General features: G+C 64.1%; 116 protein-coding genes and 1 tRNA gene (2 of these 117 running past the window's edge). 61 read left to right on the forward strand and 56 right to left on the reverse strand.

The features are described 5' to 3' along the window. Positions 1–92: the 5' portion of a hypothetical protein gene (locus tag BG83_RS0110525; protein WP_024976686.1), read on the reverse strand. 742 nt of this gene lie to the left of the window's left edge; 92 of the gene's 834 nt are visible here — the first part of the coding sequence; it begins with the start codon at positions 90–92; its stop codon lies off the left edge, out of view. A gap of 153 nt (positions 93–245) precedes the next feature. Next, a complete protein-coding gene (locus tag BG83_RS0110530) occupies positions 246–827 on the reverse strand; it encodes a tetratricopeptide repeat protein (protein ID WP_024976687.1) in 582 nt (193 codons plus the stop codon). Positions 828–1,156: 329 nt separating this feature from the next. Here BG83_RS0110530 and BG83_RS0110535 point away from each other — a divergent pair, with 329 nt between their 5' ends. Beyond that, positions 1,157–1,735 (forward strand): TetR/AcrR family transcriptional regulator, encoded by a 579-nt coding sequence (locus BG83_RS0110535; RefSeq protein WP_024976688.1) that lies wholly within the window; start codon positions 1,157–1,159, stop codon positions 1,733–1,735. A 16-nt stretch (positions 1,736–1,751) separates the two neighbouring features. On the opposite strand, the gene BG83_RS0110540 is transcribed toward BG83_RS0110535, so the two are convergent. Both BG83_RS0110540 and BG83_RS0110545 read right to left on the reverse strand, forming a co-directional pair. Next, complete coding sequence (locus BG83_RS0110540) at positions 1,752–2,522, reverse strand: glycosyltransferase family 2 protein (RefSeq protein WP_024976689.1); 771 nt, start codon at positions 2,520–2,522, stop codon at positions 1,752–1,754. A 54-nt stretch (positions 2,523–2,576) separates the two neighbouring features. Next, positions 2,577–2,837 (reverse strand): phosphopantetheine-binding protein, encoded by a 261-nt coding sequence (locus BG83_RS0110545; RefSeq protein WP_004633317.1) that lies wholly within the window; start codon positions 2,835–2,837, stop codon positions 2,577–2,579. Positions 2,838–3,248: 411 nt separating this feature from the next. Here BG83_RS0110545 and BG83_RS0110550 point away from each other — a divergent pair, with 411 nt between their 5' ends. From BG83_RS0110550 to BG83_RS0110595, 10 genes are all read left to right on the forward strand, one after another. Then, entirely contained in the window at positions 3,249–3,923 is a 675-nt protein-coding gene (locus BG83_RS0110550) for a membrane protein (protein ID WP_024976690.1), read from the forward strand. Positions 3,924–3,949: 26 nt separating this feature from the next. Then, positions 3,950–5,647 (forward strand): AMP-binding protein, encoded by a 1,698-nt coding sequence (locus BG83_RS0110555; RefSeq protein WP_024976691.1) that lies wholly within the window; start codon positions 3,950–3,952, stop codon positions 5,645–5,647. Next, entirely contained in the window at positions 5,644–6,606 is a 963-nt protein-coding gene (locus BG83_RS0110560) for an acyl-CoA synthetase (protein ID WP_024976692.1), read from the forward strand. The genes BG83_RS0110555 and BG83_RS0110560 overlap by 4 nt, the downstream gene beginning before the upstream one ends. Beyond that, positions 6,603–7,199, forward strand: coding sequence for an outer membrane lipoprotein carrier protein LolA (locus tag BG83_RS0110565; RefSeq protein ID WP_024976693.1), 597 nt, complete (start codon positions 6,603–6,605; stop codon positions 7,197–7,199). The genes BG83_RS0110560 and BG83_RS0110565 overlap by 4 nt, the downstream gene beginning before the upstream one ends. Positions 7,200–7,212: 13 nt before the next feature. Then, entirely contained in the window at positions 7,213–9,633 is a 2,421-nt protein-coding gene (locus BG83_RS0110570; protein WP_024976694.1) for an MMPL family transporter, read from the forward strand. Continuing rightward, positions 9,630–10,493, forward strand: a complete 864-nt coding sequence (locus tag BG83_RS0110575) for a polysaccharide deacetylase family protein (RefSeq protein WP_024976695.1) — start codon at positions 9,630–9,632, stop codon at positions 10,491–10,493. Before BG83_RS0110570 ends, BG83_RS0110575 begins: the two co-directional genes overlap by 4 nt. A 72-nt stretch (positions 10,494–10,565) precedes the next feature. Continuing rightward, positions 10,566–11,783 carry a beta-ketoacyl-[acyl-carrier-protein] synthase family protein gene (locus tag BG83_RS0110580; RefSeq protein ID WP_024976696.1) on the forward strand — a complete coding sequence of 406 codons (1,218 nt, stop codon included), beginning with the start codon at positions 10,566–10,568 and terminating at the stop codon, positions 11,781–11,783. Next, complete coding sequence (locus tag BG83_RS0110585; protein ID WP_024976697.1) at positions 11,780–12,583, forward strand: beta-ketoacyl synthase chain length factor; 804 nt, start codon at positions 11,780–11,782, stop codon at positions 12,581–12,583. Before BG83_RS0110580 ends, BG83_RS0110585 begins: the two co-directional genes overlap by 4 nt. Further along, entirely contained in the window at positions 12,580–13,041 is a 462-nt protein-coding gene (locus BG83_RS0110590; protein ID WP_024976698.1) for a hotdog family protein, read from the forward strand. Before BG83_RS0110585 ends, BG83_RS0110590 begins: the two co-directional genes overlap by 4 nt. Positions 13,042–13,064: 23 nt before the next feature. After that, positions 13,065–13,325 (forward strand): hypothetical protein, encoded by a 261-nt coding sequence (locus BG83_RS0110595; RefSeq protein WP_024976699.1) that lies wholly within the window; start codon positions 13,065–13,067, stop codon positions 13,323–13,325. 96 nt (positions 13,326–13,421) lie between these two features. On the opposite strand, the gene BG83_RS0110600 is transcribed toward BG83_RS0110595, so the two are convergent. Together BG83_RS0110600 and BG83_RS0110605 are read right to left on the reverse strand one after the other, a co-directional pair. Then, on the reverse strand, positions 13,422–13,985 hold the full coding sequence (locus BG83_RS0110600; protein WP_024976700.1) for a single-stranded DNA-binding protein: 564 nt from the start codon (positions 13,983–13,985) through the stop codon (positions 13,422–13,424). A 50-nt stretch (positions 13,986–14,035) separates the two neighbouring features. Beyond that, positions 14,036–15,199 carry an MFS transporter gene (locus tag BG83_RS0110605; protein ID WP_024976701.1) on the reverse strand — a complete coding sequence of 388 codons (1,164 nt, stop codon included), beginning with the start codon at positions 15,197–15,199 and terminating at the stop codon, positions 14,036–14,038. A gap of 243 nt (positions 15,200–15,442) precedes the next feature. Between BG83_RS0110605 and uvrA the strand changes: the two genes are divergently transcribed. Then, entirely contained in the window at positions 15,443–18,307 is a 2,865-nt protein-coding gene (uvrA, locus tag BG83_RS0110610; protein ID WP_024976702.1) for an excinuclease ABC subunit UvrA, read from the forward strand. Positions 18,308–18,371: 64 nt separating this feature from the next. Here the strand turns inward: uvrA and BG83_RS0110615 are convergent, their stop codons facing one another. The 3 genes from BG83_RS0110615 to BG83_RS0110625 all read right to left on the reverse strand — a co-directional run bounded on the left by BG83_RS0110615 (position 18,372) and on the right by BG83_RS0110625 (position 21,421). Then, positions 18,372–20,048 carry a Na/Pi cotransporter family protein gene (locus BG83_RS0110615; protein WP_024976703.1) on the reverse strand — a complete coding sequence of 559 codons (1,677 nt, stop codon included), beginning with the start codon at positions 20,046–20,048 and terminating at the stop codon, positions 18,372–18,374. Between the two features lie 19 nt (positions 20,049–20,067). Further along, positions 20,068–20,688, reverse strand: coding sequence for a LysE family translocator (locus BG83_RS0110620; protein WP_024976704.1), 621 nt, complete (start codon positions 20,686–20,688; stop codon positions 20,068–20,070). Positions 20,689–20,812: 124 nt separating this feature from the next. Next, positions 20,813–21,421: an adenine phosphoribosyltransferase gene (locus BG83_RS0110625; RefSeq protein ID WP_045202521.1), complete on the reverse strand. Its 609-nt coding sequence runs from the start codon at positions 21,419–21,421 to the stop codon at positions 20,813–20,815. Between the two features lie 107 nt (positions 21,422–21,528). Here BG83_RS0110625 and BG83_RS0110630 point away from each other — a divergent pair, with 107 nt between their 5' ends. Together BG83_RS0110630 and BG83_RS0110635 are read left to right on the forward strand one after the other, a co-directional pair. Then, positions 21,529–22,107 carry a DJ-1/PfpI family protein gene (locus BG83_RS0110630; protein WP_024976706.1) on the forward strand — a complete coding sequence of 193 codons (579 nt, stop codon included), beginning with the start codon at positions 21,529–21,531 and terminating at the stop codon, positions 22,105–22,107. A gap of 41 nt (positions 22,108–22,148) precedes the next feature. Beyond that, a complete protein-coding gene (locus tag BG83_RS0110635) occupies positions 22,149–22,553 on the forward strand; it encodes a ribbon-helix-helix domain-containing protein (RefSeq protein WP_024976707.1) in 405 nt (134 codons plus the stop codon). A 9-nt stretch (positions 22,554–22,562) separates the two neighbouring features. On the opposite strand, the gene BG83_RS0110640 is transcribed toward BG83_RS0110635, so the two are convergent. Then, positions 22,563–24,542 (reverse strand): monovalent cation:proton antiporter family protein, encoded by a 1,980-nt coding sequence (locus BG83_RS0110640; RefSeq protein WP_024976708.1) that lies wholly within the window; start codon positions 24,540–24,542, stop codon positions 22,563–22,565. Positions 24,543–24,852: 310 nt separating this feature from the next. On the opposite strand from BG83_RS0110640, the gene BG83_RS0110645 reads away from it, so the two are divergent. The 12 genes from BG83_RS0110645 to BG83_RS0110700 all read left to right on the forward strand — a co-directional run bounded on the left by BG83_RS0110645 (position 24,853) and on the right by BG83_RS0110700 (position 34,682). Next, positions 24,853–25,836 (forward strand): KpsF/GutQ family sugar-phosphate isomerase, encoded by a 984-nt coding sequence (locus tag BG83_RS0110645; protein WP_024976709.1) that lies wholly within the window; start codon positions 24,853–24,855, stop codon positions 25,834–25,836. Positions 25,837–25,852: 16 nt separating this feature from the next. Next, the gene (locus BG83_RS0110650; RefSeq protein ID WP_024976710.1) at positions 25,853–26,449 is read left to right on the forward strand and encodes a KdsC family phosphatase; all 597 of its coding nucleotides are present in this window, start codon (positions 25,853–25,855) and stop codon (positions 26,447–26,449) included. Positions 26,450–26,453: 4 nt separating this feature from the next. Next, entirely contained in the window at positions 26,454–27,086 is a 633-nt protein-coding gene (gene lptC / locus BG83_RS0110655; RefSeq protein ID WP_024976711.1) for an LPS export ABC transporter periplasmic protein LptC, read from the forward strand. A gap of 58 nt (positions 27,087–27,144) precedes the next feature. Next, the gene (lptA, locus tag BG83_RS0110660; protein ID WP_024976712.1) at positions 27,145–27,732 is read left to right on the forward strand and encodes a lipopolysaccharide transport periplasmic protein LptA; all 588 of its coding nucleotides are present in this window, start codon (positions 27,145–27,147) and stop codon (positions 27,730–27,732) included. A gap of 30 nt (positions 27,733–27,762) precedes the next feature. Continuing rightward, positions 27,763–28,551 carry an LPS export ABC transporter ATP-binding protein gene (gene lptB / locus BG83_RS0110665; protein ID WP_004633384.1) on the forward strand — a complete coding sequence of 263 codons (789 nt, stop codon included), beginning with the start codon at positions 27,763–27,765 and terminating at the stop codon, positions 28,549–28,551. Positions 28,552–28,647: 96 nt separating this feature from the next. Beyond that, positions 28,648–30,159 carry an RNA polymerase factor sigma-54 gene (locus tag BG83_RS0110670; RefSeq protein WP_024976713.1) on the forward strand — a complete coding sequence of 504 codons (1,512 nt, stop codon included), beginning with the start codon at positions 28,648–28,650 and terminating at the stop codon, positions 30,157–30,159. 50 nt (positions 30,160–30,209) lie between these two features. Beyond that, the gene (hpf, locus tag BG83_RS0110675; RefSeq protein ID WP_024976714.1) at positions 30,210–30,563 is read left to right on the forward strand and encodes a ribosome hibernation-promoting factor, HPF/YfiA family; all 354 of its coding nucleotides are present in this window, start codon (positions 30,210–30,212) and stop codon (positions 30,561–30,563) included. Between the two features lie 346 nt (positions 30,564–30,909). Then, on the forward strand, positions 30,910–31,365 hold the full coding sequence (ptsN, locus tag BG83_RS0110680; RefSeq protein WP_024976715.1) for a PTS IIA-like nitrogen regulatory protein PtsN: 456 nt from the start codon (positions 30,910–30,912) through the stop codon (positions 31,363–31,365). 73 nt (positions 31,366–31,438) lie between these two features. After that, positions 31,439–32,413: an HPr(Ser) kinase/phosphatase gene (gene hprK, locus BG83_RS0110685; protein WP_004633393.1), complete on the forward strand. Its 975-nt coding sequence runs from the start codon at positions 31,439–31,441 to the stop codon at positions 32,411–32,413. Between the two features lie 185 nt (positions 32,414–32,598). Further along, positions 32,599–32,940: a PsiF family protein gene (locus tag BG83_RS0110690; protein ID WP_024976716.1), complete on the forward strand. Its 342-nt coding sequence runs from the start codon at positions 32,599–32,601 to the stop codon at positions 32,938–32,940. A gap of 93 nt (positions 32,941–33,033) precedes the next feature. Next, complete coding sequence (rapZ, locus tag BG83_RS0110695; RefSeq protein WP_024976717.1) at positions 33,034–33,927, forward strand: RNase adapter RapZ; 894 nt, start codon at positions 33,034–33,036, stop codon at positions 33,925–33,927. Between the two features lie 101 nt (positions 33,928–34,028). Then, complete coding sequence (locus BG83_RS0110700; RefSeq protein WP_024976718.1) at positions 34,029–34,682, forward strand: LON peptidase substrate-binding domain-containing protein; 654 nt, start codon at positions 34,029–34,031, stop codon at positions 34,680–34,682. A gap of 30 nt (positions 34,683–34,712) precedes the next feature. Here BG83_RS0110700 and mutY read toward each other — a convergent pair whose 3' ends face one another. From mutY to mutM, 3 genes are all read right to left on the reverse strand, one after another. Then, on the reverse strand, positions 34,713–35,861 hold the full coding sequence (gene mutY / locus BG83_RS0110705) for an A/G-specific adenine glycosylase (RefSeq protein WP_024976719.1): 1,149 nt from the start codon (positions 35,859–35,861) through the stop codon (positions 34,713–34,715). Positions 35,862–35,964: 103 nt separating this feature from the next. Next, positions 35,965–37,908, reverse strand: coding sequence for a dynamin-like GTPase family protein (locus BG83_RS0110710; protein ID WP_024976720.1), 1,944 nt, complete (start codon positions 37,906–37,908; stop codon positions 35,965–35,967). 286 nt (positions 37,909–38,194) lie between these two features. Next, entirely contained in the window at positions 38,195–39,070 is an 876-nt protein-coding gene (gene mutM, locus BG83_RS0110715) for a bifunctional DNA-formamidopyrimidine glycosylase/DNA-(apurinic or apyrimidinic site) lyase (RefSeq protein WP_024976721.1), read from the reverse strand. Between the two features lie 101 nt (positions 39,071–39,171). On the opposite strand from mutM, the gene BG83_RS0110720 reads away from it, so the two are divergent. The 8 genes from BG83_RS0110720 to BG83_RS0110755 all read left to right on the forward strand — a co-directional run bounded on the left by BG83_RS0110720 (position 39,172) and on the right by BG83_RS0110755 (position 45,995). Then, the gene (locus BG83_RS0110720) at positions 39,172–41,109 is read left to right on the forward strand and encodes a tetratricopeptide repeat protein (RefSeq protein WP_024976722.1); all 1,938 of its coding nucleotides are present in this window, start codon (positions 39,172–39,174) and stop codon (positions 41,107–41,109) included. After that, positions 41,109–41,732, forward strand: coding sequence for a lipoprotein insertase outer membrane protein LolB (gene lolB / locus BG83_RS0110725; RefSeq protein WP_024976723.1), 624 nt, complete (start codon positions 41,109–41,111; stop codon positions 41,730–41,732). Before BG83_RS0110720 ends, lolB begins: the two co-directional genes overlap by 1 nt. Before the next feature lie 13 nt (positions 41,733–41,745). Next, the gene (gene ispE / locus BG83_RS0110730; protein ID WP_024976724.1) at positions 41,746–42,615 is read left to right on the forward strand and encodes a 4-(cytidine 5'-diphospho)-2-C-methyl-D-erythritol kinase; all 870 of its coding nucleotides are present in this window, start codon (positions 41,746–41,748) and stop codon (positions 42,613–42,615) included. Positions 42,616–42,665: 50 nt separating this feature from the next. Further along, positions 42,666–42,742, forward strand: a tRNA-Gln gene (locus BG83_RS0110735). A gap of 82 nt (positions 42,743–42,824) precedes the next feature. Further along, positions 42,825–43,775 carry a ribose-phosphate pyrophosphokinase gene (locus BG83_RS0110740; RefSeq protein ID WP_004633415.1) on the forward strand — a complete coding sequence of 317 codons (951 nt, stop codon included), beginning with the start codon at positions 42,825–42,827 and terminating at the stop codon, positions 43,773–43,775. 152 nt (positions 43,776–43,927) lie between these two features. Further along, positions 43,928–44,551 (forward strand): 50S ribosomal protein L25/general stress protein Ctc, encoded by a 624-nt coding sequence (locus BG83_RS0110745; protein ID WP_024976725.1) that lies wholly within the window; start codon positions 43,928–43,930, stop codon positions 44,549–44,551. 169 nt (positions 44,552–44,720) lie between these two features. Beyond that, positions 44,721–45,323: an aminoacyl-tRNA hydrolase gene (gene pth, locus BG83_RS0110750; RefSeq protein ID WP_012761087.1), complete on the forward strand. Its 603-nt coding sequence runs from the start codon at positions 44,721–44,723 to the stop codon at positions 45,321–45,323. 24 nt (positions 45,324–45,347) lie between these two features. After that, positions 45,348–45,995, forward strand: a complete 648-nt coding sequence (locus BG83_RS0110755; RefSeq protein ID WP_024976726.1) for a DUF4124 domain-containing protein — start codon at positions 45,348–45,350, stop codon at positions 45,993–45,995. 68 nt (positions 45,996–46,063) lie between these two features. Here the strand turns inward: BG83_RS0110755 and BG83_RS0110760 are convergent, their stop codons facing one another. The 5 genes from BG83_RS0110760 to BG83_RS0110780 form a co-directional block, all read right to left on the reverse strand. Next, positions 46,064–46,327, reverse strand: coding sequence for a YfhL family 4Fe-4S dicluster ferredoxin (locus BG83_RS0110760; protein WP_004633424.1), 264 nt, complete (start codon positions 46,325–46,327; stop codon positions 46,064–46,066). 50 nt (positions 46,328–46,377) lie between these two features. Beyond that, positions 46,378–46,881, reverse strand: a complete 504-nt coding sequence (coaD, locus tag BG83_RS0110765) for a pantetheine-phosphate adenylyltransferase (protein ID WP_004633426.1) — start codon at positions 46,879–46,881, stop codon at positions 46,378–46,380. Between the two features lie 197 nt (positions 46,882–47,078). Next, complete coding sequence (gene rsmD, locus BG83_RS0110770) at positions 47,079–47,729, reverse strand: 16S rRNA (guanine(966)-N(2))-methyltransferase RsmD (RefSeq protein WP_024976727.1); 651 nt, start codon at positions 47,727–47,729, stop codon at positions 47,079–47,081. A 76-nt stretch (positions 47,730–47,805) separates the two neighbouring features. Then, positions 47,806–49,158 carry a M16 family metallopeptidase gene (locus BG83_RS0110775; protein WP_024976728.1) on the reverse strand — a complete coding sequence of 451 codons (1,353 nt, stop codon included), beginning with the start codon at positions 49,156–49,158 and terminating at the stop codon, positions 47,806–47,808. Beyond that, positions 49,158–50,654 carry a M16 family metallopeptidase gene (locus tag BG83_RS0110780; RefSeq protein ID WP_024976729.1) on the reverse strand — a complete coding sequence of 499 codons (1,497 nt, stop codon included), beginning with the start codon at positions 50,652–50,654 and terminating at the stop codon, positions 49,158–49,160. The genes BG83_RS0110775 and BG83_RS0110780 overlap by 1 nt, the downstream gene beginning before the upstream one ends. Positions 50,655–50,714: 60 nt before the next feature. Here BG83_RS0110780 and ftsY point away from each other — a divergent pair, with 60 nt between their 5' ends. Beyond that, entirely contained in the window at positions 50,715–51,899 is a 1,185-nt protein-coding gene (gene ftsY, locus BG83_RS0110785) for a signal recognition particle-docking protein FtsY (RefSeq protein WP_024976730.1), read from the forward strand. A 42-nt stretch (positions 51,900–51,941) separates the two neighbouring features. Here the strand turns inward: ftsY and maiA are convergent, their stop codons facing one another. Further along, complete coding sequence (gene maiA / locus BG83_RS0110790) at positions 51,942–52,592, reverse strand: maleylacetoacetate isomerase (RefSeq protein ID WP_037031690.1); 651 nt, start codon at positions 52,590–52,592, stop codon at positions 51,942–51,944. 18 nt (positions 52,593–52,610) lie between these two features. Continuing rightward, positions 52,611–53,312, reverse strand: coding sequence for a fumarylacetoacetate hydrolase family protein (locus BG83_RS0110795; RefSeq protein ID WP_024976732.1), 702 nt, complete (start codon positions 53,310–53,312; stop codon positions 52,611–52,613). Positions 53,313–53,460: 148 nt separating this feature from the next. On the opposite strand from BG83_RS0110795, the gene BG83_RS0110800 reads away from it, so the two are divergent. The 5 genes from BG83_RS0110800 (at position 53,461) to ybiB (ending at position 58,863) form a co-directional block, all read left to right on the forward strand. Further along, the gene (locus BG83_RS0110800) at positions 53,461–54,099 is read left to right on the forward strand and encodes an ANTAR domain-containing response regulator (RefSeq protein WP_024976733.1); all 639 of its coding nucleotides are present in this window, start codon (positions 53,461–53,463) and stop codon (positions 54,097–54,099) included. Positions 54,100–54,671: 572 nt separating this feature from the next. Further along, positions 54,672–55,952 (forward strand): CmpA/NrtA family ABC transporter substrate-binding protein, encoded by a 1,281-nt coding sequence (locus tag BG83_RS0110805; RefSeq protein WP_024976734.1) that lies wholly within the window; start codon positions 54,672–54,674, stop codon positions 55,950–55,952. Positions 55,953–56,007: 55 nt separating this feature from the next. Further along, the gene (gene ntrB / locus BG83_RS0110810; protein WP_024976735.1) at positions 56,008–56,859 is read left to right on the forward strand and encodes a nitrate ABC transporter permease; all 852 of its coding nucleotides are present in this window, start codon (positions 56,008–56,010) and stop codon (positions 56,857–56,859) included. A gap of 19 nt (positions 56,860–56,878) precedes the next feature. Next, positions 56,879–57,682, forward strand: a complete 804-nt coding sequence (locus tag BG83_RS0110815) for an ABC transporter ATP-binding protein (RefSeq protein ID WP_024976736.1) — start codon at positions 56,879–56,881, stop codon at positions 57,680–57,682. Positions 57,683–57,852: 170 nt separating this feature from the next. Continuing rightward, positions 57,853–58,863, forward strand: coding sequence for a DNA-binding protein YbiB (ybiB, locus tag BG83_RS0110820; RefSeq protein WP_024976737.1), 1,011 nt, complete (start codon positions 57,853–57,855; stop codon positions 58,861–58,863). Between the two features lie 14 nt (positions 58,864–58,877). Here the strand turns inward: ybiB and BG83_RS0110825 are convergent, their stop codons facing one another. Next, on the reverse strand, positions 58,878–59,747 hold the full coding sequence (locus BG83_RS0110825; RefSeq protein ID WP_024976738.1) for a pirin family protein: 870 nt from the start codon (positions 59,745–59,747) through the stop codon (positions 58,878–58,880). Between the two features lie 13 nt (positions 59,748–59,760). Continuing rightward, positions 59,761–60,165: an OsmC family protein gene (locus BG83_RS0110830; protein ID WP_024976739.1), complete on the reverse strand. Its 405-nt coding sequence runs from the start codon at positions 60,163–60,165 to the stop codon at positions 59,761–59,763. A 241-nt stretch (positions 60,166–60,406) separates the two neighbouring features. Between BG83_RS0110830 and BG83_RS0110835 the strand changes: the two genes are divergently transcribed. Then, complete coding sequence (locus tag BG83_RS0110835; RefSeq protein WP_024976740.1) at positions 60,407–63,325, forward strand: diguanylate cyclase domain-containing protein; 2,919 nt, start codon at positions 60,407–60,409, stop codon at positions 63,323–63,325. Between the two features lie 235 nt (positions 63,326–63,560). Next, the gene (gene rpoH / locus BG83_RS0110840; RefSeq protein WP_419177600.1) at positions 63,561–64,454 is read left to right on the forward strand and encodes an RNA polymerase sigma factor RpoH; all 894 of its coding nucleotides are present in this window, start codon (positions 63,561–63,563) and stop codon (positions 64,452–64,454) included. A gap of 68 nt (positions 64,455–64,522) precedes the next feature. Here the strand turns inward: rpoH and BG83_RS0110845 are convergent, their stop codons facing one another. From BG83_RS0110845 to BG83_RS0110865, 5 genes are all read right to left on the reverse strand, one after another. Then, positions 64,523–65,128, reverse strand: a complete 606-nt coding sequence (locus BG83_RS0110845; RefSeq protein ID WP_024976742.1) for an SCO family protein — start codon at positions 65,126–65,128, stop codon at positions 64,523–64,525. A gap of 69 nt (positions 65,129–65,197) precedes the next feature. Continuing rightward, positions 65,198–66,139: a heme o synthase gene (gene cyoE / locus BG83_RS0110850; RefSeq protein WP_024976743.1), complete on the reverse strand. Its 942-nt coding sequence runs from the start codon at positions 66,137–66,139 to the stop codon at positions 65,198–65,200. Between the two features lie 20 nt (positions 66,140–66,159). After that, entirely contained in the window at positions 66,160–67,251 is a 1,092-nt protein-coding gene (locus BG83_RS0110855) for a COX15/CtaA family protein (RefSeq protein ID WP_024976744.1), read from the reverse strand. Positions 67,252–67,254: 3 nt separating this feature from the next. Further along, positions 67,255–67,911, reverse strand: coding sequence for an SCO family protein (locus tag BG83_RS0110860; RefSeq protein WP_024976745.1), 657 nt, complete (start codon positions 67,909–67,911; stop codon positions 67,255–67,257). A gap of 52 nt (positions 67,912–67,963) precedes the next feature. After that, complete coding sequence (locus tag BG83_RS0110865; protein WP_024976746.1) at positions 67,964–68,734, reverse strand: SURF1 family protein; 771 nt, start codon at positions 68,732–68,734, stop codon at positions 67,964–67,966. Positions 68,735–68,803: 69 nt separating this feature from the next. Between BG83_RS0110865 and BG83_RS0110875 the strand changes: the two genes are divergently transcribed. Beyond that, entirely contained in the window at positions 68,804–69,013 is a 210-nt protein-coding gene (locus BG83_RS0110875) for a twin transmembrane helix small protein (RefSeq protein WP_024976747.1), read from the forward strand. 126 nt (positions 69,014–69,139) lie between these two features. Here BG83_RS0110875 and BG83_RS0110880 read toward each other — a convergent pair whose 3' ends face one another. The 8 genes from BG83_RS0110880 to BG83_RS0110920 all read right to left on the reverse strand — a co-directional run bounded on the left by BG83_RS0110880 (position 69,140) and on the right by BG83_RS0110920 (position 75,625). Further along, complete coding sequence (locus tag BG83_RS0110880) at positions 69,140–70,000, reverse strand: cytochrome c oxidase subunit 3 (RefSeq protein ID WP_024976748.1); 861 nt, start codon at positions 69,998–70,000, stop codon at positions 69,140–69,142. Positions 70,001–70,089: 89 nt separating this feature from the next. After that, positions 70,090–70,302 (reverse strand): DUF2970 domain-containing protein, encoded by a 213-nt coding sequence (locus tag BG83_RS0110885; RefSeq protein ID WP_024976749.1) that lies wholly within the window; start codon positions 70,300–70,302, stop codon positions 70,090–70,092. A gap of 4 nt (positions 70,303–70,306) precedes the next feature. Next, complete coding sequence (locus tag BG83_RS0110890) at positions 70,307–70,915, reverse strand: cytochrome c oxidase assembly protein (protein ID WP_024976750.1); 609 nt, start codon at positions 70,913–70,915, stop codon at positions 70,307–70,309. Between the two features lie 49 nt (positions 70,916–70,964). Continuing rightward, positions 70,965–71,093 carry a cytochrome oxidase small assembly protein gene (locus BG83_RS29825; RefSeq protein WP_235193184.1) on the reverse strand — a complete coding sequence of 43 codons (129 nt, stop codon included), beginning with the start codon at positions 71,091–71,093 and terminating at the stop codon, positions 70,965–70,967. Between the two features lie 61 nt (positions 71,094–71,154). Next, positions 71,155–72,759, reverse strand: a complete 1,605-nt coding sequence (ctaD, locus tag BG83_RS0110900) for a cytochrome c oxidase subunit I (RefSeq protein WP_012761054.1) — start codon at positions 72,757–72,759, stop codon at positions 71,155–71,157. 41 nt (positions 72,760–72,800) lie between these two features. Further along, positions 72,801–74,057 carry a cytochrome c oxidase subunit II gene (gene coxB / locus BG83_RS0110905; protein WP_024976751.1) on the reverse strand — a complete coding sequence of 419 codons (1,257 nt, stop codon included), beginning with the start codon at positions 74,055–74,057 and terminating at the stop codon, positions 72,801–72,803. Between the two features lie 247 nt (positions 74,058–74,304). After that, positions 74,305–74,490, reverse strand: a complete 186-nt coding sequence (locus BG83_RS28675) for a hypothetical protein (protein ID WP_080693665.1) — start codon at positions 74,488–74,490, stop codon at positions 74,305–74,307. Between the two features lie 193 nt (positions 74,491–74,683). Then, positions 74,684–75,625 carry a methyltransferase domain-containing protein gene (locus BG83_RS0110920; protein ID WP_024976753.1) on the reverse strand — a complete coding sequence of 314 codons (942 nt, stop codon included), beginning with the start codon at positions 75,623–75,625 and terminating at the stop codon, positions 74,684–74,686. A gap of 108 nt (positions 75,626–75,733) precedes the next feature. Here BG83_RS0110920 and BG83_RS0110925 point away from each other — a divergent pair, with 108 nt between their 5' ends. Beyond that, the gene (locus BG83_RS0110925; RefSeq protein WP_024976754.1) at positions 75,734–76,456 is read left to right on the forward strand and encodes a ComF family protein; all 723 of its coding nucleotides are present in this window, start codon (positions 75,734–75,736) and stop codon (positions 76,454–76,456) included. A 112-nt stretch (positions 76,457–76,568) separates the two neighbouring features. After that, a complete protein-coding gene (gene trmL / locus BG83_RS0110930) occupies positions 76,569–77,039 on the forward strand; it encodes a tRNA (uridine(34)/cytosine(34)/5-carboxymethylaminomethyluridine(34)-2'-O)-methyltransferase TrmL (RefSeq protein ID WP_024976755.1) in 471 nt (156 codons plus the stop codon). A gap of 33 nt (positions 77,040–77,072) precedes the next feature. On the opposite strand, the gene BG83_RS0110935 is transcribed toward trmL, so the two are convergent. From BG83_RS0110935 to BG83_RS0110950, 4 genes are all read right to left on the reverse strand, one after another. Then, positions 77,073–78,089 carry an NAD(P)H-dependent glycerol-3-phosphate dehydrogenase gene (locus BG83_RS0110935; protein ID WP_024976756.1) on the reverse strand — a complete coding sequence of 339 codons (1,017 nt, stop codon included), beginning with the start codon at positions 78,087–78,089 and terminating at the stop codon, positions 77,073–77,075. Between the two features lie 108 nt (positions 78,090–78,197). After that, the gene (secB, locus tag BG83_RS0110940) at positions 78,198–78,716 is read right to left on the reverse strand and encodes a protein-export chaperone SecB (protein WP_024976757.1); all 519 of its coding nucleotides are present in this window, start codon (positions 78,714–78,716) and stop codon (positions 78,198–78,200) included. Between the two features lie 173 nt (positions 78,717–78,889). Continuing rightward, entirely contained in the window at positions 78,890–79,147 is a 258-nt protein-coding gene (grxC, locus tag BG83_RS0110945; protein ID WP_024976758.1) for a glutaredoxin 3, read from the reverse strand. 18 nt (positions 79,148–79,165) lie between these two features. Beyond that, positions 79,166–79,588, reverse strand: a complete 423-nt coding sequence (locus BG83_RS0110950; RefSeq protein ID WP_024976759.1) for a rhodanese-like domain-containing protein — start codon at positions 79,586–79,588, stop codon at positions 79,166–79,168. A 174-nt stretch (positions 79,589–79,762) separates the two neighbouring features. Here BG83_RS0110950 and gpmA point away from each other — a divergent pair, with 174 nt between their 5' ends. The 3 genes from gpmA (at position 79,763) to BG83_RS0110965 (ending at position 83,063) form a co-directional block, all read left to right on the forward strand. Continuing rightward, positions 79,763–80,509 carry a 2,3-diphosphoglycerate-dependent phosphoglycerate mutase gene (gene gpmA, locus BG83_RS0110955; RefSeq protein WP_024976760.1) on the forward strand — a complete coding sequence of 249 codons (747 nt, stop codon included), beginning with the start codon at positions 79,763–79,765 and terminating at the stop codon, positions 80,507–80,509. A gap of 118 nt (positions 80,510–80,627) precedes the next feature. Then, positions 80,628–82,244, forward strand: a complete 1,617-nt coding sequence (locus BG83_RS0110960; RefSeq protein ID WP_024976761.1) for a S41 family peptidase — start codon at positions 80,628–80,630, stop codon at positions 82,242–82,244. Between the two features lie 69 nt (positions 82,245–82,313). Beyond that, positions 82,314–83,063, forward strand: a complete 750-nt coding sequence (locus BG83_RS0110965; RefSeq protein ID WP_024976762.1) for a HesA/MoeB/ThiF family protein — start codon at positions 82,314–82,316, stop codon at positions 83,061–83,063. Between the two features lie 67 nt (positions 83,064–83,130). Here BG83_RS0110965 and bfr read toward each other — a convergent pair whose 3' ends face one another. The 10 genes from bfr to BG83_RS0111015 all read right to left on the reverse strand — a co-directional run bounded on the left by bfr (position 83,131) and on the right by BG83_RS0111015 (position 92,318). Next, on the reverse strand, positions 83,131–83,610 hold the full coding sequence (gene bfr, locus BG83_RS0110970; RefSeq protein ID WP_004637092.1) for a bacterioferritin: 480 nt from the start codon (positions 83,608–83,610) through the stop codon (positions 83,131–83,133). Positions 83,611–83,758: 148 nt separating this feature from the next. Beyond that, on the reverse strand, positions 83,759–84,034 hold the full coding sequence (locus BG83_RS0110975) for a (2Fe-2S)-binding protein (RefSeq protein ID WP_024976763.1): 276 nt from the start codon (positions 84,032–84,034) through the stop codon (positions 83,759–83,761). A gap of 231 nt (positions 84,035–84,265) precedes the next feature. Then, on the reverse strand, positions 84,266–86,017 hold the full coding sequence (ptsP, locus tag BG83_RS0110980) for a phosphoenolpyruvate--protein phosphotransferase (protein ID WP_024976764.1): 1,752 nt from the start codon (positions 86,015–86,017) through the stop codon (positions 84,266–84,268). Between the two features lie 44 nt (positions 86,018–86,061). Beyond that, on the reverse strand, positions 86,062–86,331 hold the full coding sequence (locus tag BG83_RS0110985) for an HPr family phosphocarrier protein (protein ID WP_004637085.1): 270 nt from the start codon (positions 86,329–86,331) through the stop codon (positions 86,062–86,064). Then, a complete protein-coding gene (locus BG83_RS0110990; protein ID WP_024976765.1) occupies positions 86,300–86,755 on the reverse strand; it encodes a PTS sugar transporter subunit IIA in 456 nt (151 codons plus the stop codon). Before BG83_RS0110990 ends, BG83_RS0110985 begins: the two co-directional genes overlap by 32 nt. Positions 86,756–86,874: 119 nt before the next feature. After that, positions 86,875–87,846: a glutathione synthase gene (gene gshB / locus BG83_RS0110995; RefSeq protein ID WP_024976766.1), complete on the reverse strand. Its 972-nt coding sequence runs from the start codon at positions 87,844–87,846 to the stop codon at positions 86,875–86,877. A gap of 31 nt (positions 87,847–87,877) precedes the next feature. Further along, positions 87,878–89,173 (reverse strand): glutamate--cysteine ligase, encoded by a 1,296-nt coding sequence (gshA, locus tag BG83_RS0111000; protein ID WP_024976767.1) that lies wholly within the window; start codon positions 89,171–89,173, stop codon positions 87,878–87,880. Positions 89,174–89,539: 366 nt separating this feature from the next. Further along, on the reverse strand, positions 89,540–91,087 hold the full coding sequence (locus BG83_RS0111005) for an ammonium transporter (RefSeq protein ID WP_024976768.1): 1,548 nt from the start codon (positions 91,085–91,087) through the stop codon (positions 89,540–89,542). A 30-nt stretch (positions 91,088–91,117) separates the two neighbouring features. Next, the gene (locus tag BG83_RS0111010) at positions 91,118–91,456 is read right to left on the reverse strand and encodes a P-II family nitrogen regulator (RefSeq protein ID WP_004637070.1); all 339 of its coding nucleotides are present in this window, start codon (positions 91,454–91,456) and stop codon (positions 91,118–91,120) included. A gap of 46 nt (positions 91,457–91,502) precedes the next feature. Next, entirely contained in the window at positions 91,503–92,318 is an 816-nt protein-coding gene (locus BG83_RS0111015) for a TorF family putative porin (protein WP_024976769.1), read from the reverse strand. 531 nt (positions 92,319–92,849) lie between these two features. Between BG83_RS0111015 and BG83_RS0111025 the strand changes: the two genes are divergently transcribed. From BG83_RS0111025 to BG83_RS0111040, 3 genes are all read left to right on the forward strand, one after another. Then, positions 92,850–93,107, forward strand: a complete 258-nt coding sequence (locus BG83_RS0111025; RefSeq protein ID WP_024976770.1) for an accessory factor UbiK family protein — start codon at positions 92,850–92,852, stop codon at positions 93,105–93,107. A 168-nt stretch (positions 93,108–93,275) separates the two neighbouring features. Then, positions 93,276–93,788, forward strand: coding sequence for a hypothetical protein (locus BG83_RS0111035; protein WP_024976771.1), 513 nt, complete (start codon positions 93,276–93,278; stop codon positions 93,786–93,788). Positions 93,789–94,002: 214 nt separating this feature from the next. Beyond that, positions 94,003–95,535 carry a YifB family Mg chelatase-like AAA ATPase gene (locus BG83_RS0111040; protein WP_024976772.1) on the forward strand — a complete coding sequence of 511 codons (1,533 nt, stop codon included), beginning with the start codon at positions 94,003–94,005 and terminating at the stop codon, positions 95,533–95,535. A gap of 64 nt (positions 95,536–95,599) precedes the next feature. Here BG83_RS0111040 and BG83_RS0111045 read toward each other — a convergent pair whose 3' ends face one another. Both BG83_RS0111045 and BG83_RS0111050 read right to left on the reverse strand, forming a co-directional pair. Further along, a complete protein-coding gene (locus BG83_RS0111045; RefSeq protein ID WP_024976773.1) occupies positions 95,600–96,241 on the reverse strand; it encodes a LysE family transporter in 642 nt (213 codons plus the stop codon). 96 nt (positions 96,242–96,337) lie between these two features. Further along, on the reverse strand, positions 96,338–96,907 hold the full coding sequence (locus BG83_RS0111050; protein WP_024976774.1) for a hypothetical protein: 570 nt from the start codon (positions 96,905–96,907) through the stop codon (positions 96,338–96,340). A gap of 86 nt (positions 96,908–96,993) precedes the next feature. Here BG83_RS0111050 and BG83_RS0111055 point away from each other — a divergent pair, with 86 nt between their 5' ends. The 3 genes from BG83_RS0111055 (at position 96,994) to BG83_RS0111065 (ending at position 99,053) form a co-directional block, all read left to right on the forward strand. Beyond that, entirely contained in the window at positions 96,994–97,509 is a 516-nt protein-coding gene (locus BG83_RS0111055; protein ID WP_024976775.1) for an O-acetyl-ADP-ribose deacetylase, read from the forward strand. A 102-nt stretch (positions 97,510–97,611) separates the two neighbouring features. Then, on the forward strand, positions 97,612–98,172 hold the full coding sequence (locus tag BG83_RS0111060; protein WP_024976776.1) for a TlpA family protein disulfide reductase: 561 nt from the start codon (positions 97,612–97,614) through the stop codon (positions 98,170–98,172). A 143-nt stretch (positions 98,173–98,315) separates the two neighbouring features. After that, the gene (locus BG83_RS0111065; RefSeq protein WP_024976777.1) at positions 98,316–99,053 is read left to right on the forward strand and encodes a DUF2278 family protein; all 738 of its coding nucleotides are present in this window, start codon (positions 98,316–98,318) and stop codon (positions 99,051–99,053) included. Positions 99,054–99,110: 57 nt separating this feature from the next. Here BG83_RS0111065 and BG83_RS0111070 read toward each other — a convergent pair whose 3' ends face one another. The 3 genes from BG83_RS0111070 to BG83_RS0111080 form a co-directional block, all read right to left on the reverse strand. Then, positions 99,111–100,427: a sigma-54-dependent transcriptional regulator gene (locus tag BG83_RS0111070; RefSeq protein ID WP_024976778.1), complete on the reverse strand. Its 1,317-nt coding sequence runs from the start codon at positions 100,425–100,427 to the stop codon at positions 99,111–99,113. 25 nt (positions 100,428–100,452) lie between these two features. Further along, on the reverse strand, positions 100,453–102,471 hold the full coding sequence (locus BG83_RS0111075) for a sensor histidine kinase (RefSeq protein ID WP_051541467.1): 2,019 nt from the start codon (positions 102,469–102,471) through the stop codon (positions 100,453–100,455). Between the two features lie 101 nt (positions 102,472–102,572). After that, positions 102,573–103,862, reverse strand: coding sequence for a dicarboxylate/amino acid:cation symporter (locus tag BG83_RS0111080; protein WP_024976780.1), 1,290 nt, complete (start codon positions 103,860–103,862; stop codon positions 102,573–102,575). Positions 103,863–104,313: 451 nt separating this feature from the next. Between BG83_RS0111080 and BG83_RS0111085 the strand changes: the two genes are divergently transcribed. The 4 genes from BG83_RS0111085 to BG83_RS0111100 all read left to right on the forward strand — a co-directional run bounded on the left by BG83_RS0111085 (position 104,314) and on the right by BG83_RS0111100 (position 106,940). Continuing rightward, positions 104,314–104,643, forward strand: a complete 330-nt coding sequence (locus tag BG83_RS0111085) for a (2Fe-2S) ferredoxin domain-containing protein (protein WP_024976781.1) — start codon at positions 104,314–104,316, stop codon at positions 104,641–104,643. 34 nt (positions 104,644–104,677) lie between these two features. Next, entirely contained in the window at positions 104,678–105,325 is a 648-nt protein-coding gene (locus tag BG83_RS0111090; RefSeq protein WP_024976782.1) for an alpha/beta hydrolase, read from the forward strand. Between the two features lie 92 nt (positions 105,326–105,417). Beyond that, positions 105,418–106,620: a D-alanyl-D-alanine carboxypeptidase family protein gene (locus BG83_RS0111095; protein ID WP_024976783.1), complete on the forward strand. Its 1,203-nt coding sequence runs from the start codon at positions 105,418–105,420 to the stop codon at positions 106,618–106,620. 20 nt (positions 106,621–106,640) lie between these two features. After that, positions 106,641–106,940, forward strand: coding sequence for a YbeD family protein (locus BG83_RS0111100; RefSeq protein WP_024976784.1), 300 nt, complete (start codon positions 106,641–106,643; stop codon positions 106,938–106,940). An 89-nt stretch (positions 106,941–107,029) separates the two neighbouring features. On the opposite strand, the gene BG83_RS0111105 is transcribed toward BG83_RS0111100, so the two are convergent. Beyond that, a complete protein-coding gene (locus BG83_RS0111105) occupies positions 107,030–107,992 on the reverse strand; it encodes a transcriptional regulator GcvA (protein WP_024976785.1) in 963 nt (320 codons plus the stop codon). Positions 107,993–108,142: 150 nt separating this feature from the next. On the opposite strand from BG83_RS0111105, the gene BG83_RS0111110 reads away from it, so the two are divergent. From BG83_RS0111110 to lipA, 3 genes are all read left to right on the forward strand, one after another. Beyond that, entirely contained in the window at positions 108,143–108,502 is a 360-nt protein-coding gene (locus BG83_RS0111110; protein WP_024976786.1) for a DUF2917 domain-containing protein, read from the forward strand. Between the two features lie 159 nt (positions 108,503–108,661). Beyond that, positions 108,662–109,351: a lipoyl(octanoyl) transferase LipB gene (lipB, locus tag BG83_RS0111115; RefSeq protein WP_024976787.1), complete on the forward strand. Its 690-nt coding sequence runs from the start codon at positions 108,662–108,664 to the stop codon at positions 109,349–109,351. A gap of 42 nt (positions 109,352–109,393) precedes the next feature. Continuing rightward, positions 109,394–110,395, forward strand: coding sequence for a lipoyl synthase (gene lipA, locus BG83_RS0111120; protein ID WP_012761007.1), 1,002 nt, complete (start codon positions 109,394–109,396; stop codon positions 110,393–110,395). A 78-nt stretch (positions 110,396–110,473) separates the two neighbouring features. Here the strand turns inward: lipA and BG83_RS0111125 are convergent, their stop codons facing one another. Next, positions 110,474–110,679, reverse strand: the final stretch of a protein-coding gene (locus BG83_RS0111125; RefSeq protein ID WP_024976788.1) for a hypothetical protein. Its footprint extends 256 nt past the window's final position; only the last 206 of its 462 coding nucleotides appear in the window; the start codon falls outside the window, past its right edge — the gene reads right to left on this strand; the stop codon is at positions 110,474–110,476.

A 110,679-nucleotide genomic window follows, 5' to 3' on the forward strand; every position in this document is an offset into this window, starting at 1 on the left:
ACCATGCCGCCGCCTGCGCACGCAGCCAGGGAAGAGATGATCAGTGCTACGCCTGCGGCCCTGGCAGTGCGGCTGAGAAGATTGGTTTTCATATTGTTGTGTGGCTCACATTGAGTCGATGTTCGGCTTATGCGTCCTGCGACTCAATAAGCCCCCCTTGATCAGGCGTGCGAGGTGTGCAACAGGTTTCCCCCCTCCCCGAACTGCCTTGAAACGCTTTGAAATGGATGACCGCGGCGCCTCTCTCAGTACCAGTACCAGCTCGTCTGGCGCCAGACGCCGAGGTACGGATAACCTGAATACCAATAGCCGTAGTAAGTGGTGCGCCATTGCGCGCGCCACTTGTAGTCGTCTTCATCGGATTTCTTGGCGGCGCGTGCTTGCTCAAGCAGCTTCTTCGATTCCTTGTCGCCGCGGCTCACGGCAATCGAGAGCCATTTTTCGGCTTCGCGCGGGTCGGAGCCCATCTCTTCCAGCCCGAACAGGTAGAACGCGCCCAGCGCCTTTTGCGCCTGCAGGTTGCCGTGCTCGGCTGCCTCGCGCATCCAGTTCAGTGCCTGGTAGCTGTCCTGGCGGACGCCGTCGCCGCGGAAATAGCGCAGACCCAGGTCGTAGGCGGCCTTGGGCTCTCGCTTGGCAACTTCCTTGAGGGCGGTAATGCGCGGATCTTCGTCAGGGATATTCGCCTGGTCAAACGCCACCTGGGCTTTCGGCCGATCGGCACAGCCGCGGTCGTCACATACCCGTACCACATCGCTGGGTGGCTGCGGCTGGGCACACGCTGCCAGCAGTGACACGACTCCCAACATCAGCAAACGATTCCGCATTCGCCTGACCCTTTTTTTTATTGTTGCTGTTGATCGAGAGAAACTCCGCTGACAGCCAGGTCGGTGCCGGTCGTTTTTGCGATCCCGTTCGCAAGACCGGCGCCGCCAGATCGGCTGCACAACGCTTTCTCTTCCGCGCCCCCGCAGGATTTGCGGGCACATGATATAGATCGGTCTACTTTAGCTTGAAGCGTGTGCCGTTGTGTTATCAAAGCGTAAAGCTGACGTGGCAACGACACCGTGCGACTGAGTTTGCTCGGGGCGAGTCCCCCAAGGTCGCAACAAGGGGCCGATGCTAAGATGCGGCCCAGCAATGAGGAGAGGTAGCAATGCGCGCAAGCAAGCGCCAACAGGTGGTGGACAAGGCCAGTGAGCTGTTTTCCAAGCACGGCTTTCACCCCGTGGGCGTCGATTGGATCATCGACGAGTCCGGCGTCGCCCGCATGACGCTGTACCGGCACTTTACCGGCAAGGAAGATCTGATCAAGGAAGTGCTGGAGCAGCGCTATACCTACGTCATGGGCAGCATTGCAGAGAAGCTCAGCCCCCTGCCCGACGCCACCGCCCGCCTCAAGGGCATCTTCGAGTGGTACGGCACGTGGTTCCGCACTCCCGAATTTGCGGGCTGCCTGTTCGAGCGCGCGCTTGCGGAATTTGGCGCCACCTGCCCCAAGGTGACCGACGTGGCGGTACGCTACCGCGACGATCTGCTCGCAATGATGGAAACGCTGCTCAGGGATGTGGTGCCCGCCGGTACGGCGCGGCAGCTTGCGGGCGTGTACGTGATGCTGCTATCGGGTGCCACGGCCGATGCGCGCACGATGGGCGATCCGTCCGCCGCGTCACAGGCCTGGCACGCTGCAGAAACCCTTCTGAACCAGGCCAGGGCCGCCACCGAAGCTGCCTGAACCCTGCCGCCGCAAGCTACCAGCCGCGCTGCACCCGCCGCGCAATCATCGAGGGCAAGCGCAGCATGCCCTCAGCCGCCAGGCGTAGATGCATCCCGACCAGCAGGATGTTGTCGCGCAGATACCGGAAATGCGACACGCCGCCCTCGTGCGCGCGGAAGTAGCGCACCGGCGCCGCCAGCCGGATCGGACGCACACCGGCCCAGCACAGGCGCACGGCCGCTTCCGGGTCGAAATCGAAACCGCGCATCCAAGTCTGCCGGCGCATGATCTCGGCCAGCGGCGCAATCGGATAGACGCGAAAACCGAACAACGTATCGCCAATACCGGCCCACAGCGTTTCGATATCCGCGCAGCCATTGGACAGGCGCCGACCGTGCACGCGCATCTGCGGCGCCGTTGCGTCGAACACCGGCTGGCCGAGGATCATCGCGTCGGGCGCAGCCTGCGAGGCCGCCATGAATTCGGGGATTAGGTTGGCAGGATGCTGCCCATCGGCGTCCATGGTCAGCACGTAGGTGAAGCCCGCCGCGGCAGCAGCTTCCAGCCCGGCCAGCACAGCCACGCCCTTGCCGCGATTGCGCGGCAGCACGATCACGCGCAGCCCCGGGTCTTGCGCGGCCATGGCCTGCAGGCGTTCGGTGCTGCCGTCGGTGCTGCCGTCGGCCACCACCCAGACCGGGTTCCACTGCGCGCGCGCAGTGCGCACGGTGTCGTCAACCTTGGGGCCAGGGTTGTAGCTTGGAATCAGAACGAGGTGCGAAGTGGAAGCGCCGGTCATCGGCATGGCGTCGGTCCGGCCAAACGTTGAAAGCGGAATGCGTCGGGCGCTGGCGCGAGCCTATCGCGTGCGGTGTTCTGCCACGTAGGCTGCGAGCGAGCCCAGCGAGGCGAAGATCTTCTGGTTGTCGGGATCGCCCGAGCGCAGCTCGAAGCCGTATTTCTTGGAGATCAGCAGCGCAACTTCGAGGATATCGATGGAATCGAGCCCGAACCCTTCGCCATACAGCGGTGTGTCGGCGGTCAGGGCATCGAGTTGAATGTCTTCGAGATTCAGTTCGCCGATCATGAGCGCGGCGAGCTCTTTTTCCAGGTCGTTCATCGGTCTTGCAACCACAGGCGGCGTGCAGCGGGGATTGCGGCCAGAGCCAACAACGTTCTCCTTGCCCGAAGCCCCTGCCTTGTCCAGCCCAGCCTGTGAAGGGGGTCGTTTAAGCTACGCGGATTCTAGACGAAGGGTTACACCCCGTATAGCGCGAAACCGTGACAAAGACCGCATGTCTCGGCGTCTACCCAAAGTGACGCAAACGATTCAACGGCTTGTGTGGCGCCGCAAAGCGGCAATGGGCGCCGTAGCAGCGCCGGCCGGGCGCCGTACATCCGGTTACAAACACGCCGCTGCCGGATCGGGCGAGACAGGCTCGGGGCCCTAGAATGTGCTCCGCCCTACGATGAAACTGCCCGCCTCACCGACGATAACCATGCAGTGCCGCTCCTCCCACCCTGCCCTGCCATGCAGCGACTGACCAGCTTTGCGCGGGGCGCAGCCGGCGTGGGTGCGGTCGTGGCGTATCAGATCGGTGCGCATTACGCAGCGGCAACACCGGGCGCGCATGGCATGGGCTTGGCGATGGCTCTGGTGCCGCCGTTGGCCGTCGCGCTGGCCGCGGCCACACGTTCCACGCATCGTGCATGGCTGCTGCCGCTGTGGCTGCTCGTCTGCGGAGTGCTGTGGATGGCGCGCGCACCGCTGGCCGCGCATTTTGACTGGGGCCTGTACCTCGAACATGCAAGCTTCAACCTGATGATGGCCTACGTGTTCGGCCGCACGCTGGTAGCGGGGCGAGAGCCGCTGTGCACGCGCTTTGCCCACATGGTGCACGGCACGCTCACGCCGCGCATTGCGCGTTATTCGCGGCAGGTCACGCTGGCATGGACGCTGTTTTTCCTGGCAACCGCCATCGTATCCACCCTGCTGTTTGCCACGGCATCGACCGTAACGTGGTCGACGTTTGCGAACTACCTGTCGCTCCCGCTGGTGGGCGTGATGTTCGTGGCGGAATACCTCTGCCGGCGCGTCGTGCTGCGCGGCGAGCCGCACTCCAGCCTGTTCGATGCGGTACGCGCATATCGACAATCGGAACAATCAGGGCACTCCATACCCGTCGCCACAGAGCGCTCCCGCTGAACCCACACGCTCTCACGATTTGCTTCATGCCGACTTACCCGCTGGTCTCCCATCCAACACTCGACCACACGCTGGCCTGGCGTGACGGCGCGCCCGTCTCCGTACGTGCGTTCCTGGCCGATGTGATGGCGCTGGCCACGATGCTGCCGCCGGGCGATCACGTGTTCAACGCCTGTTCAGACCGTTACCGCTTTGCCGTCGCGCTGTGTGCGACGCTGGTGGCCGGCAAAGTCAGCCTGCTGCCGCCCATGCAGACGCCGCAGATGGTGCGTCAGCTTTCGGTGTTTGCGCCCGATGTGTTCTGCCTGCACGATGCGGCCGCCTGCCCCGTCGACCTGCCGGGCTTCCGTTATCCCGATGCGTTGACAGCCGACACAACGCTCATCGACGTGCCGCAGATCGACGCGTCGCAAGTCATGGCGGTGTTGTTCACGTCTGGATCAACCGGCACGCCGGTGCCGCATCGCAAAACGTGGGGCGCACTGGTGCGCTGCATGCGCACGGCAGTCGCGCACCTTGGCCTGGACGGCGGGCGCGCCTTCACGCTGGTCGGCACCGTACCACCGCAGCACATGTACGGCTTTGAGGTGACGGTACTGCTCGCGCTGCAGGGCGGTCTGGCCTTCAGCAACCAGCTGCCGTTCTATCCGGCGGACATTCGCGAAGCGTTGCTGGCCGTGCCGCAGCCGCGCGTGCTGGTGACCTCGCCGGTGCATCTGCGGGCGCTGCTGGCATCGGAACCCGCGTTGCCAAGCGCATCGCTCGTTCTGTCGGCCACTGCGCCGCTGTCGCAAACACTGGCGCAGGCGGCCGAGACGCGCCTGTCCGCTCCGCTCCTGGAAATCTACGGCAGCACCGAAACCGGCCAGGTCGCGACGCGCCGTACCGCACAGGAAACCGCGTGGCATCTGTACCCCGATGTCCGCATGGAATCGCGCTCCGGCACGCCGGAAGACGACGGCCCAACGGTGTGGGTCCAGGGCGGGCACGTCGAAACCGCGGTGCCGATGGGCGATGCGATTGAGCTGATAGACGAGGCACATTTTCTGCTGCACGGCCGCAAGGCCGATCTGATCAACATTGCCGGCAAGCGGTCTTCGCTGGCGTATCTGAATCATCAGCTCAACGCGATTGCGGGTGTGGAAGACGGCGTGTTCTACATGCCGGACGATGCGCCCGCCGCCCCGCATACGCACGGCAGCACCGCAGTCACGCGCCTGGTGGCACTCGTTGTGGCGCCGAGCCTTAGCACGGCGGACGTACTGCGCGCCCTGCATGAGCGCATCGATGCAGCGTTCCTGCCACGCCCGCTGCTGCTGGTAGACGCGCTGCCGCGCAACGAAACCGGCAAACTGGCGCGCGATGTGCTGGCCGCGCTGGTCGCACAACATTCGCACCGTAACGCACACAAGCCCGACATGCGCTTCACCATTCCCGCTGATCACCCGGCGCTGCCGGGGCACTTTCCCGGCCACCCGATCGTGCCGGGTGTGGTGCTGCTTGACCACGCGCTCCACACGATCGGTGCGGCGCTGGGCCGCTCGCTTGATGCTTGCAAGATCAGCTCGGCCAAGTTTCTCAGCCCTGCGGCACCCGGGGAGTTGCTCGACCTCGCGTTCGAGACGACGGCGAGCAACGCCGTCCGCTTCTCGATCCGCGCGGGCGAACGCGACGTGGCCAGCGGCGTGCTGTCCGCTTCAGCGCCGGAGGGCGTTGCTGCATGAAGCGCACCGACTGGGCCGAGCGTCCGGAGCGCAGCAACCTCGCGCTGCTGCGCGTGATGACGTGGCTCTCGCTGCGGCTTGGGCGGCCGTTCGGCCGGGTTCTGCTGTGGCTGATTGCGGTGTACTTCGTGGCGGCCTCTCCGGCGGCGCGGCGTGCTTCGCGTGACTATCTGCGCCGCGCGCTCGGCCGGCCAGCCACGCTGCGCGACGTGTTCCGCCACATGTTCACCTTCGGCACGACCATCCATGACCGCATTTATCTGATCAGCGGGCGCTTCGATCTGTTCGACGTCGAGTTGCAGGGCCAGCAGCACATACACGACGTGCTGGCGCAGGGGCGCGGTGCATTCCTGCTGGGCGCGCACCTGGGCAGCTTCGAGGTGGTGCGCGCGCTCGGCCGTACGGTGCCCAACCTGCGCGTGGCCGTCGCCATGTATGAAGAGAACGCCCGCAACATCAACGCCGCGGTTGCCGCCATCAACCCGGCGGCGGCGCCGGAGGTCATTCCGCTGGGGCGCGTAGACGCAATGCTGCACGTGCGCGAGGCGCTGGACGACAACCGGCTCGTCGGCATGCTGGCCGATCGCACGCTGTTGCGCGATGCGGGGCCATCAATCCAGCGCAGGGATTTTCTCGGCAGCCCGGCAGCGTTTCCGCTCGGGCCGCTGCACATGGCCGCCATGCTGAAGCGCCCCGTGCTCTTCATGACGGGGCTGCACTTGGGCGGCAATCGCTACGCCGTGCATTTCGATCCGTTGGCGGACTTCACCGATGTGCGCCGCGAAGATCGCGCCGCCGCCGTGCAAGCCGCGCTCGGCCGCTATGTGGAACGCGTCGAACATTACTGCCGCACCGCCCCGTACAACTGGTTCAATTACTTCGACTTCTGGCAGGATGCCGACGCGGCCGGCGCGCAGAATCACACCCCGGCCGAGCGCCAGACCACCCAAACGCCATGACTGCAACGCGCCCCTTCCTACGCGCCCTTCTGGCCCTGCTCGCAGCCAGCATGTTGGCCGCGACCGCCCACGCCGCGGATACCGTCTGGACGCTCGACCGCCTGATGTCCACGCTTGCACGCAACAAGTCGGGGCGCGCGACATTCACGGAAACGAAGACGCTGTCGATTGCAGCCCAGCCCATCGAATCGTCCGGCGAGTTGGTGTTCGTGGCGCCCGATCATCTGGAAAAGCACACGCTGGCTCCCAAGCCAGAGCACCTCGTGATTGACGGCGACAAGCTGACCGTGGAGCGCAACCAGCGCAAGTTCACGATGCCGCTGTCGCAATACCCGGAGCTGGGCGCCTTCATCGAAAGCATCCGCGCCACGCTGGCCGGCAACCGCTACGCGCTCGAAGCGATTTACAAGGTCGCCATCGCTGGCCACGGCGATGACTGGACGCTCACCCTTTCGCCCATCGACACGCGCATGCAGCAGGTGGTCCACACCATCACGCTGGAGGGCACGCGCGATGTCCTGCGCAGCGTCGCCATCCGCCAGGCCGATGGCGATCATTCGCTGATGCGCCTTCAACGCGTGCCGGGCAACTAAGGACGCCGCGCACATGAAACGCTTGCACGCCCTGCGACGGCCCGCTGTGCTGGTCTGGTTGATCGGCCTGCTGCTGTGCGCGATCGTGATCGGGCGCACAAGCTTTACAGCGGACCTGTCGGCGTTTCTTCCGCGCTCGCCGAGTGCCGAGCAACGCGTGCTGGTCGACCAGTTGCGCGAGGGGCTGGTGTCACGGCTCATCCTCGTCGGGATCGAGGGGAGTGACGCAGCCACCCGCGCCACGCTGTCGAAGCAGCTCGCCGCCACGCTGCGCGCCGACCCGCAGTTCAGCGCCGTCAACAACGGCGAGCCCGTGAGCGAAGCGCGCGACCGGCAGTTCGTCTTCGACCACCGCTACGTGCTCAGCCCCGCTATCACGCCGCAGCGCTTTTCCGCAGAAGGTCTGCACGCGGCGCTAGGCGAGAGCCTGGACCTGCTCAGTTCGTCAGCCGGGCTGTTTGCCAAGAACATGCTGCCGCGCGACCCGACCGGCGAGGTGGCGGCACTTGTCAGCCAGTTCGACAACACCGCGCTGCCGTCGTCCATGCATGGCGTGTGGGTGTCGCGTGATGGCCAGCGTGCCGTGCTGGTCGTGCAGACAACGGCCGCCGGCTCTGACACCGACGCTCAGGCGCGTGCCATCGACACCGTGCACCGCGCGTTCGATGCGGTTGCACGCACGGTGCCGAACGCCGCATCGGCGCGCATCCTGCTGACCGGCCCGGGCGTGTTCTCCGTCGAGTCGCGCGACACCATCAAGCACGACGTCGAGCGGCTTTCCACAGTCAGCCTCGTGCTCGTGGTGGCGCTGCTGCTGACGGTGTACCGCTCGCCGCGCACGGTGGCGCTGGGGTTGCTGCCGGTGCTGTCCGGCGTGGCGGCCGGCGTGGCAGCGGTCAGCCTCACGTTTGGGGCCGTGCACGGGCTCACGCTCGGGTTCGGCACCACGCTCATCGGCGAGGCGGTCGACTATTCGATCTACCTCTTCGTGCAATCTGCCCGCCTGCGTGGCGCCACCCCCAACGACAGCCTGCGAGCATGGATCAACACGTACTGGCCGACCATCCGCCTGGGTGTGCTGACCTCGGTATGCGGCTTTGCGTCGATGCTGTTCTCGGGCTTTCCGGGGCTCGTGCAGTTGGGACTGTATTCGATTGTGGGGTTGGTGACAGCGGCACTTGTCACGCGCTACGTGTTGCCGCATCTGCGTGGTGCAGACGTGGCGACGCGGGACGTATCGCGCGTGGGGACGTGGCTCGCACAGGCCACACATGCTGCACCGCGTCTGCGCTGGGTGTTGGCGGTGGTGCTCGTCGGTGCATGTGCGGCGCTGGTGCTGCATCGCGATGGCCTGTGGAGCCGCGAACTCGCTGCGCTGAGCCCCGTACCCGCGAAGAGCCAAGCACTCGACGCCAGCCTGCGTGCAGACGTGGGGGCGCCCGACGTGCGCTATCTGGTGGTGGTTCCGGCCGCAACCGAACAGGCCGCGCTTGAAGGCGCCGAGAAGGTCGCCGCGCAACTGCAACCGCTGGTGGACAACGGCGTGCTCGCTGGCTTCGAGAACCCCGCGCGCTATCTGCCGAGCGATGCCACGCAGCGCGCTCGCCTGGCAAGCCTGCCCGCCGCTGATGCACTGGCTGCACGCATGCGCGGCGCCGTTGAAGATCAGCCGATCCGCGTGAAGCCTGATCTCTTCGCCCCGTTCATCGCCGATGTGGATGCAGCACGCGCGCAGCCCCTCTTGCGGCGCGCAGACCTGAAAGGCACATCGATGGCATTGGCGGTGGAGGCACTGCTGACGGAACACGCCGGCCAATGGAGCGCCATGCTGCCATTGCGCGCACCGTCAGGCGCGCCGGCCACCGCCACAAATGCATCCAATCCGTCCAGCCTGGATGCCGCCCCGATTCGCGCCGCCGTCGAGCATGCGAGCGTACCCGGCGCGCTCTTCGTCGACATGAAGGCCGAGGCTGATCGGCTGTATGTGAACTACGTGCGGGAAGACCTTCGCCTGTCGCTGGCCGGTTTTGGGGCGATCGCGTTGCTGCTGCTCGTGGCGCTGCGCTCTCCGCAGCGGACCCTCCGCGCGTTGGCGCCCCTGGTGGCGGCGGTGCTGGTGGTGACGGCCGGCTTTGCGCTGGCACGCGTGCCGCTGACCATCCTGCATCTGGTGGGCATGCTGCTGATCGTGGCGGTGGGATCGAACTACGCGCTGTTCTTCAATCAACGCACGCAGGCCATTGCGCCGCAGACGCTGGTGTCACTGCTGGTGGCGAATTTGGCGACGGTGGCCGGCTTCGGCCTGCTGGCATTCTCGCGGGTGCCGATGTTGGAAACATTCGGGCTGACCGTCGGGCCGGGCGCCATGCTTGCGCTGGTGTTTGCCGCCATTCTCGCGCCACGCGCCAATCACGATCAGCACCCAGCCGCATGAACTCATCGATCACCACACCGCCTGGCAACGCCCGCCGCTGGAAGCCGACACCGCTGATCAGCGGCGCGCTCGCGCTGCATGCCGGCGCGGCGGTTGCCGTTGCGACCGCCCCATCGACATGGCCATGGGCGGGCGGCAGCGTCATCGCCTCGCATCTGGTGCTGATGGCGGGTGGACTGTGGCCGCGCAGCGCGTGGCTCGGCCCGAACTGGACGCATCTGCCCGCCACCGCCGGCCGGCAGATCGCGTTGACCATCGACGACGGCCCTGACCCCGATGTCACACCGCGCGTGCTGGATGTGCTTGACCTGTACGGTGTCAAGGCCACCTTCTTCTGCATCGGCGAATTGGCGCAGCGGCACCCGCGCTGCGTCGAGGCCATCGTCGCGCGCGGGCACGCGGTGGAAAACCACAGCCAGCGCCATCGGCATACGTTCTCGCTGCAGGCGCCGGGCGCGTTGCGGCGCGAGATTGCTGCCGCGCAGGACACGCTCGCGCAGATCACCGGCATGCGCCCGCTGTTCTTTCGAGCGCCGGCCGGACTGCGCAATCCGTTTCTCGAACCGGTGCTGTGTCAGCTTGGCCTGCAGTTGGCGAGCTGGACGCGCCGCGGCTTCGATACCCGCTCGCGCAATGCCGACGCTATCGCCCAGCGCCTGCTGCACGGTCTGGCGCCACAAGACATCCTGCTGCTCCACGATGGCCATGCGGCGCGCGATGCGCACGGCACGCCCATCATATTGGCCGTATTGCCGAAGGTGCTCGAAGCCGCCGCCCGCGCGCAATTGCCGTGCACGACCTTGCGCGCAGCCCTCGCGCCGGCGTCCCCGGAGGCCACGCGCCCGCAACGGGTCATTTGATAAAATTTGTCAACGATTGGCGCCCCGTCTGCCGAGTCACCCCACCCAACAATTGCCGCGACACCATCCCCAGTGAAGCCCGTCCTGCTCACGCATTTCACCGCCACAAGCTGCCTCGGACGTGGCCTAGACGCCACGCTCGACGCGTTGCGCGGGCAACGGGGCGGGCTCACGCCGTGTAACTTCCCACGCGCCGAACTCGACACGTGGATCGGCGAAGTGCTTGGTACTGATGTCACGCCCGTGCGTGCAGACCTAGCCGATTTCGACTGCCGCAACAACCGGCTCGCCCAGATCGGCCTCACGCAGGACGGCTTTGCCGAAGCTGTCGAAACCGCCAAGGCGCGCCATGGCGCTGGACGCGTCGGCGTGTTCATTGGCACCAGCACGTCGGGCATTCTCGAAACCGAACGTGCCTACCAGCAGCGCGACCCGCAAACGGGGGCGCTGCCGGCAAACTTTCACTACGCACAGACGCACAACATCTATTCGCCCGCCGCGTTTGTGCGGGCGTACTTTGGGTTGGGCGGACCGGCCATGGTGATCTCGTCGGCGTGTTCGTCGGGGGCCAAGGTGTTTGCCTCGGCGCGGCGCATGCTGGCGGCGGGCCTGATCGATGCGGCGGTCGTGGGCGGCGTCGATTCGCTGTGCCTGACCGCGCTGTACGGGTTCAACTCGCTGGAGCTGCTGTCGCGGCAACCGTGCCGGCCGTATGATGCCGCGCGCGACGGCATCTCCATCGGCGAGGCCGCAGCCTTTGCGCTGCTGGAGCGTGCCCCCGAGGCGAAGGGCGCGCTGGACGACGATGCAATCCTGCTGCTCGGCATTGGCGAATCGAGCGATGCGCATCACATGTCCTCGCCGCATCCGGAAGGGCTGGGCGCACGCGCTGCCATGGCGCAAGCGCTGGCCACAAGCGGGCTGGCAGCAACAGACATCGATTACATCAATCTGCACGGCACCGGCACGCCCAGCAATGACGCCGCGGAGGCACGCGCCATCCATGCGATGTTCGACGGCACGGCGTGCAGCTCGACCAAGGGTGCGACCGGCCACACACTGGGCGCGGCGGGTGCATTGGAAGCGGTGATCACAGCGCTGGCGCTGCGCCATCAATTGCTGCCTGCCGGCATCAACACCACGCAGCCGGACCCGACCTTGGCCGTCAACTACCTGACGTCGAGCCACCACGCCCCTGTTCGCACCGCGCTCAGCAACGCCTTCGGATTTGGCGGCACGAATTGCAGCCTGGTCTTCGGCCGCGCAGACCACGTGAGGCTTTCGTCATGACCCGACTGCGCGCCTTCATCGACAGCATCGGCGTGTTGGGCCCCGGTCTGCGGGATTGGCCGCACGCCGCTGACGTGCTCGCCGGGCGCACGCCGTACGCGCACGCACCGACCGAGTTGCCGCCGCCGGCCGGCCTGCCATCGGTCGAGCGCCGCCGCACGGGGCCCGTAGTCAAGCTGGCGCTGGCAGTCGGTCACGAGGCCGTCGCAGCCAGTGGACGCGATGCCGCGACGCTGGCCACCGTCTTCAGTTCGTCCGGCGGCGATGGCCAAAACTGCCACGCCATCTGCGAAACCCTGGCGAGCGACGATCGCAAGCTCTCGCCCACGCGCTTCCACAACTCCGTGCACAACGCCCCCGCGGGCTACTGGAGCATCGCCACGCACGCGATGGCGCCGTCCAATGTGCTGTGCGCGTACGACGGTAGCTTTGCCGCCGGCCTGCTGGACAGCCTCTGTCAGGTTGTGATTGACGCCACACCCACCCTGCTGATCGCGTATGACGGCGAGTACCCGGAACCGTTGAACGCGGTGCGGCCCGTGCCCGATACGTTTGCGGTGGCGATGGTCCTTGCACCCGAAGCCGGCCCGCGCACGCTCGCGCGTATTGACGTCGCGCTGACCGACACGGCGTCCACGGCGCTGACACAACCCGGGCTCGAAACGCTGTGGCGCGGCAACGCCGCAGCCCGCGCGCTGCCGCTGCTGGAAGCGTTGGCGGCACGGCGCGCAGCCAACGTCGTGCTCGACTATCTGCCCGAGACCCGCCTGCAGGTCAGCATCACCTTCGGCACGCCATGACGTCAAGCGTGCAGCCATCTCCGCCACTCGACCGCAACTGGATCGCGGCGCGCATTCCGCACAGCGGCGCGATGTGCCTGCTGGACGCGGTCGTCGCATGGGACGACGCACACATCCATTGCAGCGCCACGAGCCATCGTGACACTGCCAACCCGTTGCGCTCGCACGGCCAGTTGGCTGCTGTCTGCGGCATCGAGTACGCCGCTCAGGCGATGGCCGTGCATGGCGCCCTGTGCGATGCTGCGCAAGCCCGGCCGCGCGCCGGTTTTCTCGCCAGCGTGCGCAGCGTTGAAGCGCACGTCCCGCGCCTCGACACCATCGACTCGCCGCTCGACATCGAAGCCGAACGCATTGGCGGCGACGGCAACAACGTGCTGTACCGATTCACCGTGCGCAGTGGCGCACGCATCCTGTTGACCGGCCGCGCCGCTGTGGTGCTCGACGCGTCCGTTGCATGAACCTGTTTGTGAGGATTCCCACCGTGAAAGGTCGTCTACTTTTGATCCCTGCGCTGCTGCTGGCGCTGCTCAGCCCCCTGGCCCATGCCGACTTGTCCGAGACCAAGGAGAACATCAAGCAGGACACGAAGGAAGCGGCGCGCAAGACCGGCCATGCGGCGAAGGAAGCCGGGCATGCGACGGCCAACGCAGCACGAGCGGTTGGCCATGGCGTTAAGAATGCGGCGCATGCAACCAAATGCGGCGTGAAACACGTCTTCAAGAAGCCGTGTGAAAGTGACTAGAACGGCCGCATGTCTGCGCGCTGAAGGCAGCAAAAAACCCGGCATCCTTGGCGGACTGCCGGGTTTTTGTTGTCTGGTGAGACGGACTTAGAACGGTCAGAACGGAATATCGTCGTCCATATCCTCAAAGCCATTCGACGGGGCTGGCTGACGACGTGCGCCACCGCCCTGGCCACCGCCACCTTCGCCGCCGCGCGAGTAGCCGCCGCCTTGGCCTTGGCCTTGGCTTTGACCTTGGCTGCGGCCACCGCCGTAGCCACCGCCACCGCCGCCTTCACCGCCGCGCGAGTAGCCAGCACCACCGCCACCGCTGCCGGCGCCCTCACCACCGCGGCCGCCGAGCATCTGCATTTGTTCTGCGACGATTTCGGTGCTGTATTGCTTCTGGCCGTCCTTTTCCCATTGGCGGGTCTTGAGGCGACCTTCGATGTAGACCGACGAGCCTTTCTTCAGGTATTCGCCGGCGATTTCAGCCAGGCGGCCGAAGAAGGCGATGCGGTGCCACTCGGTGGCTTCCTTCATTTCGCCGCTGGCCTTGTCCTTGTAGCGGTCGGTGGTTGCCACGCGAATGTTGGTGACAGCGTCGCCGCTGGGCATGTAACGCGTTTCAGGATCGGCGCCGAGATTGCCGACGATGATGACTTTGTTGACGGACGCCATGATGAGTTTCCGAAGATAAAAAATGAAGTGATGCCGCCGTGTTGCCCGGATTAGTGTCGGCGCAGCGCCGGCATTTGCATGGGGCTCGCAATTATAAGCCAGGCAAAAACCAGCGCAGCGCAGCTTAGGAATACCGCATGCTGCCCCGCGTGCAGCAGAATCCAACCGCCGCCAGCCCCGCCCGTGAACAGGCCCAGCGCCTGCGTCGTGTTGTACACGCCCATGGCCGCACCCTTGCGCACGCCCGGCGCGTACTTCGATACCAGCGACGGCTGCGACGCCTCCAGCACATTGAAACCGAGGAAGTAGACCAGCAGCGCAATCGCCAGCGCGGCGAGCGTCGGATTGACCTCGCCCAGCGCCAGTTGCGCCACCATCACCAGCGCCACAGCCGACAGCAGCACGATCTTCATCTTGCCGCGCTTCTCGGCGGCAATGATGGCCGGCACCATCAGCACGAACGACACGCCCATCACCGGCAGGTAGATCTTCCAGTGCGAATCGACAGGCAGGCCGGCGGCTTCCAGCATGTGCGGCAGCACGACGAACAACGCCGTCTGCGTGGCATGCAGGGCGAACACGCCAAAGTTCAGGCGCAGCAGTTCGGGGTTGCGCAGGACTTCGCGGAACGGCGCCTTCACATGCTCGGGCGGACGCGGCGGGTTGGGCACAACCCACAGCACCACGCCGATGGCGACGATGGCCAGCACACCAATCGCCGTGAACATGCCTGGCATGCCGACCCAGCGGAAGATGACCGGAGCACTCACGATGGCCACGGCAAACGACAGGCCGATGCTGCCGCCGATCATGGCCATGGCCTTGGTGCGATGCTCCTCGCGCGTGAGGTCGGCCACGAAGGCGATCACCGCCGACGAGATCGCCCCCGCGCCCTGGATAGCCCGCCCCACGGCGATGCCCGCGACGCTGTGCGAAAACGCCGCCACTAGGCTTCCCACCGCAAAGATCACCAAGCCCGTGACGATGACGGGCTTGCGTCCGAAGCGATCCGATAGCCAGCCGTAGGGGATATACAGCAACGCCTGCGTGAGGCCATACACGCCGATGGCGAAGGCGACGAGTTGGGTATTGTTGCCGTCGGGCAGCGTTTTCGCGAACACCGCGAAGACCGGCATGATCATGAACAAACCCAACATGCGCAGCGCAAAGATGCCGGCCAGCGAGGCGGCCGCGCGCAGCTCAAGACCGTTCATACGGCCGGAAGCGGAAGTCATGGATGGGGAGGCGGAGGACATGGTGCGGAAACCGCCGCGAAAACCAGAAAGAAAAAGCGGCGACAAGGACACTTGAACGGTTTCACGGATTGCCCCATCTGGGAGCAGATACCAGCAAAACCGAAGTTCGGTATATTAGCAGGCTTACCCTTTTCCACCCTCCCGCCGATTGCCGCAGGCGGTCCGCACTCCGACGCCGCATTCAGCAGCACTCAGCCGCACATGGACGAAATCAAGATTCGTGGGGCCCGTACCCACAACCTGAAGAACATCAACCTCGATCTGCCGCGTAACCAGTTGATCGTGATCACCGGGCTTTCGGGGTCGGGCAAGTCGTCGCTCGCGTTCGACACGCTGTATGCGGAGGGGCAGCGTCGCTATGTGGAATCGCTGTCGGCGTATGCCCGGCAATTCCTGCAACTGATGGAAAAACCCGACGTTGACCTGATCGAAGGTCTGTCACCGGCCATTTCCATCGAGCAGAAGGCCACTAGCCACAACCCACGCTCCACAGTCGGCACCGTTACCGAGATTCACGACTACCTGCGTCTGCTGTATGCGCGCGCCGGCACGCCCTACTGTCCAGACCACGGTCAGCCGCTGGAAGCGCAAAACGTGTCGCAGATGGTGGATGCCGTGCTGGCGCTGCCGGCCGACACCAAGCTGATGATCCTGGCGCCCGTGGTGGCCAACCGCAAGGGCGAGCACGTCGACCTGTTTGAAGCGATGCAGGCGCAGGGTTTCGTGCGCTTTCGCATCCGCTCGGGCGGCGGTACCGCGCACGAGGCTGAAGCCAAGGTCTACGAAGTCGACAACCTGCCCAAGCTCAAGAAGAACGACAAGCACTCGATCGAGGTCGTGGTCGACCGCGTGAAAGTGAACCCGGAACTCAAGCAGCGCTTGGCCGAGTCGTTCGAAACCGCGCTGCGCCTGGCCGACGGCCGCGCCATCGCGCTGGAAATGGACACGGGCAAGGAACATGGCTTCAGCTCCAAGTTCGCCTGCCCGATCTGCTCGTACTCGCTGCAGGAGCTGGAGCCGCGGCTGTTCTCGTTCAACAACCCGATGGGCGCTTGCCCACACTGCGACGGCCTGGGCCAGATCACGTTCTTCGATCCGAAGCGCGTGGTGGCCTTTCCGAATCTGTCGCTGGCGTCTGGCGCGATCAAAGGTTGGGACCGCCGCAACCAGTTCTACTTCCAGATGCTGCAGAGCCTGGCGGCGTTCTACGACGTCGACATCGACGTCGCGTTTGAAGACCTGCCGCCCGAGACCCAGCAGATCGTGCTGCACGGCTCGGGCAAGCAACAGATTCCGTTCACGTACATCAACGAGCGCGGCAAGACCACGGTGCGCGAGCACGCGTTCGAGGGGATCATCCCCAACCTGGAGCGGCGCTACAAAGAGACCGACTCCATCGCCGTGCGCGAGGAATTGGCCAAGTACCAGAACAACCAGCCGTGCCCGGAGTGCCACGGCACCCGCCTGCGCCGCGAAGCGCGCTTCGTCAAGATTGGCGAGGCCGACCAGGCACGCGGCATTTACGAGATCAACGGCTGGCCGCTGCGCGATGCGCTCACGTATTTCCTGACGCTGAACATGCACGGCGCCAAGCGCGAGATTGCCGACAAGATCGTCCAGGAGATCACCGCGCGGCTGAACTTCCTGAACAACGTCGGGCTCGATTACCTGTCGCTGGAGCGCAGTGCCGATACGCTTTCGGGCGGCGAAGCGCAGCGCATCCGGCTGGCGTCGCAGATCGGCTCGGGGCTGACCGGCGTGATGTACGTGCTGGACGAGCCATCCATCGGCCTGCACCAGCGCGACAACGATCGGCTGATCGGCACGCTCAAGCACCTGCGCGATCTCGGCAACTCGGTGCTGGTGGTAGAGCACGATGAAGACATGATCCGCGCGTCGGACTACGTGGTCGACATCGGCCCCGGTGCCGGGGTGCACGGTGGGCAGATCATCGCGGAGGGCACGCCCCAGCAAGTCGAGCAATCGCCGGCGTCGCTGACGGGCGACTACTTGTCGGGCAAGCGCCGCATCGAGGTGCCCAAGCAGCGCACGGCGCCCGATGAAGAGCGCTGGCTGCGCATCATCAACGCCAGCGGCAACAACTTGAAGAATGTGTCGGCGGACATTCCGGTGGGGCTGCTGACGTGCATCACGGGCGTGTCGGGTTCGGGCAAGTCGACGCTGATCAACGACACGCTTTACCACGCGGTGGCACGCCATCTGTACGGCTCGACGCCGGAGCCCGCAGCGCACGATCGCATCGATGGGCTGGAGCATTTCGACAAGGTCATCAACGTCGACCAGTCGCCGATTGGCCGCACGCCGCGCTCGAACCCGGCCACCTACACGGGCCTGTTCACGCCGATCCGCGAGCTGTTTGCCGGCGTGCCGTCGGCCAAGGAGCGCGGGTATGACCCTGGCCGCTTCTCGTTCAACGTCAAGGGCGGCCGCTGCGAGGCATGCCAGGGCGACGGCGTGCTGAAGGTCGAGATGCACTTCCTGCCTGACGTGTACGTGCCGTGCGACGTGTGCCACGGCAAGCGCTACAACCGCGAAACACTGGAAGTGCTTTACAAGGGCAAGAACATCACCGAAGTGCTGGAGATGACGGTGGAGCAGGCGCACGAGTTCTTTGCGCCGGTGCCGGTGGTGCGCCGCAAGTTGCAAACGCTGCTGGATGTGGGCCTGGGCTACATCCGCCTGGGTCAATCGGCGACCACGCTGTCGGGCGGCGAGGCGCAGCGTGTGAAGCTGTCGCTGGAGCTATCGAAGCGCGACACAGGCCGCACGCTCTACATCCTGGATGAGCCGACCACTGGCCTGCACTTCCACGATATCGAGCTGCTACTCAAAGTCATCTACAAGCTGCGCGATCACGGCAATACGATCGTGATCATTGAGCACAACCTCGACGTGATCAAAACGGCGGACTGGCTGCTCGATCTCGGGCCCGAAGGCGGTGCGGGCGGTGGGCAGATCATCGCCAAGGGCACCCCCGAAGATGTGGCGAAGAGCAAGGCGAGCTTTACCGGCAAATACCTCGCGCCGCTGCTCAAGCGAAAGTAAGCGCGGTCATCCGGCAACAAAAAAGCGCAGCTTCGGCTGCGCTTTTTTTCGACAATGCCGGGCGTCAGTGGCCGGCTGGTGCCGTCTCGGTCACCACCTCATCCGCGTCTTTCATACGGCTGCGGTTCAACGCCCCTGCTTCGTCCAGCACGGAATACGCGGCGGCGCAGAACAACGAATTCAACCGTTTGAAATCGCTGATGATGTCCAGATGCAATGAGCTGGTCTCGATACTCTCGGCCGTCTGGGCGGACACCCGTGTGAGGTGACTGCGCGAGTAGCGCTTTTCCAGATCGCGGAAGTGGGCCTTTTCCAGCATCAGCTTCTGCGCGCTGCGCAGGTCGCCCGTCAGGAACACCGACAGCGACAGCTTCAGGTTCGTGACGAGGCGTGCGTGCATGTCTTCCAACTCTTCCATGCCGGCCTCGGAAAAGGCCAGCTTGTGTGCGATCTTCTTCTCGCGTACGTCCTGGAGCAGGCGGTCGAGAATATCGCCAGCGTGCTCCAGGTTGATGGTGAGCGAGATGATGTCTGCCCAGCGCTTGCCCTCGCGTGCGTCCAGCGCTTCGTGGCTCAGCTGCGTGAGATAAAGCTTGATGGCGGTGTAGAGCGCATCCACCTCGTCATCGATGGCGCGGGTGGTTTGCAGCAGGCGCACGTCGTTGGTCTTGAGCACGCGCAGGGTGTTGTCGAGCATGTGCTCAACGCGATCTCCGATGCGCAGCACTTCGCGCGCCGCGTTGCCCAGCGCCAACGTTGGCGTGGCCAGTGCGGAAGGATCGAGATAGCGCGGCGCAACGAGATCGTCGATATGCGCGCCGCCCGGCAGGATGCGCGCGCACAGCCGCGCCATCGTATCGGTAAAGCCGATCAGCAGCACCGCCAGCGCCACGTTGAACACCACGTGAAACGCCACGACCACGTGCTGCGGCGCGACGCCCGCGTGCGGCGCCCACTCCGCCAGCTTGTCCAGAAAGGGCAGCGCCAGCGCGGCGCCAAGCATGCGCGAAAGCAGGTTCCCGAGCGTTGCGCGGCGTGCGGCCTGGCTTGATGACGGCGTGGTCGCCAACGCCGCCACGGCACTCCCGATATTTGCGCCCAGCACAATCGCAAATGCCACCTTGACCGACACCGCCGCCGACGTCGCCAGCGTCGCGCAGAACAGCACCACCGCCAGGCTCGAATAGCACAGCAGCGTGAGCACTGCGCCAATCAGCATGTTCAGGCCGGTGTCTGACGAGAAGGAACTCAGCAGCACGCGCAGCGCATTGGCTTCCACCATGGGGCTCGACGCGACCGAGATCAGCTCCAGCGCCATCATGATCAGCCCCAGGCCGATCAGCACCCGCCCGAAGTGCCCCACTGCATTGCCCTTGCGCGACAGATGCAGGATCACGCCAAAGAAGATCAGCAGCGGCGACAGCCACGACAAGTCCAGCGCAAATACCTGCGCCATGATGGCCGTGCCCACGTTGGCACCCAGCAGAATCGCCAGCGCCGACGACACGCCCATCAGTCCTTGAGCAACAAACGCCCCGACGATGGTGGCCGTCGCGTTACTGCTCTGCACCAGGCACGTCACGCCAATGCCGGCCAGCAGTGCAGAGAATCGGTTCGATACGCTGCGCGACAACAGGCGGCGCAAGTCCGCGCCGTAGAGGCGCAACATGCCGACCTTGACGGTCTGCGTGCCCCATACCAACAGGGCGACGCCGGAAAGCAGCTTGAGCAGGGTGATCATTGTTGCCGTGCAGTCTTGCTTATTTGGTCAGGGCGACCCGCAGGCCCAGCCCGATGAAAATGCAGCCGCTCACCCGGTCGAGCCACAGAGAGGCGCGCGGCGTGCGGCGCATCCAACCGCCCAGCGCGGCCGCGCACCAGCCGTAGATGCCGAACACAACGATGGTCTGCGCCATGAACACGCCGCCCAGCAGCAACATCTGCAGCGCCGCATGGCCGGCCTGCGCATCCACAAACTGCGGCAGGAACACCACGAAGAACAACGTCACCTTCGGGTTGAGCAGATTGGCAAAGACGCTCTGGCGATACACCTGCCACAAGTCTGGCACCGCCTGCGGTCCAGCATGATTCGGGCCGATGCCGCCCTTGCTGCGCAGTGCCCGAATGCCTAGCCAGATCAGGTACGCCGCGCCCAGCCAGCGGATCGCCTGGAACGCCACCGGGGACGATTGCAGCACGGCTGCCAGCCCGAGCGCCGCCAGTGTCGTGTGAAACAGGCAGCCTGACGCGAACCCCGCTGCCGCCGACAGACCCGCCTGACGGCCCTGGCTTGCGCCGCGTGCAATGACCTGCAGGTTGTCCGGCCCCGGCATCACCGTAATGGCAATCGAAGTCAGCAGGAATAGCAATACGTGGGGCATCGACGTCTCCCAGGGTGCGGCGGAAATGGAAAGGATCATGCTACTGCGCGCGGCAGTAGAACGTCATACTTTTGTCACATGAGCGTATGCGACTCGCGCATCACGCAAAGGCAGTGGGGGCGGCTCAGTGCCCATCAAAGCGGCAGACCGTGAAGAGCGGCAGCCCGCCATCGATCAGCAATTGCGAGCCGCCCAATTCGGGCAGGTCAACAATCGCCGCGCCCTCCACCACTGTCGCGCCCAGCCGTTCAAGCAGACGCTTGCCGGCCATCATGGTGCCGCCGGTGGCGATCAGGTCGTCGATCAACAGGACGCGATCGCCGGGCTTGCAGGCATCGGCGTGGATTTCCACCGTCGCGCTGCCGTATTCGAGCATGTACTCCTCGGCCACCGTGTTGAACGGCAGCTTGCCTTTCTTGCGGATCGGCACAAATCCGAGGTTCAGCTCATACGCCACGATTGAGCCGAGGATGAATCCGCGCGCATCGATGCCCGCCACCAGATTCAGCCCCTGCCCCATGTAGCGATGGACGAACACGTCCACCAGCACGCGCAGGCTCTTCGGGTCCTGCAGCAGCGGCGTGATATCGCGAAACATGACCCCGGCCTGCGGCCAATCCGGCACCGTGCGGATGCGGTCGCGCAGGTAACGCGATACATCGCCCAATTCGGTGGAAGCGGGAATGGACGACGGCGTCAGCAGCGCCGCCTGGTGAGGAGGAACTTGGTTCATGGCAAAAACAGGAAAGCAGGAACGTGGTCTGCGGTAATGGGCTACCACCCGGGCCGAATGGCGCCGAACCACAATGGGCAAACCCCAACCATACAGGAGACGCGGCGATGGCAAAGAAAATTCTGATGCTGGTCGGCGACTACGTGGAGGACTACGAAGTCATGGTCCCCTTCCAGGCGCTGCAGATGGTCGGCCACACGGTGCACGCCGTCTGTCCGGACAAGCGCGCTGGCGATTCCGTCGCGACCGCCGTTCACGATTTCGAAGGCGCGCAGACGTACTCCGAAAAACCCGGCCATCGCTTCACCGTCAACGCCACCTTCGCCGACATCGACCCGGCAGCGTATGACGCACTTGTCGTGCCCGGCGGCCGCGCGCCCGAATACCTGCGACTGAACGCCGGCGTGCTTGATGTCGTGCGGCACTTCGCCCATGCGGACAAACCCATCGCGGCCATCTGCCACGGTGCACAGCTGCTATCGGCGGCGGGTGTGCTGGAAGGCAAGGCGTGCTCGGCATATCCGGCATGTGGCCCCGAAGTCACGGCGGCGGGCGGCACCTTCAAGGACATCCCCGTCGACCAGGCCCACACCGACGGCAAGCTGGTCACGGCGCCCGCCTGGCCGGCACATCCGGCGTGGTTGGCACAGTTTCTTGAAGTCCTGGGCACGCGGGTTCTACACTGATTCGGTTGCCCGCACGCCGGGCGCCCCAGGAGCCCCCGGCCATGTGCGAAATCTTCATCCGCGCCAATCCCCATTCCTACGACAGCCTCGCGCGTTCGCTACGCCTGCACGGCGTGGCGACCAGCGTGCGGCTGGAGTGCCTGTTCTGGGAGGTGCTCGAAGAGATTGGCCAGCGCGATGGCCTGACGGTCAACCAGCTCATCAGCAAGCTTTACGACGAGTTGTTCGAGCGTCGCGGCGAGGTGGCGAACTTCGCGTCGTTCCTACGCGTCTGCTGCCTGCGCTATCTCATGCTGAAGCAGGAGGGGCGCATTCCGGCCGATACGCGGGTGTCGATCAGCTCGCTCGATGCCGCGGCGGTGCTGGATGGCCTGCCGGCCAACATGGCCGATGCCCCACCGCCGCGCCGCTCGCGCGGGCCGCTACTGGAAACGTTCATCAAGTAAGCGCTGGCATCAACGCGGCGAGAGCCGCTCCTCGGCCATCTGCAGCCCCTCGGGTGTGCCGCGCAGCACAACGATATCGCCCAGCTCCAGCACCGTATCTGGATCGGGATCGAGCGCGCGAATGCCCTGGCGCCGAATCGCCGTGACCGACGTCTTGAACGTTTCCAGCCCCATCGTGCCGAGCTTATGGCCGATGGCAGGCGAGCCTTTGACCAACGGCACCGAGTGCAGGCGCACGGCGTCGCGCTCGAGCATGTCCTCCTCGTCATCCTGACCATGGAAGTAGCCGCGCAGCAGGCTGTAGCGTGCATCGCGCATCTCCTGCGCACGGCGCACCACGCGGCGCAGCGGCACGCCCAGCAGCACCAGCGCGTGTGAGGCCAGCATCAGGCTCCCTTCGATGATCTCGGGGACGACCTCGGTGGCGCCGGCTTGCTGCAGGCGATCCAGGTCGGCATCGTCGATGGTGCGCACGATCACGGGCAGGGTCGGCTCCAGCGCCTGCACGTGGTGCAGCACCTTCAATGCTGAAGCCGTATCGGCATAGGTAATGGCGACCGCCGCTGCGCGGTGGATACCGGCGGCCACCAGCGACTCGCGCCGCGCCGCGTCGCCATAGACGACGTGCTCGCCCGCGGCCGCAGCCTCGCGCACGCGGTCGGGGTCCAGATCGAGCGCGACATAGCCGATGCCTTCCTGCTCCACCATATGCGCCAGATTCTGGCCGCTGCGCCCGTAGCCGCAGATGATGACGTGGCGCTCGGTGGCAATGCTCTGCGCGGCAATCTTGGTCATGGCCAGCGATTGCATCAGCCAGTCCGTGCGCGACAGCCGCATGGCAATCACGTCGCTGTACTGGATCAGGAACGGCGCCAGCAGCATCGACAAAAGCATCGCCGCCAGGATCGCCTGGCCGAGCAGCGGGTCGATCAGTCTCATGCCGTCAATCTGGTTCAGCAGCACGAAGCCGAACTCACCGGCCTGCGCCAGCCCCAGGGCCGTACGGATCGCCGCACCGCCACCTGAACCGAAGGCCCGCGCCAGCAGCGCAATCAACACAAACTTGAACAGCACCGGCGCCATCACCAGCCCCAGCACCAGCGCCCAGTGCTCGAAGACCACGCGCGGGTCCAGCAGCATACCGACCGTCACGAAGAACAGCCCCAGCAGCACGTCGCGGAACGGCTTGATGTCTTCTTCCACCTGCAGCTTGTACGGCGTTTCCGACACCAGCATGCCGGCCAGGAATGCGCCCAGCGCCATCGAGAGGCCCAGCCGCTCCGTCAGCGCCGCCATGCCCAGCGTGACCAGCAGCAGGTTCAGCATGAACAGCTCCTGCGAGCGCCGCGCCGCCACGAGGTGGAACCAGCGCGACAGCAGCTTCTGCCCCAGAAACAGGATCAGCACCAGCGCGACGGTGATCTTGAGCGCGGCAATGGACAGCGCTAGCACGAGGTCCGTTGGGTTCTTGCCCAATGACGGCACCACGATCAGCAACAGCACGACCGCCAGATCCTGGAACAGCAACACGCTGATGATGTTGCGGCCGTGCTCGGTCTCGAGCTGCAGACGCTCGGCCAGCATTTTTGAGACGATGGCCGTGGAAGACATGGCCAACGCGCCGCCCAGTGCCAGGCCTGCCTGCCAAGACAGCGGGTACCAGTGGGACAGCACCATCGAAACGGGAATCGTGAGCAGGATGGTCAGTCCCACCTGCGACGCCCCGAGCCCCAGCACCAGCCGCCGCATCGAACGCAGCTTGGAGAGGTTGAACTCCAGCCCGATCGAGAACATCAGGAAGACCACCCCGAATTCCGCCAGGTAGCGCGTCTGCGCCGTATCGGATTCCAGCCCTGTCGCCTTCGGCCCGATGAGGACGCCCACCACGAGGTATGCCAGCATCGGCGGCAATTGCAGCATCCGGAACAGCACCACGCCGATCACGGCGGCGGCCAGCAACACGAGGGTGAGTTCCAGCGGCGAATGCATGCGACGCGAAAAAACCAATCGAAAGGGGTTGGACAGGAGGGCCGGATGCCGCGCATCAAGACGGTGCGTGCGCAAGCGAGCACGCAGGCGCTGCAAGACCGATGCCAGGATATAAACGAAGAACGCGATACGCGAGACGCCGCAGAGCAAAAAATGACGGCGTGGCGACGGGAAGAAAGTGATTTGGAAGCCGAATGCCGCGGCGCAGCAAAACGGAGCGCCCGCACGCTCCGCCCACTCCCCGCAAGTCAAGTCCCAACGCGCCGCCAGCGGCCGAGGACTGTGTCAATCGTTGTTATACTTCGCCGCCATGATAGCGAATTTCAATCCGGACCGAGCGCTTGCGCTAGCGCAGCAAACCTTCGACATCGAAGCGCGAGCCGTACTCGGTCTCAAAACCCAGGTGTCCGCCGACTTTGCGCGCGCGGTCGAAATGGTGCTCGGCTGCACCGGCCGTGTCGTCGTGTCCGGCATGGGCAAATCGGGCCACGTGGCGCGCAAGATTGCCGCCACGCTGGCCTCGACCGGCACGCCGGCCTTCTTCGTGCACCCGGCCGAAGCCAGCCATGGCGATCTCGGCATGGTCACCCGCGACGACGTTTTCATCGGCTTTTCCAATTCCGGCGAAGTGTCGGAGCTGAACGTCATCCTGCCGCTGGTCAAGCGGATGGGCGCCAAGCTGATCGCCGTCACGGGCAACCCGGAGTCCTCGCTCGGCAAGCACGCCGACGTGGTGCTCAACTCGCATGTCGATGTCGAAGCCTGCCCGCTGAACCTTGCTCCCACCGCCAGCACCACCGCGCAGATCGCGCTGGGCGATGCGCTGGCCGTGGCCGTGCTCGACGCACGCGGCTTCGGTGCAGAAGACTTCGCACGCTCGCATCCGGGCGGATCGCTCGGCCGCAAGCTGCTAACGCACGTGCGTGACGTCATGCGCGCCGGCGACGCCATCCCCCGCGTGGACCAAGACACGTCGCTGTCGCAGGCGCTGATGGAAATCACCCGCAAGGGCATGGCGATGACCGCCGTGGTCGATGCCCAAGGCCGCGCCGTGGGCGTGTTCACCGACGGCGACCTGCGCCGCCTGCTCGAAACCCCGCGCGACTGGCGCACCGTGCCCATCCACGAGGTCATGCACAGCAACCCGCGCTCGGTCGGCCCCGACCAGCTCGCCGTTGAAGCCGTCGAAGTCATGGAAACGCACCGCATCAACCAGTTGCTGGTGGTCGATGCCGCCGGCCTGCTGGTCGGCGCGCTGCACATCCACGACCTGACGCGGGCCAAGGTCATCTGACCCGCCCACGCCACTGATGATCACTCCGGCCCCATTTCCCACCGACAGCGTCCACAGCAACATCGACGCACGCTTTCCGCAGGCAATGGAACGCGCCGCGCGTGTGCGTCTGATGGTGTTCGATGTGGATGGCGTGCTGACCGACGGCCGCCTGCTTGTCGGCCCTGAGGGTGAAATCAGCAAGGCGTTCGACACGCTCGACGGCCACGGCATCAAGCTGCTGGCACAGGCCGGCGTCACCACGGCCATCATCTCCGGACGGCAATCCGAAATCGTAGCCTGGCGCGCCGGGGAACTCGGCATCGAACATCTGTACCAAGGCGTAGCCGACAAGCGCGAGGCATTTGCCCGCCTGCTGGCTGCCACGCAACTTCAGGCCACCGACGCCGGCTACATGGGCGACGACTGGCCCGACCTGCCGGTAATGACGATGGTGGGCTTTACCGCCTGCCCCGCCCAGGCCCATGCCGAACTGCGCAGCCGCGCCCACTACGTCGCCCAGGCTACGGGAGGACGTGGCGCCGTGCGGGAAGTGGCCGACCTGATCCTCAAGGCTCAAGGCGCCTATGACGCCCTGCTTGCGCAACTGCTGCAGGCCCCGCAATCCTTCTGACTCCATGGCCAGCGAACGCTCCCAACGCCTCGTCTCCACCGTGCTGCAGGTCATGCTGCGCGGGCTGCCGATCCTGCTGATGGCGATCGTCTGCGGCGTCACGTTCCTGCTCGTGCAGGTCAATACGCCACAAACCGACGAAGCCGCCACCCAGCCCAAGCGCCACATCGCTGACTACACCATGGACGGCATCTCGGCCACTGCCCTGGACGAGACCGGCACGACCAAATACCGCTTCACCGGCGTCCACATGAATCACTATGAGGACGACCTGACCTACGACGTCACGTATCCCGCACTGCGCGTTTATGCGCCCGATCGCCCGCAGGTCACCGCCCGTGCAGACCTTGGCAAGATGAACGGCGACGGCACCATCGTTGATCTGTACAACAACGCCAAGGTCATCCGCGCGCAGGGCCCCGACGCCCGCCAGGACCCGCTGATGACGGCCGATTCGACGTACTTCCAGGTGCTGCTCAACGACGACATCGTGCGTACCGACAAGCCGGTCGAGCTGCACCGGGGGCCGTCGATCATGAACGCCAACGGCCTCACCTTCAACAACGTGACGCGCCAAGTACAATTGCTTGGCAACGTGCGCGGCCGAATCGAAGGGCTGGGGGCGCCGAAGCAGTAAACTCTGCCCCCGAACCTGACAACGCCCACCGACCGCGCCCTTCTCCGACGTGATCCCCATGACTGACTCCCTCCGTGCTGCCGGCCTCGCCATCGTCGCTGCGCTGCTGTTACCGGCCCTGCCCGCGCACGCCGAGCGCGCCGACCGCGACAAGCCGCTCGTACTCGAAGCCGACAACGCCAGCTACGACGATCTGAAGCAGGTCTATCACTTGACCGGCAACGTAGTGCTGACCAAGGGCACCATGGTGCTGCGCTCCGACGAGGCCGATCTGCGGACCGATCCCGAGGGCTACAACTACGCCGTCGCCACATCCAAGCCCGGCAATCTCGCCTTCATTCGCCAGAAGCGGGACAACGTCGACGAATACATCCAGGGTTGGGGCGAGCGCATCGAATACGACGGCAAGCAAGAGATTTCCAAGCTGATCAGCCGCGCACGCATGGAGCGCCTGCAAGGCGCGACGCAGCTCGACGAGATCCGCGGCGCGGTCATCACGTACGATGGACAGAAGGAGTTCTACACGGCCTCGGGCGGCGCGGAAAACGCCACCTCCGCCAATCCGTCGGGCCGCGTGCGCGCCGTTCTCGCACCGCGCACAAGCACACCTGCCGCGCCGGCATCTACCCCGGCCGCCAAGCCCTGATCTGTACTGCCTGTCTTTTCTGTTTCGCTTATGTCTGCCACCACCCTCGCCCCCAAAACTGCAGCGCCGCAGGCCACGACGTCCAGCACGCTGGTCGTCCGCCATCTGAAGAAGCGCTACGGCACGCGCACGGTGGTCAAGGACGTGTCGCTTGACGTGAAAAGTGGCGAGGTGGTCGGCCTGCTCGGCCCCAACGGCGCGGGCAAGACGACCTCTTTCTACATGATCGTCGGCCTGGTGGCGCTGGACGCCGGCGACATCGTGCTCGACGGCGAACACATCAGCCGCCTGCCGATCCACCAGCGTGCGCGCATGGGCCTGTCGTATCTGCCGCAGGAAGCGTCGGTGTTCCGCAAGCTCAACGTGCAGGAAAACATCCGCGCGGTGCTCGAACTGCAGGAACAGAACGGCAAGAAGCTCTCGCAAGACGAAGTCAACCGCCGCCTTGACGGCCTGCTCGACGACTTGCAGATCGCCCACCTGCGCGACAACCCTGCGCTGTCCCTATCGGGTGGTGAACGCCGCCGCGTGGAGATTGCCCGCGCGCTGGCCTCATCGCCGCGCTTCATCCTGCTCGATGAACCGTTTGCCGGCGTCGATCCGATCGCGGTGGGCGAGATTCAACGCATCGTCAGCTTCCTGAAAGACCGCAATATCGGCGTGCTGATCACCGATCACAACGTGCGAGAAACGCTGGGCATCTGCGATCACGCCTATATCATCAGCGAAGGCACCGTGCTGGCTGCGGGCATGCCGGAACAGATCATCGAGAACGAGGATGTACGCAAGGTGTATCTGGGCGATAACTTCCGGATGTAAGCCACACCGCACGCCTACGCCTTAAGGACGTGGCAAAGCCGCACCTTAAAGCAAAATCCGTTCCATCGACCGAGTGTTGGGCATAGAATAGCCCGCATGAAACAGTCGCTCCAGCTCCGTCTCTCTCAGCATCTCGCGCTCACGCCGCAGTTGCAGCAATCGATCAGGCTGCTGCAGCTGTCGACCATCGAACTGCAACAAGAAGTTGAGCAGGCCCTGACCGAAAACCCGCTGCTGGAGCGGGAAAACGAGTGGCTTGACACGTCCGCTCGCATTGGCTCTGACGGTTCCGTCAACGCGCTGCAAAGCAACACCGCCACGCCCCTGCCCACCGAATCGCCCCCGCCCGCACCCAACGGTGCCGACAGCAGCGACAGCTCGGACAGCAGCTACGAGAACGGTCACGACAGCGGCGCCGATTTCGACAGCGATTACGGCTCCGACCGCTCCGACTGGAGCCTTGACGACTTCGCCCGCAAACCGCAATCCGACGAAGACGACCGCGCCCCGCTGCAGTTGCGCGAAGCCGAACAAAGCCTGCGCGAATTCCTTATGGAACAACTCGCGCCGCTCAAGCTGTCGATGCTCGACAAAGGCCTCGTCATCTTTCTGATCGAATCGCTCGACGACGAAGGTTATCTCTCGGGCACGCTCGACGAAATCCTCGCGGATCTGCCCGCCGAACTCGAAGTCGAACTGGACGAGCTGCAAGCCGCGCTGCGCATGCTGCAGAGCTTTGATCCGCCCGGTGTCGGCGCGCGCTCAGCCGCCGAGTGCCTGTCACTGCAATTGCACCGGCTCGATTCGCCTGCGAAAGCGCTGGCGCTCATCATCGTCAATCAGCATCTCGAACTGCTAGCCGCGCGCGACTACACGCGTCTGAAGAAGGCACTGTCCGTCGACGAACCAGCATTGAAGGCAGCGCATGAGCTGATTCGTTCACTGGCGCCGTTCCCGGGTCATGCATTCGGTCGCGCGGAAGCTGATTTCGTGGTGCCTGACGTGATCGTGCGCAAGACAAGCGCAGGCTGGATGGCGCAACTGAACCCCGACGTCATGCCGCGCCTGCGCATCAACGACATGTACGCGCAGATCCTGCGCAGCAGCCGCGGTGAATCGGGCGCCGCCAATCTGCAGCAGAAGCTGCAGGAAGCCCGTTGGCTGATCAAGAACATTCAGCAGCGCTTCGATACGATCCTGCGTGTCTCGCAAGCCATTGTCGAGCGTCAAAAGAGCTTCTTCACGCACGGCGAAATCGCCATGCGCCCCTTGGTTTTGCGGGAAATAGCCGATACACTGGGTCTACACGAGTCCACGATCTCCCGTGTGACAACCAACAAATACATGGCGACCCCGATGGGGACGTTCGAGTTGAAGTACTTCTTCGGCAGCCATGTATCGACGGAAACCGGCGGGGCCGCGTCATCCACCGCGATACGCGCGCTCATCAAGCAACTTGTAGGAGCCGAAGACCCGAAGAATCCTCTGTCCGATAGCAGAATTGCCGAGCTGTTAGGCGAACAAGGATTCGTGGTGGCCCGTCGGACGGTGGCCAAATACCGCGAAGCCCTCAAGATCCCTGCAGTGAATTTGCGCAAGTCTTTATAGCCGCATCGCGGGCAGTTCCGGTGCGGCTCATCTTGAGAAGGAGAACCGCTATGAACTTCAAACTCAGTGGACACCACCTGGACATCACGCCCGCTTTGCGTGAGTACGTGGAAACGAAACTGGAGCGTGTGATCAGGCACTTCGATCAGGTGATTGGCGTCAGCGTGTTGCTATCGGTCGATAACCACAAGGAGAAGGATCGGCGTCAGTACGCGGAAATCAACCTGCACCTCAAGGGTAAGGATGTCTTCGTCGAATCACACCATGAAGATCTTTATGCGGCCATCGACCTACTCGTCGATAAACTGGACAGGCAAGTGATCAAGTACAAGGACCGCGTGCAGGGGCACGACCGTGACAGCATGAAGCACCAAGCCCTCCAGGCCGTGCAGATGCAGCAATAGCAGGACGGCACCGCAAAAACCGCGCCCCGAGTTGGCGCGGTTTTTTTATGCCGTGGTGCATTCGTGACGAATCCGATTGCAACGGATTTAAGTCGGGCTAAAATCTGACGAAAGTATGAATGCTGGCGTGGCGCGGCTTTTGACGCGATGCTGGCAAAAACAGGGTCGATGCCGCGCGCACATTGCCGGCACCGGCTGATTGCAGCCCTGGGGGATTCGCTTCTCTGCCCTGCGTGGTGCACCGCTGGTGCGCCGCACAAAGCCGCGCGACACGTGGTCTATAATGATCTCATTGTCCGCGCGCCATCTTGGTGCAGAAGGATGCCGCTCATTTCACGCATTGCACATGAATCGCTTGGCCAAACTGCTGCCGCCCGGGAACATCGCCCTCGACGTCAGCGTAACCAGCAAAAAGCGGGTATTTGAACAGGCTGGCCTGCTGTTCGAGAACAACCACGGCATGACGCGCGCAGTCGTCACCGACAACCTGTTTGCGCGCGAGTCGCTTGGCTCCACAGGCCTGGGAGCCGGCGTGGCCATTCCGCATGGCCGTATTAAGGGGCTCAAGCAACCGCTGGCTGCATTCATGCGTCTGTCCGAGCCGGTGCCTTTTGAGTCACCGGACGGCAAGCCTGTCTCGCTACTGATCTTTCTGCTGGTACCCGAACAGGCCACCCAGCAGCATCTGGAAATCCTCTCTGAAATCGCCCAACTGCTGTCCGACCGTGACATGCGCGAAGGCCTCGCCACCCTGCCGTCGCCCGAGGCGATTCACCAGCTACTGACCGAGTGGCGGCCCTGATCGCAGCGCAATCGGTGGCAAGCGCAACCGATTGCGAGCGCGCTATGCCCCGTCGGCACCACTGTGCCCTGCTATGGAACTGACCGGCGTCATCGCCCAATCGATCTTTGACGACAACGCAGCCGATCTGAAGCTGTCGTGGGTCGCCGGCCTGGAGGGCGCGGACCGCGCGTTCGACGTGGATTTCGCCAAGGAAGCGACATCTGCGGCGGACCTGGTCGGGCACTTGAACCTCATCCACCCGAATCGCATCCAGGTGCTCGGCAAACCCGAGATCACCTACTACCAGCGCCTATCGGAAGAAAACCGCAAGCGCCAGATGGGCGAGCTGATCCTGCTGGAGCCGCCCTTTCTGGTCGTGGCCGATGGCGTGGATCCGCCGCCGGACCTGGAGCTGCGCTGCACCCGCTCGTCCACGCCGCTGTTCACGTCACCGATTTCGTCGGCCGCGGTCATTGATCATCTGCGTTTGTATCTGTCGCGCATCTCTGCGCCGCGCGTGACGATGCACGGGGTATTTCTCGACATTCTCGGCATGGGCGTGCTGATCATGGGCGATTCGGGCCTGGGCAAAAGCGAACTGGGCCTGGAGCTGATCTCGCGCGGTCACGGTCTGGTGGCCGATGACGCAGTCGATTTCGTGCGCCTAGGGCCGGATTTCATTGAAGGCCGCTGCCCGCCGCTGCTGCAGAATCTGCTGGAAGTGCGCGGTCTGGGCCTGCTCGACATCAAGACGATCTTCGGTGAGACGGCTGTGCGCCGGAAGATGAAGATCAAGCTGATCGTCCAGCTCGTGCGCCGCAACGATGGCGAGTTCGAGCGCCTGCCGCTCGATTCGCAGTACCTCGATGTGCTCGGTTTGCCTATCCACATGGTGAAGATCCAGGTGGCTGCCGGGCGCAACTTGGCCGTGCTGGTCGAAGCCGCCGTACGCAACACGATCCTGCGCCTGCGCGGCATCGATACGTTGCGCGACTTCATGGACCGCCAGCGCGCCGCCATGCAGGCCGAAGCCGCCTCGCACTCGCCTCAGGGTCGCCTGCTTTAACAAAGTCGCCACAAAGTTTCGCCGTCGGGCCGGTTTACCCTAGTTTTTGGTGCGAAACGTCAACCCGACATGCGGCCTCTCCGTTGTGGGAGGGAATGCGCCGAGCACGCACGCGGCGGCGTTCATCGCGAGCGCGGTGGCTGTCTTCGCCCGCTCTTCTGACGGTACCCAAGGAGAACACGACGATGAAACAACTGATTGCCGCTTGCGCCCTGGCGCTCCCATTCCTGGCCGGCCAGGCTTTCGCCCAAGGCAGCGCACCGGCAGCTGCGCCGGCCGCACCTGCTGCCGCTCCGGCAGCCAAGAATTCGCAGCAAGAAAAGATGAAGCAATGCAACATGGACGCCACCGGCAAGAAGGGCGACGAGCGCAAGGCTTTCATGAAAGGCTGCCTCTCTGACAAGCCGGCTGCCGCCGCCAAACCGATGACGCAGCAGGAAAAGATGGCCGCCTGCTCCAAGGCCAACAAGGGCAAGAAGGGTGACGCCTACAAGAACGCCCAGAAGGAGTGCCTCTCGAAGGGCTGAGCATCCCTTTAGCTTCGTTTAAAAAAGGCGGCCAGATCGGTCGCCTTTTTTACTGGTCGCTGCTTTGCAATACAGGGATGCTATCCTCGCGGCATGCGGATCATTCTCATCACCGGTATGTCGGGTTCAGGGAAATCGGTCGCCCTGAACGTGCTCGAAGACGCAGGATACTATTGCGTCGACAACCTGCCCGCGCAGTTCATCCCCGAACTGGCGCGCTATCTGTCGGACCAGGGTTATACGCATCTGGGTGTGGCCACTGACATCCGCAGCCGTGAATCGCTGCGCAAGGTGCCTGAGACGGTCACCGTGCTGCGCAAGGAACACGACGTGCGCATGCTGTTCCTGACAGCGAGTACGAACGCGCTGGTGCAGCGCTATTCCGAGACGCGCCGTCGGCATCCGCTGTCGATCCGTAACGGCCGCCCTGATACCGCCGCCAATGTGCAGGCGGCTGCCAAAGGCCTCGACACCTCGCTCATCGAAGCGATCGAAATGGAGCGCGAGCTGCTCAGCCCGCTGGCCGATCCGGCGCATCGCATCGACACCAGCACGCTGCGCACGAACGCCCTGCGCGCGTACATCAAAGAGTTCATCAGCGACGAGCCGCATGACATCACGTTGATGTTCGAATCGTTCGGCTTCAAGCATGGCGTGCCGACCGATGCTGATCTCGTCTTCGACGTGCGTTCGCTGCCCAACCCTTACTACGACACGCAACTGCGCCCACTCACCGGGCGCGACCAGCCCGTCATCGATTTCCTGCAAAGCCAGCCGATGGTGCTTGCGATGGCAGAGGACATTCGCGCCTACGTGGAAAAGTGGCTGCCGAGTTTCATCGCCGACAACCGCAGCTACCTGACCGTCGCGATCGGCTGCACGGGCGGCCAGCATCGTTCCGTGTACATCGCGGAACGGCTTGCCACGTACTTTCGCGCGCATGGTAATGTGTTGGTCCGCCACCGCGAATTGGCCGTAGACGGCTGAACCGCGCGCCAGACACAGCCCGCGCGCCGGCCAGCCTCATTTGGATGCGGCTTCTTGCGCGGCACCACGCGAAAATCTTGCCGCCTGCTCAAAGTCCGTCCATGCAAGAAGACATCGCTCTCTCACCGTTCTCGCCGCTGCCGCCGCTGCCCACCGAGCTGTCGCTGTTTCCGTTGCATACGGTGCTGTTTCCCGGCGGCCTTCTCCCGCTGCGCATTTTCGAAGCCCGCTACATCGATATGGTGCGCACGTGCCTGCGCGACAAGACGCCGTTCGGCGTCTGCCTGATCGAGCGCGGCAACGAAGTGGCCACCACAGACGGCACGACCGTACCGGTCGACGTGGGCTGCATCGCCCACATCGTCGAGTGCGACATGGAGCAGCTCGGCCTGCTGATGATCAAGGTGCGCGGCACGCAGCGCTTCAAGGTGCTGTCGTTCGAGACTACGCCCGACGGCCTCATGCGCGGCACGGTCGAGCCCATCGGCGCAGACGTGGAAGACTGCAAGGGCGAACTTTTCGACGATTGCGTGGGTGCCCTGCGCCGCATCATCACCACACTCGGATCACGCGAAGATGGCAACGTCCCGATGGCGGAACCCTATGAGTGGTCCAGCCCGAGCTGGGTCGCGAATCGATTGTGCGAACTGCTGCCGGTGCCGCTCAAGGCCAAGCAGAAGCTGATGGAACTGATGGACGCCGGCATGCGCATCGAGATCGTCCATCGCTACATGAAGCAGCATCACATTCTGTGATGCTGCTTCAGCCGAGCCAGATCAGTCTGGCTAGATCAGACTTGGCTGCACCAGCGTCTCCAGCGCCAACTTCACCGGCGCAGGCAATCCCACTGAATTGAGTTGCGCGAGCGGTACCCAACGCCAGTCGTCATTGAGCGCGACGGGCGTGGCGATCTCCGCGCGCAGCAAGTGCATATGCAGGCGGAAATGCGTGAAGGTGTGCGTGAGCGCGCCAGCCATTTCCACGGTCGAGACCGCGCCATATGCCTGCGCGGCACGACGCACGGTGCCCACCTCCAACGGATGCGCGTCGAGCACGTCGTCCATCTCGCCCACCAGCGGCAAAGACCACAACCCACCCCAGATGCCGCGTTGCGGACGACGCTGCAGCAGGACCGCGTCGGCGTGTAGGGCGATAACAAGTGTCGCGGCACGCTCGGGTATCGTCTTGCGCGGACGCGGCACGGGCAGTTCCATCACGCGATCAGTACTGCGCGCTTCGCATAGCGATTCGAGCGGACAGGGCCGTTCGCCGGTCAGGCATGCCGGTTTGCCGCGCGTGCAAACGGTGGCCCCCAGGTCCATCAAACCCTGTGTGTACGGCTGAATGCCTTCGGCCGGCGGCAGCACGGCTTCGGCAATGCGCCACATGGTGTCTTCCACACGCTTGTCGCCGGGAAAGCCGTCGATGCCGAACACACGCGCGAACACGCGCTTGACGTTGCCGTCCAGAATGGCCGCGCGCACGCCGTACGAAAACGCTGCGATGGCCGCCGCGGTCGAGCGGCCGATGCCCGGCAGCGTCGCCAACACGTCGGGATCGCGCGGGAAGATGCCGCCATGCTCCGCCACCACGATCTGCGCGCAGCGATGGAGGTTTCGCGCACGCGTGTAGTAACCGAGACCGGCCCACGCAGCCATCACATCGTCTGCAGGCGCAGCGGCCAGCGCCTGCACGGTCGGGAAGCGCTCGATGAAGCGTGCGTAGTAGCCCAGCACCGCGCTCACCTGCGTCTGCTGCAGCATGATCTCTGACAGCCACGTGCGATACGCGTCGCCAGTGTTCTGCCACGGCAAATGGTGACGGCCATGACGCTGCTGCCATGCGATGACGCGCACGGCAAAATCATCGGAGAGCGAAGGCAATACGGCAGCTGGTTGCGCGGCGCGGCGCGTGCGGCGAGGGGTGGCGGTCATGCGTGTGATGAGGAAACGGCGAGCCGAAGATGCGCGCTGGCGGCGATCCTACCAGAACGAAAAAAGCGCCCACAGGCGCTTTCTCCATGAACAACGCTATGCGTCAAGCCGCGAACGACTGCCGCTCCAGAATCGTTCCGGCCGCGAGAATGCGATCGGTGTATTGGGCGATCGTGCCGCTGCGCTCATCCAGCGTATTGAGCAGCGCTTCGAGTTCGGTGATGCGCGCTTCCAGCGTATCGGTCGCCTCATGAATGCGCTCGATCGAATCGACGCGCTTGCGCAGTTGCTTCTGGTGATCGCGCACCTGTGCTTCAAGCGGCGTCATGACCGACTTCAGCCAGATCTCGATGTCACGGTTCATGTCCTGGAAGGTATCCAACACACGGCTGGCCACCGTCGAGAACGCACCATGCACGAGCTGCGGCTTCGGACGCGTCAGGAAGCTGAACGCGCCAAAGTGGTTGTGCGCGAGCATCAGCGTCTCTTTCAGATCGGCGTCGTAGCGCGTGCCCAGGAAGCGCAGCGGCGGCGACAGCGTGAAGCCGTGCTCGGCGTTGAACTTCTTGTACATGCCATCGACCATCTGGTGCAGTTGGTCGATGCGGTTAGCGGCATCGCGCACCAGGCCCGTCAGGTGGCCGAAGAGCTTGTCCATGTCGTCGCGCAGACCGCGCGAGAACACGCGCTCCTTCATCTTCTCGCGTGCTTCGCGCATCGTCGAGCGGATCTGCTTGAGCTGCACACTCTTGATGATCTCTGCGCTGTGCCGGCCGAACACCGTACGCAGCGCCTGAAACTTGGCGATGCTCTGCTCGAACTCTTCCTTCTCGCCCTGCACGCGCATCAGCATGTGCTTGACCATCGTGTGGTTCTTGCCGCGCAGGCCGCGCAGCTCGAACAACTGCTCGACGATGTCGCGGCGGCGCATCTGCAGCAGTTGCTGCGCGCCGGTGGCCATGTCCTTCACGGCCAGTTGAACCTGCTCGGTCACGATCTCGCGACGCTGCGGAATCAACTGATCCGATAGCACCGACTCCAGCTCCGGCAACCGGCTCTTGGCCAGCAGCTCATGGTCATGGTTGACCTTGGCCACCAGCCCCTTCTGCGCCGACACCGGATACACGCGCTCGACATCGATATCGAGCACCTGCGCCGTCGTCATGATCTGGCGGCTGACTTCGCTCTCGACTTCCTCTTCGGACTTGAGCGGATCCCACAGGCCGTCGACCTTGTTGAGCACCGCGATGCAACCCTTGCGCTGGCCACCGCCCACGTGCGAGCGCCACAGTTCCAGGTCGCTCTTGGTCACGCCGGCATCCGCTGCCAGCACGAACACGACGACATGCGCATCCGGAATCAGGCGCAGCGTCAGTTCCGGCTCGGTGCCGATGGCGTTCAGGCCCGGGGTGTCCAGGATCACCAGTCCCTGCTTGAGCATCGGGTGCGGGAAATTGATGATCGCGTGACGCCACTTCGACACTTCGACCGTGCCAGCGGCATCCACCGAGAACGCGGCGTCAGGATCGGCGTCGTTATAGAGACCCAACTGCTCGGCTTCTTCCTTGGGCACGCGCACGGTTTCCACCACGTGGCGGAATGCTTCGAGCATGCCCTCGGGCGACGACGGATCGAGCGGCACCGACAGCCAGTGGCTGCCCGCATCGCGAAAATCGGCCGTCGATGCGTCATGCAGACGCGTCTCGATCGGCAGCAGGCGGATCGACGGCGGATAGCTTTCGTCGTACATCAGCTCGGTCGGACACATCGTGGTCCGGCCCGCCGACGATGGCAGGATGCGGCGGCCAAAGTCCGCAAAGAAGATGGCGTTGATCAGCTCACTCTTGCCGCGCGAGAACTCGGCAATGAAGGCGACCTTGAGCTTGTCGCTGCGCAGGACGCCGCGGATGCGCTGTGCGCGCATGTCAGCTTGCGCGTCGTACAGCTCCTGGGCTTGCAGCCAGTCCTGGAATTCCCCCACCGACTGCAGTACCGAAGCGCGCCAGGCGCTGTACTGCTCGAACTGTGTGCTCAGTGTGTTGTTCATCGTTCTGTCTTATTGTGTGCGCGACCCGACCGCGAAAAATGCGCGCGCCCCTCGACATTGCTGTTCCGCCCAATTACGGCACAGAAATGCACAAATTTAGGTGGAACGATACAGCGAACCGCCAGCTTCCGGGCGAACTTTCCACAAGGTTCCCCAGCCCGGGCAGTCAAGTGTTGCGGGATGCCATCGGCGGCCGGACACCCCACTTCAAAAACCTTGCGAAATGGCGGCCAGATCGCTCCAGCGCCACGTTTTCAGGCGGCTTTCGATGCCCTTGGCAGACCGATCAGCGCTGGCAGGTCGGACAGTAGAAAGTGGAGCGCTGCCCCTGCACGATCTGCCGGATTGGCGTGCCGCACACTCGGCACGGCAGACCAGCGCGGTCGTACACGAAGGCTTCGAGCTGGAAGTAGCCGCTTTGTCCGTCTGACCCGACAAAGTCGCGCAGCGTGCTGCCGCCACGCGCGATGGCATCGGCCAGCGTAGCGCGAATGGCCTCGGCGAGCACCGCATAGCGTGGCCGGCTGATGCGGCCCGCCGCCGTGGTCGGCCGGATACCGGCGCGAAACAAGCTCTCCGAACAATAGATATTGCCCACACCGACCACGATGTCGCCGGCCAACAGCGCCGACTTGATGGCAACCCGGCGCCCGCGCGTGCGGGCGAACATCCAGTCACCATCGAACCGCGCATCGAACGGCTCGATGCCGAGATTGCGCAGCAGCGGGTGTTCGGCCAACCCGGCTTCGTCCCCAGCGTGCCAGAGCATGGCACCAAAGCGGCGCGGGTCTCGATAGCGCAGTGTGATGGATACGCCGGTTGCATCGGCGAGTTCGATATCGACGTGATCGTGTGGGCCGGGCGCCACGGGCGCCTCCAGCACGCGCAACGTCCCGGTCATGCCCAGGTGAATCAGCAGCCAGCCACCTGCGGCATCGGCGTGGCTTGCGGACTGACTTACCCCTGGCATGCATTCGATAAGCAGGTACTTACCCCGGCGCAGCAAGCGCGTGACAGTCAAGCCCGCGAGCAACTCCGGCAACGCCGGATCGATGGGCCAGCGCAAGCCGTGATGGCGCACCACGGCGCGCACGATACGTCGCCCCGTAATATGCGGCAGCAAACCCAGGCGAGTGACCTCGACCTCCGGCAACTCAGGCATCGAACCTCCATCCCATGTGCTGCTCCAACCTTTTTTACGATGCGGGCGATTGTAGCGGTCAGGCTACAATGCCCCGAACCCCCATCCGGAGCTTCGAGACCATGCCTCACGCCCTCTCCCGTTCGCCCGCGACGCAACGCCCGCGGCGATTCCTGCGCAGCCGAACGGCCCTTCTGGCCGCGCTGGTGGCGGGAGGGCTGACGAGCCTGCCGGCCTGGTCGTCGCAGTCGGTTGCTGGCGCCCCGCTCCTTGCCCAGGCGGCACAGGAAGGCGGTACGGGCGGTCGCGCAGCCATCCAGATTGAACGCTCGCGCCCGCGCACCGGCCTGCCGAGCTCGGAGCGCACCGATCTGCCGCGCGTCGCGCTTACTGAAGACATCATGTACCGCGTGCTGGCATCGGAAGTGTCGCTGCAGCGTGGGCTGGTCGAGCCGGCGTACCGCACCTACCTCGCGCTCGCGCAGGACACGCGCGACCCCCGCTTTGCCCAGCGCGCCACGGAAATCGCGTTTCTGACGCGCTCCCCCGCGCAAGCGCTGACCGCCTCGCGCCTGTGGGTGGAACTGTCGCCAACGTCCATGCCGGCACGCCAGGTGCAGCAGCTCTTGCTGGTGGCGACGGGCCAGTGGTCGGAAGTCGAGCCGATGCTGCAGGCGCAGTTGAACAAGGTCTCGCCCGGCCAGCGTGCCGATGCCCTGCTGCAATTGCAGCAGCAGATGTCCAAGAGCAGCGATCCGGCGGGTGCCGTAGGCGCGCTGCAGCGCATCGCCTCGCATGACATGCAGCGCCCCGAAACGCATCTGGCCTTGGCCCGCGCGAAGGTTGCCGCCAAGGATGTTCCCGGCGCACTGACGGAACTGGACACCGCGCTCAAGCTGCGCCCCGGTTATGAAGACGCCGCCATCCTCGCTGCCGAACTGCGTGCCGACGGCGACCCCGATGCCGCCATCGCCGGCCTGCGCAGTTTCCTGAAAGCCGCGCCAGCCTCCATCGATGGCCACCTGGCGCTCGCACGCATGTACCTCGTGCGCAATCAGCAGGACAAGGCGCGCGCTGAATTCGAAACGCTCAAGAAGATCGCGCCCAACGATGCGCGCATCACGCTTGCACTGGGCCTGCTGAACCTGCAGCAGCGCCAGTACGATGACGCCGAGCGTTACCTGAAGGAATACGTCACGGCCACCGCCAAGTCGCCCACCCTCAGCCCCGAACCTGGCTACCAGGGCCTCGCCCAGTTGGCCGAGGAAAAACGCGACTACGCCGGCGCGCTGGGCTGGGTCGACAAGATCACCGGTTCCGCCAACGGCGACGCCGATGGCCAGACCGCGCTGGCAGCCGGCATCAAGCGCGGCCAGTTGCTCGGCAAGCTGCGCCGCATCGACGAGGCACAACAGACCTTCGACGAGCTCGTCGCCGATTCCGAAGACGTGCCCGACGGCCCGCGCCGCCAGGCCCTGATGGACGGCATCCGCCAGGCAGAAATTGGCATGCTGATGGACGCCAAGGCTTACGGCCGCGCCCGGGCCCGCGTCAACGAGCTGCTCAAGAGCGACCCGGACAACGTCGAGTACACGTACCAACTGGCAATGCTCGAAGAGCACGACGGGCACTACGACAACATGGAAACGCTGCTGCGCAAGGTGATCGACCTGCGCCCCGGCCAAGCCATCGGCTACAACGCGCTCGGCTATTCGCTGGCCGATCGCAACGTGCGCCTGCAGGAAGCGCAGGAGCTGCTGGAGAAAGCGGTGTCGCTGGCGCCGGATGATCCCTACATCGCCGACAGCCTGGGCTGGGTCAAATACCGTCGCGGCGATCTGCCCGCTGCCACAGACATCCTGCGCAAGGCGTGGGCTGCCGCCCCGCAAGCCGAAATCGGCGCGCACCTGGGCGAAGTGCTGTGGCAATCGGGCAAGCAGGACGACGCGCGCCAGATCTGGACCGAAGCGTCCAAGCTCGACGTGAACGACACCACGCTGCGCGACACGCTGCGCCGTTTCGGTCAGCCGGTGCCCAATGTTCCCGTGAGTGCAAATTGATGGCGATGCGGTTCACGCGCGCGCTTGGCGCGCTGATGCTCGGCGCTGGCTGCGCGCTGTTCAGCGGCTGCGCAAGCTTGCGGCCAGCTAACGATCTCTTCGCCGACACGCAAGACGCCGATGCCTCCATCACGCGCTATCAGGGTCGCTTCTCAGCCCGTTACACGCAGAACAACGCCGAGCAAAGCGCCGTCGGCAACTTCCTCTGGCGTGAGCGCGGACCCGACGTGCAGCTTGAGCTGATGTCGCCGCTGGGCCAGACGCTGGCCATCGTCAGCCAGAGCAACCAGGGCGCCACGCTTGAGCTGCCGAACCAGCCGCCGCGCCGCGCCCCCGAAGTCGACACGCTGATGCAGGATGCGCTCGGCTTTTCGCTGCCTGTCTCCGGCCTGCGCGACTGGCTGCGCGCCCGCCCCGCTCCAGGCACACCGGCACGCGTGGCACGTGATGCGCAATCGCGCCCCGAAACCATCGAGCAGAACGGCTGGACTGTCCACTACGTCGCCTGGACTGACGACGGAAACAATTCCGACGGCGCCAAGGTCAGCATCCGCCGACTCGACCTTGATCGCCCGCAGGGCACCAACGGACCGCTCTCGGTGCGGCTCGTGCTCGACCAGTAACGCCTCGCTCGCCATGTCTTCCGTACCCGTCGAGCTGCGTGATTGCCCTGCGCCCGCCAAGCTCAACCTCTTCCTGCACGTGGTCGGCCGCCGGCCCGATGGCTACCATTTGCTGCAAACCGTCTTCCAGTTGATCGACTGGTGCGACACGCTCCATTTCACGCGCCGCACCGACGGCCGCCTCGTGCGCATCACCGATATTCCGGGCGTGCCCGCCGATGATGACCTCGTCATCCGCGCCGCGCGTCTGCTGCAAGCGGAAACGGGCTGCACCTACGGCGTCGACATCGCCATCGAGAAACGTCTGCCGATGGGTGGTGGCATTGGCGGTGGCTCGTCCGATGCAGCCACCACGCTGCTCGCGCTCAATCGCCTCTGGGGCCTTGATCTGCCACGCACGCAACTGATGGCGATCGGTCTCAAGCTCGGCGCCGACGTGCCCTTCTTTGTGTTCGGCCAGAACGCCTTCGCAGAGGGCATCGGCGAAGAACTCACGCCCGTCACGCTGCCGCCGGCTGCCTTCGTGGTGATTCACCCACGCGTGCATGTGCCCACCCCCGCAATTTTTTCCGATGAAGGGTTGACACGCGATACGCCACTCACCATAATTACGGACTTTCCTGACCAACAAATTGTTTTCGCTTACGGTCGCAACGACCTACAAGCGGTGGCGGAAAGGAAATACGGCGAAATCGCCCGAGCACTTGTCTGGCTGCGTCAATTCAGCCCTCTGGCAAGAATGACCGGATCCGGCGCCTGCGTGTTTGCTCCGTTCGACAACGTCGAGCATGCGCAAGCGGTAGCGGATCAGGTGCCTTCCGAATGGGAAGGTCGGTATGCGGCAGGTCTGACGCATCACCCGCTCGCAGGATTTGCTGTGTAAGGTTTGCAGTTATCGCCTCTGCAATGGAGGCGGTAACCAATAGGTTGTGTAGGGGCGTCGCCAAGCTGGTTAAGGCACCGGATTTTGATTCCGGCATGCGTAGGTTCGAATCCTTCCGCCCCTGCCATTTTCTTCCTCATGTTTCCAGCAATAGCCCGGTTGGTGCTTTAACTAACCGGCGCGTCTGAAGTCGAAAAACAGGTGCCCCGATGAGCAGCGAAGGCTTGATGGTTTTTACCGGCAACGCCAACCCGAAACTCGCCGAAGCTGTCGTCAAGCACCTAGGCATTCCCCTAGGCAAGGCCCTCGTCGGCCGATTCTCCGATGGTGAAGTCCAGGTTGAGATCCAGGAGAATGTGCGCGGCAAGCACGTGTTCATCCTGCAATCCACCTGCGCCCCGACCAACGACAATCTGATGGAACTGATGGTGATGGTCGATGCGCTCAAGCGCGCGTCTGCCCGCCGCATCACGGCCGCCATCCCCTACTTCGGCTATGCCCGCCAGGACCGTCGCCCGCGTTCGGCGCGTGTGGCGATCACGGCCAAGGTCGTGGCCAACATGCTGGAAGTCGCCGGCGTCGAGCGCGTGCTGACGATGGACCTCCACGCTGACCAAATTCAAGGCTTCTTCGATATCCCGGTCGACAACATCTACGCGTCGCCGATCCTGCTCGAAGACCTGCGCAAGAAGAACTACGAAGACCTGCTGGTGGTGTCGCCTGACGTCGGTGGCGTGGTGCGCGCACGTGCACTCGCCAAGCAACTCGGCGTGGATCTGGCGATCATCGACAAGCGTCGCCCGAAGGCCAACGTCGCTGAGGTGATGAACATCATCGGTGAAGTCGACGGCCGCAACTGCGTGATCATGGACGACATGATCGATACCGGCGGCACGCTGTGCAAGGCCGCGCAGGTCCTCAAGGAGCGCGGCGCCAAGCAAGTGTTTTCGTATTGCACGCATCCGGTGCTGTCGGGTGGCGCAGCTGCCCGCATCGCAGACTCGGCGCTCGACGAAGTGGTCGTGACCGATACCATTCCGCTGCGCGAAGACGCCATCAAGTGCGGCAAGATCCGCCAGCTCTCGACGGCGCCGCTGCTGGCCGAAACCTTCACCCGCATCGTGCGCGGTGACTCGATCATGTCGCTGTTTGCGGAATGATTCAGCACCCGAGCGGCTTACTGTTATAATTCAAGGCTTTACTGCAGAAAACGTCGACTAGACGGCACTTCTGCGGTGTCTGCGGGGCGCAATATGGCGCCCCGTTCACCAGACGGCTTGGTCGCGAGTCGTCTTTTTCGTTTGGAGCAATCATGAAAGTTGTCGCTTTCGAGCGTAGCGTTCAGGGCACTGGTGCGAGCCGCCGCCTGCGCAATTCCGGCAAGACGCCGGCCATCATTTACGGCGCTGGCGCCGAGCCGAAGCTGATCGAACTCGATCACAACGCGCTGTACCACGCGCTGAAGAAGGAAGCCTTCCACTCGTCGATCCTCGACATCGAAGTGGCTGGCAAGGTGGAAAAGGCGCTGCTGCGTGACTTCCAACTGCACCCGTTCAAGCAACTGGTTCTGCACGTCGACTTCCAGCGCGTGTCGGCCAAGGAAAAGATCCACGTCAAGGTGCCCCTGCACTTCATGAATCAGGAAACTGCTCCTGGCGTGAAGCTGGGCCACGGTATCGTGAACCACATCCTGAACGACGTTGAAGTGTCGTGCCTGCCGGCCGACCTGCCCGAGTTCATCGAAGTGGATCTGGGTACGCTGGAAATCGGCCAGACCCTGCACATCGCTGACCTGAAGCTGCCGAAGGGCGTGACCATCCTCACCCACGGTGGCGATGAGAACCCGGCTGTTGCCAACATCAGCGTGCCGGCTGGCGAGAAGTCCGCTGCCGCCGAAGAAGGCGCTGCTGCAGGCGAAGACAAGCCGGCAGCCTAAGTTGCCGCACCTCGCACTTCGGTGCGAGCGAAAGAAGCCCGCCGAGCCTGTCTCGCCGGGCTTTTTTTCTGCCTGAGCGGCGCGCGCCGCACAGCCTCCAGGCTGCGGAAAGCAGCTATGCTTGTACGATCAAGGGGCGCTTCCTGCACCTCAACCTGATACGAATCGCATGATCAAACTCATCGTCGGCCTCGGCAATCCGGGGGCCGAATATGCGGCGACGCGACACAACGCCGGCTTCTGGCTGGTCGACCAACTCGCGCGCATGGGCAACGTGACGCTGCGCAACGAGACGCGCTTTCACGGCTATGCAGCGCGCGCCAACCTTTGGGGCAACGAGGTGTGGCTGCTGCAGCCGCAAACCTTCATGAACCGCTCCGGCCTGGCCACCGTGGCGCTGGCCCGCTTCTACAAAGTGATGCCCGATGAAATCCTGGTCGTGCATGACGAACTGGATTTGCCGCCCGGCGCTGTCAAGCTCAAGCTCGGTGGCGGTTCGGGTGGCCATAACGGCTTGAAGGACATTGCGGCACATCTGACCACGCAACAGTTCTGGCGGCTGCGGCTGGGCATCGGCCACCCGCGCAACCTGTTGCCACCGGGCACGGCAGCGTCCGGTCAGCATGACGTTGCCAACTTCGTGCTCAAGGCGCCTCGCAAGGAAGAGCAGGACCTAATCGATCGCGCCATCGATCAGAGCCTGGATGCGCTGCCCGAGCTGATTGCCGGCAACGCCGAGAAAGCCATGATGCGCCTGCACACCGCACGCTGATCCGCCAACACCGAGGACACCGCCATGACACGGTTCGCCATACTGACCTCACGCGCCGCCGTGCTGGCGGGTCTGGCGCTCGGCCTGGCGGCTAGTCTGCCGGCGCAAGCGCAGGTGTATCGCTGCAGCGAAAACGGCCAGACGACCTATTCTGACCACCCCTGCGGTACGCGCGCGCAGCCCGTGCCGATGATCGACAACACGCCCAGCGCCGCCGATCAAAAGGCTGCCCGCGAACGCGCTAGCGCCGAAGCCGCCGAAGTGCAGCAGATGGAATCGGCACGCCGAAAAGCGCAGGCAGCGGAAGATGCCCGCCAAGCCCAGATGGCCGCACAGGCTGCCGAACAGGCGCGCCGCGAGCAACGACAGAAAGTGGTGGTTGCGCAGGAAGGCGTTCGCTACTGCCATCGCGTCTACGTGGGGCCGTTGCCGTACCCGGCGCCATACCCGCAACCCTATCCGACGCCGATGCCGGTGATCCGCCAACCTCCCGCGCCGGCTGCTGGCGCGCTACGCCAACCTGGCAATGGCCCGAAGCCGTTCGCGCAAGCACCGTTGGCGCCCACACCCATCGTGCCGCGCCCACTGCATCCGCATTACCCGCATTACCGCATCGTCTGCGAACCGGGCTATGCGTACGAAGGGCCGGAAGATCTGCTGCCGATCCAGTAAACGTAATTGCCCACGAACGGTAGGTACCAATGAAAAGAGACGGCCAAAGCCGTCTCTTTTTTGTGTGCTCACGCTGCGCGTGGTGGTGCTGAGGTGAGCTGGGTGTACTTCTGCATCAACTGCTCGTGCGTTTCCTCATGGGCCGGGTCCTTGGGAATGCAATCCACCGGACAGACCTGCTGGCACTGAGGCTCGTCAAAGTGGCCGACGCATTCGGTACATTTGCCCGGGTCGATCACGTAGATCTCCGGGCCCATCGAAATCGCGCCGTTGGGGCACTCAGGCTCGCATACGTCGCAATTGATGCACTCATCGGTGATTATGAGCGCCATGATGCCTTCCTTGAAATGGCCGGCGAGCCAGCGCTCGCCAAAGCGTCATTTTATTCCGATTTCCCCGACCCTTCCGTCTTGCCGGTCTTTTCCTTGAGCCACTTTTCGACCGACGGGAACACGAACTTGCTCACGTCACCGCCAAGCACGGCGATTTCGCGCACAAACGTGCCCGAGATGAACTGGTATTGATCCGACGGCGTGAGGAACATGGTTTCCACGTCCGGCAGCAGGTAGCGGTTCATACCGGCCATCTGGAATTCGTACTCGAAATCCGACACGGCACGCAGGCCCCGCACGATGACGCGTGCGCCGTTCTTGCGCACGAAATCCTTCAAGAGGCCGGAAAACCCTTCCACCCGCACGTTGGGGTAATGGCCGAGCACTTCACGGGCGATCTCGATGCGCTCTTCCAGCGCGAAGAACGGCCGCTTGTTCGGGCTCTGCGCCACCCCGACGATAAGCTCGTCGAAGATATTGGACGCACGCCGCACGAGGTCTTCGTGGCCGCGCGTGAACGGATCGAAAGTGCCGGGATAAACCGCGATCACCATGGTTCCTCCACCAAGGGGAAAAGAGCATCCGCAAGCGTCGGCGTGGGACATGGCCGCGCCGGTACTGCATTCGGACACCATTGCGTTATCGAGCGCGGCAGGTCCCGAGCCTGCCGCCTGGGCCACCGATACCGACCGAGGGCACCGGCGTTGCGGGTGCCGCTCGATGCTCATGCATCGGTTGCGAGCGGCGTAGTTTAACCGTTTTTGCGGAGCAGCAAATGTGCATGCACCGCACCGGCGCGCAGGTGTTTGTGAAGCACCAGATCGGCAGGCAACGCGATACCGGCGGTCGGCTCGTCGCCATGTGAATCAGTACTCACATCCACCAACGCCTGTGCCGCTTCAACGTAGATCACGCCTCCTGGCTTGACCACCCGGGTTGCGGCTTCCAATGCCCGTAACGTCCAGTCCTGTGCAAACGGCGGATCGATGAACACCGCATCGAGCGCAGCATCGGGCTGGCGAGCGAGCCAGGCAAAGGCGTCGCCGGAGACGATGTCGACCATACGTGCGCCCAGCTTGTCGCGGATGGCGTGCAACGCGCGCACGGCCGGGGCGTGGTTTTCGATGAGCGTCACGTGCGCGGCGCCGCGCGAAGCCGCCTCAAAGCCGAGCGCGCCAGTGCCGGCAAAGATATCTGCGCAGCGCCAGCCGGTCAGGTCTTGACCGAGCCAGTTGAAAACGGTTTCGCGGACGCGGTCGCTGGTCGGGCGCAAGCCGTCGGCGTCGACCACCGGGAGCGGCGTGCGCTTGTATTGCCCGCCGATGATGCGAACCTGCTGCGGTGCGCGCGCATGCGACGTGGCGGTCTTGGCCTTGGGGCCTTTAGAAGTACGAGGTGCCATGGGCGCGATTGTAGTGCCAGCGCAAACAAAAACCGGCGGGAGATGCCGCCGGTTTTTCGGATTCAGCCGCCGTGCGTCAGTTCGCAGCGACTTTCCCCGGACCGCCCACCACGATCGTCGCCATGGTCTGCGGTTGCAGCGCGTGCTGGAATGCCGCACGCACCTGGTCACGCGTGACAGCCGCGATGCGCTGCGTCCACGTGTCCAAGTAGTCGAGCGGCAGGTTGTACCAGCCGATGTTGGCCACGTTGTCCAGCAGCTTGCGGTTGCTGTCCAGGCGTAGTGGGAAACCGTTGACGAGGTTGTCCTTGGCGGCCTTCAGTTCCGCGTCGGTCGGGCCATCGGCGACGAACTTGGCAACGGTGTCACGCACGACGCCCAACGCTTCTTCGGTCTGGTCCTTGCGCGTCTGCAGCGCCAACTCGAACGGACCGGGCTGCGCGGCGGGCGCAAAGTAGCTGCCGATGCTGTACGTCAGGCCGCGCTTCTCGCGCACTTCGTTGGTCAGGCGCGCACTGAAACCGCCACCACCGAGCACGTAATTACCGACCAGCAGCGGAAAATAATCCTTATCGCCGCGCGCAATGCCCGGTTGCCCGAGGATGATGGTCGCCTGCTGCGCCGGATGCGGAATGCGGATCGTCTCCGCCTTCGCCAGTGGCATCTTCACGTCGGGCAGCGCCGGCGGCGTGGCGCCGTCAGCGGGCAGGCCGCGCGTGATCTGCTCGGCGATGGCCTCGGCTTCCTTACGGCTGATCGCACCGATCAGCGTCACCACTGCGCGCTTGGCCGTGTAGTTGGCCTGGTAGTAGCCCACGATGTCGTCACGCGTGATGCTCTCCACCGTTTCCGGCGAAGCGGTCTGCCCGTACGGATGCGTGCCGTAGATGGCCTTGCCGAACGCGCGCTCGGCCAGCACCGACGGCTTGGTCAGCGATTCGCGGATGGCCGCCACAAGGCGCTGCTTGTCCCGCGCGAGCACGGCGTCGGGGAAGGTCGGCGCCGAGATGATCTGCGTCATCAGCGCGATGGCCGGGCCTCGCTCGTTCGGGTCGGACAGCGTGCGCAGACGCAGGCTTGTGCGATCGCCGCCCGCACCGCCACCAAAGCTCGCACCCACATCGGCAAACGCATCGGCAATTGCCGCTTCATCGCGCGCGGGTGCGTTGCCCTGCGCGGCGACGCCCTTGTCGAGCATGCCGGCCGTCAGCGAGGCGAGGCCAACCTTCGCCGCTGGCTCGTAGCGCGAACCCGCATCCACGTCGAGATTGATGTCGAGCATCGGGATCGACGGGCTCGGCACGAAAAACACGCGCGCGCCGGTCGGGGCCGTCCAGTGTTCGATGGGCAGCGCGGCCAGAGCACTCTGCGCCGCCGCGGCAACAATGGCGACCAGCGCCGTCTTCAGGGTCAGAGACATGGCGCGCATCAACGCAGCCCTCCTTCTTCGCGCATGCCAGGAACAGGCTTGCGCGCCGGTTTGTTGGGATCGATCGGTTGCGGCAGCAGCGTGGCGACGACGAGGTTGTCTTCGCTGAAATACGTCTGCGCCACGTGCTGGATCTGCGCCGACGTCACGGCCTTGATCTTCTCAAGCTGGCGATCAATGGACCGCCACGACAGACCGCTCATCTCGTTCATCCCGATCTCCATGCCCTGGCCGAACACCGAGTCGCGCTTGTAGATCTGGGCGGCCACAACCTGCGCCTTGACGCGCTTCAGTTCGGCATCGGTCACGCCCTCCTTGGCGATGCGCTCGATCTGCGCGCGCAGGGCCTGTTCGATCTCGGCGGTGGTGTGGCCGTCGGCGGGCGTGCCGTCCATCAGGAAGATCGAGGGGCCGCGGTTCAGGCCGTCGTAGCCGGCGTTGACGTCGTCGGCGATACGCTTTTCACCCTTGACGAGCTGGCTCGATAGGCGCGCGTTGTCATAGCCGTCGAGCACGGCCGACAGGACTTCCAGCGCGTACGGGTCGACGTCCTTTTCCACATCGATCAAACGCGGCACCTTGTATGCCAGCACAACATACGGGTTCTCGGCAGGCGCCTTCACCCAGATGCGCTTCACGCCAATCTGCTTGGGCTCTTCCTGCGCGTAGCGGCGCGGCAGCGCATGCGGCTTGAGCTTGCCGTAGGTGCGCTGCGCGAGGCGGAAGACTTCATCGGGGTTGACATCGCCCGCGACGATCACGGTGACGTTGTTGGGCGTGTACCAGGCGTGGTACCAGTTCTGCGCGTCCTGCACCGTCATCGTGTCGAGATCGCCCGGCCAGCCAATGGTCGGGTTCCGGTACGGCGCGGCGTTGAACAGCGTGGCGAGCATCTGCTCGTAGACGGTGGAACGGGCGGAGTCGTCGATGCGCATGCGGCGCTCCTCCTTCACCACGTTCATCTCCGGCTTGAACTCCTTGTCGGTTAGCTGGAGATTGGCCATGCGATCGGCTTCAAGCCCCATCACATCGGCCAAGTGCGACTTCTCGATCTGCTGGAAATACATCGTGAAGTCGCGCGTGGTCATGGCGTTTTCACGGCCGCCTAGGGCCGCTACGCGGCGGGAGAACTCGCCGGGGCCGACAGCCTTGGTGCCCTTGAACATCATGTGCTCAAGCATGTGGGCGACGCCCGTGGTGCCATTGTGCTCGTCGATGCTGCCGGCGTGATACCAGACCATGTGCGCCACGGTGGGGGCACGGTGGTCTTCCTTGACGATCAGTTGGAGCCCGTTGGGCAGCTTGTATTCGTGCGTGTCGGACTGGCTGGCACCCACTTTGGCGCCGCTGGCGGTAGCCACCGGGCGCCCGGGCGCAGCAGCAAGTTCCTGCGCGCCAACATGGCCGGCCAGCAGGCCTGCCGCCAGGGCCGTCGCAGCCAATTGCCAGACTCGCGACCGAGCCCGGTTTGAAACGATTCGCATGGAAGAGCGCATAAGGGCTGTCTGATAAAATTCGACGCTTGATTCTAACGGCGAAATAGACTGCCTTTTACGATGTTTAGTTTCTGGAAGAAGCGCAAGGCAGAGCCCCAACCGGCCGCCGAACCCACGCCCGCAGCGGCGTCTGAAGCCGCGCAGGCACCTGCCCCGGCTGCCATCCCTGCCCCCGCGCCCGTACCCGCCCCGGTTGCAGCCCCCCAGCCCGTCGCTGCGCCTGCTCCCGTACCTGTCGCCCTCCCGGCTCACATTGCCGTGCCGGACGCACCTGCCGTGCAGCCTGCACTCGACGTGCAAGCCGACGATGTCGAGACCGTGCCCACGCCCGCCGTGATCGAACAGGCCCGCAAGGGCTGGATGTCGCGCCTGCGCTCCGGCCTGTCGAAGACGAGCAAGGGCCTGACCACGCTGTTCGTTGGCGTGAAGGTGGACGAAGCGCTGTTCGAAGAACTGGAGACCGCGCTGCTGATGGCCGACGCTGGTGTCGACGCCACCGAATACCTACTGGGCGAACTGCGCCGCCGCATCAAAGCTCAGCGCATCGAAACCGCCGAAGGCGTGAAGACCGCCCTGCGCGACTTGCTGGTCGAGCTACTGCACCCCTTGGAAAAAACCATGGTGCTCGGCCGCGAACAGCCGATGGTGATCATGATCGCGGGCGTGAACGGCGCCGGCAAGACGACCAGCATCGGCAAGCTGTGCAAGCACTTCCAGACCTACGGCCAATCGGTGCTGCTGGCCGCGGGTGACACGTTCCGCGCCGCCGCGCGAGAGCAACTCGTGATCTGGGGTCAGCGCAACAACGTCACGGTGGTGGCGCAGGAATCGGGCGACCCGGCCGCCGTGATCTTCGATGCGGTGAACGCCGCACGCGCACGCGGCATCGACATCGTCATGGCCGACACCGCCGGCCGCCTGCCGACGCAGTTGCACCTGATGGAAGAACTCAAGAAGGTGCGCCGTGTGACCGCCAAGGCGATGGCCACGGCGCCGCACGAAACGCTGCTGGTGATCGATGGCAACACGGGGCAGAACGCCCTCGCGCAAGTCAAAGCCTTTGATGAAGCGCTGGGCCTCACGGGCCTGATCGTCACCAAGCTGGATGGCACTGCCAAGGGCGGCATCCTGGCCGCCATCGCACGGCAGCGTCCGGTGCCGGTGTACTTCATCGGCGTGGGTGAGCAGGTTGAAGACCTGCAGCCGTTCTCTGCGCGGGAATTTGCTGACGCGTTGTTGGGATAAACGATGAACCCGGCGTCGCAATGACGCCGGAATCCTTACTGCTTACGCGGAAACCGCATCCGGCTGCACCCCAGGCGCAGCCCTCTGAAACGCCTCCTGCGCCATGCAGTGCTCAAAGATGCGCGCAAGCGTCGGGTAATCCTCCACCGCCACATCAAACCGCTTGCCGTTGAACACCTGCGGCACGAGGCACGCGTCCGCCAGCGTCGGCGTGTCGCCAACACAGTAGGCGCCCGTGAGCGGAGACGCCGACAGCCGCGTCTCCAACGCTGCAAACCCCAGCTTCACCCAGTGGCGGTACCAGTCGTTGCGCGCCTCTTCTTCCACGTTGAAGGTGTTCTTCAGATACTTGAGCACGCGCGGATTGTTCAGCGGATGGATCTCGCACGCGATGGCCAGCGCAATCGCACGGATGTGGGCGCGGTTGCTTGGCGAGCCCGGCAGCAGCGTGGGCTCGGGATGCGTCTCTTCCAGGTATTCGACGATCGCCAAGGACTGGTTCAGCACGTCGTTGCCGTCACACAGCACGGGCACCAGCGCATCGGGGTTCAGCTTGACGAAGTCGGGCGCCATCTGCTCGCCCTTGAGCAGGTGCACCGGCGCGTAGTCGTACGGCAGGCCCTTGACCTCCAGGGCGATGCGCACACGGAACGACGCCGAGCTGCGGAAGTAGTTATACAGCTTGATCGACATGGCTTCTGACTCTTCCGCTCAAATGACCTTCACATGCAGCTCGCCCACGCCGTCGATCTTGCCGACCATCAGGTCGCCGACGACAACCGGGCCGACGCCTTCGGGCGTGCCGGTGTAGATCAGATCGCCGGGGCGCAGTTCGAACAGGCGCGACAGATACGCAATGGTTTCCGGCACCGACCAGATCAGGTCCGACAGGTCACCGCGCTGGTGTTCGCGGCCATTGACCGACAGCGTGACGGCGCCCTTGTCTGCGTGGGCGACATCCTTGGCCGGGACGATCGGCCCGATGGGTGCCGAGCCGTCGAACGCCTTGCCGGTTTCCCACGGGCGACCGCCCTTCTTGGCGGCGTTCTGCAGGTCGCGGCGCGTCATGTCCAGGCCGACGGCGTAACCGTAGATGTGGTTGGCTGCGGTTTCCACAGAGATGTCGCGGCCGCCCGTGCCGATGGCGACCACGAGTTCGATCTCGTAGTGGCAATCCTTGGTTTCGGTCGGGTAGACGAACTGGCCGGTCTCACCGTCGGGGATGTAGCGCACGGCGTCGGCCGGCTTGCAGAAGAAGAACGGCGGTTCGCGGTCGGGGTCGGAGCCCATCTCGCGGGCATGGGCGGCGTAGTTGCGGCCGACGCAATACACGCGGCGCACCGGAAACTGGCCATGCCCGCCACGGACGGGAATGCCATTGACGGCGGGCGGGGTGACGACGAACTCGGTCATGCGGGTCTCCTGGGACTAAGCTGGATTGGAACAGGTGGGGACACTGCGGCCACCGCCCCCCGGCGACCGACGAGTTTGCGAGAATACACCCGCACCGGCCCGGCGCGGTTCTTGCATGAGTGGCGTGCACCCTGCCCCACTTTGCACCATGCAAACGAAACCGCCCGCCCCATCTGCCCCGCCTGCCGCCCTGCACCCGGCCGCGCCGATGCGCGTGCTGCTCGTGCGCGATCCGCTCGATGCTGAACAGATCAACCTGGAGCTGATCCGCGCCGGCCTTGCGGAGGCCGGTTTTGTCGACGTGGGCCTGGCGGATGCCGACCTGACGCTGCCGGAGCGCATTGCAGAGACACAGCCCGACATGGTGATCGTCGCGTCCGAATCGGCCGCGCGGGACACCATCGAGCACGTCTGCGTGGCCACACAGCACGCGCCGCGCCCGATCGTGCTGTTTACCGACAACGACGACGCCACACGCATCAAGACGGCGTTTGCCGCCGGCATCACGGCCTACATCGTCGACGGCATCAAGCCCACGCGCGTCAAGGCCGTGCTGGACGTGGCCTACGCTCGCTTCGAGCACGAGAGTGCGTTGCGCGCCGAACTGGATACCGCCAAGACGCAGCTGGCCGAACGCAAGGTGCTCGAACGCGCCAAGGGCCTGCTGATGAAGCAGATGAGCCTGTCGGAGGACGACGCCTTCAAGCGCCTGCGCAAAATGGCCATGGACCGCAACATCAAGCTGGTGGAAGCCGCCCAACGCGTCATCGATGTAATGGCCAGTTGAGCGGTCGGGCCACCGCCCAGTTTTGGTGCGTCGCACAACTCCGGCGCTGGAAACGCACCAGTCGCGCGCGGCTTTCCGGACCTCACAGGCTCAGTTCCGAACCCCAACCGTCGAGCTAAAAGCCCCACGCGCCGAGTTCCGAACCTCAACCGTCGAGCTAAAAGCCTCACGCGCCGAGTTCCGAACCTCAACCGCCGAGCCAAAAGCCTCACGCGCTGAGTTCCTAACCTCAACCGCCGAGCCAAAAGCCCCACGCGCCGGGTTCCGAACCTCAACCGCCGAGCTAAAAGCCTCACGCGCCGGGTTCCGAACCTCAACCGCCGAGCTAAAAGCCTCACGCGCTGAGTTCCTAACCTCAACCGCCGAGTTAAAAGCCTCGCGCGCCGAGCTCTGAACTCGGAACGCCGAGCCCCATTGCTCAACGTTGGCATACCCCTTGCAAGTGTCGCTGCGAAGCCGATGCCAACGTGGGTATCGGCATGGGACAACGGCGTCCCGACGCACAGCTCTGCGACCCCTCCTCTGCGATGGGCGATGGCGCGCGTCGGGACGCCTTTTCTTTGGAGCCATGGATGGCCGCGCCAGACAAGACCGACGCCCTCGTCAATCCGATCAACCCCAAGCGCCGCAGCATCATGAAAGCCGCGGCGACGATTGCAGGAGGCAGTGCCGTGGCATTGATCGATCCGCTGGTGCGTGCCGGTGCCTGGGCCGCTGGCTCCGATGCGCCCGAGAAGACGGAGCTGAAGGTCGGCTTCATCCCGCTCACGGACTGCGCCTCGGTGGTCATGGCGTCCACGCTGGGCATCGACAAGAAGTACGGCATCAAGATCACGCCGTCGAAAGAAGCCTCGTGGGCCGGCGTGCGCGACAAGCTCGTGTCGGGCGACCTGGATGCGGCGCACGTGCTCTACGGCTTGATCTACGGCGTGCAGCTCGGCATCGGCGGCCCCAAGAAGGACATGGCCGTGCTGATGACGCTCAACAACAACGGCCAGGCGATCACGCTGTCATCCAAGCTCAAGGAAGCAGGCGTCAAGGACGGCACGTCGTTGAAGGCCGTCATGGCGAAGGACAAGCGCGAATATGTGTTCGCGCAGACCTTCCCGACCGGCACGCACGCGATGTGGCTGTACTACTGGCTGGCCGCGCACGGCATCCACCCGCTGCAGGACGCCAAGGCGATCACCGTGCCGCCGCCGCAGATGGTGGCCAACATGCGCGTGGGCAACATGGATGGCTTCTGCGTGGGCGAGCCGTGGGGCGCCCGCGCGATTGCCGACAACATCGGCTTTACCGCCGAGACCACACAGGCCATCTGGAAAGACCATCCGGAGAAGGTGCTGGGCACCACGGCGGAGTTCGTGCAGAAGTATCCGAACACGGCACGCGCGCTCACGGCTGCGGTATTGGAGGCAAGCAAGTTCATCGATGCGTCGGCATCGAACCGCCGCAAGACGGCCGAGACCATTGCCGCCAAGTCCTACGTCAACACCGACATGGACATCATTCTCGACCGCATGTTGGGCCGCTACTCGAATGGTCTGGGCAAGACCTGGGACGACCCGGACCCGATGCGCTTCTATCACGATGGGGCGGTCAACTTCCCGTACCTGTCAGACGGCATGTGGTTCCTCACCCAGCACAAGCGCTGGGGCCTGCTGAAGGCGCATCCGGACTACCTGGCCGTGGCCAAGCAGGTCAACCGCGTCGACATCTTCAAGCAAGCCGCTGCCGCCACCGGCACACCGCTGCCCAAGAGCGACATGCGCACCGCCAAGCTGATCGACGGCGTGGTGTGGGATGCGAAGAACCCCGCCGCGTATGCCGACGGCTTCAAGCTGAAAGCCTGACGCTGCTGCCCTCCTGAATTTCTGATTGCGGTCCCTCACGTCGATGGAGCCCGACATGAACACGCTCGTCAAAACGTTGTCCGGCGTGCAGTCCGACGCCGCCCCTGAACGTCGCCGCTTGGTTGCGCGCGACTGGTTTGTTGCAGCTGTAGTGAAAGGCTTTCCGCCCGCGCTGGGCTTCGCACTGTTCGTGCTGGCTTGGCAGGGCATCGCCTCGGCCATCCCGGCGCTGCCCACACCGGCGGTGACGTGGAAAGCGGCGGTCACACTGTTTGCCGATCCGTTCTACCGCAATGGCCCGAATGACCAAGGTGTGGGCTGGAACGTGCTGGCGTCGCTGGCGCGCGTGGGTGCGGGCTTCGGCATGGCCGCGGTCATCGGCATTCCGGCGGGCTTCATCATCGGGCGCTTTGCGTTTCTGAATGCGATGGCCTCGCCCATCATCAGCCTGCTGCGGCCGGTGTCGCCGCTGGCGTGGCTGCCGATCGGGCTGCTGCTGTTCAAGTCGGCCAACCCGGCGGCCATCTGGGCGATCTTCATCTGCTCGATCTGGCCGATGGTCATCAACACCGCCGTGGGCGTGACGCGCGTGCCGCAGGACTACCTGAACGTGGCGCGTGTGCTGAACCTGTCTGAGTGGAAGGTGTTCACGCGCGTGCTGTTTCCCGCCGTGCTGCCGTACATGCTGACGGGCGTGCGGTTGTCCATCGGCACCGCGTGGCTGGTGATCGTGGCGGCAGAGATGCTCACCGGCGGTGTCGGCATCGGCTTCTGGCTGTGGGACGAGTGGAACAACCTGAAGGTCGAGCACATCGTCATCGCCATCTTCGTGATTGGGGTGGTGGGCTTGCTGCTGGAGCACGCGCTGCTGGCGATTGCACGGCGCTTCTCATACGACGCGGTTTGAGGTAAATGGGGGGATCGCCATGACAGACAAATTCCTGCGCATCGAAAACGTCGGGCAGACGTTCAAGACCAAGAGGGGCCCGTTCGTTGCCCTGCGCGACATCGACCTGACCGTCGCGCGCGGTGAGTGCATCGCATTGATCGGCCACTCGGGCTGCGGCAAATCGACGTTGCTCAATCTCATTGCCGGGCTCACGCGGCCGACCACTGGTGGGTTGATCCTGGCCGAACGGGAGATCGCCGGACCAGGGCCGGATCGGGCGGTGGTGTTTCAGAACCACTCGCTGCTGCCTTGGCTCACGTGCTTTGACAACGTGTATCTCGCCGTCGAGCGTGTGTTTGGCAAGACCGAGACGAAGGCCCAATTGCGTGAGCGCACGCATGCGGCGCTGGCGCTGGTGGGGCTCACGCATGCTGAGCAGAAGCATCCACACGAGATCTCCGGCGGGATGAAGCAGCGGGTGGGGATTGCGCGGGCGCTGTCCATGGAGCCGAAGGTGCTGCTGATGGATGAGCCCTTTGGCGCGCTGGATGCACTCACGCGCGCGCATCTGCAGGATGAGCTGCTGAAGATTGTTGCCGCCACCGGCAGCACGGTGGTTATGGTCACCCATGACGTGGATGAAGCTGTTTTGTTGGCTGACCGGATCGTGATGATGACCAATGGACCAGCTGCCACCATCGGTGAAGTGTTGAAGGTGGAGCTGGCGCGGCCACGGGATCGGATGGCGTTGGCGGATGATCCGGCGTATCACGCTTGTCGGACTGCGGTGCTGGATTTTCTTTATCGGAAGCAGCGGCATCCGGTGGCGGAGGCGGCTTGAGGTCTGTTGTTGGATCTGGGTTTTGGCCTTGGTGGTCTGCCTCCCTTTCGCCCCCTGCCGGGGCTGAAACAAGGGACGCACCACAGGACGCAAAAAAACCACCCCATGGCGCCAGCGCAGAATCCACAGCGCTATGATCAACCCCAAGCCAATCACCCGCGCCATGAACAATGCCCGCTCCCCCCATCCTCCCCGACAACGCCGCTGAAGACGCCCTCACCACCGGCCCCTTCCCAGCCGCCCGCTTCATCAAGGAAATCGGCCGCGGCGCAGACGGCGCCCGTGCCTTGGTCAAGCACGACGCCCGCGCGCTTTTCACCGCCATGCTGGAAAGCCGCATCTCCGACGTGCAGCTCGGCGCCATCCTCATGGCCTACCGCATCAAAGGCGAGACCCCGGAAGAACTCGACGGCATGCTGGAAGCCTCGCATGCGCACTGCCGGCCGCTGCCGGCACCGGACACGCCTGAGCGCGCGTTGCCGGTCGTCATCCCCAGCTACAACGGTGCCCGCCGCCAGCCGAACCTCGTGCCGTTGCTGGCCAAGCTGCTGGCGCGCGAAGGGGTGCCGGTGCTGGTGCATGGCATTCGCCGCTTCGACGGCCGCATCACCACGGCCGCGCTGTTCGAAGCGCTTGGCTGGCCCGTCTGCGAACACATGGACGAAGCACGTGAGCGCCTGGAGAGCGATCGGCTGGCGTTCGTGCCGATTGACGTGCTATCGCCCGAGTTGGCGTCGCTGCTGGACAAGCGCGAGATCGTCGGCCTACGCAATTCGGCCCACACGGTGGTGAAGATGCTGCAGCCCATTGGCGGACACGCACCGCACGAGGCGCTACGGCTGGTGAGCTACACGCACCCGGAATACCGCGACACGCTCACTGATTACTTCCTGCGCCATCCGGCCAATGTGCTGCTCGCACGCGGCACCGAAGGCGAGACCGTGGCCGATGCACGGCGCGGCAGCGCGGTGGAGTGGCTGCACGACGGATCACACGAAACCGTGATTGAGGCGGTGGAAGGATCGAGCGATACGCCGCCTGAATTGCCTGCGGGGACGGACGTGGCGGCAACGGCGCGGTGGATTGAAGCGGTGCTCGACGGCAAGCAGCCGGTGCCGGAGCCGATCGCCAAGCAGGTCCGCGCGATCGTGCGGTGTGCACGACCGGCGCAGGCTGCCTGATCGATCGCTCGGTCTTACTTGGACGGCAGCGGAATGCGCTCCGTCTCGCCCGGCACGTGGGCGAAGGTGTCGTTCTCCCAGCGCTGCTTGGCGTCTTCAATGTCAGCCTTGTCGCTGGCGACGAAGTTCCAGTAGATGTGGCGGTGGCCGTCGGTCGGGTCACCGCCCAGCAGCATCACGCGTGACGACACCTGTGCGGTGAGCGTCACGTCACCGCCGGGCTCCAGCACAGCGAGGTGCTGCGGGTCGAGCGCCTCGCCATCGATGCTGACGGCGCCGTCGACAAGATATAGCCCGCGGTCTGCATGCTCGGGCGGGATCACCAGCGACGCACCGGCTGCCAGTTCCAGCGCCACATACAGCGTGCGCGAACTCACCTTCACGGGCGACGTCAGCCCGAACGCATCCCCCGCGATGACCACGCCCTGCACGCCAGGGCATTCGAGCTTGGGCAACGTGTCGGCGGCGTGATGGGCGAAGCTGGCGTCCACCTTTTCCTGATCCTTCGGCAGCGCCACCCAGGTCTGGATGCCATGCACGCGGGCGCCCTTTTCACGTCCCTCGGGCGAAGAACGCTCGGAGTGGACGATGCCGTTGCCGGCCGTCATCCAGTTCACATCGCCGGGCGTGATGGTCTGCACGCTGCCGAGGCTGTCACGGTGGACCATGCTGCCGTCGAACAAATACGTGACGGTGGCCAGGCCGATGTGCGGGTGCGGACGCACGTCGATGCCCTCGCCGGGGGCGAAATCCACGGGGCCCATGTGGTCGAAGAAGATGAACGGCCCCACCGTCTGGCGCGCCGCCGAGGGCAGCACGCGCTTAACCGAGAAACCGCCCAGATCGCGCACGTGCGGACCGATGATGTGCTGAATGGAAGTCATGACGGAAGGCTCCTCAGGCGCGCTCGGCAAGTTCGGTGTCGATGCTGATCTCCACCTCGGTCATCAGCTTGTGAACGGGGCACTTGCCGGCTACGCGCAGCAGGTCGGCACGTTGCTCGTCGCTTAGATCGCCATGCAGGGTCAGCACGGTGCGCAGCTTGTAGCGGCCCTGGCGCTCCTGGCTGCCGTCGTGCTCGACGGCCACGTCGATCGAATCGAGCGGGTACTTGCGCTGGCGCGCATAGAGCGTGACGGTCAGCGCCTTGCAGCTGGCCAGGGCCGCGTCAAAGTAGGCGTGCGGATCGGGCGCACTGCCCTCGCCCGTCGGCTTGGGCACGTCAGTGTAGGTCACGCCTTCGGGGAAGGTGACCTTGTGACGGAAAAGGCCTTCGGTGTCCTTGCTGACGACGATGGTCATTGACGGCTCCTGTAACGGTGTCTGCGATGTCCGGGCAGTGTAGCCAACTTGCGTGAAGGCACGGGAGGTGGCGCGATGTGCGGAGTGCAGCGCATTTATTGGCGCTTCGATCACTCGACATTGCAGACATGGCAATTCAGCCCACCCATTTGGGTGGAAACGCTCAAGCGGCGCGGTTTTCCGCCGATCTTCCGGTTAGAAGACATCCGCCCTGAAACCGCCCCGCTTACGCGTCCTCTGCATGGTTCCTCGCCGGCCGCTTGTCGCCATTGCCGGCGGCATCGGCTTTCTCCTCGTCCTGATTGGGCTGACCGTGATGGTCGGCTGGCTGCAGCATTGGCCATGGGCGGTGAAGCTCGGCACGGACCGCCTGCTGATCGTGTTTGCCACGGGGATCAACCTGACGCTGTTGGGCGCTGGCCTGGGGGCGCTGCTCCTCGGGACGGTACGACCAAACGCGCGCTGGGCAGACCCGGCGGCTCGCGGGCTGGGCGGCGCGGTGGCGGTGCTGTCCACGCTGCGGCTGGCCGAGATGATCACGGGATGGCCGATCGGGTTGGACTTTCCTGGCCTGCACGCCTGGCTCGGCCGCCAATGGGTGACCGGATGGATTGGCGGCATGCACCCCAGCCACGCGCTGGCGGTAGCCGCATCGGCGACGGCTCTCAGCCTCGTGCCCACCCTGCGCAAACCGCACCACGCGCAGTGGTTCTGGGGACTCATCGGCTTGGCGATGCTGCTCTGCGCTGGCGACCTGCTCGGCCGCGCCATGGCACTCGAATATCTGTACCCGGCGTGGCTGCGATGGCACGCCCCGGACGCGGCCGCCGTCTGCTCGCTGCTGGTGATCACGGGCACACTGTGCGCCGCGGTAGCCCGGCATCCTGGCCTGTTGCGCCTGCGCTTGTCGCCGGAAGACACCATCGTGTGGATCAGCGGCGGCTGTGTGGTGCTGGCGGGCCTGGGGGCCACTGTCACGGCGTTCATCATCCAGGTGGATAGCGCCACACTGACATTCGGCACCACACGGGCGCGAGCCCTGTCCAGCTACGCTGAAGAGTTCGACCGACTGCTGGCCATGCGCGCGGAAAGCCCCCGCCTGGTGGCCGCCGCCACGCACATCCAGGAAGTGCTGCGCCATCCGGCCGACAACGCAGCGCGCCTGCGCAGCGAGCGTGCGCTGCAGGCGTATCGCGAGCAAGGCTACTCGTACCTGCAACTGCGTACGCTCGCGGGCGAGGGCATCGTCAGCCTGGGGACGCAAACGCTTGAACCCGAACTGTCGATACCGCTGCACGTCGGCCTCGCGCCCGAGCGTGTCACGCTGCAATGGGTACACGGTTTTGCCATGCGCACCGAAACGCCCGTCATGGCAGACGGCATGCAGATCGGTTGGCTGGTCGCCGAGCAACCACTCGCCCATATGACAGGCCGCTACAACAGCCAACGCGGTACGGGGATGACGGAAACGCTGGCGATGTCGGGCTTTGATGCGCGCGGCCGCGCCATGTCGTTTCCGCAGCGCTTCGATGCCTATGTGTTCGAGCTGCCGCCCCTCACGGTCGACCACCGGCCGCTGCCGTCGCGCCTGGCGTTGGCGGGCGAGGCCGGCTACGGCCAGTGGCAGGACATCCACGGCATGCCGACGTCGTTCAGCTATACGCCCATCGGCCACACGGGTCTGGCACTGATCAGCAAGATCGCCAGCGCCGAGCTGTACGCCCCGATGCGCGTGCAGTTCGAGCGGCTTGCGGCCTTCATGCTGTGCCTGATGATCGGCAGCGTGCTGGCCATCCGTCTGACGGTGCGGCCGTTTGCCAACCGGCTGGCCGCGTCCGAACGCGCGCTGCGCACCGCCAACGAAAGCCTCGAGCGCCGCCGTGACGCCCTGCGCGCCAGCCGCGAACAACTGCGCCTGGTGGCCGACAACGTGCCCGCGCAGCTCAGCTATGTCGACCCCGACGGCATCGTCCGCTTTGCCAGCCGCACGCTGCTCGAAGCCTTCGGCCGCAATGAAGATGAGACGCTCGACCGCCATGTGCGCGACATCTACACCCCCGAGGACTACCGCGCGCTGCTGCCCTACATGACGGAGGTGCTGGCCGGTTACCCGGTGCAATTCGAGATCCAGTCCGTGCGCACCGGCGTGCCCCGCTACCTGAGCGGCCACTACTTTCCTGACTACGATGATCGCGGCACGCTGCGCGGCTATTTCTCGGTGCTGCAGGATCTGACGGCCCGCACCAGCGCCGAGCTGGCCCTGGCGCGCAGTGAACGCGCACTCAAGCTCGTGCTCGACAACGCGCCGCTGCTGGTGTCGCACATCAACCCCGACAGCGTCTTCACCTTCTGCAACGTCACGCATGCGCGCTGGCTGCAGCGCACGCCCGAGGAGGTCTGCGGCCAAACGCCGGAACGGGTGTTCACGCCGGGCACGTACGCCTTGCTGGCACCGTATCTGGTGCGCGCCCAGCGCGGAGAATCCGTCCAATTCGAGATCACCGCGCCGTGGTACGAAAAGCCGCACACCGCCGGCCCGCGCAGCCGCACCCGGCATTTCCGCGGCCAGCTCGTCCCCGATGCCGGAGAAGCGCGCGACGGCCGCTGCGGTTTCTACGCCTTTGTGCAGGACGTGACCGAAGCCAAGCGCAGCGAGATGGAGCTTTCGCGCATGGCGCGCTTTGATGCCCTCACCGGCCTGCCCAACCGCTACGAACTCTACGAGCGCCTGCGCGCCGCGCTGGAACGCCGTCAGCGCCTGCCCGCGCCGCTGGGCGTGCTGTATCTGGACGTGGATCACTTCAAGCACATCAACGACACCTACGGCCACGCCGCCGGCGATGCTGTGCTGGTGGAGGTCGCGCACCGCCTGCAACGTGCCGTGCGCCGCACCGACACCGTCGCCCGCCTCGCAGGTGACGAGTTCATCATCCTGCTCGACCCGATCGACGCCCCGGATGATGCGCTGCACACCGCGCAGAAAATCGTTGGCGCGATCCGGCCGCCCATCAATCTGTCGGGCGATACCGTCCTGCACGTCACGACGAGCATTGGTGTCGCCTGCCCGGGCTCCGAAGTGCGTGACCCAGACGCCGCCCTGCGCGAAGCCGATCGCGCACTTTATTGGGCTAAGTCACGCGGCCGCAACACGGCGGCATAGTCGAGAACCGATAACCCCCGCCACGGTCTATGACTGGACATGACACGCTTTTTGTTGCGTCGCAAACATCACACTATCGATGAATACATCTTGATTTACGGGAACTATTAACCGGACAAAAATGTCCTATTAGCACTCATCCGGTTGGAGTGCTAAGATGCCTTTCCAAACCTCCACTGGATTTCGACAGGAGTCCTGAGTGAACGCAGTCATCCCCGTGAATACCGTTTCCGCAATCGCCACCCAGCCGTCCGGCAACGCCGGTAATGGATGGGCGCTGGCGTTCCCTGGCAATCTGGGCAACATCGACGCCTATATCCAAAGCGTCAACCGTGTGCCGATGCTGTCGGCCGAAGAAGAACAACGTCTGGCCCGCGAATACCGCGACAACGACAATCTCGATGCCGCCCGCCGTCTGGTGCTCTCGCACCTGCGTCTGGTGGTGTCGATCGCCCGCGGCTATCTCGGCTACGGCCTGCCGCATGCCGACTTGATCCAGGAAGGCAATATCGGCCTGATGAAGGCCGTCAAGCGCTTCGACCCGGATCAGGGCGTGCGTCTTGTCTCGTACGCGATGCACTGGATCAAAGCCGAGATGCACGAGTACATCCTGAAGAACTGGCGCATGGTCAAGGTGGCCACCACCAAGGCCCAGCGCAAGCTGTTCTTCAACCTGCGCAGCCACAAGCAGGACGCGCAGGCGACCTTCACGTCGGATGAGATCGACGCCGTGGCGGCCGAGTTGAACGTCAAGGGTGCAGAAGTGCGCGAGATGGAAACGCGCCTCTCGGGCGGCGACATCGCGCTCGAAGGCCAGATGGACGACGGCGAAGAATCCTTCGCTCCGATCGCCTATCTGGCGGACACGCACAATGAGCCGACCCGCGTGATCGAAGCGCGTGGCAACGACCGTATGCAAAGCGAAGGCATCGAAGCCGCCCTCGCCAAGCTGGACGACCGCAGCCGCCGCATCATCGAAGCCCGCTGGCTGAACGTGAACGACGACGGATCGGGCGGCTCGACGCTGCACGAGCTGGCTGACGAGTTTGGTGTGTCAGCCGAGCGCATTCGACAGATCGAATCGGCCGCGATGAAGAAGATGAAGGGTGCACTGCAGGCCTTCGCCTAAGCTGCCCGCCTCCGCCATAAAAAAGCCCGCCAAACTGGCGGGCTTTTTCTTTGTGCGACGATCGAAGATCAGTCGGCGAGCAATTGCTTGATGTCGTGGGCGATCGGCTCGGGGCCCTGACCGTGCTTGATGAACAGGCGCAGGTTGCCCTTTGGATCAAACATGTAGCTGCCGGCGGTGTGGTCCATGGTGTAGTTGTCGGGCGAACTGCCCGGCACCTTGCTGTAGAACACTTTGAAGTCGGACGCGACCTTCTTCAGTTCAGCTTCGTTTGCCGGACGCAGGCCGATGAAGCGCGGATCGAACGCGGGCACGTATTTGGCCAGCAGGTCTTGCGTATCGCGCTCCGGGTCGACGGTGACGAACAGCACCTGGACGCGGTCGGCGTCCTTGCCGAGGGTGTCCATCACTGCGCGCAGTTCGGCCAGCGTGGTCGGGCAGACATCGGGGCAATGCGTGTAACCGAAGAACATGACGACGACCTTGCCGCGGAAATCCTCGAGCGTGCGGCGCTTGCCGGTGTGGTCCGTCAGCGAGAAATCGGTGCCGAAGCTCTTGGACCCGGTGATGTCGAGGTTCTTGAAAGCGGGCTTGTCGCTGCACGCCGTCAGCGCCATCACGGTGACGGCCAGCATGGCGAAGAGCGCGGCGCGGAAGTGTCGGAAAGAAAGCATGGTCATCGTGTTGGAAACAGACCGCCTAGCGTAACGCCAACGGCACATGCTTGCTGGCGGCCCTGTGCGTCACAGCGCCGCGCTTTGCATGAGCGCCGGGCCGAACTTGAAGTAGTGGTCCACCAGCAGTGCGGCAAACAGGATCGACAGGTAGATGATCGAGTAGCGGAAGGTCTTCTGCGCCAGTGCGTCCGAATACTTGCGGTACATGCGCCACGCATACGAGAGAAAGCCGAAACCGAGCACCAGCGCCGTCGCCAGGTAGATATAGCCGCTCATGCCGTAGACGAACGGCAGGATGGTCGCGGCGATCATGATGAGCGTGTACAGCAGGATATGCAGCAGCGTGTACTTCTCGCCGTGCGTGATCGGCAGCATCGGCAGGCCGGACTTGGCGTAGTCGGCACGGCGGTACAGCGCGAGCGCCCAGAAGTGTGGTGGCGTCCAGGTAAAGATGATCAGCACCAGAATCCAAGCCTCGGCCGGCACGCTGTTGGCGACGGCCGCCCAGCCCAGCGCCGGCGGCATCGCCCCAGACAGCCCGCCGATCACGATGTTCTGTGGCGTGGCCGGCTTGAGCAGCAAGGTATAGATGATCGCGTAGCCGATGAAGGTGGCGAACGTCAGCCACATCGTCAGGTCGTTGGCGAACACGTGCAGCGTCCACATGCCCGCACCGCCCAGCACCACCGAGAACACCAGGATCTGTCGCGTGCCCAACTCGCCGCTGGCTGAGGGGCGCCAGGCCGTGCGGCGCATCATCGCGTCGATCTTGCGCTCGACCAGGCAGTTGATGGCGAAGGCAGCGCCGGCAAACAGCCAGATGCCGACCGCGCCGCCAATCAGCACCGGCCACGGCACCATGCCCGGGGTGGCCAGGAACATGCCGATCACGGCGCAGAACACGGCAAGCTGCGTGACGCGCGGCTTGGTCAGCGCCGCATACTGCGATGCGGTCGTTCGCCAGCCAGGAAGTTGAGTGGAAGTTGTTGGGGTTGCCACGGTATTCATAAAAAACGGTCAGACAGCTTTCAGACGACGGCAGCCGCCACAGACATCGGCGCCCGCGCTTGTGCGAGCCCAATCAGGTAATGCAGACGCACCATCAGCAATAGCAGCACGGCCGCGCCGCCGTTATGCGCCACGGCAGCCAGGAGCGGCCAGCCCAGCACGATGTTCGAAAGGCCGGTCGCTAATTGGACGGCCAGCACGACGAGCAGCACTGTCGCGACACGGCCGATGCCGCCAATGCGACGAGCGCGCAGGCCCAGCCACGCCAGATAGCTCAGCACAACGATTGCAAACACGCGGTGCGTCCAATGGATGGCGACCAGCGCATCGTGCGAGATGAAATCGCCGCCCGCGGTCTTGCCGAGCTGGCGCCAGAACGTGAAGCCATGCACAAAGTCCATCGGCGGGACCCACTGGCCGTTGCACAGCGGAAAATCTGTACAGGCCAGCACAGCGTAGTTCGTACTGACCCAGCCGCCCAGCGCAATCTGCACAATGAGCAGCACGAGCCCGATGGCCGCTGCCACACGCAATGACGCGCCACGCTCATCCACCACCCGCGGCACATCGTTCTTGCAGCCGAGCCAGATCAGCGCGGCCAGCAGCGACATGCCCAACAGCAAGTGCGTCACCACGATGGCTGGCTGTAGCTTGAGCGTGACCGTCCAGGCGCCAAAGGCGCCCTGCACACACACCAGTGCGAGCACGGCCGTTGCATACCACGGGGATTGCTTCAGTTCCTTGCGCTTGACCCACGCGAGCACCACCAGCGTGATGATCAGAACGCCCAAAGCAAGCGCGAAGTAGCGATGCGTCATCTCGATCCACGCCTTCATCCACGTGACCGGGCCACTCGGCATGGCGGCCTGTGCGGCATGGATGTCGTCACGTGCGTGGAACGGGTTGGACGTGCCGTAGCAGCCCGGCCAATCCGGGCAACCGAGACCCGAATCGGTCAGACGCGTGAAGCTGCCGAACATGATCAGGTCCAGCGTCAGGAAAGCAGTGATCCACACCAGCTTGCGGTACTTGTTGCGATCGCCTTTGACCAGCACGTAGCACAGCGGGATCAGTGCGATCAGGATGCCGATGGAAGCAAGTTGCAGCAGCATGGCTTATCCGATGCGCGAGTACTTCAAGAGCCGTGCCATGTCCCCGCGCACCTTCTTCGGGTCCGGATCTTTCGGGAACTGCATCATCAGGTTGCCAAGCGGATCGACCAGGAAGAGATGATCCGTGGGCGGCGTCTTGCCGTCGCCCAGCCAGTTCTTCGGCAGTTCGGGCGCGCGCAGGAAGCGCACGGCGCCGTAATCGTCGTTGTAGGCTTTGATCAGGCGCGGGTCGATTTCGCCGCGGTCGGTCACAAGCCAGACGGGGACAATGCGGTCTCGGTCGGGGCCCTGACCAATGCGCAGTTGGCGCATGGTGAAAAGCTTGCGCGCGCAGTTGTCGTCGCAGGCGCTGGCATCCACTGACACCATCAGCCATTTGCCCTTCAGGCTGGCGAGTGGCACTTCGGCACCGTGCTCGTCCTGCACCATCAGGCCGGTCGGAATGGGGCGCTGCGGATCGACCAGCGCGCCGTATGCCGCCTTGCCGCCGGCCGGGGTGAAGACGTAATACGCAAGGTACGACGCGATCACCGGCGAGGCGCACACCAGCAGGAGGAACAGCATCATCAAGCGGCCGCGGCGCGTACGCGCGTCGATGCGCGGATCTTCGGACGCCCCGAGTGTGCCGGGCGCGCCGGGTGCGGATTCCTGATTCACCATGTGATTCCCAATACATTCAGCTGCGGCACTAAGCCGCAACGCGAGTTCGTGTTCAAGCGGGCCCGGACGTGCCCGCCAGGCGGCGATAACGCCGCACGCTGTAGAAGACCATTAACCCCAGCACCGCCGCTGCCATCGCAAACCACTGGAATGCGTAGCCGTAATTGCGGTCGGCGCCCAAGTCTGCACGCGGCCAATCGCGCACCAGGCCGTCCTGCGCGTCGGATTGCTGCTGCACCACAAACGGTTGGAGCGGCACGCCGATTTCGCGCGAGAACGCGTCGAGGTCGATATTCTGCCTAAGTCGCTGGCCAACTTCATCCGCGCCATCCTTGCGGCCCAGACTGAAGACCCGGCTGGCATGTGGCACCGCCATCCCTTCGACCTGCACTTCGCCCGCTGGCGTGGTGTATGGCGCGATGCGCGTGCGGTCGGCCGGGTCGCGCGGCAACCAGCCCCGGTTGACCAACACCGCCCGCCCGCCCGCCCCTTCCAGCTTCAGCGGGATGAGCACCTCGAAACCGGGGCGCGATACGTCGTTGGTGACGTGTGGGCGATTCTCCAGCAGCACCGTGTGCGCCACGTCAAACGTTCCACGCAGCAGCACCGGTCGGTACATCACTGAATCTGCCGTCACGGGCTGAGCAGTGATGCGCTGGGCAGGTGCATTTTCCAGCGCCACGATGCGGGCCTGCCGCTCGATGCGCTCGTGCGCACGCGAAAGCTGCCAACGCCCAAGCGAGCACGTGAGCGCGATCAGCGCCACACCCGCCAGCATCGGCACAGGCGCAAACCAACGTCGCATCGGCACGCGCACGGTCATTGCGTGGCCTCGGTGAGATAATGCTCGGCAGCCATTTCCAACCCTTCATCGCCCAACCCGCAGCCCTCCATGCGCATCGTCGTTGCCATTGCGTTTCTGCTGATCCTCGGCAGCCTTGCCTCCGCACTGTTCTTCCTGATGCGGGACAAAGGCCACAGCAACCGCACCGTTCGCTCGTTGATGTTCCGCGTCGGTTTCTCGATCGCGCTGTTCATCTTCATCCTGGTCGCGAACCGGCTGGGGTGGATTCACAGTACTGGCATCCGCTTCGGCCAATAGCCACCGGCAAATCTCTCACGCCAGAAAAACGAAAACGCCGCAGCGGTGTCCCGTCTGCGGCATTGTCTTCGCCGGTCGTCGGCAGAGCTACGGGGCGACGCAGCGCCACCCCAGTCCCATACTGCCTTACAGCCAGTACACCACCACGTACAGACCCAGCCACACCACGTCCACAAAGTGCCAGTACCACGCAGCGCCTTCGAACGCGAAGTGATGCTCCGGCGTGAAGTGGCCCTTGATCACGCGGCCCAGTACCACCGACAGCATGATCGCGCCCATCGTCACGTGGAAGCCGTGGAAGCCCGTCAGCAAGAAGAACGTTGAACCATAGATACCCGAGGTCAGCTTCAGGTTCAGTTCGTGATAGGCGTGGATGTACTCGAACGCCTGGAAGCCCATGAACGTGAAGCCCAGGAGGATCGTCAGCAGCAGGCCCTGGATGACCTGCGCGCGCTTGCCTTCACGCAGCGCATGGTGTGCCCACGTGAGCGTCACGCCGGAGGTCAGCAGCAGCGCCGTGTTGATGGTCGGAATCGGCCACGGACCCATCGTCGTGAATGGCGTCACCGTGCCGGCCGGGCCGGCGTTCGGCCACAGCGCGTTGAAGTCGGGCCACAGCAGCTTGTTGTTCAGATCGCCGAGCCACGGCATGGCAATCGTGCGGGCATAGAACAGCGCGCCGAAGAACGCCGCGAAGAACATCACTTCCGAGAAGATGAACCAGCTCATCGACCAGCGGAACGAGGCATCCACGCGGTCGCCGTACTTGCCGGTCTCGGATTCGGAGATGGCGTCGGCAAACCACGCACGCAGCACAAAGAGGAACCACAGCAGGCCGATCAGGAATGTCCACGGTGCCCACGGCTGAGCATTCACCCATGCAGCGGAGCTCAGCAGCACGATCAGCAGGCCAAGGCTTGCCGTAATCGGATGCCGCGAGGGCCCGGGCACGAAGTAGTACGGAGCGTTTGCTCGATTCGCACTCATCTCTTTTTCTCCAGCTCTATTTTTTTGGGAATCCACTCGATGTTGCCCAGCCCATGCTTCGCGGGCCGTCTCCTCAACCTTCTCAATCCTCAACCGACAACTGCCCGCACGATCAACAGCAGCACAACGATAAACATGACCGCGGCCAGAATGCCCGCGATGATCACGTGCACGGGATTCAACTGCGCCATGTCACGGTCATGATCGCGGCCCTTGCGCACACCGAAGAAGGACCAGAACACCGCCTTCATCGTCTGTGCGAATGATGCGCGTCGCTTGGTCGCTTCCTTCAGTTCGTCCATGTCCTCACGCTCCCTTGTTCGGCATCGCCGGCGCAATGGCCGACGGCGCGTGGATTTCAAAGAAAGTGTAGGACAAGGTGATCGTCTTCACGTCCTTGGGAAGATCCGGATCAATCACAAACACCACCGGCATTTCGCGTGATTCGTTGGCCGTCAGCGTCTGCTGCTTGAAACAAAAACACTCGATCTTCTTGAAGAACTCGGTTGCCTGCTTGGGCGCGTAACTGGGGATGGCCTGAGCCTCGACCGTACGCCCCTCCTTGTTCACCACCTCGTAGACGATCTGGTTGATCTCGCCGGGGTGCACATCCATGCTGTTCTTGACGGGGCGGAAGCGGAACGGCCCTTGGCTGTTCGAATCGAATTCCACCGTGATCGTGCGCGTCTTGTCGACCTGCGAGTTGCGCAGCGCGCCGCCATCTTCATCCCGTGTGTTCAACACGTTGATGTTCGTGAGCTCGCAGATCTTCTTGTACAGCGGCACCATCGCGTAGCCGAAGCCGAACATGATCACGACCACAACGGCCAGCTTGCCGAGCATGGACCGGTTCAGGCCGCGCTCGAATGCTTTGTCGTTTTGTGTCGGGTCCGGCTGTGCCGGTGTCTGGCTCATAGGGGTCTCGCGAAATCTCGGTTCGGCGATCAGCGCGTCGCCTGTCGGGCTAGCCGAACACCACGCGCTTGAAAATCACACCCAAAAAGAAAACCAACGCGATCGTGCCGAGGATGAACCCCAGGCGACGATTGGCAGCGCGTTGCTCGGGCGTTGGGCTTTTTTTTGGATTCGACATCGTTGTCCGGAGGATCGCGGGGCCGGCGCCAGTATCGGCAGCCTGCCCCGCGACACCTGCATTACTTCACGTGCGGCGGTTCTTCAAAGGTGTGGAACGGTGCCGGCGACGGCACGGTCCACTCGAGGCCTTCCGCGCCATCCCACGGCTTGTCGGCAGCCTTCTCGCCACCGCGGTACGACGGCAGCACCACGAAGAAGAAGAAATACACCTGCATCAGGCCGAAGCCCAGGGCACCGATCGACGCCACGGCGTTGAAGTCGGCGAACTGCTGCGGATAGTCGGCATAGCGACGCGGCATGCCAGCCAGGCCCAGGAAGTGCATCGGGAAGAACGTGAGGTTGAAGGTGATCATCGAACCCCAGAAGTGGATCTTGCCGCGCGTCTCGCTGTACATGTAGCCAGACCACTTCGGACCCCAGTAGTAGAAGCCCGCGAACAGCGCGAACAGCGAGCCGGCCACCAGCACGTAGTGGAAGTGCGCCACCACGTAATACGTGTCCTGCAGCTGGATGTCGATCGGGGCCACGGCCAGGATCAGGCCCGTGAAGCCGCCCACCGTGAACACGAAGATGAAGCCGATCGCAAACAGCATGGGCGTCTCGAATGTCATCGAGCCGCGCCACATCGTGGCGACCCAGTTGAAGATCTTCACGCCTGTCGGCACCGCGATCAGCATCGTCGCGTACATGAAGAACAGCTGGCCAGTCACGGGCATGCCGGTCGTGAACATGTGGTGGGCCCACACGATGAACGACAGGATGGCGATGGACGCCGTGGCGTACACCATCGAGCTGTAGCCGAACAGCGGCTTGCGCGCGAACGCCGGCACGATCTGGCTGATGATGCCGAAGGCCGGCAAGATCATGATGTACACCTCGGGGTGCCCGAAGAACCAGAAGATGTGCTGGTACATCACCGGGTCACCGCCGCCGGCAGCCGAGAAGAAGCTCGTGCCGAAGTGGCGATCGGTCAGCACCATGGTGATGGCACCCGCCAGCACCGGCATCACGGCAATCAGCAGGTACGCCGTGATCAGCCACGTCCAGCAGAACATCGGCATCTTCATCAGCGTCATGCCAGGCGCGCGCATGTTCAGGATGGTCACGATGATGTTGATCGCGCCCATGATCGACGATGCACCCATGATGTGGATCGCGAAGATCGCCATGTCCATGCCTGGGCCCATCTGCACCGACAGCGGCGCATAGAGCGTCCAGCCGGCAGCCGTGGCGCCGCCCGGTGCGAAGAACGAGCCCACCAGCAGCAGCGCCGCAGGCGGCAGCAGCCAGAAGCTGAAGTTGTTCATCCGCGCAAACGCCATGTCGGAGGCGCCAACCTGCAGCGGGATCATCCAGTTTGCAAAGCCCACGAAGGCCGGCATGATCGCGCCGAACACCATGATCAGGCCGTGCAGCGTGGTGAACTGGTTGAACAGCTCCGGATGGAAGAACTGCAGGCCGGGCTGGAACAGCTCAAGGCGGATCAGCAGGGCCAGCGTGCCGCCCGAGAGCAGCATCATGAAAGAGAACAGCAGGTACAGCGTACCGATGTCCTTGTGGTTGGTCGCAAACAGCCAACGGCGCCAGCCATGCGGATGGTCGTGCGCGTGGTCGTCTCCATGACCGTGCGCGTGATCTTGCGGGTGCGTAACAGCGGTGCTCATCGAGGAACTCCTAGGGTTCGGTTCGTCACGCAGACGATCAATCAGCCAGCGTTGCGGTCTTCGGCCGCGTTCGCTTGTTGGGACGCCACCTTGCCGGCGGATTCAGTTGCAGCGGTCTTGGCGCCGCCGCCTTCGGGCATCTTGCCTCCGCGCGCATCCTTCACTTGCGTCGGCTGCAGCAGGTCACCCGTGTGGTTACCCCAGTTGTTGCGCTCGTAAGTGATGACCGAGGCGATTTCCACATCGTTGAGTGCCGAAGCCCAGGGCGGCATCGCATTCTTGCCATGCAGGACGATATTCACGTGGTCAGCCAGCGGACCATTCGCGATCTTCGAACCATCGAGCGCCGGGAACGGACCGCCGCCCTTGCCGTTCGGCTGGTGGCAGACCGCGCAGTTGGCGGTGTAGACCTTCTCGCCGCGCGACTTCAGCTCTTCAAGCGTGTAGGTCTTGTTCGGGTCATCGGCCTTGGCGGCCATTTCCTTTTTCTTGCCGTCGACCCACTTGGTGTAGTCGTCCTGCGAAAGCACGCGCACCACGATCGGCATGAAGGCGTGTTCCTTGCCGCACAGTTCGGCGCACTGGCCGCGATACACGCCGACCTTCTCAGCCTTGAACCATGCGTCGCGCACGAAGCCCGGAATCGCATCCTGCTTCACACCAAACGCCGGGATCATCCACGAGTGGATCACGTCGTTGGCGGTGGTCACGATGCGCACCTTGCGATTGACCGGCACGACAAGTTCGTTGTCGACTTCGATCAGGTACGTGTTCGACTTGGGCGCCTGGTTGTTGATCTGGTCACGCGGCGTGGTGAGCGTGGAGAGGAACGAAATGCCCTCGCCTTCGCCCTTCAGGTAGTCGTAACCCCACTTCCACTGGTAGCCGGTGGCCTTGATGGTGAGGTCGGAATTGGTGGTGTCCTTCATTGCGACCACGGCCTTGGTGGCCGGCAGCGCCATCCCGATCACGATCAGGAACGGCACGATGGTCCAGATGATTTCAACCGTGGTGCTTTCGTGGAACGTCGCCGGTTTGTGGCCGACCGACTTACGGTGCTTGAAAATGGAGTAGAACATCACCCCGAATACACCGATGAAGATCACGATACAGATGATCAGCATCATCCAGTGCAGCCAATGGATCTCGGCGGCGATCTTGGTGACCGGAGGCGCGAGATTGAGCTGCCGCACTGCGGGGCCGCCCGGCATGTCTTCCACTGCCAGGGCCGTTTGACTGAGGGCGAGGAGAGAGCCTGCCGCCAGCAAACTTGCCAATGTCTTATTCAACATTTTCATTTTTTATCTACCCAATTGACAGATTCCACTCTGCCCCGGTGCGCGGCTCATGAGACCTGGGTTGGTTGCCCGTGTCCCAAACACCGGGAAAGCTCGTCCGCAAGCTTGCGCCGCCTGACGCTCACCTGCTAGATCACGGGCCGGCCATCTCCAGCTTGACTTGCCCATAATCGGAGGCGTGGCGGGCATAGTACAGCAATGCCCATCCGAGAATCGCGACCTCCAGCCCCGCGTCAGGCAACACCAATCACGCGCGTTGCCAGACAGAAAACCAAGCGATTACGAACGGGGGAATGACGACCAAGGGGGTGGACCAGCCAATCTGGCAGGTTGAAAGCGAGCAGTTTCGCTTCATGAGCCAGTTCTTGCGCGGCGATTCCGAGATGGTGGACGCGCCGCATGCTGGGTGGAGCGCGGTTTCAATGTCGTGCATTGAACCACTCCTGCCTCGGATGCATACCCGAACGGTTCGCCCGTGGCAAAAAACGGGATAGGCCTTTGGGGGGACTGCTGCGACAAACTGGCGCATTATATGGCCGCGATTGACCCCAAACAAGGTAAAGCGCCTTTATGCAAGTCCCGGCTTGACAACGTGGAGCCAATGCCGTTCCCGCATTAAAACCGTTTCAGACGCGCGGTTTGCGACCGATCTGATCGATTGGAATCATCGCCCGGCCCTGCTCGTCCAACGCCTGCCGCTGGGTCGGCGCAAGCTTCCAGGCGTGGCCGTAAACGATTTCGAAGGTGAGCGGAATCAGCCCGTCGGGATTGCGTTGCGCATCGAGTGCGTCGAATAGCCGCTGGCGCCAGCGCGGCGTGTGCAGACCAGCGCCGGCGAGGCTGCGGCCCGCCTCATCCGTCAAACCAGCCATGCCGCCAAGCAAATGCACATCGGCCAGCAGCGCCTGCGGCGTTTCGTAGGTGATCGTGAGCTGCTCCATGTCCATGACGGGCGTGGACCAGCGGCTATGCACCAGCATGTCGCCAATGTCATGCATATCAACAAAGCGCAACGTATGGACGCCCGCGTCGATGCCGGCCAGAGCGCTGCGCAGCTCGCGCAAGGTGTCGGGGCCGAACAGGCTGAACATCAGCAGCCCGCCCTCCGTGGTGATGCGGTGCCATTCCGGAAAGATCGCGTGCGGCGCCGGGTCCCAGTGCAGCGCGAGATTCGACCACAGCAGATCGAATGACGCCCCGGCGAACGGCAGCGCGCGAAAGTCCGCCTGGGCAAAATCAAAGACCGGCCGCTTCTTCAGAAGCCGTCCGAGCCACCCGGCATCGGTGCGCTGCGGGTCGAGTTTCTGCGCCTGCGCCAGCATGGCGGACGACCAGTCGACCCCGCAGATCTGTGCGTCCGGATATTGCACGCGCAGTACCGCCAAGCCTTGTCCCAGGCCGCAGCCCAAATCCAGCGCACGCGTGGGCGTGGCTTTGATGTAGGACAGCCGGTCCTGCATGCGACTGCCGACTTCGCGCAGCAGGAAATCCACGTCGGCGAAACGCGCGGCGCGGCGATCAAAGGCGCGCCGCAAGGCGGCAGGACGAGCAAGAGCGGGATCAGACATCGACAAGACCGGGCGGAATACTGCGGTTGCCAAGTATACCGGCCCGCAGTTTGAGGCGCCGTCCGATAGCGCAGTGGCCGCAAATCGGCTTGGATAGCGGCTTTTTGTATGCACAAACACGCGTTATCGGCATGGTTTCGCGCCGGCTTGCGTCATCTGTTGCCGTGCGCCTGCGCGCTTTGCGGCACGGTGCAGGGCGGCTTGGTGTGTAAGGGCTGCATGGGCGATCTGGCCCCGCAGTTGCACAGGCGGCGCTGCATCCAATGCGCCATTACGCTAGCGGCGCGGCACGCCGCCCGACATTGCCACGCCTGTTTGGCCGGCGCGCCCGACTTTGACGCGACCGTCGTCATTGCCGACTATGGCTGGCCGCTTGACCACCTTGTCACCGGGTTGAAATTTCGGGCGCAATTGCCGTTGGCAGCCTGGCTGGCCGGCCGATTGGGCAACGCACTCGCCGCTGCGCCGGGCGGCTTGCCGGACGTGCTGCTGCCGGTGCCGCTCTCGCCCGCACGCCTGCGCTCGCGCGGCTACAACCAGGCGTGGGAGATTGCCCGCAGGCTGGCGCGCCAATTGGACATTCCCGCCCATGCCAACGCCCTGCACCGTGTGCGCGACAACCCCGCCCAGGCCACGCTGGACCGTGCCGAGCGGCTGACCAACCTGCACGGTGCATTCGTCGTCGCCGAGCCTGCGCGCATCGCGGGGCGCCACGTCGGCGTCGTTGACGATGTGATGACCACCGGCGCAACCCTCGGCGAGATTGCCACGCAACTCAAACGCGCCGGCGCCACCCGCGTCACCAACGTTGTCGCCTTGCGCACACCCTGATTACGTGCTTATGCGACATTGTGTCGCGCCACCTGTGCCAAGCTGTGGCGAGGTGACAACCCTTCCCAATGTGGATAAGCTCGCCGCCGAAATTCCCCGCTGCCGCCCGATCATGTTCAACGTCGTCCTTGTCGAACCCGAAATCCCGCCCAATACGGGCAATGTGATCCGCCTGTGCGCCAACACGGGCGCACAGCTGCATCTGATTGAACCGCTAGGTTTTCCGCTCGAAGATGCCCGCATGCGCCGCGCGGGGCTCGACTATCACGAGTACGCGACGATGCGCGTGCATGCCGATTGGGACGCCTTCCTGCGCGCTGCGCAGCCTGATCCCACGCGCATGTTCGCGCTCACCACGCGCGGCTCGACGCCGTTTGCCAGCATGGCGTTCCAGCCGGGCGACTGGTTTGTCTTCGGGTCGGAAACGCGTGGGTTGTCGGAAGCGCGACGCGAGTGGTTTCCCGCTTCCCAGCGGATTCGCCTGCCGATGCGGCCGGATAACCGCAGCCTGAATCTATCGAACACCGTGGCGGTGGTCGTGTTCGAAGCGTGGCGCCAGAACGGGTTCGCGGGCGGCGCCTGATTCAGACCAGACGCGCCGTTGATTGCGGCGTGACTAACGCGCCGATTCGGATTTGGCGTCGCGCTGCAGTAGACGCTCGACCGCTTTCGCAACAGCAAGCCCTTCGAACAAGACTTCGCAGACGGTAAAGGTGATCGGCATGTCCACGCCCTTGGCGCGAGCCAGGGCGGCCACGGCACGCGCACAGCGCACGCCTTCGGCGACGTGGCCGAGGCTGTGGAGGATGTCGTCGAGCGAGCGGCCCTGCGCAAGCTGCATCCCGACCGTGCGGTTGCGTGACAGATCGCCGGTGGCGGTCAGCAGCAGATCGCCCATGCCGGTCAGCCCCATGAATGTTTCGGGCCGACCGCCCAGCGCCAGGCCAAGGCGCGTCATCTCAGCCAGCCCGCGCGTCACGAGAGCGGCGCGCGCGTTCAACCCCAGGCCCAGGCCATCCGCGGCGCCTGTTGCAATGGCCAGGACGTTCTTGACGGCACCGCCCACTTCCACGCCGACGAGGTCATCGCTTGCGTACACGCGCATCGCGTGATGGTGAAAACCGCGCTGCGTGAGCTTGCACAGCGCCTCGCTGGTCGAAGCGACGGTCATGGCGCACGGCAAACCCTGCGCGACTTCCTTGGCGAAACTCGGCCCAGACAACACACCGACAGCGAGGTCGGTACGGCCCGATGCCTTCAGCACATCGGCGACGATGGCGTGCGGCAGTGCACTGGTTTCGGGGTCGAAACCCTTGCATAGCCAGATCACGTTGCGCACACCGCCGTGCGCGGCAATCGTGCGCGCCAGGTCTGCCAGCCCGGCGACGGGTGAAGCAATGACGGCGAGTCCGTCGTCGCCCGCCGCATGGTCAAGCGCGGCCTGCAAATCAGCAGAAAAATGCAACGACGCCTGCAGCGCCATGCCCGGCAAATACAGTGCGTTGATGTGCGTGGCGGCCATCTGCGCGACGAGGTTCGCGTCGCGCCCCCACAGCACGACGTCGTGCGATTGCGCGGCGTGGCTGGCCAGGGCAGTGCCCCAGGCACCGGCACCCAAAACGGAAATTCGCATGCGCGTATTCAACATCGGTCAGGCAAAAGTCGAGCAACAGGTCGGGCAAAAAAAAAGCCCGCGCAAGCGTGCGGCTGGCGCGGGCCTCTGGCGCAGTGCGCCTCGTACTTAGTGAGTAGCCTTCGAGCCGTCCGGCATCACGAGGCCAGCATTGCCGCCAGCTTGTGCCTCTTCCATGGCGGCAGTCAAACGCTGCTCATACAGGGCCTGGAAGTTGATCTCAGCCAGGTGGATCGGCTGGAAGCCAGCGCGGCCGATGGTGTCGGCAATGTTCGAGCGCAGGTACGGGTACACGATGGTCGGGCAGGCGATGCCCAGCAGCGGGTCCATCTGTTCGGCCGGCACGTTGCGGATATCGAAGATGCCCGCTTGCTTGGCTTCCACCAGGAACGCGACCTTCTCTTGCACCTTGGTCGTCACCGTACCGATGACGGTCACTTCAAACACGCCTTCAGCCAGTTGCGAAGCGGCGACGTCCACCTGCACTTCCACGGACGGCTGTTCCTGCTCGAGGAAGATGTGCGGCGAGTTCGGTTGCTCCAGCGACAGGTCCTTCAGGTAGACGCGCTGGATGTTGAAGAACGGCTGGCCATCCTGGCCCGGTTGCTGCTGTTGCTGGTCGCTCATGACTCGCCTTCAAATGGGATGTGGTCAGTGCTTGGCGGAAGCCTCCGCCGCACAAAACGCGTATGGTACATGACCAAATGGGGCCCGCTATAAGAGCCGGCCCAAAAGTACAACGCCCGGTCAAAACCGGGCGTTTCTGTGTGGCGCGCAGGTCGCCAGACCGGGCCGCCGAATCAGGCAGCCAGCAACGGAACCAAGCCACCGTCGCGGTCCAGCGCAGACAGATCATCGAAGCCGCCGATGTGGCGCTCGTCGATATAAATCTGCGGAACCGTGCGGCGGTTCGTGCGCGTCATCATCTCTTCGCGCTTGCCGGGTTCGCGATCGATCAGGATTTTCTCGATCTGCTCGACACCGCGTTGCTTAAGGAGTCGTTCCGCTGCCACGCAATAGGGGCAGACGGTGGTGCTGTACATGACCACGTGCGCCATAACTTCAACCTCGTATCTTTATTTCACAACCGGAAGGCCAGCTTGTTGCCAGGCGGCCAATCCGCCCTCGAGCGAATACACCTCACTGTAACCGGCCTGCTTCAGGACTGCTTGCGCCCGCCCAGCGCGCTGGCCGGTCTGGCATACGAGGATGATGGGGGTCTCTTTGTTCTTTGCAAGCCCGGAAGCCTTGCCTGCAAGCTCCCCCAGCGGCGCGTGCTTGGCTTGCGGCAGATGGCCGGCGGCGTATTCAGCGCTTTCACGCACATCCACCACCACGGCATTGCGGCGATTGATGAGCTGGGTGGCCGCCGAAGCACCCACCTTGGCGCCACCGCCGCCCGCAATGCGGCGCTGGATGGGCGCCCAGAGCAGCAGCAGACCCGAAACGATGGCGACGGCAAGCAGTGCGAGGTTGTTGTAATCGGCGAAGAACTTCACGGTATCGGTTTCCTGGGATGGGTCGGGCAAGTCTTATGGGCGAACATCAGCCGAACGATTCGGGGGCCCAATGCCCGCGGCATTATAAAATAGTTGGTTTCAGCGGCTGCACGATGACGTACGACACGTCGCAGCAGCCGCCCGCAGGTTTTCTCACTTCTCATCATGGCAGTCATGCACAAGCTCGTCCTCATCCGCCACGGCGAATCGACGTGGAATCTGGAGAACCGCTTCACCGGCTGGGTCGATGTCGACCTGACCGACACGGGCGTCGCCCAGGCCCGCCAAGGCGGCAAACTGCTGCGCGAAGCCGGCTTCACCTTCGATCTGGCCTACACCTCGGTGCTCAAGCGCGCGATCCGCACGCTGTGGCATGTGCAGGATGAAATGGATCTGATGTGGATCCCGACCCGTAATGAGTGGCGCCTGAACGAGCGCCACTACGGCGCGCTGTCGGGCCTGAACAAGGCCGAAACCGCCGCGCAATATGGGGACGAGCAAGTCCTGGTGTGGCGCCGCAGCTACGACACGCCGCCACCCGCGCTGGAGCCTGGCGCCGACAACGACGCCTTCGGCAACCCCCGTTACGCGGGCCTCACGCGCGAGCAGGTGCCCCTGACCGAATGCCTGAAGGACACCGTCGCACGCGTGATGCCGCTTTGGGATGAATCGATTGCACCGGCCATCAAGAGCGGCAAGCGCGTGGTCATCGCCGCGCACGGCAACAGCATCCGTGCGCTGGTGAAGTACCTGGACGGCATTTCCGACGCAGACATCGTCGGCCTGAACATCCCCAACGGCACGCCGCTTGTGTATGAGTTGGACGCCAACCTCAAGCCGATCCGCCATTACTACCTGGGTGACCAGGAAGCGATTGCCGCTTCGCTCGCGGCGGTGGCCAGCCAAGGCAAGTCGAAATAAACCGTAACGGGCGCTACGGCACTCCAACGCCTTTATACTGTCGAAGCCTGTAGCCCGGGATGTGCGCGAGCCGTCCCGGGCCATGTTTATCTACTGTTCCCACGTCCACGCTCGACACATGCGAACTTCGCTCAAGAACATCAGCTTGATCGCCATCGGCCTCGTCACCGGGGTTCTGGCGACGCTCCAGCTCTCCGCCACTGCGCAAAACGCGACGGTCGGCCCGCTTCCGCTGGAGAAGCTCAGGCTCATGGCGGACATCTTTGGCCAGATCAAGCGTGAATATGTCGAGCCGGTGGACGATGACAAGCTGCTGACCGAAGCCATCAAGGGCATGGTCGCCAGCCTCGACCCGCATTCGGCCTACCTGGACAAGAAGGACTTCCAGGAGCTGCAGGAAGGGACCCAGGGCCGCTTCGCCGGTCTGGGTATCGAGATCTCGCAGGAAGAAGGCCTGGTCAAGGTCATCAATCCGATCGAAGACACCCCCGCCTTCCGCGCCGGCGTGCAACCGGGCGATCTGATCACCCGCATCGACGACAAACCCGTGCGTGGCATGCCGTTGGAGCAAGCCGTCAAACGCATGCGCGGCGCGCCGGGCACCAAGGTCACGCTCACGATCTATCGCAAGAAGGAAGAACGCACGTTCCCGCTGACCATCACCCGCGCCGAAATCCAGGTGCAGTCGGTCAAGGCCAAGATGCTGGACAACGGCATCGCGTGGGTGCGCATCACCAGCTTCCAGGAACGCACCGTGCCGGACCTGGCCAAGAAGCTCAATGACCTGGCCAAACAAGACGCCCACCTGAAGGGCCTGATCCTGGACCTGCGCAACAACGGCGGCGGCGTGCTGCAAGCTGCGGTTGGCGTGTCGGCAGCGTTCCTGCCGCCGGACGCGACGGTGGTTTCGACCAACGGCCAGGTGCCGGATGCCAAGCGCACGTACAAGGCGAGCTTCGCCAACTACCGCTTGAGCAACTTCGATTCCGATCCCCTGGTCGGCCTGGACCCCGAGTTCAAGACCGTGCCGATCATCGTGCTGACCAATGCCTACACGGCTTCGGCCTCGGAAATCGTGGCCGGTGCGCTGCAGGATCATCACCGCGCCAAGACGATGGGCAAGACGACGTTCGGCAAGGGCTCGGTGCAGACCGTGCGTCCGCTGTCGAACGACACCGGCATCAAGCTGACCATTGCGTACTACTACACGCCGTCGGGCAAGTCGATCCAGGCCAAGGGCATCCGCCCGGATATTCCGGTTGACCAAAACCCGGACGGCGACCCGGACGATGCGCTGATTACGCGCGAAATCGACACCGAACGCCACCTGCACAACAAGCAGGAGTCGGAAGAAGCCGAGATGACCGAGCGCGAAAAGCGCCGCATCGAAGAACTGCGTCGTCTGGAAGAAGAAAACGCCAAGAAGACGCCCGAGCAGCGCGAGAAGGAGCGCAACAAGAAGCCGATCGAGTTCGGTTCGGCTGAAGACTTCATGCTGCAACAGGCCATTGCCGACCTGAAGGGTCAGCCGGTCAAACGCTCGAAGTCGGTGCTGGAAGCCGCGGCTGCCGCGGTGCCGGATAAGGCAGTGAAGTCGCCGGCGGCCAAGGAATCGAGCGCCCCGGCCAAGCTGCCCAAGGGCAAGGCGACACCGGCGTCCGAGCCGGCTGCCCCGAAGCCCAATGTTCCGGCCAGCGGCGTGCAGCCTGCACCGGAGCCCACCGGCGCCCGATAAGACACCGGCCGGCAAATACTGGCAAACTTACGAGGCCGTGCACTGCACGGCCTTTTTCATTGCATCACCATGAACGACGATCAACTGCTGCGGTACTCACGCCATATCCTGCTCGACGAAATCGGCATCGAGGGGCAGGCGCGCCTGCTTGAGAGCCACGCGCTTGTCATCGGCGCGGGCGGGCTGGGCGCTGCAGCCCTGCCTTATCTGGCGGCGGCTGGCGTGGGCACGCTCACTATCGTCGACGACGACTCGGTGGACTTGACCAACCTGCAGCGCCAGATCATCCACACAACGGAATCGGTCGGGCAACCGAAGGTGGCATCCGCGCAGGCGGCCATCGCTCGGCTGAACCCGGACGTGCGCGTGAATGCCGTGCAGCGCCGGCTCGATGCCGATGCAATCGGCGAGCTCCTCGATGGCGTGAGCGTGGTACTGGACTGCTCCGATAACTTCGGCACCCGCCAAGCCACCAACCTTGCCTGCGTGCGGGCTGGCGTGCCGCTGGTATCGGGCGCCGCCATCCGCTTTGACGGACAGATCAGCGTATTCGACAGCCGTGCCGGGGGCCCCTGCTACGCCTGCCTGTTCCCGCCCGACGAGCCTGCGCCCGATGTGGCGTGTGCAACGATGGGCGTGTTCTCGCCGATGGTGGGCATGGTGGGTACGGTGCAGGCCGCCGAGGCGCTCAAGCTGATCACCGGCATTGGCCGTTCGCTTGCCGGGCGTCTTCTGATGCTCGACGGTCTATCGATGCAATGGACGACGATGCGCATTGCGCGTGAGCCGTCATGCACCGTCTGTGGCGGCGCGCACTGAAGCGCCGGAACACGCGCAACAAAAAAAGGAGGCCAAGGCCTCCTTCTTTTTCGTCGGTTGACGAGGCTTACTCGCCCTCGGGCTCCATCTGCGATTGCAGATAGTTCTGAATGCCGACCTTGTCGATCAGCTCGAGCTGCGTTTCCAGCCAGTCGATGTGCTCTTCGGTGTCGTCCAGAATGTCGACCAAGATTTCGCGGCTCACGTAATCCTTGACCGATTCGCAGTAAGCGATGCCCTCGACCACGGTGCCGTGTGCGGCGCGCTCGAGCTTCAGGTCGCACTCGATGATCTCTTTCGTATCTTGGCCGATGAAGATCTTGCCCAGGTCCTGCAGGTTGGGCAGACCGTCGAGCATCAGGATGCGCTCGATCAAGCGATCGGCATGCTTCATCTCGCCGATCGACTCCTTGTACTCGTGGTCCCCGATGCGCTTGAGCCCCCAGTGGCCGTACATGCGCGCGTGGAGGAAATACTGGTTGATGGCAGTCAGCTCGTTCTTGAGCTGGGCGTTCAGATATTGGATGACCTTCTTATCGCCTTTCATTCTTGGGGCTCCAGCAAAGTGCAACTGCGGTGATGGACGCACGCACGCGTCCGCTCAAGGCGAGCCCTGTGCCTGACCAGCAAGCAGCAAATGCCACCGAGGCTCAACGCCTGGGCGGCAATTCGCGGCGACAGGGAAAGACGGGAAATCAGGCAGCCAATGCACCGGGCACGAGGGCCTGATCATTGGCGACGGGCTCGTCGCGACGCTCGATTATGGCATGCGTGCTTGCGCGGCCCAAAATCTGATCGACAGGGACACAGCTCACCGCTTCGGCGAGCACCTGCTTGGCGCAGTCCCGGCATTGTCCGCAGCACGTACCCACGCCGAGCGTTTCGGCGAGTTCGTCCATCGTCGACACGCCCAGACGGGCGGCGCCATGGATTTCGCGGTCGGTCACTTGGTTGCAGATGCAGACGTACACGGGGATTCCTCCGCAGCGCTCAGAACGCGCTGTAAAACCAGAATAACAGAGAATGGAAATGAGAACAATTCTTGTTCTACCCCATTCTGAGCGGAGGGTCATGCGGGTGCACGGGAGCCGTCTTTCCGGAGAAAAACGTGCAATTTCAATCACTTAAAGAAGGATTGGTCCTGGGAAGGCGATGCGCCGGTACGACACGCGGTTACAGCCGGCGCGTTGGAAATGCCTGAATCAGGCCCGCGCCAGCGCGCTCAGCGCCTCTTCGATTTCGGCCGGTTCGCACGCGTGCAGCAGGCGTTCGGCCTCGCGCATCAGACGTGGGCGGTCCGAGCGCAGGATCTGTTGCTTGACGCTCAGCAACTGCGACGGATGCATCGAAAATTCGGTGAGACCCATGCCCAGCAGCAGGCGTGTCATGGTGGCGTCCCCCGCCATCTCACCGCACACTGAAACCGGCGTGCCCGCCTGATGCGCTTCGCGAATGGTGCGCGCGATCAATTGCAGCACCGCTGGGTGCAGTGGGTCGTACAGATGCGCGACCGCGTTGTCGGCACGATCGATGGCGAGCGTGTACTGGATCAGGTCGTTTGTGCCGATCGAGAGGAAATCCAAGCGGCGCAGGAACACCGGCAGGATCAGCACGGCGGCCGGAATCTCGATCATGGCGCCGACCTTGATGGTCGGGTCGTAGGCCACGCCATCGGCGTCGAGCGAAGCCTTGGCGCGTGCCAGCAAATCGAGCGTCTGGTCGATTTCGCGGGCGTGCGCGAGCATCGGCACGAGAATCTTGATAGGCCCAAACGCAGACGCCCGCAACAGCGCGCGCAACTGCGTCAGGAACATCGCCGGTTCCGACAGCGACCAGCGGATCGCACGCAAACCCAGCGCCGGATTGGGCGCAGTCTCGAACACGTCGTCGCGGATGTCCAACGGCTTGTCAGCCCCGATATCGATGGTGCGGATCGTAACGGGCAGGCCCATCATCGATTCGACGGCGGTACGGTAAGCGCGGAACTGTTCTTCCTCGTCGGGCAGGGCGCCACGACGGTTCATGAAGAGAAACTCGGAGCGGAACAGGCCCACGCCCACGGCACCGGCTTTGACGGCCGCGGCCGCATCTTCCGGCATTTCGATGTTCGCGTGCAGATCGATTTGCGTACCGTCGAGCGTGACGGTGGGCGTATGGCGCAGGCGTTCGAGACGCTTCTTCTGCAATTCGCCTTCGCTGCGGCGGTGGCGGTATTCCTCGAGGATGGACGCGCTCGGATCGACGATGACGATGCCGTTGTCTCCATCAATGACGACGATGTCGTCCTGGCGAATCAGCGTGCTCGCGTTATGCACCCCCACGGCCGCCGGAATGTCGAGGCTGCGCGCCACGATGGCGGTGTGCGAAGTGCGGCCGCCCAGATCGGTCACAAAGCCGGCGAAGGTCTGGCCACGGAACTGCAGCATATCGGCCGGCGCAATATCGTGCGCGACGACAATCATGCCGGCATCCGGATCACAGCCGACCGCCACCGGCGCGGGCGCCAACGCGGGCGCGCCGGCCAGCACCTTCAGAATGCGTTCGACCACCTGCTCGATGTCGGCCTTGCGCTCGCGCAAGTATTCGTCTTCGATTTCGCCGAACTGGCGGATCAGTTCTTCAAGTTGCGTTGTGAGCGCCCACTCTGCGTTGTAGCGTCGCTGGCGAATCAACGTCTCTGGCACCTGCGAGAGCAACGCGTCATCCAGAATCATCGCGTGCACATCGAGGAAGGCGCCCATCTCTTCGGGCACGTCGGTGGGCAGGTCGCGCTTGAGTGCGGCCAACTCGGCGCGCACGGTGGCGCGGGCACTGCGCAAACGCTCGACCTCGGCCTCAACCTTGTCTTCATCGACGAGGTAGTGCGACACGTCAAGCGCCGCACGCGCCAGCATGTGGGCGCGGCCAATGGAGATGCCGCGCGAGACCGGAATACCGTGCAGGGTAAAAGGCATAGACGCTGGCCGGAGCGGCGTTGAAGTGGAATGCGGCGGGCGGGTTATTCGCCTTCGCCGAAGCGATCGTTGATGAGCGCGACGAGACCATCCATGGCGTCGTGCTCGTCGGGCCCGTCGATCTCCAGCGTGACGGTGGAACCGATGCCCGCAGCCAGCATCATCACGCCCATGATGCTCTTGGCGTCGACCTGACGGCCGTTGCGCGACATCTTGATCTGGCTGTCGAACTTGCTGGCGAGCTGCGTGAGTTTGGCGGAGGCGCGGGCATGCAGCCCGAGCTTATTGATGATGGTGATATCCCTCTGCAGCATATTTGTCTGGATGATTGGCAACCTGGTTCTGAACGGCTGTCGAGCCGACCTGCAGTACGCCTTGCGCGCCGCCGGCCAGAGCCTTGGCGGCAAGTTGTTCGAGTTTTTCGGAGCGATAGCAGATGGCGCGCACGAGCATCGGCAGATTCACGCCGGCCAGCACGCGCACGCGGCCGGGATCGGCCAGGCGCGAGGCGATATTGGCAGGTGTGGCTCCGAAGATGTCGGTCAGCACCAGTGCGCCATTGGCCTCGATGAGTTCGGCAAGCTTGTCGCGCGCCTGAGCCAGCACGGCAGCCGGCTCGGCATCGGGCAGGACATCGATTGCGCCCAGCCGCTCGGGCGGACCGCAATAGACGTGTGCAGCGCAATCGCGCAGTGCGCTGGCCAGCGGCGCATGAGCGATGATCAGAATCCCTGCCATGATCGAAAAGCGAATGGGTATAACGCTGATTGTATCAGGGCCATTTGGCGCAATTGTGCGGCCGTGTACTGGTCCTCCCCCTTGTGGAGGACCCTCGGCGGAGGGGCCATGCCGCCATATCAGGCGGGCTTGCGCGCCAATCCGCTGCTCTTGCCTGCGGCGCGCTCCAGTGCATCGATGAACATTCCGGCCACGTTGAAGCCCGTCTGTTGCGTGATTTCCTGGAAGCACGTCGGGCTGGTGACGTTGACCTCGGTGAGGTAATCCCCAATGACGTCCAGGCCGACGAGCAGCAGGCCGCGTTGCCAGAGCACGGGTGCAAGTGCATGTGCGATCACCTGATCACGTTCGGACAGCGGTTGCGCCTTGCCCGTACCACCCGCCGCCAGATTGCCGCGGACCTCGCCGGCCATCGGCACGCGTGCCAGCGAATGCGGCACCGGCGAACCGCCGATCAGGAGAATGCGCTTGTCGCCCTCACGGATCGCAGGAATGTACTGCTGAGCCATGATCGTGCGCGCGCCGTTGTCGGTGAGCGATTCGATGACCGCCCCGAGGTTCATGCCATCCGGCCCCACGCGGAAGATGCCCGCGCCGCCCATGCCGTCGAGCGGCTTGAAGATGACGTCGCCCTGCTCGGCGTGGAATTCGCGCAGGCGCTTGGCATCGCGCGACACGACGGTCGGCACGGTGAATTCGCGGAACTGCGCGATGGCGAGCTTCTCCGAATGGTCACGAATCGCCTGCGGTTTGTTGAACACGCGCGCGCCCTGACGTTCGGCAATCTCCAGCAGCCACGTGCTGGTGACGTACTCCATGTCGAACGGCGGGTCCTTGCGCATCAGCACCGCGTCAAAGCCAGTGAGCGGCAGCAGGCGCGCATCACCGGCGCGATACCAGTCGTGCTCGTCGCCGGTCAGGGCGATCGGCGTGGCAACGGTTTCGACCACGTTGTTCGCCAGCGTGAGCTGTGACTGCAGGCACGTGTAGATGGCATAGCCGCGCGCTGCCGCCTCGCGCATCATCGCAAAGGTGGAATCCTTGTAAGTCTTGAACGTCGACAGCGGATCGACGATGAACAGGATGCGCATGGCGGCTCCTTCTGCAGCGGGGTACAGCCGATCAGATCAGCGGGTTCGGGTCGGTCTTCTCAAGCTCGAGCGAGGCAGCCAGCAGCGCCAAGCGCGCCACCACGCCGTACATATAGAAGCGGTTCGGCTCGCCGGCGCCCGGCTTGGCATGGCTGTCCGGCAGCGAATTCGACGCAAACGGCAGCGGCACGAAATGCATGCCCGGCGCGTTGAGATTCTCGTCCACGCCACGGCCCGTGTGAACCCGGTAGAAACCGCCCACCACATAGCGGTCGATCATGTAGACGACGGGCTCGGCCACAGCTTCGTTGATCTTCTCGAAGGTGTGCACGCCTTCCTGCACGATCACCTCGGAAACCTCCAGGCCTTCCTTGACCACGCTCATCTTGTTGCGCTCCTTCCGGTTGAGGCCCTTGACCTCGGAAGGATCGCGCACCGTCATCACGCCCATGCCATAGGTGCCGGCGTCGGCCTTGACCACCACATACGGGGTCTCATTCACGCCGTATTCCTTGTACTTCTTGGCGGTTTTCTTGAGCACCGTCTCCACTGCGTGGGCGAGTTCTTCCTCGCCGGCCCGCTCATGGAAATCCAGCCCGCTGCATTTGGTGAAGTACGGGTTGACCATCCACGGGTCGATGTCGATCAGCTTGGCGAACTTCTTGGCCACTTCGTCGTAGGCAGCAAAGTGGTTGGTCTTGCGACGCTGCGACCAGCCGGCATGAAGCGGCGGCAGCAGATATTGCTCGTTGATGTTCTCGAGGATGGGCGGCACGCCGGCTGACAGATCGTTGTTCAGCAGGATCGAGCACGGATCGAAGTCTTCCATGCCCAGGCGGCGGCCCTTGGTACCGATGCGCTTGAGCGGCTCGACCACCAGCCGTTGCCCATCAGGCAAGTCGATCGGCGTCGGCTCGGTGATGTCCTCTGAAAGCGATCCGAGGCGCACATTCAACCCGGCTTGGCGCATGATCTGCGACAGGCGCGCCACGTTCTGCAGATAGAACATATTGCGCGTGTGGCGCTCGGGGATCAGCAGGAGGTTCTTGGCGTCCGGGCAGATCTTTTCGATGGCGGCCATCGCCGCCTGCACGGCCAAGGGCAGCATCTCGGGCGCGAGGTTGTTGAAGCCGCCTGGGAACAGGTTCGTGTCGACCGGCGCCAGCTTGAAGCCGGCGTTGCGCAAATCGACGGAACAGTAGAACGGCGGCGTGTGTTCCTGCCACTCCAGGCGGAACCAGCGTTCGATGGCGGGCGTGGCGTCAAGAATCTTCTGCTCGAGCTCGAGCAGCGGCCCGTTCAGCGCGGTGATCAAGTGCGGAACCATACCCTTCCTATTGATGTTATTTATCGCCCACTCCGATTGTAGAGGAACAGGCAATAGCTTGCAGACGACAGCGGGCTATCGATATGCGGTCAGGAAAGAGGATTCGCAAGAGGCGCAGTGCGGCAGTGCAGCAAGCCACACAAAAAACGGGCAAAAAAAAAGCGCGGGGCTGCCGCGCTTGGGGAATAGCCTGACAGATACGGGGAGCGTTCTGCAGGTGGAGGAAACCACGTCTGCAATGTAAGCGTCCGCATAACGAGAGGCAATTGAAGGTTTTTTACATCGGACTTAAGGACGTCCAGCTCAGGGGCCGCCTAACAAAAAACCCGGCGCACAGCCGGGTCTTTTGCAGGATGAGGCGGACGATTAGTCTTCGTAGGCGGTTTCGCCGTGCGACGTGATGTCCAGACCCTCGCGCTCCTCTTCTTCCGGCACGCGCAGGCCGACAATGGCATCGACGATCTTGTACGAGACGAACGCCACCACCGCAGACCAGATGACCGTGGTCGCCACGCCCTGGAACTGGATCCACAGCTGGCCGCCGATCGAGTAATCGTCGGCAACCTTGTTGGCGACATAGTCGTAGATGCCGGTGCCGCCAAGGCTCGGTGCCGCGAACACGCCGGTCAGCAGCGCGCCGAGGATACCGCCCACGCCGTGCACACCGAACACGTCGAGCGTGTCGTCCATGCCCAGCATGCGCTTGAGGCCATTCACGCCCCACAGGCACAGCAGGCCGGCGATGATGCCGAGCGCAATCGAACCCATCGGGCCGACAAAGCCAGCAGCCGGCGTGATGGCCACCAGGCCAGCCACGGCACCGGATGCAGCACCCAGCATCGACGGCTTGCTCTTGCCGAACCACTCGCCGAAGCTCCACGACAGCACGGCTGCGGCGGTCGCCAGCAGCGTGTTGACGAAGGCCAGCGCGGCACTGCCGTTGGCTTCCAGGGCCGAACCGGCGTTGAAGCCGAACCAGCCGAACCACAGCAGCGAGGCACCGACCATCGTCAGCGTCAGGCTGTGCGGCTTGAGCGCCTCACGGCCAAAACCGATGCGCTTGCCGAACAGGAAGGCACCCACCAAACCCGCCACGGCGGCGTTGATGTGCACCACGGTACCGCCGGCAAAGTCCAGCGCGCCCTTCTGGAACAGCCAGCCCGACTTAGCGGTCATCACCTCGGCCGCCTTGGCGTCGGTAAAGCCGTCCGGACCCGGCCAGAACCAGACCATGTGCGCGATCGGCAGGTAGCTGAAGGTGAACCACAGCACCACAAACAGCAGAACAGCCGAGAACTTCGCGCGTTCGGCGAAGGCGCCGATGATCAGCGCGCAGGTAATCGCCGCAAACGCACCCTGGAAGGCGAAGTACGCGTATTCCGGCACCACCACGCCCTTGCTGAAGGTGGCGGCAACCGAATCCGGCGTCAGGCCCTTGAGGAACAGACGATCCAGCCCGCCGAAGAACGCGTTGCCCTCGGTGAACGCGAAGCTGTAGCCGTAGACGGCCCACAGGATGATGATGAGCGAGAAGATGCCCATGCACTGCATCAGCACGGACAGCATGTTCTTCTTACGCACCAGGCCGCCGTAGAACAGCGCCAGACCCGGCAGCGTCATCAGGATGACGAACGCGGTGGAGATCAGCAGCCACGCCGTGTCGCCCTTGTTGGGGACAGGTGTAGCGGCAGCCGGTGCAGCAGGCGCAGCAGCTGCGGCGGCCGGAGCTGCAGCAGCGGCGGGGGCTGCAGCCGGTGCAGCAGCGGCCGGCTCGGAAGCAGCGGCGGCTGCAACCGGCGCCGAAGCTTCAGCTGCCGGCTTGTCCTGTGCCACGGCCGGCGCCGACATCACGGCGCCCGCGAGCACGGCAACGACGGCCCCAGCCGTCAGGAATCGTGTGAACCAGGTTTTCATGTTTTGACCTCTTCCTTGGCGGATTGGGGCTTATAGGGCGTCGCCGCCGGTCTCACCGGTGCGGATGCGGATGACTTGTTCGACGTCGGCCACGAAGATCTTGCCGTCGCCAATCTTGCCGGTGCGCGCGGATTTTTCGATGGCCTCGACGGCGCGCTCGACCACGTCGTCGGGCACGGCCACTTCGATCTTTACTTTAGGCAGGAAGTCGACGATGTACTCCGCGCCGCGGTAAAGCTCGGTATGACCCTTCTGACGTCCGAAGCCTTTGACTTCCGTGACGGTAATGCCCGACACCCCCACTTCGGACAACGCCTCGCGGACCTCGTCGAGCTTGAACGGCTTGATGATGGCCATGATGAGTTTCATGCTGGTTCCTCCTCGGTCGGCGGCACCGGAGCGCCGCCGCGCATCGTTATTGGAAAGTCTTGGTGATCGACAGCAGGGCCGTGGCCTTGCCCATGTAGTTGCCGCGCGTGTTCGTATAGAACGCGCGCGAAGCGTTCGTATCGATGTAGGCCAGCGACGCCGCCCAGCCGTTGCCGAAGTCTTTCGTCACACCGACCTTCCAGTCGGCATACGAGGCGCGCACGGTCTGATGCGGCACTTGCTGGTAGCCGGCGTGCAGGTTCAGCGTCAGGCCCCAGAAGCCGGTGTCGAAGTTGCCCGACAGATCGAAGTATTGGCTGTGATGCGAATCAGGCGTGCCGAACAGGTTCGAGAACGCGTGCGAATACTTAAAGGTGACCGGGCCGTAGCCGATCTGCGCATAGCCTTCGGTCGTGTGCGGACGCGTGAAACCGTCAGGATAGCTGCCCGGGTAGTAGTACTGGAGCACGCCCACGTCGATCGGCACGTCCTTGACGATCTCGGTCTTGTAGCCGCCGTAGAAATCCATCTCGATCGGCGCGGAGACGTTCGAGTTCGAATCGCTCAACCAGCTAATCGACGAGTTCCAGTTACCGATGTAGAAGCCTTCGGGCAACACACCGCCCGGAATGGCGTAGTCAAAGCCGCCCTGGATGGCGGGCTTGTTGTTGGTCTGCATGATGCCGCGATAGCGGTATTGGCTGGCCAGCGTGACGTTGGCCGTGAGCGCGGCAGGCGCCGGCGCGGGCGCGGCGGCCGGTGCATCAGCCGCAGGTGCGGACTGCGCGATGGCAGATTGGCTCACACCGGCAACGGCACCGGTCAGGAGTACAAGGCTGGCTGCGTACGCAAACTTCTTCATAACGGCTCTCCCCCTTTAGAAAGTCGCAACGGCAATGGAAAAAAATCGCACCAGTTCTGCAACTGTCATGCCATGTTGATGTCGTCGGATTGGAGGGTGTCTTCGGTCACAGCGTCGCGCTGCGCCAGGGCGCAAAACCGCAGGAAATTGGGGACGGGTCTCTCCTGGCACCGCCTGCTGGCCGCCAACGCTTGCCGCAGGCGGATTCACGCACGGGGGGCCACACCGTCATGGCGCGATAAAAACCATGTGATAGAGTGATTTCAGCCCCATGCAATGGCTCGCACGGCCGGGTGCGGAAACTGTGAAGACCGATTCTGTCCCCGTTTGTATGGCGCCGCCAATGCCGCATCGCAGCGAGATTTGACGCAAGGTGTGCCGTTCAGAGCGCCCAGCCGGTACCATCGCGACCGGCAGCACCGAAACCACGCGCCAAGCACAGGCCTTCGCACCACGGCACAGCAATTTTCACGCACAGTTGCGGTGCATGCACCGGCTTGGCGCAGACAGCACGACCCACGGAGCAAACACATGAAACCGACCGATCTCTTTTCCGACTTTCAAAACCGCGTAAGCGAAGCCCTGCGTAACTCGCCGGCGGCTGATATCGAGAAGAACGTCCGCGCGATGATGACCCAGGGCTTCTCCAAGCTCGATCTGGTCACGCGTGAGGAATTCGACGTGCAATCGCAAGTGCTGGCGCGTACGCGTGCGCGTCTGGAAGAACTGGAAACGCGCGTGGCCGCGCTGGAAGCGCAACTCAAGTCAGCTACCCCGGCTGATCAGTAATCCGCCGCCGGGTGTTGCGCCTGGCGCGCATCTGCAAGGCTGCGGTGCCGGCCGCCGCACCCTTGCTGCGGCGCACAGCGAAAAGATCGATGCGCCGCCTTGTTGCGGCTGACGAACTGATCTAGAACGTCCTTAAGACGCGCGCGCACCGCGCTTGAGGAGAAGATCATGCAACATCGTCTCTACTTCCTGATGCCGGACGTCGTCAGCGCCCGGCGCGTGATGAACGACCTCCTGCTGGCGCGCATCACCGAGCGCCACATCCACTTCGTCTCCAAGCCCGGCATCGATCTCACCGGCCTGCACGAAGCCAACATCCTCCAGACTTCGGACATCGTCCACGCCACTCAGAATGGGCTGGTGATCGGCGGGGGTGCGGGCGTGCTGGCGGGCATCGTGGCGGCCATCTTCCCGATCATCGGCGAAGGGCCGCAGTGGGGCATGGTCGGCATTACCACCGTCGTTGGCGCGCTGTTTGGCGCCTGGGCCTCGAGCATGATCGGCAGCTCGGTGCCAAACAGCCGCCTGAAACCGTTCAAGCAGGCAGTGGAGGATGGGCAGATCCTGCTGATGGTCGATGTGCCGCGCTCGCGCGTGAAAGAGGTACGCGCGCTGCTGCAGAAGACGCATCCCGAAGGCCACTTCAGCGGCGAAGACACGGCCATGCCGGCCTTCCCCTGAGTTGATCTGCCGACAACGAAGCCGGAGCCCAGTGCTCCGGTTTTTTTTGCCCGTTTCTCATGCCGACGGCGATCGTCAAATTTGGATGCCGGTGAACATGGCGGCGCAACGCGGCTGGCACAGTGGAGGGTTCCGCAACCGCCACGCTCCGTCACGCCATGCACCGATGCCACGCCCACCGCCTTGCTCGTGAGTTCTCTCGGAGGGCCGCGCGATGAGCCTTGCTGTACTGCGTTCGCGCGCGCTCTCGGGGATCGATGCACCGGCCGTCTCGGTGGAGGTCCATCTGGCGAATGGCCTGCCTTCGTTCACCATCGTCGGTCTGCCCGACACCGAGGTGAAGGAGAGCAAGGATCGCGTAAGGGCGGCCATCCAAAACAGCCGCTTTGAATTTCCGGCACGGCGTATCACCGTTAACCTGGCGCCCGCGGATCTCCCGAAAGAATCGGGCCGGTTCGACTTGGCGATCGCGCTGGGAATCCTCGCCGCCAGTCGCCAGATTCCGCACACGCATCTGGACGCGCACGAGTTTGCGGGTGAGCTGTCGCTGTCCGGCGATCTGCGGCCGATTCGCGGTGCACTGGCGATGGCGTATGCGCTATCGCGCAACCCCGTACTGGCCGATGGCGACACACCGCTTGCCCGCGCCTTCGTGCTGCCCGCCGAGAACGCCGCCGAAGCCGCGCTCGTGAGCGGCACAAAAGTCCTCCCGGCACGCACGCTCATCGAGGTATGCGACCACTTGAGCGCGCCGGACCGCAAGCTCGCCCCCGCGCTGCCCGCGCCGGTCGACATGGACATCCGCTACCCCGACCTGGCGGACGTGCGCGGGCAGCCGCAAGCGCGGCGCGCGCTGGAAGTCGCCGCCGCCGGCGGTCATTCCATGCTGATGATCGGGCCGCCTGGCACCGGCAAGTCGATGCTCGCACAACGGTTTCCCGGCTTGCTGCCGGACATGAGCGATGACGAAGCGCTTTCTGCCGCCGCCGTGATGAGCCTGACCACGCGCGGCTTCGACGCGCGGCGCTGGAAGGTGCGGCCATTCCGTTCGCCACACCACACGGCGTCTGCAGTGGCGATGGTGGGCGGGGGCAACACGCCAAGACCGGGCGAAATCTCGCTGGCGCATCAGGGGGTGCTCTTCCTTGACGAACTTCCAGAGTTCGAGCGCCGCGTGCTCGAAGTCCTGCGTGAGCCATTGGAGACGGGCCACATCACCATCTCACGCGCCGCGCATCAGACAGACTTCCCTGCCAGCTTCCAACTGATTGCCGCAATGAACCCGTGTCCGTGCGGCTATCGCGGGCATCCGTTGCGGGCGTGCCGCTGCACGCCGGATCAAGTGGAGCGATACCAGGCGCGCATTTCGGGGCCGCTGCTGGATCGCATCGACGTGCAGATCGAAGTGCCGACGCCATCGCAGGAAGAGTTGCTCGACGGGCCGCCTGGTGAACCGACGCTCAACGTAGCCGAGCGGGTTTCTGCTGCACACGCGCGACAACTTGCACGGCAAGGCAAACGCAACGCCTTGCTGGGTGGTCATGAAATCGATCTGCATTGCAGCCGCACCGATGCAGCCGATGGCTTGCTGCGCCACGCGATGACGCGCTTCTCGTGGTCCGCCCGCGCCTATGCGCGCGTGCTCAAGCTCGCCCGCACGATTGCTGACCTGGCAGGCGACGAGCAGATCGATGCAGCACATGTGGGCGAGGCAATTCAGTATCGACGCGGGGTGAAGGCGGATTAGCTTCCATCCACGCGCTGCGCCTTCAACCCACTTGGCGAGTCGCCCTGGGGGCGGCGTGTGAAACTCAGGCAGTCTGCCGCTTCACGAAAAACAGCGCTGCGCCGATGCTCATCAGCATGCCGCCGAAGAAGCGGCTCTGCCAACGCAGCGCACGCGGATTGCGGAACAGCCGCTGCGCCCGCGAGGCCAGCAGCGCATAACCGTGCATGACGATCAAGTCGACGAACACCATCGTCGCCGCCAGGATGCCGAGCTGCGAGAGCAGCGGCTTGGCCGGATCGATGAACTGTGGCAGCACGGCCACCATGAACAGGATGCCCTTCGGGTTCGTCAGATTGGTCAGCAACCCCACCAGGAAGCGGCGGCGCGCGCCACTGCCCGAGACCTTCACGGGCTCGCTCTCAGCCGGCTTGGCGATCTGAATGGGTGTGCGCCATTGCACGATGCCGAGGTAGATCAGGTACATCGCACCGACGATCTTGATGGCCGTAAAGGCGTGCTCCGACGCGATCAGCAACGCGCCCAGCCCGGCACCCGCAATGAACAGGATCACGACAATGCCCAGTTCCAGCCCCGCAATCGTGACCGACGTGCGGCGCACGCCATGCGTCAGGCCGTGGCTCATGCAAAGGATGGCGCCCGACCCCGGCGAGATGGCGATCACCCAGGCAGCCAAAAAGAAGGCCAGCCAGACTTGCAACGTCATGATGGTTCCCCGTGATGTGGTGAGTTGTGTTGCGGTAAAGCGGAAGACGGCGATTGTGCACCGGCTGCGGCCAGTGCGCACGGACCTGATTAGGGCCTAGTACGGATGGAAGCTGGAGAGAAACTGGTCGACCTGCTCCTGCTGGCGGGCATCGCGTGCGGCATCACCCGATTCCAGCACGACGGCTTGATATGCGCGCTTGCCCGTCGCGACCACGCGCGCGGTCAGCCGGCGCGGCGCGGGATCGTCCCCGCCCGCCCCCTGGGCGATCAATTCCACCGCCGGCAATGACAAAGGCGGCTGTGCGGCGGTCTGCACGGCGATGTCTCGTTCGGTCACACGGCCCTTCAGATTGGCGGACAAGCCATTGCGCAGCGCCTCCACCGCGCGCTGGCGCCAGACCGGATCATCCTCGGGCAGTTCCACCACACCGATGGCGAACAGCGTGCCGTCAACGCTGGCGGCCTGCATCGTCATCGGCATGCGTTGGCCGTTGATGGCGATGGGCCTGGCTTCTGCGGTGGGCTTGGCGGGGTAATCCACGGCGTAGGCGCCCTCGTTGGAATGGACCGTGCGCCAGTCGTATTTGGGGGAGCAAGCCATCAGCAGCGCACACGCCACCGCACCCAACCCGATCCGCCGGCCTGCCGTTGCTGTGACTGCCACATCGCCTCCTGTAGGTTTTCTGTCCGTTTTCGAGCCGCCTATTATCGGACAGAGATGCCCGCCCTTCGCTCGCCAAGGACCGCGCCATGCCAATCCCCTCCGTCACCCTGCGTGCCTTGCGCGCCGACATCACCACGCTGGACTGCGACGCCATCGTCAATGCGGCGAACAGCTCGCTGCTCGGCGGAGGCGGCGTGGACGGCGCTATCCATCGCGCGGCGGGGCCGGAACTGCTGGAGGCATGCCGCGCGCTCCACGGCTGCCGCACCGGTGAGGCCAAGCTCACGCCCGGTTTTCGACTACCCGCCCGCTACGTCATCCACACCGTCGGGCCGATCTGGCGCGGCGGCCGGCAAGACGAGGCTGGGTTGCTGGCCGCGTGTTACCGAAACAGTCTGGAACTGGCGCGCAAGCACGACGTTCGCAGCATCGCATTCCCATGCATCAGCACCGGCGTGTACGGCTTCCCGCCCCAATTGGCTGCGCCGATTGCCGTACGTGCCGCGCGAGAACACGGCGCCGGCCTGGACACGATCAGCTTTTGCTGCTTTTCCCCCACAGACCTGGCCTTGTATGAAGCCGCCCTCGCCAATGAAAAGTGACGCGAAAATCCCATCGCGGACGGATTGTCGCGGCCGACATGCGGCGCTGGCACGGCGGGCCTACAATAGATGCTTGATTTTCCTTCCGGACCCGTTGCCGCCATGGCCTCGACCCTGACTTCCTCCGCAACCTCACCGCCAGCTACCGCCACGTCCGGCGGCCGCCGTTGGTTGCTCCCCTTGATCGTGCTGGTGCTGGCAGTGGCCGGCTGGTTCGGCTGGCGTGCGTTCTCGCCGTCGCAGCAGGTGCCCGCCGCCACCTTCACGTTGCTGGATGGGAAAAAGCTCTCGACGCAAGACCTGAAGGGCAAGGTCTATCTCGTCAACTTCTGGGCCACGAGCTGCGCCACGTGCATCAAGGAAATGCCCAACATGATCCAGACGTACAACAAGTACAAGGGCGAAGGCCTGGAATACGTGGCCGTGGCGATGAACTACGACGCGCCAATGTACGTGATGAACTTCAGCCAGACGCGTCAGTTGCCCTTCAAGGTTGCAATGGACGCCGACGGCTCGGCCGCCAAGGCCTTCGGCGACGTGCAGCTCACGCCGACCACGTTCCTGGTCGACCGCGACGGCCGCATCCTCAAGCGCTACGTGGGCGAACCGGAATGGTCGTCGTTCGACGCGCTGCTCAAGCAGACGCTGGGCAAGCAGGCCTGAGCGGTCCGCGCCTCCCCGCAGTTCAAACGAAACGCCCGGTCAACGCCGGGCGTTTTTGTTTCTGGGCGACGCACGTTCCACACTAGGTTCACGCGGGCCTGTTGCAATGGCGGTCCGTCAATCCTAGGTTCGATGGAGTTTGCATGGCCAATCACTACTGCATGTTCAAGGGCAAGCTGAAATTCGGCGTGCCCTATCTGGAGGGCTACAACGGCAATCCGCATTACGCGATCGTGGTGGAAGCGCCGGATGGTTCGGAGTTCGTGGTGCTCGCCAACGTGAAATCCGACTCGAGCATGCCGGGTGCGGGTGCCGCCGGTTATCACGTGCTGTATCAGTGGACGGCCGATCTGCAGTTGCCGATCACCGCCGACCTGACTGCGCTGGCCCCCGGGCTGCACGAGAGCGGTTTCCCGCGTCTGGACTACGTGCGCGACGCCGGGCTGGTCGACTTTCCGAACATGCGGCCAATCGCGCTGGATACCGAGACCGAGCACAACGACATCAACGCGCTCGTTGACGACATGCTCAACCTCGACCGCACCGCCACGCCGATCGACTACGTCTACCACGGCAGCTCCGGCGACGACGACCGCAAAGGCTGGCCGCCGCGCACCGACGTGATGGTTTACGGCTTCGGCTTCCTGTTCGAGCCGCAGCACAACGGCCTGCACGAAACCCACATGAACCAGGGCAACCCGGTCGTGCATACACCGGGGGGGAAGGATCATTCGCGCGAGAACGGCACACAGCAGGACGGTGCTGTCATTGTGGAAATCGACGGCAAGTTTCAGGCATTGCTGATCGCATTCCAAACCCAGCGGATTCCGACGGACGACCGTGGATACCCGGTGGCGGATGCCCATCCGATTCTGGGTTGAGCACGAAAAGAAAACGCCCGGTCGATGCCGGGCGTTGTTGCGTGCGGGCATGCCAAGTCAAAGGCCGTATCGCTTGATCTTGTCATACAGCGTCGCACGGCCAACCTGCAGAATATCCGCCGCCTGGTGCACCGAGCCGCCCGTGCGCGCCAAGGTTTCCGCAATAACCGTGCGCTCGTAGCGTTCGACGCGCTCCTTGAGCGGCATGCCGTCTTCCGATGCATCCGGCACGACCGGCGTGCGGCCGACGCCAAGCACAAGACGATCGGCCGCGTTGCGCAGTTCGCGCACGTTGCCGGGCCAGTTCGATTGCATCAGCTCGTGGCGCTGGCGCTCAGCCAGCATCGGCAGCGGGCGTTGATAGCGCACGGCGGCCTCAAGCAGGAAATGTTCGAACAGCGGGATGATGTCTTCGCGGCGTTCACGCAGCGGGGGCAAATCGATGACGACCACGTTCAGGCGATAGTACAGATCGCGCCGGAAACCACCCGCCTCAATCAGCGCTTCCATATCGCCCTTGGCGGCCGCAACGATGCGCACGTCGATGCGCACCGAAACATTCGAGCCAAGCCGCTCCAGCGCGCCCTCCTGGAGCACGCGCAACAGCTTGACCTGCAACGCGATCGGCATGCTCTCGATCTCGTCGAGGAACAGCGTACCGCCCGAGGCATGTTCGAGCTTGCCGATGCGCCGCTTGCCCGCGCCGGTGAAGGCACCGGCTTCGTGGCCGAACATCTCGCTCTCGAAAATCTGTTCAGGCACGGCGCCGCAGTTCAGCGCGATGAACGGCTTGTCGTGACGCGGCGAGAGCATGTGCAGACTGCGCGCGACCAGCTCCTTGCCCGTGCCGGTCTCGCCGTTGATGAGCACCGGCGCATCGGTGGTCGCAACGTTCTCGATCAGCGCGCGCACTGCGCCCATCGCAGGCGAGCGCCCGATGATGCGCGTGCCTGCCGCCGGGCCAGCCAGTTCACGGCGCAGCGCGCGGTTTTCCAGCTCAAGCGCGCGACGCTCGACGGCACGGCGCACGGTTTCGGTCAGGCGCTCGGCGGGAAATGGCTTCTCGATGAAATCGAATGCGCCTTCGCGCATCGCCTGCACGGCCATCGTGATGTCGCCGTGGCCCGTGACGAGCACCACGGGAATCCCCGTGCCAAACGACTGGCAGTGCGCGAGCACGTCCAGGCCGCTTGCGCCCGGCAAGCGCAGGTCGCTCACGACCACGCCGGGGAAGTTCGCGTCGATCTTGCCGACGGCTTCTTCGGCGCTGCCGAATGCCTGCACGTTGAAGCCGGCAAGTTCCAGGCTCTGCGCGGTGGCCTGGCGCACAGGCGGGTCGTCTTCGATGAAGAGAACGTTCAAGCCTTCGGACATGGTTCGTATCTGTGTAGAAATCGGATCAGGTGGACGCCACGGAGGTGACGTCGGCGCGTACCAGTGTCAGCGTAAATTGCGCGCCGCCACCCGGCATGTTCGCAGCCGACAGCGAGCCGCCAAAGTCGCGCGCGATGCTGGTGGAGATCGCCAGCCCAAGGCCGAGCCCCTGGCCGATCTCCTTGGTGGTGAAGAACGGCTCGAACAGGTGCGGCATGGCGTCTGGCGGAATGCCAGGGCCGTTGTCGCGCACGGCAATGGTCAGTTGATTCGATTGCGCCGGCGCCCCCTCGGGGGGCCCGATGCTGATGTCGATGCGTCCGGCGCGGGCGGGTTCATTGGCGTTGATCGCATCGAGCGCGTTGCCAATCAGATTGATCAGCACTTGCTCCAGCTTCAGTTCATCCGCACGAACGACGGCATCTGCTTCGGGGATATGCCAGTGCAGTTCGAGTGCCACGTCGCCCAGGCGCGGACGCAGCAGCGCGAGCGTGTGATCGAGCGCCACGCGCACCTGCACATCCACCACCTTGCGCCGGGAGCGGCCCGCGAACAGCTTGAGCTGCGCGGTGATCTTGCCCATGCGCTCGGTCAGGTCGGCAATCGCCTGCAGGTTGTCCGTGGCGGCGCCGTGCTGGCCGCGTTCAAGCAGGATGCGCGTGTTGTCTGAGAACGTGCGCAGCGCGGCCAGCGGCTGGTTGAGTTCGTGCGTGATGCCGGCGGCCATCTGGCCCAAGGCCGCGAGCTTGCTGGCCTGCACGAGTTCGTCCTGTGTGGCGCGCAACTCGGCCTCGGCGCGCGTGCGGTCGACGATCTCGTGTTGCAGTTGTTCGTTGGTGGCCATCAGGTCGGCCGTGCGGTCTTCGACGCGGCGTTCGAGCTGGTCATACGCGGCTTCGAGCAGGCGGCGGCTGCGCAGCATCTCCATCATGCGCAGGCGGCGCTGGCGCCAGTAGAACAGCAGCAGGCAGGCAAACGCAAAGGCAAACGCCGCCGCCACGGTGGCGCTGCGGGCGGCGCTCATCACAGGGTCCACCGGTGTGAGGTACATCAGCGTCCAGTCAGGCTCGACGAGGTCACGCGAAACCTGCAGATAGCGCGTAGCGTTCGTGCGCTCGCCAACGCGAATCAGTTCTGCACCTTCCGGCAACCGTCCGGTCAATCGCAGGAAGGCAGGTGCCTCAGGCTGCAACGGCAGTGGCGTGATCTGCTTGCGGTAATACTGGCGCGTCGCCTCCAACTGCGCCTGCAGCTTGGAGGTGAGCGGCTCCACTGTGCGGTACTGCCACGCGGGCACGGACGACAGGAAAATCACACCGTTCTCGTCCGCCACCATCACGGGTTCCGACGCGTCGTGGCTGGCACGGCCGAACCATTCGAGGTTCAGCTTGACGACCGTCACGCCGATCACGCGACCGTCCTGCATGACAGGCTGCGAGATGTAATAGCCGGGCTCTTCGCGCGTGATGCCAATGCCGTAAAAGCGCCCGACGTGGCCTTCCGCCGCCTGCTGGAAATACGGCCGGAACAGATATTCAGCACCAACGAAGCTGTCGGGCTGGTTGTAGTTGGATGCGGCCAGTGCCTTGCCGTTGGGGGCGATCACATACGTAGCAGTGGCGTGAGCGCGATCGTTGACTTCGCGCAGATAGCGGTTCGCGCGGTCAACGTTGGCAGGCGTCGGATTGGAGAGCAGATCGTGGATGAACGGATGTAACGCCACCAGCGCCGGCAGGTATTCGTAGCGGTCGAGCGTGCTCTTGAGGTTGGCGGCATAGCGGTCGACCCGCCCCCCGGCGGCCTGCTGGGCCTGCGTGAGCCCCCGGTTCCACGCCACCACAAACGTGGTCGCGCACACCACGGCCATCACCACCACGAGCCCGAGCGCTACCAGCCACCAGAAGCCGCGTCGCGAGCCGGAAGCGCTGCTCAAAGAGAAATCGGGATCGGACATCGGCTGGAGGTCGGCGGCAGAGAGTGTTGCCGTGCCTTCCAAAGCCGTGCCTGCAGTCGGCATGCCGCCGAGGTGCTTCACGAGGTGCATCCCAAAAAAGAAGCGGGGCCGTCTGGAAGGACAGGCCCCGCAATCATACGCTTTGCGCTTTCAAGCGCCGGCGCCCGCAGGCGCCAGCCAGATTGGATCGATCAAACTGCCGGGGTGGCCGGCACGCGCTCATCGCTACGGTCGCCCGACAGCACGCGAGCCAGCTTGGCGCGATCCAGTTCACGTTCCCAGGCCGAGATCACCACGCAGGCCACGCCGTTGCCGGTGATGTTGGTCAGGGCACGGCATTCGCTCATGAAGCGGTCGATGCCGAGAATCAGCACCATGCCCGCCACCGGAATATCCGGCACCACGGCCAGCGTTGCGGCCAGCGTGATGAAGCCCGCACCGGTGATGCCCGATGCGCCCTTCGACGTCAGCATGGCAACGGCCAGGATGGTCAGCTGCTGCGTCCAGGTCAGCTCGATGTTCAGCGCCTGCGAGATGAAGATCACCGCCATCGTCATGTAGATGTTGGTGCCGTCCAGGTTGAACGAGTAACCGGTCGGAACCACCAGGCCCACCACCGACTTCGAGCAGCCCAGCTTCTCCATCTTTTCCATCAGGTGCGGCAGCGCCGATTCCGACGAGCTCGTGCCCAGCACGATCAGCAGTTCTTCCTTGATGTACGACACAAAGCGGAAGATGTTGAAGCCGACCAGCCGCGCGATGATGCCCAGCACCACCACCACGAAGATGATGGCCGTCAGGTAGAACGTACCGACCAGCTTGAGCAGCGGCACCAGCGAGATCACGCCGTACTTGCCGATGGTGAATGCCATGGCGCCAAAGGCACCGATCGGGGCCACGCGCGTGATGATGTGCACGATGCGGAAGAACACGTGCGCGACCTGGTCGATGAAGTCCGTGACGATCTGTGCACGGTCACCGATCGCCGAAAGCGCACCGCCAAACAGCAACGCGATCAGCAAAATCTGCAGGATGTCGCCCTTGGCAAAGGCGTCGACAACCGTGCTCGGGATGATGTTGAGCAGGAAGTCGACCGTGCTGGCCGAATGCGCCTTGGCGGCGTACTGGGCAACGGCCTTGGCGTCGATGGTGTTCACATCAACGTTGAAGCCCGAGCCCGGGTTGAAGATGTGGCCCGCGGCCAAGCCAATCACCAGCGCGAAAGTCGAGACGACCTCGAAGTAGAGCAGCGCCTTGCCGCCCACGCGGCCCACCTTCTTCATGTCGCGCATGCCGGCAACGCCGGAGACGACAGTACAGAAGATGATCGGCCCAATCACCATCTTGATCAGTTGGATGAAGCCATCGCCCAGCGGCTTCATCTTGACGGCAAGTGCGGGCGAAAAATGGCCCAGCAGAACGCCGATGACGATGGCCGCCAGCACCTGTACGTACAGGATTTTATAGAACGGTTTTTTCATGTCTTCCTCGAGTGTCACAGACCGGCCGTGCGCTCAACTGCTCGCCCGATCCGACCCGCCCTGGTGTGGTCTCTCTCCTGCCTCGATACGCCGATGTGTCCGGCGCCTCCCGCAGCAGGTTGCTCTTTATTGCAAGGGCTATGCCAACGTCAAACTCAAGCACTGGCGGCCCGCCAACCCTTGCCCCACCTTGGTGTGACTACGATGGCACCCGCCTCAGCCGTCGTCAATCCCGGAATCCGCGCACAGAAGGCGTCCAGACATCCGGAAAACGTGTTGCGACGCAGCATCGCGCCGTCGCGTCGCACCGGCATCCTGCGGGAACGGTGACATCGGGGCCGTATAATGCCGGCTCGTTACGCAAATCCACATGGGTGCGCGACGCCAGGAAGCCATTCGCATCCTGCCGCACGTGCCGTCACGCAGCCCTCCCAGCCTTCTCGGTCCGCCCATGAGCAGCCATTACAAGCACCACGTTTTCTTCTGCCTGAACGAACGCGAGGACGGCTCGCGCTGCTGTGCAGATTTCGGCGCGAAAGCCATGCAGGAATACGCCAAGAAGCGCTGCAAGGAACTCGGCATCAACGGCGAAGGCCGCGTGCGCATCAACAAGGCCGGCTGCCTGGACCGCTGCGAACTCGGTCCGGTCATGGTGGTCTACCCCGAGGCCGTCTGGTACACCTTTGTCGACAAGGAAGACATCGACGAGATCATCCAGAGCCATCTGGTTGAAGGCAAACTGGTCGAACGGCTGATGGTCGACCGCCCTGCCAACGCGTGAGCCTAGCTTTACTGCATCTGCTTTCCCCTTTTCCATGAACGTTCATACCGAAGAACGCCTGATTCCTGGCCCGGTCGGGCAGATCGACCTGTCGATCGACCAGCCGGACACCGCGCCGCGCGGCCTGGCGCTGATCGGCCATCCGCATCCGCTGTTCGGCGGCACCAAGGACAACAAGGTCGCGCAGACGCTGGCACGCACCTTCGTCGGCCTGGGCTATGTGACGGTGCGCCTGAATTTTCGCGGTGTGGGCAAGACCGAAGGCACGCACGACAACGGCATCGGCGAGCAGGACGACATGCTGGCCGTGCTCGACTGGATGCGTACGCAGACCGAATGGTCCGCCGACGTGGCCACGCTGCCGCTGGCGCTGGGCGGTTTCTCGTTTGGCAGCTTTGTCGTGTCGCAAGTGGCTCGCCGTCTGGCCGAAGCGGGCACGCCCGCCGAGCGTCTGGCGCTGGTCGGCACCGCCACCTCCCGCTGGGATGTCGCGCCAGTGCCGGCCGACACCATCATCATTCACGGCGAACAGGATGACACCGTGCCGCTGATCGACGTGCTCAACTGGGCGCGACCTCAGGAGCTGCCCGTGATCGTCATCCCGGGCGCCGATCACTTCTTCCACCGCAAGCTGCATCTGATCCGGCAGCTCATTACCGGCGCCTGGGCGCCGCAGCCGTAACACCAAACCCGTTGATTTTCCGGACGCCGCGCCCCCCCCCTTTTTTCTGGCAGGCGGCGCCATTGAACTCCAAGCAGACCGCAGGACCCGACATGCAGACCCGCTTCGCCCATTTCACGCCCCTCGCCTTCCATTCCGCCGCCGCAACCGCTGTAGCAGCCGCCGTGCTGGTCACCGCGTTGCCCGCCATGGCGCAACCGGTACCTGCCCCGCAGGTCGCGGCCCGCTCGTGGATGCTGACCGACGTGACCAGCGGCCAGGTACTCGGCGGCGCGAACATGGACGAACGCATCGAGCCCGCCTCGCTCACCAAGCTGATGACGGCCTATCTGGTCTTCGAAGCCGTGCGCGACGGCAAGCTCAAGTACGACCAGATGATCACGCCCACCGAGACCGTGCGCTCGGTCAAGACCGACGAATCGCGCATGTTCCTGCAAGCCGGCAAGCCGGCATCGGTGCGCGAGATGACGCAAGGCTTGATCATCCAGTCGGGCAACGATGCAGCCCTCGTGCTAGCCGAGGCGGTAGGTGGCACCGAGAGCAACTTCGTGATGCTGATGAACCGCGAAGCCGAGCGTCTGGGCATGAAGAGCACACATTTCGCGAACGCCGCGGGCCTGCCCGATCCGAATCACTACTCGACTGCACGTGATCTTTCGATCCTGACCGCGGCGCTGATCAAGGATTTCCCGCAGGACTACAAGTTCTACTCGCAGAAGGATTTCACCTATAACAACATCAAGCAGTCCAACCGGAACCGCCTGCTGTGGCTCGACCCGACCGTCGACGGCGGCAAGACCGGCCACACCAAGTCGGCTGGCTACTGCCTCGTCACCTCGGCCAACCGTCCGCTGCCGGATGTGCCGGGCGCCAACCGTCGCCTGCTGTCGGTCATCATCGGCACCAAGAGCGACGCTATCCGCACACAGGAGAGCCTGAAAGTCCTGAACTACGGCTACCAGTTCTTCGATACGGTGCGCCTGTACAAGGCCAAGGAAGCGCTGCAGACGCCCGACGTGTACAAGGGCCAGGCCAAAAACGTGAAACTGGGCGTGTCGGAAGACAAGTGGATCACGGTGCCCAAGGGCGCAGGTGCGCGCCTGAAGCCTGTGCTGGAGCGCAAGGACCCGCTGATCGCCCCGATCGCGCAAGGCCAGCAACTGGGCATGGTCAAGGTGATGGACGGCTCGACCGTGGTATCGGAGTTCCCGGTGGTGGCGCTCGAAGCCGTGCCGGAAGCCGGCTTCGTCGGCCGCACGATTGACGCGGTCAAGCTGTGGTTTAAAAAGAAGTAATCACCCCCATTTACTTCGACATGACCTCCTCTCACACCACCCCGCCGGGCCACATTCCGCCCGAACAGTCGCTGATCGAGTACCCGAGCGATTTCCCCATCAAGGTGATGGGGCCGATGCATGACGATTTTGCCGCGACCATTGTCGAGGTGGTCCGCCTGCACGATCCGGAGTTCCACGAAGGGCGCCTGGAAACACGCCCGTCTTCGAGCGGCAACTACCTGGGCCTGACGGTGATCGTGCGTGCGACGAGCCGCGAACAGCTCGACGCGCTGTACCAGGCGCTGACAAGCCACCCGATGGTGAAGATCGTGCTGTAACGCACCTCTGCGCCACCAGGCAGAAAGCAAAACGCCCCGGTCATGCCGGGGCGTTTGCTTTGTCAGCGAGTTTTTTTCGATGGCCAGGCTCAGCCCTTCGAGACGTGCCCCAGGCACACCGCGTTGTCGTTCATCAGCCCCGCCAGCTTGAGCTTGAACGCCGCAATCTCCGGCAGCAGCCACGTGCGGAACGCCTGCATCTTGGGCGTCTGCAGCGCGCTGTGCGGACACACGAAGTAGTAGTTCCACGGGCACGGGATCGTCGTCTCGAACAGGCGCACCACGCGACCGGTCAGCAGGTCATTGAAGGCCAACGTCGGGCGGATCAGTGCAATACCCTGCCCCGCTGCTGCTGCCTGCAACAGCAACGACGAATCCTGGAACATCAGCCCGCCGCGCGGCTCCACAAACCCCTCCACGCCGGCCGCATCGAACCACGGTTTCCATGCCTCGCCCTCGCTGCGCAGCAGGGTCATGCTCGCCATCTCGGCCAGCGTGCGCGGCAGACGTCCGCCGTTGAACGCGGGGCTGCAGATCGGGAAGAACACATCGTCGAGCAGCTTTTCCACGTACAGGCCCGGATAGTTGCCCGAACCCATGCGCAACGCCACGTCCACCTCTTCGCGCGCGAAGTCGACCAGTGCGGGGCTGGAGAATAGCTCCACCTCCAACTCGGGATGGCGCTCGATGAAGGTGCCGATGTGCGGCGTCAACCAGCGCGCGGCAAACGACGGCATCGTGCTGATGGCCAGGCGGTTATCGCGGTTGCCGGCGCGCAGTTGGTGCGTGGCCTGGGCGATCTGGTCGAGCGCCTCGCGCACGCGATCGGCATAGGCGCGGCCCGCGTGGGTGAGCATGACGCGCTTGCCGCGCCGTTCGAACAGCGGCACGCCCAGCTCGTCCTCCAGCGTGCGCATCTGATGGCTGACGGCACCGTGCGTAACGAACAACTCCGTCGCCGCACGCGAAAAACTCTCATAGCGTGCCGCCGCCTCGAACACCCGCAGCGCGCCAAGTGACGGCAAGCGCATCGGCTCGCGGATTTCAGTCATCTTTCCCTCCGGATTTTCGTAGCGCGGCGTGGTTTTTATGTGAGCTGCGCTATCAAGAAACGCAATATATATCGTTTGGTACAAGGCAACCAAGCGCCTAGAATTCCTTCAACGGCAAGGCCCCATCCCACTGCCGTGAAGGAGCCGATCATGAAAGCTGTACTAACAAAAATTGTATTCACTCTGCAGCCCGGCGAAGTGGTGGCATTGCGCATGCCGGCCAACCAGAATCTGCGCGTCGAAGAAGCCTACGGGCACGACGTATGGATCACACACGAGAACAAAGCCGGCGACGAATGGCTGCACGCGGGCGGCAGCGTTGCCGTAAAACGCGGTGAAGAAATCGTCGTCTCGGTAGACCCGAAAGCCCTCGGCCCAGTCGCATTGGCCGTGGAAGCCACCGACGGTCACATGCCGCGCCAGCCGTGGCACGTCACGAACGGATGGCGCCACACACTCGCCGCACTCGGCTGGAACGAGCACGCCGACACACCGGTCGTTGCCGCCTGAGCCCGAAACCTGTTCTTAGCCTCCTTTGCGGCATCTGCTGCAAAAGCCGACGCCGGCGCCGATGCCTCCCATCGCGCCGGCTTTTTTTTGCCCGACCCTGCGACCGAAGCGGGCAAAGGCACAGGGCGCCGTTAGCGGCCCTGCGCTACACTCGCGGGCATGATTCCGATTGACATCGTCGAGCGCGGCTTGCAGGACTACGCCGCCTGCTTCGACGAAATGCAGACATTCACCGCGCAGCGGGGCCCCGATACGCCCGACACGATCTGGCTGGTCGAACACCCGCCGGTGTTCACGCTCGGCCTGGCCGGCGATCCGGCGCATCTGTTGGCTCCCGGCAACATCCCGCTGGTGAAAGTTGATCGTGGCGGCCAGATCACCTACCACGGCCCCGGCCAAGTCGTCGCTTACCTTTTGCTGGATTTGCGCCGACGCGGGCTGTTCGTGAAGGCGCTGGTCGACGCCATCGAGGCGGCCGTCATCGAGACGCTCGCCACGTATAATGTCGCCTCCGAACGCAAGGCTGGCGCCCCCGGCATCTACCTGTCGAGCGGGCCACATGCTGGCGCCAAGATCGCAGCGCTAGGCCTGAAGATCCGCAACGGCTGCAGCTACCACGGCGTGAGCCTGAACCTGGCGATGGACCTGTCGCCCTTCACGCAGATCAACCCGTGTGGCTATGCCGGCCTGGAAACCGTCGATATGGTGACCGCCGGCGCCCGTGATGCGTGCGGACGCGCCGTCGATGCGAACGACTGGCAACCCGTTTCCCGCGGCCTGGCCAATGCGCTGGTCGCCCAATTGCAGCAACGCGCGCAAGCGCACCCCGCCGAGGCCGCTACCGCATAGCGCCCTGAAATGCACGAGCCGCAAGCCCGTGCGGAGAACACGATGACCGATTCCGCCGCCGGCGCCACTGAAGTCGCCACCCCTGCCACCCCGTCGAACAAGCCGTACGACGCGACGGCCAAGCAGAAGTCGCTCGACAAGACCGCACGCATTCCCATCAAGATCGTGCCGGCCGAGAAGCTCAAGAAGCCGGATTGGATTCGCGTGCGCGCCGCCACCGGCAACTCGCGCTTCTACGAAATCAAGGACATCCTGCGCGCCAACAACCTCGTGACGGTGTGCGAAGAGGCAAGCTGCCCGAACATTGGCGAGTGCTTCGGCAAGGGCACGGCTACGTTCATGATCATGGGCGACAAGTGCACGCGCCGCTGCCCGTTCTGCGACGTCGGGCACGGCCGCCCAGACCCGCTCGACGTGAACGAGCCGGAAAACCTGGCCAAGACGATCGCTCAACTCAAGCTCAACTACGTCGTCATCACCAGCGTCGACCGCGACGACCTGCGTGACGGCGGCGCCCAGCATTACGTCGATTGCATCTCGCGTACGCGCGCCCTGTCGCCGGCCACGCGCATCGAAGTGCTGGTGCCGGACTTCCGCGGCCGCCTGGAGAAGGCGCTGGACATTCTGCAGGAATGCCCGCCCGACGTGATGAATCACAACCTCGAAACGGTGCCCCGCCTGTACAAGCAGGCCCGCCCCGGTGCGGACTACGCGCACTCGCTCAAGTTGCTGAAGGACTTCAAGGCCCGCAACCCGAACGTGCCGACCAAGTCCGGCCTGATGGTGGGCCTGGGCGAGACGGATGAGGAAATCCTCGAAGTCATGCGCGACATGCGCGAGCACGACATCGACATGCTCACGATCGGCCAGTATCTGGCGCCGTCGGGCCACCATCTGCCGGTGCTGCGCTACGTGCACCCGGACACCTTCAAGATGTTCGAAGAGAAGGCGTACGAGATGGGTTTCACGCACGCGGCCGTGGGCGCCATGGTGCGCAGCTCGTACCACGCGGATCAGCAGGCACACGAAGCCGGCGTGGTCTGATCACGAAGCAGAAACGCAGCACAAACAAAAAGGGCCTTGGGTTGTACCCCAAGGCCCTTTTGCTTTGATGCGGCTCGATCAGACGCGCGAAGCGCCATCCTTCGGATACGAGGCATCGCCGTTCCACGACAGATAGCCGTAGGTATCAGCTTGGCGATCAGCGCCCTGTGTGTAGACGTCGTACTTGGCGGCAGCGCCATCAGTGTACGGATCGGCCTTGGCGATTGCGCCATCGGTGTACGGGTCAGCCCTGCCGACAGCACCTTGGGTGTACGGATCGAAGC

It is taken from the genome of Ralstonia pickettii, assembly GCF_000607165.1.
Taxonomy (GTDB): Bacteria; Pseudomonadota; Gammaproteobacteria; order Burkholderiales; family Burkholderiaceae; genus Ralstonia; species Ralstonia holmesii.

What these genes read in the sequence shown, in the direction of transcription:
- BG83_RS0111065 (WP_024976777.1), top strand. Translation starts at nt 98,316, where the DNA reads ATGGCCAATCACTACTGCATGTTCAAGGGCAAGCTGAAATTCGGCGTG.
- BG83_RS0110755 (WP_024976726.1), top strand. Translation starts at nt 45,348, where the DNA reads ATGACACGGTTCGCCATACTGACCTCACGCGCCGCCGTGCTGGCGGGT.
- BG83_RS0110575 (WP_024976695.1), top strand. Translation starts at nt 9,630, where the DNA reads ATGAACTCATCGATCACCACACCGCCTGGCAACGCCCGCCGCTGGAAG.
- ctaD (WP_012761054.1), bottom strand. Translation starts at nt 72,759, where the DNA reads ATGAGCACCGCTGTTACGCACCCGCAAGATCACGCGCACGGTCATGGA.
- grxC (WP_024976758.1), bottom strand. Translation starts at nt 79,147, where the DNA reads ATGGCGCACGTGGTCATGTACAGCACCACCGTCTGCCCCTATTGCGTG.
- BG83_RS0110550 (WP_024976690.1), top strand. Translation starts at nt 3,249, where the DNA reads ATGCAGCGACTGACCAGCTTTGCGCGGGGCGCAGCCGGCGTGGGTGCG.
- BG83_RS0110615 (WP_024976703.1), bottom strand. Translation starts at nt 20,048, where the DNA reads ATGATCACCCTGCTCAAGCTGCTTTCCGGCGTCGCCCTGTTGGTATGG.
- BG83_RS0110890 (WP_024976750.1), bottom strand. Translation starts at nt 70,915, where the DNA reads ATGAGCCAGACACCGGCACAGCCGGACCCGACACAAAACGACAAAGCA.
- lptB (WP_004633384.1), top strand. Translation starts at nt 27,763, where the DNA reads ATGTCTGCCACCACCCTCGCCCCCAAAACTGCAGCGCCGCAGGCCACG.
- trmL (WP_024976755.1), top strand. Translation starts at nt 76,569, where the DNA reads ATGTTCAACGTCGTCCTTGTCGAACCCGAAATCCCGCCCAATACGGGC.
- BG83_RS0111055 (WP_024976775.1), top strand. Translation starts at nt 96,994, where the DNA reads ATGCCAATCCCCTCCGTCACCCTGCGTGCCTTGCGCGCCGACATCACC.
- BG83_RS0111045 (WP_024976773.1), bottom strand. Translation starts at nt 96,241, where the DNA reads ATGACGTTGCAAGTCTGGCTGGCCTTCTTTTTGGCTGCCTGGGTGATC.
- BG83_RS0110835 (WP_024976740.1), top strand. Translation starts at nt 60,407, where the DNA reads ATGGTTCCTCGCCGGCCGCTTGTCGCCATTGCCGGCGGCATCGGCTTT.
- BG83_RS0110635 (WP_024976707.1), top strand. Translation starts at nt 22,149, where the DNA reads ATGTGCGAAATCTTCATCCGCGCCAATCCCCATTCCTACGACAGCCTC.
- BG83_RS0111015 (WP_024976769.1), bottom strand. Translation starts at nt 92,318, where the DNA reads ATGAAGAAGTTTGCGTACGCAGCCAGCCTTGTACTCCTGACCGGTGCC.
- BG83_RS0111085 (WP_024976781.1), top strand. Translation starts at nt 104,314, where the DNA reads ATGAGCAGCCATTACAAGCACCACGTTTTCTTCTGCCTGAACGAACGC.
- BG83_RS0110855 (WP_024976744.1), bottom strand. Translation starts at nt 67,251, where the DNA reads ATGCTGCTGCAACTTGCTTCCATCGGCATCCTGATCGCACTGATCCCG.
- BG83_RS0110830 (WP_024976739.1), bottom strand. Translation starts at nt 60,165, where the DNA reads ATGACCATCGTCGTCAGCAAGGACACCGAAGGCCTTTTCCGTCACAAG.
- ftsY (WP_024976730.1), top strand. Translation starts at nt 50,715, where the DNA reads ATGTTTAGTTTCTGGAAGAAGCGCAAGGCAGAGCCCCAACCGGCCGCC.
- BG83_RS0110720 (WP_024976722.1), top strand. Translation starts at nt 39,172, where the DNA reads ATGCCTCACGCCCTCTCCCGTTCGCCCGCGACGCAACGCCCGCGGCGA.
- BG83_RS0110845 (WP_024976742.1), bottom strand. Translation starts at nt 65,128, where the DNA reads ATGCTTTCTTTCCGACACTTCCGCGCCGCGCTCTTCGCCATGCTGGCC.
- BG83_RS0111035 (WP_024976771.1), top strand. Translation starts at nt 93,276, where the DNA reads ATGCAACATCGTCTCTACTTCCTGATGCCGGACGTCGTCAGCGCCCGG.
- BG83_RS0110780 (WP_024976729.1), bottom strand. Translation starts at nt 50,654, where the DNA reads ATGCGCTCTTCCATGCGAATCGTTTCAAACCGGGCTCGGTCGCGAGTC.
- BG83_RS0111040 (WP_024976772.1), top strand. Translation starts at nt 94,003, where the DNA reads ATGAGCCTTGCTGTACTGCGTTCGCGCGCGCTCTCGGGGATCGATGCA.
- BG83_RS0110590 (WP_024976698.1), top strand. Translation starts at nt 12,580, where the DNA reads ATGACGTCAAGCGTGCAGCCATCTCCGCCACTCGACCGCAACTGGATC.
- ybiB (WP_024976737.1), top strand. Translation starts at nt 57,853, where the DNA reads ATGCCCGCTCCCCCCATCCTCCCCGACAACGCCGCTGAAGACGCCCTC.
- uvrA (WP_024976702.1), top strand. Translation starts at nt 15,443, where the DNA reads ATGGACGAAATCAAGATTCGTGGGGCCCGTACCCACAACCTGAAGAAC.
- BG83_RS0110875 (WP_024976747.1), top strand. Translation starts at nt 68,804, where the DNA reads ATGCGCATCGTCGTTGCCATTGCGTTTCTGCTGATCCTCGGCAGCCTT.
- BG83_RS0110710 (WP_024976720.1), bottom strand. Translation starts at nt 37,908, where the DNA reads ATGAACAACACACTGAGCACACAGTTCGAGCAGTACAGCGCCTGGCGC.
- BG83_RS0111090 (WP_024976782.1), top strand. Translation starts at nt 104,678, where the DNA reads ATGAACGTTCATACCGAAGAACGCCTGATTCCTGGCCCGGTCGGGCAG.
- gshA (WP_024976767.1), bottom strand. Translation starts at nt 89,173, where the DNA reads ATGGTTCCGCACTTGATCACCGCGCTGAACGGGCCGCTGCTCGAGCTC.
- BG83_RS0110545 (WP_004633317.1), bottom strand. Translation starts at nt 2,837, where the DNA reads ATGAACGACCTGGAAAAAGAGCTCGCCGCGCTCATGATCGGCGAACTG.
- BG83_RS0111105 (WP_024976785.1), bottom strand. Translation starts at nt 107,992, where the DNA reads ATGACTGAAATCCGCGAGCCGATGCGCTTGCCGTCACTTGGCGCGCTG.
- lipA (WP_012761007.1), top strand. Translation starts at nt 109,394, where the DNA reads ATGACCGATTCCGCCGCCGGCGCCACTGAAGTCGCCACCCCTGCCACC.
- BG83_RS0111075 (WP_051541467.1), bottom strand. Translation starts at nt 102,471, where the DNA reads ATGCACCTCGTGAAGCACCTCGGCGGCATGCCGACTGCAGGCACGGCT.
- BG83_RS0110815 (WP_024976736.1), top strand. Translation starts at nt 56,879, where the DNA reads ATGACAGACAAATTCCTGCGCATCGAAAACGTCGGGCAGACGTTCAAG.
- cyoE (WP_024976743.1), bottom strand. Translation starts at nt 66,139, where the DNA reads ATGAATACCGTGGCAACCCCAACAACTTCCACTCAACTTCCTGGCTGG.
- BG83_RS0110920 (WP_024976753.1), bottom strand. Translation starts at nt 75,625, where the DNA reads ATGTCTGATCCCGCTCTTGCTCGTCCTGCCGCCTTGCGGCGCGCCTTT.
- BG83_RS0111025 (WP_024976770.1), top strand. Translation starts at nt 92,850, where the DNA reads ATGAAACCGACCGATCTCTTTTCCGACTTTCAAAACCGCGTAAGCGAA.
- BG83_RS0110965 (WP_024976762.1), top strand. Translation starts at nt 82,314, where the DNA reads ATGAACGACGATCAACTGCTGCGGTACTCACGCCATATCCTGCTCGAC.
- BG83_RS0110535 (WP_024976688.1), top strand. Translation starts at nt 1,157, where the DNA reads ATGCGCGCAAGCAAGCGCCAACAGGTGGTGGACAAGGCCAGTGAGCTG.
- bfr (WP_004637092.1), bottom strand. Translation starts at nt 83,610, where the DNA reads ATGAAAGGCGATAAGAAGGTCATCCAATATCTGAACGCCCAGCTCAAG.
- BG83_RS0111005 (WP_024976768.1), bottom strand. Translation starts at nt 91,087, where the DNA reads ATGAAAACCTGGTTCACACGATTCCTGACGGCTGGGGCCGTCGTTGCC.
- BG83_RS0110605 (WP_024976701.1), bottom strand. Translation starts at nt 15,199, where the DNA reads ATGAACGGTCTTGAGCTGCGCGCGGCCGCCTCGCTGGCCGGCATCTTT.
- BG83_RS0110540 (WP_024976689.1), bottom strand. Translation starts at nt 2,522, where the DNA reads ATGCCGATGACCGGCGCTTCCACTTCGCACCTCGTTCTGATTCCAAGC.
- BG83_RS0110800 (WP_024976733.1), top strand. Translation starts at nt 53,461, where the DNA reads ATGCAAACGAAACCGCCCGCCCCATCTGCCCCGCCTGCCGCCCTGCAC.
- BG83_RS0110860 (WP_024976745.1), bottom strand. Translation starts at nt 67,911, where the DNA reads ATGGTGAATCAGGAATCCGCACCCGGCGCGCCCGGCACACTCGGGGCG.
- BG83_RS0110985 (WP_004637085.1), bottom strand. Translation starts at nt 86,331, where the DNA reads ATGCTGCAGAGGGATATCACCATCATCAATAAGCTCGGGCTGCATGCC.
- hprK (WP_004633393.1), top strand. Translation starts at nt 31,439, where the DNA reads ATGGAACTGACCGGCGTCATCGCCCAATCGATCTTTGACGACAACGCA.
- BG83_RS0110935 (WP_024976756.1), bottom strand. Translation starts at nt 78,089, where the DNA reads ATGCGAATTTCCGTTTTGGGTGCCGGTGCCTGGGGCACTGCCCTGGCC.
- BG83_RS0110925 (WP_024976754.1), top strand. Translation starts at nt 75,734, where the DNA reads ATGCACAAACACGCGTTATCGGCATGGTTTCGCGCCGGCTTGCGTCAT.
- BG83_RS29825 (WP_235193184.1), bottom strand. Translation starts at nt 71,093, where the DNA reads ATGTCGAATCCAAAAAAAAGCCCAACGCCCGAGCAACGCGCTGCCAAT.
- lipB (WP_024976787.1), top strand. Translation starts at nt 108,662, where the DNA reads ATGATTCCGATTGACATCGTCGAGCGCGGCTTGCAGGACTACGCCGCC.
- BG83_RS0111070 (WP_024976778.1), bottom strand. Translation starts at nt 100,427, where the DNA reads ATGTCCGAAGGCTTGAACGTTCTCTTCATCGAAGACGACCCGCCTGTG.
- maiA (WP_037031690.1), bottom strand. Translation starts at nt 52,592, where the DNA reads ATGTCGATCAAGCTGTATAACTACTTCCGCAGCTCGGCGTCGTTCCGT.
- BG83_RS0111080 (WP_024976780.1), bottom strand. Translation starts at nt 103,862, where the DNA reads ATGAAAAAACCGTTCTATAAAATCCTGTACGTACAGGTGCTGGCGGCC.
- BG83_RS0111095 (WP_024976783.1), top strand. Translation starts at nt 105,418, where the DNA reads ATGCAGACCCGCTTCGCCCATTTCACGCCCCTCGCCTTCCATTCCGCC.
- mutM (WP_024976721.1), bottom strand. Translation starts at nt 39,070, where the DNA reads ATGCCTGAGTTGCCGGAGGTCGAGGTCACTCGCCTGGGTTTGCTGCCG.
- pth (WP_012761087.1), top strand. Translation starts at nt 44,721, where the DNA reads ATGATCAAACTCATCGTCGGCCTCGGCAATCCGGGGGCCGAATATGCG.
- lolB (WP_024976723.1), top strand. Translation starts at nt 41,109, where the DNA reads ATGGCGATGCGGTTCACGCGCGCGCTTGGCGCGCTGATGCTCGGCGCT.
- coaD (WP_004633426.1), bottom strand. Translation starts at nt 46,881, where the DNA reads ATGGTGATCGCGGTTTATCCCGGCACTTTCGATCCGTTCACGCGCGGC.
- rsmD (WP_024976727.1), bottom strand. Translation starts at nt 47,729, where the DNA reads ATGGCACCTCGTACTTCTAAAGGCCCCAAGGCCAAGACCGCCACGTCG.
- BG83_RS0110555 (WP_024976691.1), top strand. Translation starts at nt 3,950, where the DNA reads ATGCCGACTTACCCGCTGGTCTCCCATCCAACACTCGACCACACGCTG.
- BG83_RS0110630 (WP_024976706.1), top strand. Translation starts at nt 21,529, where the DNA reads ATGGCAAAGAAAATTCTGATGCTGGTCGGCGACTACGTGGAGGACTAC.
- BG83_RS0110625 (WP_045202521.1), bottom strand. Translation starts at nt 21,421, where the DNA reads ATGAACCAAGTTCCTCCTCACCAGGCGGCGCTGCTGACGCCGTCGTCC.
- BG83_RS0110690 (WP_024976716.1), top strand. Translation starts at nt 32,599, where the DNA reads ATGAAACAACTGATTGCCGCTTGCGCCCTGGCGCTCCCATTCCTGGCC.
- BG83_RS0111010 (WP_004637070.1), bottom strand. Translation starts at nt 91,456, where the DNA reads ATGAAACTCATCATGGCCATCATCAAGCCGTTCAAGCTCGACGAGGTC.
- BG83_RS0110530 (WP_024976687.1), bottom strand. Translation starts at nt 827, where the DNA reads ATGCGGAATCGTTTGCTGATGTTGGGAGTCGTGTCACTGCTGGCAGCG.
- BG83_RS0110775 (WP_024976728.1), bottom strand. Translation starts at nt 49,158, where the DNA reads ATGCGCGCCATGTCTCTGACCCTGAAGACGGCGCTGGTCGCCATTGTT.
- coxB (WP_024976751.1), bottom strand. Translation starts at nt 74,057, where the DNA reads ATGAAAATGTTGAATAAGACATTGGCAAGTTTGCTGGCGGCAGGCTCT.
- BG83_RS0110620 (WP_024976704.1), bottom strand. Translation starts at nt 20,688, where the DNA reads ATGCCCCACGTATTGCTATTCCTGCTGACTTCGATTGCCATTACGGTG.
- ptsP (WP_024976764.1), bottom strand. Translation starts at nt 86,017, where the DNA reads ATGCCTTTTACCCTGCACGGTATTCCGGTCTCGCGCGGCATCTCCATT.
- BG83_RS0111100 (WP_024976784.1), top strand. Translation starts at nt 106,641, where the DNA reads ATGACCTCCTCTCACACCACCCCGCCGGGCCACATTCCGCCCGAACAG.
- lptC (WP_024976711.1), top strand. Translation starts at nt 26,454, where the DNA reads ATGGCCAGCGAACGCTCCCAACGCCTCGTCTCCACCGTGCTGCAGGTC.
- BG83_RS0110670 (WP_024976713.1), top strand. Translation starts at nt 28,648, where the DNA reads ATGAAACAGTCGCTCCAGCTCCGTCTCTCTCAGCATCTCGCGCTCACG.
- BG83_RS0110805 (WP_024976734.1), top strand. Translation starts at nt 54,672, where the DNA reads ATGGCCGCGCCAGACAAGACCGACGCCCTCGTCAATCCGATCAACCCC.
- BG83_RS28675 (WP_080693665.1), bottom strand. Translation starts at nt 74,490, where the DNA reads ATGCACGACATTGAAACCGCGCTCCACCCAGCATGCGGCGCGTCCACC.
- BG83_RS0111110 (WP_024976786.1), top strand. Translation starts at nt 108,143, where the DNA reads ATGAAAGCTGTACTAACAAAAATTGTATTCACTCTGCAGCCCGGCGAA.
- secB (WP_024976757.1), bottom strand. Translation starts at nt 78,716, where the DNA reads ATGAGCGACCAGCAACAGCAGCAACCGGGCCAGGATGGCCAGCCGTTC.
- BG83_RS0110880 (WP_024976748.1), bottom strand. Translation starts at nt 70,000, where the DNA reads ATGAGTGCGAATCGAGCAAACGCTCCGTACTACTTCGTGCCCGGGCCC.
- BG83_RS0110565 (WP_024976693.1), top strand. Translation starts at nt 6,603, where the DNA reads ATGACTGCAACGCGCCCCTTCCTACGCGCCCTTCTGGCCCTGCTCGCA.
- ispE (WP_024976724.1), top strand. Translation starts at nt 41,746, where the DNA reads ATGTCTTCCGTACCCGTCGAGCTGCGTGATTGCCCTGCGCCCGCCAAG.
- BG83_RS0110700 (WP_024976718.1), top strand. Translation starts at nt 34,029, where the DNA reads ATGCAAGAAGACATCGCTCTCTCACCGTTCTCGCCGCTGCCGCCGCTG.
- BG83_RS0110645 (WP_024976709.1), top strand. Translation starts at nt 24,853, where the DNA reads ATGATAGCGAATTTCAATCCGGACCGAGCGCTTGCGCTAGCGCAGCAA.
- ntrB (WP_024976735.1), top strand. Translation starts at nt 56,008, where the DNA reads ATGAACACGCTCGTCAAAACGTTGTCCGGCGTGCAGTCCGACGCCGCC.
- BG83_RS0110960 (WP_024976761.1), top strand. Translation starts at nt 80,628, where the DNA reads ATGCGAACTTCGCTCAAGAACATCAGCTTGATCGCCATCGGCCTCGTC.
- hpf (WP_024976714.1), top strand. Translation starts at nt 30,210, where the DNA reads ATGAACTTCAAACTCAGTGGACACCACCTGGACATCACGCCCGCTTTG.
- BG83_RS0110560 (WP_024976692.1), top strand. Translation starts at nt 5,644, where the DNA reads ATGAAGCGCACCGACTGGGCCGAGCGTCCGGAGCGCAGCAACCTCGCG.
- BG83_RS0110795 (WP_024976732.1), bottom strand. Translation starts at nt 53,312, where the DNA reads ATGACCGAGTTCGTCGTCACCCCGCCCGCCGTCAATGGCATTCCCGTC.
- BG83_RS0110585 (WP_024976697.1), top strand. Translation starts at nt 11,780, where the DNA reads ATGACCCGACTGCGCGCCTTCATCGACAGCATCGGCGTGTTGGGCCCC.
- BG83_RS0110745 (WP_024976725.1), top strand. Translation starts at nt 43,928, where the DNA reads ATGAAAGTTGTCGCTTTCGAGCGTAGCGTTCAGGGCACTGGTGCGAGC.
- BG83_RS0110640 (WP_024976708.1), bottom strand. Translation starts at nt 24,542, where the DNA reads ATGCATTCGCCGCTGGAACTCACCCTCGTGTTGCTGGCCGCCGCCGTG.
- lptA (WP_024976712.1), top strand. Translation starts at nt 27,145, where the DNA reads ATGACTGACTCCCTCCGTGCTGCCGGCCTCGCCATCGTCGCTGCGCTG.
- BG83_RS0110570 (WP_024976694.1), top strand. Translation starts at nt 7,213, where the DNA reads ATGAAACGCTTGCACGCCCTGCGACGGCCCGCTGTGCTGGTCTGGTTG.
- rapZ (WP_024976717.1), top strand. Translation starts at nt 33,034, where the DNA reads ATGCGGATCATTCTCATCACCGGTATGTCGGGTTCAGGGAAATCGGTC.
- ptsN (WP_024976715.1), top strand. Translation starts at nt 30,910, where the DNA reads ATGAATCGCTTGGCCAAACTGCTGCCGCCCGGGAACATCGCCCTCGAC.
- mutY (WP_024976719.1), bottom strand. Translation starts at nt 35,861, where the DNA reads ATGACCGCCACCCCTCGCCGCACGCGCCGCGCCGCGCAACCAGCTGCC.
- BG83_RS0110600 (WP_024976700.1), bottom strand. Translation starts at nt 13,985, where the DNA reads ATGGCGTCCGTCAACAAAGTCATCATCGTCGGCAATCTCGGCGCCGAT.
- BG83_RS0110650 (WP_024976710.1), top strand. Translation starts at nt 25,853, where the DNA reads ATGATCACTCCGGCCCCATTTCCCACCGACAGCGTCCACAGCAACATC.
- BG83_RS0110760 (WP_004633424.1), bottom strand. Translation starts at nt 46,327, where the DNA reads ATGGCGCTCATAATCACCGATGAGTGCATCAATTGCGACGTATGCGAG.
- gpmA (WP_024976760.1), top strand. Translation starts at nt 79,763, where the DNA reads ATGCACAAGCTCGTCCTCATCCGCCACGGCGAATCGACGTGGAATCTG.
- BG83_RS0110885 (WP_024976749.1), bottom strand. Translation starts at nt 70,302, where the DNA reads ATGGACGAACTGAAGGAAGCGACCAAGCGACGCGCATCATTCGCACAG.
- BG83_RS0110825 (WP_024976738.1), bottom strand. Translation starts at nt 59,747, where the DNA reads ATGACTTCCATTCAGCACATCATCGGTCCGCACGTGCGCGATCTGGGC.
- BG83_RS0110740 (WP_004633415.1), top strand. Translation starts at nt 42,825, where the DNA reads ATGAGCAGCGAAGGCTTGATGGTTTTTACCGGCAACGCCAACCCGAAA.
- BG83_RS0110990 (WP_024976765.1), bottom strand. Translation starts at nt 86,755, where the DNA reads ATGGCAGGGATTCTGATCATCGCTCATGCGCCGCTGGCCAGCGCACTG.
- gshB (WP_024976766.1), bottom strand. Translation starts at nt 87,846, where the DNA reads ATGCGCATCCTGTTCATCGTCGATCCGCTGTCGACGTTCAAGACTTAC.
- BG83_RS0111060 (WP_024976776.1), top strand. Translation starts at nt 97,612, where the DNA reads ATGGCCTCGACCCTGACTTCCTCCGCAACCTCACCGCCAGCTACCGCC.
- BG83_RS0110865 (WP_024976746.1), bottom strand. Translation starts at nt 68,734, where the DNA reads ATGACCGTGCGCGTGCCGATGCGACGTTGGTTTGCGCCTGTGCCGATG.